Origin of the sequence: Mesorhizobium marinum (genome assembly GCF_040813675.1) — a bacterium.
Classification (GTDB): Bacteria; Pseudomonadota; Alphaproteobacteria; order Rhizobiales; family Rhizobiaceae; genus Mesorhizobium_K; species Mesorhizobium_K marinum.
In genome coordinates this window covers 331527-422972 of record NZ_JBFOCI010000004.1, presented here as the reverse complement: position 1 = coordinate 422972, position 91446 = coordinate 331527, and the positions used below count along the sequence as shown (strand labels likewise).

Sequence of the window (91446 nt, the reverse complement as noted above, 5' to 3'; positions counted from 1 at the left end):
TCTTCAAAAGACCAGCCACAGCGCCGCTATCCAGAACGCGGCGCTGGCCGCGCAGACGAGAAGCAACCCGTAGGACCAGCGCTGCGGTCTTTTCGATATGCCATTGTCGATCAAAACAGCACCCCCCGGTTTGTCTTGAAAGCGGCGATGTCAGGACTTGAATGTCTGTCGGCAGTCTCTCTTCATTTTCTGGTGCGGCAGCAAACCCGGTTCGCAGCCACGTCAAAGAGTTAAGCTGGACTAAACTAATTTAGCAAGGGCGCATGATGCAAAAGCGATTTCCACGTAATTTCAAACCTCATTCGAATATTTCCGGGAAGCAGCAGACATTCGTTTGATGTAGCCGAACTGGAATGCCAAAAAGGTCCCATGCGAAACAAACGTCGTTGGACAATTACGGAAAAAAGACCTTTCCGGACACTTCGCTGCAACCCAAAGTCCAGACCTCCGTGGGAATGTGATCGAGAAGCGGACCATCGAACATCGGCGCTTGCAACACCGCGATTTCACGATCTAAAATAATGTGACCTGATGCGCCAAAGCCCACCAAATCAGGCTGCGATCTGTCTCAACAAAGTGACGAACATATCGGCTCAGTTGAAAACGGTCCGAGTGTTTGGGGTTAAATCGATGCGATCCAACTGCATTGCGATGCCATGAAAGTTGCTGGCGGAAAGATCGCAGCATTCGCTTTCCTGCTAGTTCTAGGCGCATGCACGACGCTGTCATACGATTATCCACGCCAGGCAACATCGGCTTTCGCCAGCTATAATCAGACATATCTCGGTCAACTATTCAGTGCTGCGGAAACCAGGAATCCAGGGAAATCGGGCGTCGTCCTAGTAACCGCCGGGCGCGACGCATTCACTTCCAGAATGGCGATGACTGAGCTGGCGCAGAAGAGCCTGGACCTTCAATACTATATCTGGGACGAGGATCAGAGCGGCCGTATTCTGGCGGACGCTATTCTTAGAAGCGCGAATCGCGGCGTGCGGGTACGCCTGCTAGTTGACGATCTTAATGTCGGAAAGCGGGACAGCGCGGTTGCTGCCCTGGATGCTCACCCGAACATCGAAATCCGGTTGTTCAACCCGTTCGCTAATCGTGGTTCGAAGTTCATAGAAATAGCCGGTGATTTCCGCCGCCTGAACCACCGGATGCACAACAAGCTGATGGTGGCCGACAATGCATTGGCTTTGCTGGGCGGACGCAACATCGGCGACCACTATTTCGACGTTTCCGACGATGCCAATTACAGGGACCTGGATGTTGCTGTCGCCGGCCCAGCGGTGCGTGAAGCGTCGCAGATATTCGACTATTTCTGGAACGGCAAATGGTCTTTCCCGGTTGCAGCGGTGATCAAACGGTCATTCTCAGCTGAAGAATTGAAGGCCGCCAGGCAAGCGTTGAAAAATACGATAAACCGAGGTGGGTATCCGTATCCTGTCTATGAGGAAACCGCTGTCATGAGACGGCGCATTGCCGATATCGGCAAAAGCCTCGTATGGGCTCCAGCCTATGTCGTGTGGGACGATCCGGCGAACACAGCCGCCGGTCAGGAGCACGGCGAGATTGTCAGGGCACTTGCCGGAAAGCTCGACAAGCTGAATTCGGAACTCATCATGGAGAACGCATATTTCGTTCCCGGTGAACGGGGCACGGATGCACTTCGCACACTCAGCGAGCGGGGCGTCCGGGTTCGCATACTGACCAATTCGCTCAGTTCGAATGATGTGCTGGCGGTTCATGCCGGATATGCAAAATACCGAAAACAGCTGCTTGAGGACGGAGTCGAGTTATTTGAGGTCCGCGCCGATTCGGCAAAGGTGCAACAAACGCTCATATCGGGCGACTCAAAGGCAGCGTTGCATACCAAGGCCTTCGTCTTCGATCGGGAATCGATTTTCGTAGGCAGTTTCAATCTCGATCCGCGTTCGGCCAACATCAACACCGAGATCGGTCTCTATGTCGAAAGCCCGCAGCTAGCCGCCCGTCTTGCTAATTTCATGGACGAGGGTGTGCGGCCTGGAAACAGCTATAGGCTGGACCTGGATGCAAACGGCAATATCATTTGGATCACAGAAACCGATGGCCAGGTCGTTCGGTTCACCAGCGATCCAAATTCGACTGTCGGCCAGCGGGCAGTGACGACTATCATCGGAGTCCTTCCAGTCGAGGGTCAGCTTTAGGTGGCGCCTTTCGCCAGGGCACATTCTGGCTTGCAACGTTCACAGCCGCCATTCGGCGTAACGTCTGCTTTTCGCCATCGGTTCTCGTGTCCGAAGCTGTCTCACCGCAATGCGCCCCCACATCGGCCGTCAAGAATGACACCTGCGCGCCTAAGAAGCAGACGCTCGACAAGATTTTTGATGGCCTAACATGTGGGCAAGGCGGTGCTCGCTGCGGCTGCAGAACTTCCCGCAGTCGCGATCGGGTCTATTGTGCAAGTGAATGAGATGGATTGTGAAACAATACGTACGTCAGTTGACGCAGAGCCAGCACGCCGAGTTCGGCATATACGATGTCGTCCATGGCACGACGCGTATCCTGCTGTCCGCAACCCTCGTCCTCGTGGCGCCGAACTGGACACCTGACGGCGAGCGCCTGTTGTTCAATGCCGGCGGCGAACTCTGGTTTATCGAGGTCGCAAACCCGGCGACACCGGAGAAACTTGATACCGGGGCGCTCGACAACTTCAACAATGACCACCTGATTTCCCCTGACGGCGGCATTGTCTATGCGAGCAGTGACGACGGGCACATCTATGTCATTCCGATGGTCGGCGGAACGCCGAAACGCGTAGAGTGTCGGAGCACCACAAGGCACCGCTGCTACCTGCACGGCATTTCCCCCGATGGGCGAACCCTTCTCTACGTCGGCCTTGAACAGGTACAAGGAACAGTTCGCACCAGCCTGTTTGCCGTGCCGGCCGAAGGTGGCATTAGCCAGCAGTTCACCGACCTCGCCGAACCGCACGACGGCCTGGAATACTCGCCAGACGGCGAGTGGATCTACTTCAACTCCGAGCGGGCCTCTCCCGGGCACGCGCAGTGCTTTCGGATGGCGACGAAGGACGGGCGGCTCGAGCAACCGGGCTGCAGATACGGTCCGCATGATCTTCCAGCGATATCGTTCCCTACAATCAGTTCCAGCCGTCGCTGACGAACTGAATGCTGGCGGCGAAAGTCACGTCGATGCTTCGGACGCAGATCGAACGGATGCAGGTGCAGAGCTTGATTTGCCCGCATCAGGGCGAGGCAGCAGGCTACCATCCTTCACCCGGGGCAAACTCTACCACATGCTCTCCAATGTCGTTTACATCGGCAAGGCAAGACACAAGGACCGCATCTACGATGGTGAGCATGAAGCGATCATCGACGAAGGCACGTTTAGGTCGGTTCAAGCGCTGTTGAAGGGCCAGGCTCCGAACCGGAGAAGCGGGGCCAACAGCAAAAGCCGACACCTGCTCACAGGCCTGCTGTTTGACGAGACCGGCGATCGTCTAAGCCCGGTCTTCACGGTCAAGGATGGCAAGCGGTACCGCTACTACATCTCCAATCGGCTGGAGACGACCGGCAAAGACCCTTCCGGCTGGCGGCTGCCGGCGGATGAGTTGGAGCGCACAGTCCTGCATCAACTGGACACTATACTGCAGGACAAAGTGCGGCTCTCTCAGTGGGCAGACACGGACACATCAACAGAAGTCGCCATAGCCGGGGCAGAGGCCTTCCGCGATTCGCTGAAAGCATCCTTGTCCAAACAATCCGATATTTTGAGGCGCCTGGTTCGATCGATAAAGGTAATGCTAGGCGAACTTGTCTTTTCGATCGACCTGGCTGCGGTGATCACCGGCACGGGCGGGATGGCGCCTGATGATACAGAGCGACCGGAATGCGTACCTGTGACGATCTCAGTACCGATGACGCTGAAGCGCAGGGGCGTCGAGGCAAGGCTGGTCTCGAAGGCAACACGCCGGCCCGAAAACCCGAGCAGGCTCTCGTCGAGGCTGTGGCGAAGGCCCATGTGCAACTGCGCAAACTCACGGACGGCTCAGGTCAAACCATCGCGGATGTCGCGAGAGATTTGGGCATGCATGGCGCTGATGTCAGCCGTATCCTGCCGCTCGCCTTCCTGGCGCCAAAGGTCACCGATGCCATCCTGCGCGGTCGGCAGCCGGTTGACCTCACGGCCCGTACGCTGGTCCGAGATGACCTGCCTCACCTCTGGGCCGATCAACTCAGGCAGTTCGCTCTGTAGCCAGCGGCAGGCGAACGACCTTCGCTTTCCCGGATTACGCAGCATCGCTCCCAAAAAGTATTGGACACGCTCTCCCCGCAAGAGAGACGAACCGGCACACAGGGCGCTAACGCGGCGTCTCACTACGTCTCGTGCCCAATAGTTTGCAGAAACCAGCCGCCAAGCGCCTGAAAACACGACGGCTTTCTAGTGTTCGGAAAGAGACGGGAGAACTGGTGGACTGAATGGTGGAGCCAATCGGAATCGAACCGACGACCTCTTGAATGCCATTCAAGCGCTCTCCCAACTGAGCTATGGCCCCACACCCGGCCGGTGGCCGGCGCCGTTTCCGGCGAAGAGATGGCGGCTTCTAGCGCCGCCGCGTTGCAATATCAAGCCTCCCGGCAGGCTTATTTGGGGATGCCTGCCTTCGGTTTTCGCGCCGGCCCGAAATCCGGGCCGGCGAAGCCGTCAGACCTCGTCTTCGTCCTCGCCGACGCCGATGATGTCGGTGACGTCGTCGTCTTCCTCTTCCTCGTCCTCGAGGAAGGTGTCGTCCTCGTCGTCGCCGAGATCGACGTCGTCGTCATCGTCCATGTCCGGAACGTCGTCGCCGTCCTTGGATTCCTCGTCCGCCTCTTCGAGCGAGATCACCTCGGGCGCGTCGTCCTCGTCGTCGCTGTCCTTCTCCTTGTCCTCGACCTCGTCCTCGAGCACCTTTTCGCTGCCGGACTCGAAGAAGGAACGCGGATAGCTCTTGCCCGTGTAGGGAGAGACGATCGGATCCTTGTTAAGGTCGTAGAATTTGCGGCCCGTCTCCGGGTCGATGCGCTTGCTGCCAAGTTCGGGTTTCGCCACTGCCGATCCTCGTCCGTGATTTGCGGCTCCCATAGCCACAGAACGGCTCTCTGTCAAAGCCTAATGCCGGCCTCGTCGAGACGCGGCGGAATGCGCGCCGGGCCGCGCTTCGGGGGCCTCCCGGCGGGGGATGACCGCGTGACGACACCGTGATAGGAGAGCCGCCGAAACGACAGCCTTCGCCCGCACGCGGGCGCGCCCGCCCGAGGAAACACGATGACGCATGACGCAGAACCGCGCCCGGCCGTTGCCCGGCGCTCGCAATCCTTGAAGGGCGCGGCGCGCGTTCCCGGCGACAAGTCGATCTCGCACCGCTCCTTCATGTTCGGCGGCCTGGCGTCGGGCGAGACTCGCATCACCGGCCTGCTCGAGGGCGAGGACGTCATGCGCACAGGCGCGGCCATGAAGGCGATGGGCGCCCGGATCGAGAAGAAGGGCGACGAGTGGATCATCCAGGGCGTCGGCAACGGCTGCCTGCTCGAGCCGCAGGCGCCGCTCGACTTCGGCAATGCCGGCACCGGATCTCGGCTCACCATGGGCCTCGTCGGCACCTATGACATGGAAACCACCTTTATCGGCGACGCCTCGCTGTCGGGCCGGCCGATGGGGCGCGTGCTGGAGCCGCTGCGTCAGATGGGCGTGCAGGTGATCGACGCCGCGCCCGGCGACCGCATGCCGCTCACGCTGCGCGGGCCGAAGCATGCCGCTCCGATCACCTATCGCGTGCCGATGGCCTCGGCGCAGGTCAAGTCCGCCGTGCTGCTGGCCGGCCTCAACACGCCGGGCGTCACCACCGTCATCGAACCGGTGATGACGCGCGACCACACGGAGAAGATGCTGAAGGGTTTTGGCGCCAATCTGAACGTCGAGACCGGCGAGCAGGGCGTGCGTCACATCTTCATCGAAGGCCAGGGCAAGCTGTCCGGGCAGACGATCGCCGTGCCGGGCGACCCGTCGTCGGCCGGCTTCCCGCTGGTCGCCGCGCTGATCGTGCCGGGTTCGGACATCACCATCGAGAACGTCCTGATGAACCCCACGCGCACGGGCCTGCTGCTCACGCTGCAGGAGATGGGCGGCGACATCGAGGTCCTCAACCCGCGCAATGCCGGCGGCGAGGACGTCGCGGACCTTCGCGTCCGCGCCTCCGACCTCAAGGGCGTCAAGGTGCCGGCGTCGCGCGCGCCGTCGATGATCGACGAATATCCCGTGCTCGCGGTCGCCGCCGCCTTCGCCGAGGGCGAGACGCTGATGCAGGGGCTCGAGGAACTACGCGTCAAGGAAAGCGACCGCCTCGCGGCGGTGGCGCGCGGCCTCGAAGCCAACGGCATCGATTGCACCGAGGGCGAGGCGACGCTCGCCGTGCGCGGCCGGCCCGGCGGCAAGGGCCTTGGCGGCGGGACGGTGAAGACCCATCTCGACCACCGCATCGCGATGAGCTTCCTGGTGCTCGGACTGGCGACGGAAAAGCCCGTCACCATCGACGACGCCAACATGATCGTCACCAGCTTCCCGGAATTCATGGGATTGATGGAGACGCTCGGCGCGGACATCGGCCAGCCGGTCTAGGCCGGAGGCTGCTTCTTCCCGGCCGGTCGGGCCAACCCGGCCGAAGCCGGGTCCGCCTTCAGGACTGCATTTGGCGAGGCGGCCGGTCAGGCCGCCTTCTTCTTGGGCTGGATCAGGCCGCGCGCGATCAGCAGTTCCGCGATTTGAACGGTGTTCAGCGCGGCGCCCTTGCGCAGATTGTCGGAGACGATCCACATGGACAGGCCGTTGTCGACGGTCGAATCCTCGCGGATGCGCGAAATGTAGGTCGCGTCCTCGCCGGCGCTTTCGACCGGCGTGGCGTAGCCGCCGTTTTCGCGCTTGTCGATGACAAGGCAGCCCGGCGCCTCGCGCAGGATGTCGCGCGCCTCGTCGGCGGTGATCGGGCTCTCGAACTCGATGTTGACGGCTTCCGAATGGCCGATGAACACGGGCACGCGCACGCAGGTCGCGGTCAGCTTGATCTTGGGGTCGAGCATCTTCTTGGTCTCGGCCACCATCTTCCATTCTTCCTTGGTGTAGCCGTCCTCCATGAACACGTCGATGTGCGGGATGACGTTGAAGGCGATGCGCTTGGTGAACTTCTTGGCTTCGACCGGGTCGGCGACGAAGACGGCGCGGGTCTGCGTAAACAGTTCGTCCATGCCCTCCTTGCCGGCGCCAGACACCGACTGGTAGGTCGACACCACCACGCGCTTGATCCGGGCCTTGTCGTGCAGCGGCTTCAGCGCCACCACAAGCTGCGCGGTCGAGCAGTTCGGGTTGGCGATGATGTTCTTCTTGCCGAAGCCAACGATCGCGTCGGGGTTCACCTCCGGCACGATCAGCGGCACATCGGCGTCGTAGCGCCATGCAGACGAGTTATCGATGACGACGCAGCCCTGCTGGCCGATCTTCGGCGACCATTGCTTGGAGATCTCGCCGCCGGCCGACATCACGCAGATGTCGGTATCGGAGAAATCGTAGCTCTCCAGCGCCTTCACCTTCAGCGTCTTGTCGCCGTAGGACACCTCCGTGCCGACCGAGCGGCGCGAGGCGAGCGCCACCACTTCGTCGGCCGGAAATCCGCGCTCCTCGAGGATATTCAGCATCTCGCGACCGACGTTGCCGGTGGCGCCTGCGACTGCAACCTTGAAACCCATGAACCTTCTCCTGCCCTCTCCGCCTGTGTTTGTGTGGAGGAACCCGCCGACCGGCGCGGGCCTCGTCTCCCCGGGCCAGACCCGGGAGGGACGGTAAGGCCAAGGGAGATCAGACCGTTTTGCCGGTCGTTTTTGTGGTGATCGTCTTGGCTTTGGTCGTGCCGAAAACGGCATCGGACAGGAACGGCACACCGATCCACCCGGCCCAATGGTTGGCCCTGAGGGAGCCGCCATGGCCGGGGAATTCAAGTGCAAAGTGCGCCATCATAAGGCCGCGCATCGTCCGAAATTCCCGTTCGCGGCTGGCTTTTACCGGGAATCGGCAAATAGTCAATCCGAGCCCGCTGGAACTGCGGGGTACAGGCCGACGGCCGTTCAGCCGCTTGTGATTTGGAACGAAGGAAGCGCTGGCCTAGAGTCTTGCGAGGCGGCAAGCGACGGAGACTGCCAATGGCGACCGACAGGCGCACGCTCATGTCCGGCGGATGCATCGCGGCGGTCGCATTGTTCCTGGCCGGTTCGACCCTTGCTCATCACGGATGGTCCTGGACCGGGGACGGAATGTTCCAGCTGGAGGGCGTGATCAAGGACATCTACCTCGGCAATCCGCATGCGACGCTCGACGTCGACGTCGAGGGTGAAATCTGGCGGGTCGAGCTCGCGCCGCCGTCCGCCACCGCACGCTCCGGCTTCACCGAGGACGCAGCCGGGATCGGCGACGAAGTGACGGCGCTTGGCAATCGTTCCCGCGACGAGACCGAGAAGCGCATGAAGGCGGTGCGGATCACCGTCAAAGGCAAGGCCTACGACATCTATCCGGGCCGCGCCCCGAGCTGACGGCCGGCCCTGCGGATGGAGTTCCTTCAGGCGATCGAGCAGGCCGAGCCGGTGCGGCTCCTGAAGACGTCCTTCCTCGCCTATCCCGTCGTCAACGCCTTGCACATCGCCGCGATCGGCGTTCTGTTCGCCAGCATCGTTCTGATGGACCTCTGTGTTCTGGGCGCGATCCGCACGGCGCAGTGCGACCCCCTGGTCGCGCTTCTGAGGCGCGCCGCGCTTGCGGCCTTTCCCGTGGCGGTGCTCACCGGCGCCAGCCTCTTCTCGATCCAGGCGACGACCTATGTGCGCAATCCCGCGTTCCAGGTGAAGCTCGTGCTGATCGCGCTGGCAGGGGCCAACGCGCTTACTTTCATGGTGCTCGATCGCGGACGCTCTTCGCAGGCCTGGCCGAGGCTGCGCAGGATGCTCGCGCTCGCGTCTATCCTGCTGTGGAGCGCCGTCCTTCTTTGCGGAAGGCTGATCGGTTTCGTCTGACCGGAGGGTCTGTCCCTGACCATGCCTCGGTGGTAGATCAGCTTCAGCGGAATCTGCAGGCGGACATGTCGATGCGCGGCGAGGTCATTCACTACGACGAGGCCCAGGGTTTCGGCTTCATCTCCGGTTCCGACGGCAACCGCTATACGTTCAGGCGCGAGGATCTCCGGCCGGTCTTTGCCATCTCGAAGGGCGCTTCGGTCGAGTTCCGGGACACGGGAGGGCAGGCGCGCGCCGTGTCGCCCGTTTCGGCCGAGGCTACGCCAACGCCCGCCTCATTGACGGCAACGCCGATCGCCACGCCCACGACGGCCCCTGCGCCGCGCCGCTATGGCCGCGACGCCGTCGCGGGAGCGCCGGCGGCAATCGGGCTATGGAGCGCGTTCCGCAACGCCATCACGGTCAATCACGTCAATTTCCGCGACAGGGCGACGCGCAAGGAATATTGGGGCTTCTGCCTGTTCTGGCTGCTCTTCTTCGGCGCCGGTTTGGTCATCACGCTCTTTCTCGACGACTCCTCGGGCAATTTCGACATGGGCAGCGACTTGCCCGCTTACAGCGTCGGCTTCGCCGCCTTGTTCATCCTTGCCACGTTCCTTCCGGGCCTGGCCGTCACCATCCGGCGTATCCACGACATCGGGCTCGCGGGCTGGTTCTACCTGCTCGTCTTCCTTCCCTATGTCGGCTGGCTGATCATNTCACCATCCGGCGTATCCACGACATCGGGCTCGCGGGCTGGTTCTACCTGCTCGTCTTCCTTCCCTATGTCGGCTGGCTGATCATCCTCGTCTTCGCGCTGATCCCGTCGCAGAAGCGCGAAAACAGGTGGGGACCGGCGCCCGCGGGCGCAGGCGGCTAGCCAGCGAGAGGGTTCTTCGGCGCCGACCGCCGGGCGTCACGAAAGCTTCATCGTGACCGTCATCCGCCTGTCAACCGGCGCGTCTAGCGTCTCCTCCTGTCCAATGGATTTGCAGGAGGGCTCGAATGCTCAGGACGATTGGCGCGATCGCCGCGCTGGCGATGATGACACTGACGGCGACGGCGGCCGATAAGGTGCGGTTTGCGGTTACCGATGTCGAGGGTCTGGAAAAGCTGCACCAGGAGTTCGGGCCGTTCCGCGATGCGCTGCAGACGATTACCGGGCTCGAGATCGAGTTCTTCCCGGTTAGTTCCCGTACCGCCGCGGTCGAAGCGCTGAGCGCGAACCAGGTGGACCTGGTGCTCACCGGACCGGCCGAATACGTCGTCATGAAGGAACTCACCAACGCCGAGATCGTGACCGCCTGGCAGCGTCCCGACTATTACGCGCAGATCGTCGTCCTCGCCGACGGTCCCGTGAAGTCGATTGCCGACCTCAAGGGCAAGAAGGTGGCGTTCGGCTCCGTCGGATCGACGTCCCAGCATCTCGGCCCCGCCCAGGTGCTCACCGACCTCGGCCTTGCGCAGGGCGCCGACTACACGCCGGAACTGATCAGCCGAAACGTGGCGGTGGAAGCCATGGTCAACGGCGACATCGCGGCCGTCGGGATGAACCGCGGTCATCTCGAGAGCGTCCGCGAGGCCTATCCCGACGTCGCCTTCGTCGTGCTGGCGCGCGGCCGCGACCTGCCCAACGACGTCCTGGTGGCGCGCGCCGGCGCGGATGCTGGCGCCCTACAGAAGATCCGCGACGCCTTCGTCAACGACGGCAAGACGCTGATGAACGCGGTCATCGAGACGACGGACGACAACAAGAAATATAGCGGCGGGCACTTCATCACCACTGTGAAGGATTCCGACTACGACTACGTGCGCGCGATGTACCGGACGATCGGCGTCGACAGCTTCAATGCCTTCGTCGGCGACTGAGCCCGGCCTGAGCGCTGCGACAGACTCCGACAGGGCCGCGCGATTTGCGCGGTCCTCTTCGGTCGTCGAGAGCCTGCGTCCGCCGCGGACGCCGGTTGCTGCGCTGATCGAGGCGCAAGGCCTTGTGCAGCGCTATGCCGGGACGTCCGTCGTTCTCGATCATGTCGACCTGACAGTGCGCGAGGGCGACACCGTCGCCCTGATCGGCGCGAACGGCGCGGGGAAGTCGACGCTGCTCAAGACTCTGATCGGCCTGAACGCAGTGGACGCCGGCAGCGTGACGATCTTCGGCGAACGCTTCCACAACAGGCCGAGTCGCATGCAGACGGGGGCGATCCGCAGCCAGCTCGGCTTCGTCTTCCAGCATCACGGCCTCGTGCGCCGGCAGACGGCGCTGACGAATGTCGTCCAGGGCATGCTCGGCGTCGCCGGCGGGTGGCGTGCCGTGCACCAGTCCATCGCTCCCGCAGAATGGCGCGAACGGGCGATGCAGGCCCTCGCCGAAGTGCGCCTGGCCGACAAGGCGCAGTCGCGCGCCGACCGCCTGTCGGGCGGGCAGGCACAGCGCGTCGCCATCGCGCGGGCGCTGATCCGGCGACCGCGCCTGCTGATCGCCGACGAGCCGGCCGCGAGTCTCGACCCGGCTGCCGGCCACGACGTGATGCGCACCTTCGTCGATGTCGCCGGCGCGACAGGCACGACGCTGGTCTTCACCACGCACGACATGGACCACGCGCTTGCCTATGCGCGCCGCGTGGTGGCGCTGAAGGCGGGACGCGTCCTGCTCGACGCCGAGAGCCGGGACCTCCGTCCCACCGATCTGGAGAAGGTCTATCGTGTCTGACATCGTTGCCCCGACGCCCTCGGCGCCGCCGCGTGCGGCAGGCGTATCGGCGCTGCGTTTCACCATACTGGTGGCTGTCGCCGCCGTGGTGATCGCCTCCATCGGGGATGTCGCGCCGTCGCCGGAACGGCTCGCCATCGGATCGGAAAGGATGGTGCGTCTCGTCGGCCGCATGCTGCCGCCGGAAACCGATCCCGACTTCCTGTGGCGCATGATGCAGCGTCTCGTCGAGACGTTTCAGATCGCGATAGCCGGAACCGTGATCGGCATAGCGGTCAGCCTCCCCATCGCCTGGCTGTCGGCGCGCGGCGTCACCCCGGTGTCGACCGTGGCTTTCCTCTTCAAGGGCCTGGTGTCGTTCTTCCGCACCGTCCCGGACCTCGTCTGGGCGCTGGTCTTCGTGGCGTCGGTCGGCCTCGGGGCGGTCGCCGGGACGATGACCATCATCGTCGACACGATCGGCTTTTGCGGACGCTTCTTCGCTGAAGCCATGGAGGACGCGGACAAGGAGCCGCAGGAGGCACTGGGCGCCATCGGCGCGAGTCGTTTCGGCATCCTTTGCGGCGCGGTGATCCCCGACGCGCTTCCGTCCATGATCAACACCGGTCTCTTCGCGCTTGAAAAGTCGGTGCGCGCCTCGGTCGTCCTTGGTCTGGTCGGCGCGGGCGGGATAGGCCAGGAGCTGAAAGTCGCGTTCGACCTCTTCCAGTACCGCAGCGCCTCGACCATCATCATCGCGGTCTTCGCGGTGGTGCTGGTCATGGAATGGGCGACGGATCGCCTTCGCGCCCGGCTGTCGTAGTCACGAAAGCCGGGCGGCTCTCCCGTCGGCCTAGAGGCGCTCGGCCACCGCGTGCCAATGCCAGTGGCCCGGCTTCTGCTCGATGTCGGCAAGGCTCTTCAGCTCGAAGCCCGCAAGCAGCCCGACCAGCTCGGCCGCGTTGCAGTAGAAATGCGGATGCACCTTGTCGTCGGCCGCGTCCGGGACGACGAAGGTGTCCTTGGCGATCTCGTCGCCGACGCCGAAGTTGACGTTGCGCTTGGAGAGCATCGTCAGCTGCAGTGTGCCGCCGGGCCGCAGGACCCGCGCGATTTCCGCGAGCGTGGCCGCGAGGACCTCGGGATCGCCGTGATAGATGACGTTGAACGCCAGCAGGTAGTCGAAGCTGTCACCCGCAAAGGGAAGCTCGCTCATCGATCCCTGGTTGGCCTGGATCGGCAGGCGTTCGAGCGCTGCGTCGCGGCGAAGCTGGGCGATGCCGGCCTCGCTTCCATCGAGCGCGTCGACATTGAATCCCATCCGCGCCAGCGCCAGTGCGTGCCGGCCGACGCCGCAGCCGAGGTCGAGCGCGTCGGAGCGGCCGCTCGACAGAACTGCCGCCGAACAGGCAAGCACCTGCGGGTCGGCCTGCGACCAGTCGCGCCGGCCGTCCTCCGACTGCCAGGTCTCGTTCCATTTCCGGTGGGCCGTGTCGGTGCGCATCGCTCTCTCCGTAGTTGCTCGGCCGCAGATATCGCGTTTCCATGACAACCAAGCGTCAGCTTGCGGGACCTCGGACGAGGCTCTTGCAAGGGACTGCCTTGGCGGGCAAGAAGATCGCACCCAGAGCATCACGAGGTCGGACGGCCAGATGAACCCGAGCAGACATCGTCAGCGCCGCAGCGTGCTCTTCGTGCCGGCGTCCAGCGAGAAGGCGATCGCCAAGCTGCCGTCGCTCGCCTGCGACGCGGTTGTCTTCGACCTGGAGGACGCGGTCGCCCCGGAAGCCAAGGAAGCCGCGCGCGAAAGGCTGAGGGCATGGTTCGCCGCGCGGCCGAAGGACGGCCCGGAACTGGTGATCCGGGTTAATCCGCTGGACAGCGAATGGGGCACCGAAGACCTGCTGGCGGCGCGCGCCTGCGCGCCGGACGCGGTTCTCCTGCCCAAGGTCGACACGCCGCGCGACATCCACGATTTCGACGACGCGCTCGACAAGACCGACGCGCCGGCGGACCTGAAGCTTTGGGTCATGATCGAGACCCCGAAGGCGATGCTGAACGTCGGCGCGCTGGCCGAACTAGGCCGCGACGCGGCGGCGCGGCTCGACTGCTTCGTCGCCGGCACCAACGACCTGGCCAAGGAAACCGGCGTCCTGGCCACACCGGACCGGCGCTACCTGACGCCGTGGCTGATGCAGATGGTGCTCGCCGCCCGCGCTGGCGGCCTCACCGTTCTCGACGGCGTCAGCAACGACTTCCGCGACCTCGACGCCTTCGCACGCGAATGCGCGGAGGGCGCGGCGATGGGCTTCGACGGCAAGACGCTGATCCATCCCGGCCAGATCGAGCCGGCGCGGGCGGCTTTTTCGCCGTCAGCCGAAGCGGTCGCCGAGGCGCAGGCGATCCGGGCGGCCTTCGCGCTGCCGGCAAATGCCGGCAGGGGCGTGATCTCGATCGGCGGCAGGATGGTCGAGCGGCTGCATCTGGCGCAGGCAGAACGCCTGCTTGCGCGGGCCGGCCGCCTCTAGATCGAACGCCTGCAGAAATATGGAAGAGGCAGCGCCCTAACGCTCGCCGCGCCGCGCCGCGACCGCGACGCACAGCGTCATGGCGATCGCCATGGTGGCCGCCATCGAGCGGAAACCCTCGAAATCGGCCTCGCCGACCTCGACCAGCACATCGGCGGGCGAGGCGATCGGCGAGAAGACGGAATCGGTGATGGTGGCGATCCTCGCGCCGCGCGCCTTGGCGCTGGTCGTCAGCGCCACCGTTTCGCTGGCGTAGGGCGCAAAACTGATGGCCAGCACGGCATCCTTGGCCGACATGAAGCTTGCCTGTTCGGCCGCCATGCCGGCAACGGCGTCGACGAGGACGTTGCGCACGCCGAGCTTGCCCATCGCGTAGCTCATGTAGGACGTGATCGGGAAGGAGCGCCGCAGGCCGATCAGATAGATGGTATCGGCGCGCGCCAGGAGGTCGACGGCGCGTTCCAGCGCGTCGGGATCGGCATGCGCGCGGAAGTCGGCGACAGACCGCTCGGTGGCCTCGATGAAGCCGTCGAGGATCAGGCTCGACCGGCTTGCCGCGATACCGTGCTTGCGCATGCGCGAAAGCCGTTCATCGTAGCTCAGCACACGGTCGCGCAGCCTGGCGCGGAACACTTCCTGCAACTCCGAGAAGCCCTGGTAGCCGAAGGCCTGGGCGAAGCGCACCAGCGTCGACGGCTGGACCGCGGCCGCCTGCGCGACGCTGGCGGCGGTGCCGAACGCAATCTCGTCGGGGTTGCCGAGCGCGTAGTGCGCAGCCTGCGCAAGCCGTTTGGGCAGGTCAGGCCGTCGCGCCAGGATCGAGGCGCGCAACGTCTCGAAGTCCTGCGGCGCCTGCATCGTTTGCTCGTCTGACGTCATCTGCTCCTCCCGGGCGGCCAGCGGTATCATGACCGGCGGCGCTCCGCGAACCGAAATCACGGCTTGACGGACCATGGCAGAAATGGAATAAATATTCCAGCAGCAAAAACAAATGATGTTTTTATTCCGTTTTTCCTGCGGAGGCGAACGGGGAGGAGGAGCCGCCCGGTCGCCGGTGTCATGTATCCTGGGAGGAAGTCATGAAATCCGTGTTCAAATCCATGCTCGCCGCGACCGCACTTGCTGCGTCGCTGTTTGCCGCCAATGCGCAGGACGCTTCGATCATCGTCGTCAGCCATGGCCAGGCATCCGACCCGTTCTGGTCGGTCGTCAAGAACGGCGTCGCCCAGGCGGCGACCGACATGGGCGTCAATGTCGACTACCGCGCGCCCGAAACCTTCGACATGGTGGCGATGGCGCAGCTCATCGACGCTGCCGTCAACCAGAACCCGGCCGGGCTGATCGTCTCGATCCCGGACGCCGACGCGCTCGGGCCGTCGATCCAGAAGGCCGTGGCCGCGGGCATTCCGGTCATCTCGATGAACTCCGGCTCGGACGTCTCGAAGGGTCTCGGCGCCCTCTTGCATGTCGGCCAGGACGAATACGATGCCGGCAAGGCGGCCGGCGAGAAGCTGAAGGAACTCGGCGGCAAGAAGGCCATCTGCATCAACCAGGAGGTCGGCAACGTCGCGCTCGACCTGCGCTGCAAGGGCTTCGCCGACGGCTTCGGCGACTCCACCGTCCTGCCGGCGAGCATGGATCCCGCCGAAGTGACGGCGAAGGTCAAGGCCGCGCTGTCCTCGGATACCGCGATCGACACCATCCTCAGCCTCGGCGCTTCCACCGCGGGCGAACCGGCGCTGACCGCGATTGCCGAATCCGGCATGGAAGGAAAGATCAATATCGGCACCTTCGACATGTCGGCCGGCTTCCTGCAGGCGATCGTCGACGGCAAGGCTACCTTCGCCATCGACCAGCAGCAGTACCTGCAGGGCTACCTGCCGGTCGCTTTCCTCGCCCTCAACGCGAAGTACGGCCTGATGCCCGGCGGCAACGTGCCGTCCGGCCCGAACCTGATCACCAAGGACAAGGCTGCCCAGGTCATCGACCTTTCGACCAAGGGCATCCGCTGAGCCGACAGGCTTGAGCAATCGGAAAGGCCGCCTGGCGGCCTTTCCGACGCCGGCAAATGACGACATCGACCGGCCGGCGACGGCCGGCATGGGAGGCAGTCATGTCAGAGCAGAATGCCGCAGCGATCGATGAAGCCCGGGACGAGCGGCTGAAGGAAGCCCCCTTCGTGCTGCGCATGATGCGCCGGCCCGAACTGGGTGCCGTGATGGGGCTGGTCATCGTCACGCTGTTCTTCATCGTCGTGGCCAACGCCACGATGTTCGAATTCTCCGGCATCATGAACTTCCTGGCTCCGGCCGCCCAGCTCGGCATCCTGGCAATCGGCGCGTCGCTGCTGATGGTCGGCGGCGAGTTCGACCTGTCGGTCGGATCGATGGTCGCCTTCACCGGCCTGATCTTTGCCGCCTGCGTCGTCACCATCGGCCTGTCGCTGCCCGTCGCCATCCTCCTGACTTTCGCCTTCGCCGCAGCGATGGGTTTTGCCAACGGCCAGATCGTCATTCACACCGGCCTGCCGTCGTTCATCGTCACGCTCGCCTTCCTGTTCATCCTGCGCGGCCTGTCGCTGGTCGGGCTGAAATGGGCGACCGGCGGCTCGACGCAACTGCGCGGCGTGCGCGAGGCAGCGACCGACAGCGGGATCGACGCCTTCTTCTACGAAATCTTTGCCGGCGAAGCGTTCGAAGGGCTCTTCGCCTGGCTTGCCGCCAACGACTGGATCGCGAAGTTCCCCAACGGCCAGCCCAAGGTGACCGGCATCCCGGTCGAGATCATCTGGTTCGCGCTGATCGCCGCGCTCGCGGCCTGGGCGCTGACGCGTACCCGTTACGGCAACTGGATTTTCGCAGCCGGCGGCGATGCAAATGCGGCCCGCAACTCCGGCGTTCCCGTGCGCCGGGTCAAGACTTCGCTCTTCATGGTCACGGCGGGCTGCGCGGCGCTGGTCGCCATCCTGACGGTGCTCGACTCCGGCTCGACCGACGCGCGCCGCGGCTTCCAGAAGGAGTTCGAGGCGATCATCGCGGCCGTCATCGGCGGCTGCCTGCTGACCGGCGGCTACGGCTCGGCGATCGGCGCGGCGATCGGCGCCGTCATCTTCGGCATGGTGCTGATCGGGCTGACCTACACCACCATCGACCAGGACTGGTACCTGGTCTTCCTCGGCGGCATGCTGCTGATGGCTGTGTTCTTCAACAACATCATCCGCAAGCGCGTGACGGGAGAACGCTGATGGCCGCCCCGATCGTGGAAATGCGCGACATCGAGAAGCACTTCGGCTCGGTCATCGCACTGGCCGGTGTCTCGGTGGCTGTCAATGCCGGCGAGGTCCACTGCCTCCTCGGAGACAACGGCGCCGGCAAGTCGACCTTCATCAAGACCATGGCCGGCGTACATACGCCGACCAAGGGACAGATGTTCCTTGATGGCAAGGAAGTGCGCTTCTCCGGCCCTCGCGACGCGCTCGACGCCGGCATCGCGACCGTCTACCAGGATCTCGCGATGATCCCGCTGATGTCGGTCACCCGCAACTTCTTCATGGGCCGCGAGCCGGTGAAGGGCATCTGGCCTTTCCGCCATGTCGATTTCGGTTTTTGCGACCGGGTCACCCGCGAGGAGATGAAGAGGATCGGCATCGACGTGCGCGACCCCGGCCAGGCGGTCGGCACGCTGTCGGGCGGCGAACGGCAATGCGTCGCGATCTCCAGGGCCGTCTATTTCGGCGCGAAAGTGCTGATCCTCGACGAACCGACCTCGGCGCTCGGCGTGCGCCAGACCTCGATGGTGCTCAAGTACATCGACATGGTGCGCAAGAAGGGGCTGGGCGTCGTCTTCATCACCCACAATGTGCGCCATGCCATGGCTGTCGGCGACCGTTTCACGGTTCTCAACCGTGGCCGGACGCTCGGCACGGCGGCGCGCGGCGAGATCACGGCCGACCAGCTGCAGAACCTGATGGCTGGAGGCAGGGAACTTGCCGAACTGTCGACCGAACTCGGCGGGACGGTTTAGGAATTGGGAATTGGGAATAGGGAGTTGCCAGGCTTGAAGCCTTCGGCAAACTGACTCCCGTCTCATCGAGGATCTCCAACCCCAATATCCTACTCCTACCAGCCTCATATCCGGAGCTACTTCCTTGAAATCCATCAATGTCGGTCTGATTGGCACCGGGTTCATGGGTAAGGCCCATGCGCTCGCCTGGAACTCGGTACGCCCCGTGTTCGGCGACGTGCCGCCGGTCAGGCTTCTCCACCTTGGCGAGGCCAATGACGAACTGGCGCACAGGAAGGCCGCCGAATTCGGTTTCGAGAAGGCGTCCGGCGATTGGAAGCGCGTGGTTTCCGATCCGGAGGTCGACGTCGTCTCGATCACCACGCCGAACAAGTTCCACCTGGAAATGGCAACGGCCGCGCTCGCCGCCGGCAAGCATGTCTGGTGCGAAAAGCCGATGGCGCCCAAACTCGCCGAGGCCGAGGCGATGCTGGCTTCCGCCCGCGCTTCTGGCAAGGCAGCCGTGCTTGGCTACAACTACATCCAGAATCCCGCGATCAGGCACATAAGGAAACTTCTGGACGAGGGCGTGATCGGCCCCGTCAACCATGTCCGCATCGAGATGGACGAGGATTTCCTTGCCGATCCGGAGGCGCCGTTCCAGCAGCGCCACGAGGCGGTCAACGGCTGGGGCGCGCTCGACGATTTCGGCGTGCATCCGCTGTCGCTGCTCTACACGCTGTTCGGCCGTGTCACCCGGGTAATGTGCGACATGGCGAAGCCATACCCGACCCGAAGGACGCCCGAGGGAGACCGCGAGGTCGAGGTGTTTGACATCGCGACCATCATGCTGAGGCTGGAGAACGGCGCATCGGGCTACATCGCGGTCAGTCGCACAGCCTGGGGCCGCAAGGGGCGCATCGCCATCCAGATATTCGGCGGCAAGGGCTCGATCCTCTATGACCAGGAGCGAATGAACGAACTGCAGCTCTACGTTACCTCGGACCGCGCAACGGAGCAGGGCTTCCGCACGGTGCTGACCGCGCCTCACCACCCGCCCTACGATCGCTTCATCCCCGCAGCCGGCCACAATCTCGGCTTCAACGATCTGAAGATCATCGAGTGCCGTCAGCTGATCGCCCGCATGCAGGCGCAGCCGAGCGTCTCGATCGGTTTCGAGGAAGGCATCCTGATCGAGCGCACCATCGCCGCGATGGCGCGCTCGTTCCAGGACGGGCAGTGGGTGGAGGTTCCCGTCTAGTCGGGCTCCGCGACGCATCCGCAGCCGGTTGCCCTGCGCCCAGCCTGCCTGCTAAGGCGCGCGTGATGCCGCCGCTGCCGATCCTTCCCGTCACGGAAGTCCTGCCCGCGATTCTTGCGGCGCTGGATGCGGAACGGCGCGCCGTGCTGGTTGCCCCGCCGGGCGCCGGCAAGACGACACTCGTTCCGCTCGCCCTTCTCGACGCGCCCTGGCTGGAGGGCAGGATCGTGCTGCTCGAGCCACGCCGGCTGGCGGCGCGCGCGGCCGCGCGCCGGATGGCTTCGCTGCTCGGCGAGGAGCCCGGCGGAACCGTCGGCTATGCCATGCGCATGGAAAGCCGGATGTCGGCGAAAACGAGGATCATGGTGGTCACCGAGGGCGTGCTGTCGCGCATGATCCTCGACGATCCCGAATTGCCGGGCGTGTCGGCGGTGCTGTTCGACGAGTTCCACGAACGCTCGCTCGACGGCGATTTCGGTTTGGCGCTGGCGCTCGACGTCCAGGGCGCGCTGCGGCCCGATCTTTGCCTGCTCGTCATGTCGGCGACGCTGGACGGCGCGCGCGTGGCCAGGCTGCTCGACGGCGCGCCGGTCGTCGAGAGCGCCGGCCGCGCCTTTCCGGTCGAAATCCGCTACGACGAGCGTCCGGGTGGCACGCCGGTCGAGGATGCGATGGCAAAGGCGATCCGCGAGGCCATCGCGACCGAAGCCGGGAGCGTGCTCGCCTTCCTGCCGGGTCAGCGCGAAATCGAACGCACGGCCGAGCGGCTGGCCGGTTGGCTGCCTGAGAGCTGCGATGTCGTCCCCCTCTACGGCCAGCTCGACGCCAGGGCTCAGGACGCCGCGATCAAGCCGGCGGCCGCGGGTCGCCGCAAGGTGGTGCTGGCGACGTCGATCGCCGAAACGTCGATCACCATCGACGGCGTCAGGGTCGTCATCGATTCCGGCCTGTCGCGCCTGCCGCGCTACGAGCCTGCGACGGGCCTCACCCGCCTGGAAACCGTCCGCGCATCGCGGGCGTCCGCCGACCAGCGGGCCGGCCGTGCCGGCCGCACCGAACCGGGCGTTGCGGTCCGGCTCTGGCGCGCCGAGCAGACGGCCGCGCTTCCAGCCTTCACGCCGCCGGAAATTCTCCAGGCCGATCTGTCGGGTTTGCTGCTCGACTGCTCGGCCTTCGGCGTGGCTGATCCCGGAACGCTGCGCTTCCTCGATCCGCCGCCGGCCCCGGCGCTCGCCGAGGCGCGGGCACTGCTTGTCGGGCTCGGCGCCGTCGATGCAGCGGGCCGGCTGACCGCCGCCGGCGAGGCAATGCGCGAGCTTGCGCTACCGGCGCGCCTTGCGCACATGGTTGCCGAGGCAGCCGGTCGCGGCTTGGCGCAGGCGGCGGCCGAACTTGCCGTTCTGGCCACGGAGCGGGGTCTTGGCGGCGACGGCGTCGACCTCGAGCGCCGGCTGGCGCGGTTTCGCTCGGATCGCGGGCCGAGGGCAGTTGCGGCGAGGGGACTGGCCGCGCGGTTGGCGGCGCAGGCCGGCAAGGCGGCTTCCAGACAGCAGGAGCAGCAATCCGCACCCGAACTGGCGGGCGCCCTTCTGCTGCAAGCCTGGCCCGACCGCGTCGCGCGGGCGCGCGGCGAGCGCGGGCGGTTCGTGCTCGCCAACGGCAGCGGCGCGCAGCTCGATCCGGCCGATCCCCTTGCCGGCGAGACGTTTCTGGTCGTGACCGACCTGCAGGGCAAGGCCCAGAACGCGCGCATCGCCTCCGCGGCGGCCGTCTCCGAGGGCGACGTGCGCGCAGCCCTTGCATCCCGCATCGAGATGCGGCGCACAACAGCCTTCGATAGGCAGAAGCGCACTGTGCGGGTGCGCGAAACTGCCATGCTCGGCGCGATAACGCTGTCCGAGCGCATGCTTCCGGCTCCCACAGGCGCTGACGCCGACGAGGCGATCCTCGAAGCGATCCGCCAGCATGGTCTCTCCCTGATCGACTGGCAGAAGGAAGCCGAGACGCTGCGCCAGCGGCTCTCCTGGCTGCATCGCGGCCTCGGCGCGCCGTGGCCGGACGTTTCCGACGAGGCGCTCGTCGCAACGCTCGACGACTGGCTGCGGCCGTTCCTGCGGGGCGAGGCATCGCTCGCCCGCATCGACGCCGGCACGCTGCGCGACGCATTGACGTCGCTCGTCCCGCACGACCTGCAGCGCAGGGTCGCCTCGCTCGCGCCGACGCATTTTGATGCGCCGTCGGGAAGCCGGGTGCCGATCCTCTACGAGGGCGAATGGCCGGTGCTGGCGATCCGCGTCCAGGAGCTGTTCGGCCTCGACGTCCATCCCTCGATCGCTAACGGTAAAGTCCCGCTTGCACTGGAGCTCCTGTCTCCGGCTCACCGGCCGATCCAGAAGACGCGCGACCTGCCCGGCTTCTGGCGCGGCTCTTGGGCGGATGTCAGGGCGGACATGCGCGGGCGCTATCCCAAGCATGTATGGCCCGACGATCCGCTTGCGGCCGAGGCCACCGCCCGCGCCAAGCCGCGGCCGAGATAGATCCCAGCCGCCTCGCGCCGGAACATTACCGAGCGCCCGCGGAGCCGAACAACTATAGTGTGAGCATGATGGACCTAAACGCGCCCCACCTCGGCCAAAGCCAGCGACTTCGCCTCAACACGCTGGTGCGCCTGCGCTGGCTGGCCATCGTCGGCCAGAGCGTCACCGTCCTGATCGTCTCCTACGGCCTGGATTTCCCTTTGCCGGTCGTGGTCTGTTTCGCGCTGATCGCATGCTCGGCGGCGCTCAACGTCTACCTGGCCATCGCGTACCCTTCCACGCACCGGCTGCCGCCACCGGCCGCCTTCGGCATCCTGACCTTCGACGCGCTGCAGCTGGCTGGCCTGCTGTACATGACGGGAGGGCTGACCAACCCGTTCGCGCTTCTGATGACGGTTCCGGTTGTTGTGTCCGCAACATCGCTGCCGGCAAGGATGACGGCCCTGCTCGGCGCAATGGTGATCGCGATGGCGACGGTGCTTGCCTTCTCCCACCGGCCACTGCCGTGGTACGACGGTGCGGAACTGGCCATGCCGTTCATCTACGTGGCGGGATCGTGGGTCGCGCTATCGTCATCGATCGCGTTCACCGGCATCTATGCCTTCCGCGTGGCGGAAGAGGCGCGCCTGCTTGCCAACGCGCTGTCTGCGACGGAACTCGTGCTGCAGCGCGAACAGCATCTCTCCGCGCTCGACGGACTGGCAGCTGCCGCCGCTCACGAACTCGGCACGCCGCTCGCGACCATCGCCCTTGTCGCCCGCGAGATGGAGCGCGCGCTCGGCTCCGACCACGTTCACGCCGAAGACGTCAGGCTCCTACGCTCGCAGTCGGAGCGCTGCCGCGAGATCCTGAAGCGGCTGACCAGCCTCTCGACCGAGGGCGAAGCGCATCTCGCCCGCCTGCCACTGACATCGCTGGTCGAGGAGGTCACTGCGCCGCATCGCGACTTCGGCATCTCGATCAGGTTCCAGCCGGGCGAACGGCATGGAGCGGAACCGGTCGGGCGACGCAACCCGGGCGTCATCTACGGGCTCGGCAACCTCGTCGAGAACGCTGTCGATTTCGCCAGGAAAGAGGTCATTGTCGGCTGGCGCTGGAGCGACGATCTGGTCGCTGTCTCCATCGTTGACGACGGGCCGGGCTTTCCCGCGGAAATCGCGAGCAGGATCGGCGAGCCTTACATGTCGACGAGACAAGGGGCAGAGCGCGGCGGCGGTCTCGGTCTCGGCCTGTTCATCGCCAAGACCCTTTTGGAGCGCTCGGGCGCGACGCTTTCCTTCCGCAACTCCAACACGCCGGGCGAGGGCGCCGTCGTCGAGGTATCCTGGCCACGCGAAGCCTTCCTAGCCCCGATGCAGGCGCCGGAACCCATGTTCGACACCGCCTGACGGCGACGATAATTGGACAATATGGCCCAGCGGTCATATTTGAGGGGCCAAACGACGCAGGCAAGCTGTTAGAAAGACGAGATGATGACCGCTGACGAACCACACGAGATTTCCGGAGACGCCTCGCTGCTGATCGTCGATGACGACAAGCCGTTCCTGACCCGGCTGGCGCGGGCCATGGAGGGGCGCGGTTTCGACGTCGACACGGCCGAGAGCGTCGAGGAGGCGGTGGTCAAGGCTCGGGCCCGCCCGCCCGCCTATGCGGTGGTCGACATGCGGCTCGGCGACGGCAACGGGCTCGATGTCGTGGCGGCGATCCGCGACGGCCGCGACGACGCCCGCACGGTCATCCTTACGGGCTACGGCAACATCGCGACCGCGGTCACCGCCGTGAAGCTCGGCGCGATCGATTATCTTTCGAAGCCGGCCGACGCCGACGACATCTTCGCGGCGCTGACGAGGACAACAGGCGAGCGCGCCGCGCCGCCCGAGAACCCGATGTCGGCCGACCGCGTGCGCTGGGAGCACATCCAGCGGGTCTACGAGATGTGCGAGCGCAACGTTTCGGAAACGGCGCGGCGGCTCAACATGCACCGCCGCACCCTGCAGCGCATCCTCGCCAAGCGCGCGCCGCGCTGAGCGCGTTGCCTGGCGGTCTGGTTCGCGCCGGTTCGTCCTAGAGCCGGCCGATCCGCTCGACGAGCAGCCCGAAGAACGCCTCGTGGTTCACGTCGCGCAGGTATTGAACGTTCTTCTCGCGTGCGGTGACGCCCCACCAGTCTGCAACCGTCATGCCCATGGTCAGTTCGGATGCGGTCTCGACCGTCACGTTGATGTGGCGGCCCGAGAACAGCGTCGGATCGAGCAGGTAGGCGATCACGCAGGGATCGTGCAGCGGGCCGCCGTCAGTGCCGTACTTGCTCTCGTCGAAGCGCTCGAAGAACTCGAGCATCTCGGCGACGGCAATGCCGGGCCGGGTGCCCAACGCGCGGAAGGCGGCGACGCGGGCAGCCGTCGTCAAGGCCTGGTGCGTGCAGTCGAGCGGCACCATCACGACGGGGATGCCGGACTTCAGGACGACTTCGGCCGCGTGTGGGTCGACATAGATATTGAACTCGGCGGCCGGGGTGACGTTGCCGCCCTCGAAGAAGCCTCCGCCCATCAGGACGATCTCGCGGATGCGTGGCGCGATCCTCGGCTCGCGCACGAGCGCCATTGCGATGTTGGTCAGCGGCCCGAGCGCGCACAGCGTCACCGAGCCGGCTTCCTCGCGCATCAGCGTCTCGACGATGTAGTCGACGGCATGTCCGTCTTGCAGCGGCATCGTCGGCTCCGCCAGGTCCGGCCCGTCGAGGCCGGTCTTGCCATGCACGTTTTCGGCGGTCACCAGCGTGCGCACCATCGGGCGGATCGCGCCGGCAAAGACCTTCGTGTTCGGCTTGCCGGCCAGTTCGCAGATCTTGCGGGCGTTCTTCTCGGTCAGCGACAGCGGCACGTTGCCGGCCACAGCGGTGATCGCGAGCACGTCGAGTTCCGGGCTCGCCAGTGCGAGCAGGATGGCCACGGCGTCGTCCTGGCCGGGATCGGTATCGATGATTATCTTTCTGATTTCAGGCATTTCTTTTCCTTGGACGGCGCCGGAAACAGTCCGGCGCAAACTCTTGAACTCGCTGGCGGCGCGGACCATATCAGCAACAGCGGGAAAGATGCCATCCGGGTTTTTCCCTTATATGTCGCTCGTAGAGGACAGTGTTGCATGAGCCGTATGACGCCATTTTCGAGCCCGTTGCTGCTTGGGTTCGACGCCATGGAAAAGACGCTGGAACGTCTGGCGAAAACAGGCGATTCGTATCCGCCCTACAACATCGAGCGCCTCCGGAGCGTCGACGGAGCCGCCGAAAGGCTGCGGATCACGCTTGCCGTGGCGGGTTTCGCGGAGAACGATCTCGAAGTCACCACCGAGGAGAACCAACTCGTGGTGCGCGGTCGCCAGGCCGACGAGGCGGAACGGGAATACTTGCACCGCGGCATTGCCGCCCGGCAGTTCCAGCGCTGCTTCGTGCTCGCCGACGGCATGCGCGTGACCGGCGCTGAGCTGAGGAACGGCCTGCTTGCGATCGACCTCGATCGTCCCGAGCCTGAAAAACTCGTACGGAAAATAAACATTTCGGTGAAAGACTGACCGCAGTCCCGCCCGAAATGCGCTCCCGGCGATGAACCGGACAATTGGCTCTATGGCGGGTTGGTCCGAAGGGACGCCCCGTGCTCAGGAGGCTGACATGACCAGGAACGACGAAACCCACACCTTCACCGAAGCGGACCTCGCCCATCTGGGCGAAGGCACCGTCGCCTATCTGCGCGAGATGGGCGGCGAGGAACTGAATGGCAAGTTCCCCGGATTGCCGCGCATCGCGCCAGACGCAAAGCTCTGGGCGCTGTTCGCGGCCAACGGGCAGCCGATCCTCCTGTCCGATGAGCGCGACCGCGCGATCGCCAGCGCGTTCGAGAACGACCTCACCCCGGTGAGCATCCACTGAAACGAAAAAAGGGCGGCATGGCCGCCCTTTTTGTTTGGACCGGTTCGAATCAGGCTGCCTTCGAGCCCTGGGTGTCCGACAGCAGCGCGTGGATGGCCGTGGCATCGTGCGTGCCGCGCACCTTGGCGACCGTCTCGCCGTCGCGCAGCACGCGGGCGATCCGCGACAGTGCCTTCAGGTGGTCGGCGCCGGCGCCTTCAGGGGCAAGGAGCAGGAACACGAGGTCGACTGGCTCGTCGTCCAGCGCCTCGAAATCGACCGGCGTATCGAGCCGGGCGAAGACGCCGGTGATGCGCTTCACGCCGGAAAGCTTGCCGTGCGGTATCGCGATGCCGTTGCCCACGCCGGTCGAGCCCAGCCGTTCCCGCTGCAGGACAGTATCGAAGATTTCACGCTCGGGAATGCCGGTTATCGACGCGGCCCGTTCAGCGAGAATCTGAAGCAGCTGCTTCTTCGAATTCGCCTTGAGCGTCGGCATGATCGCCGGCACGTCGATGAGATCGCTGAGATCCATTTCCAATAAATCCTTGTGCTTCGCCCGGCGCCGCCGCCATTTTTCGCTGGAGCGGATCGGGCGATGCTGTTTGCCTCAGGCTGTCATGGCTGCGGATGGGTCGATCCAGCCGATGTTGCCGTCGGAACGGCGGTAGACGATGTTGATCTGGTCGTTGCCGGCGTTGCGGAAGACGAAGACCGGGCTGTCCTTGATGTCGAGTTCGACGATGGCGCGCGCGACCGACATCGTGGTCAGCGAGACCGTCGATTCGGCGACGATGGCCGGAGCGAAGTCCTCCGGCACCTCTTCGATCTCCTCGGCTGCAGGCGCCATGACGCGGTAGGCGACGTCGACGTTGCCGCCGGCAGGTGCTCCCTCATAGGATCGCAGCTTGCGCTTGTAGCGCCTCAGGCGCGTTTCGATGCGGTCGGACGCGGCCTCGAACGCCGCCTGCGGATCGTAGGCCTGGCCGCCCGCCTGCAGGCTCATGCCCGTATCGAGAAAGATGACGCAATCGGCGGAGAATCGCGGCCCCGACTTCTCGACCGTCACGTGACCCGAAAAACCGCCGTCGAAATATTTGGCGATGGTCTCGTCGATCCGCCCCTGTATCCGGGTACGAAACGCTTCGCCGATCTCCATGTGCTTTCCCGATATCCGCAGGCTCATCTTCTTATTGACCTTCCCTGTTCAGACACTGGATATCCGTGAGTGTATACCCGTGGCCGTCAGGCACAAGCTTGGCAGCGGCCTCAGGGCCGAATTCCGGTTTGAACTTTTCGGTTGATCACAAGCCGTCTCCCGACGGTGCTGGGCAGGCGGGCCTGCAGCCCGTTCCTTGCGGGCGGGCTTCTAGTCACTTCGCCGGGAATTGTCAATCAAGCGCCAGAAAGGCGCCCGCAAGGCGGTATTTCAGCGGCCGGCGGATACCCTTGCGCGCTTCTCCCGCCGGCGTTGCACCGACGAGGGAATGTTCATGCTTTCCCGGTACTTGGCGACCGTTCTCCGGGCAATATCGACACCGCTTTTCCTCAGCATATCCACAATCACGTCGTCTGAAAGCACGTCGGCCGGCTTCTCGCCGTCGATCATCTCGCGGATGCGGTCGCGCACCGCCTCGGACGAATGCGCTTCGCCGCCGCCCGCCGCGGCGATCGAGGCGGTGAAGAAGTAGCGCAGCTCGAAGACCCCACGCGGCGTCAGCATGTACTTGTTGGCAGTGACGCGGCTGACGGTGGATTCGTGCATGCCGATCGCGTCGGCCACGGTGCGCAAGTTCAGCGGCCTCAGATGCCGCACCCCGTGGGCGAGAAAGGCGTCCTGCTGGCGGACGATCTCGCTTGCGACCTTCAGGATCGTTTTTGCCCGCTGGTCGAGGCTGCGGGTGAGCCAGTTCGCGTTCTGCAGGCATTCGGACAGGAAGTCTCGCTCGGTCTGGTCCTTTGCGTGGCTCGTCACCTGCGCGAAATAAATGTGATCGACGAGGACCCGTGGCAGCGTTTCGGGATTGAGCTCCACCGTCCAGCTGCCGTCGCCGGCCGCCCGCACTTCGACGTCGGCCACGATCGCGTCGGCATTGCCGCCGACGAAACGCGTGCCCGGCCTCGGGTCGAGCGCGCGGATTTCCGCCAGCATGTCGAGCAGGTCCTCTTCCTCGACGCCGCAGATGCGCCTCAGCGACGCAAAATCGCGGCGAGCCAAGAGGTCGAGGTTTTCAAGAAGCGCCTGCATCGCGGGATCCAGCCGGTCGCGCTGGGCCAGTTGCAGCGACAGGCATTGCGCGAGGTCGCGGGCGAACAGGCCGGCGGGCTCGAAGGTCTGGCAGACCGCCAGAACGTCGGCGACGTCCTCGCCTGACGCGCCGAGCCGGGCCGCGATCTCGTCGAGGTCGGCCCGCATGTAGCCGTCGTCGTCGAGGTTTTCGGCGAGTTCCCTGGCGATCAGCCGCCGGGCGGGATCGGCAAGCGCGAATGAGATCTGCTCTCCGACATGGTCGCGCAGGCTGATCGCTCCTGCCGCCATGTCGTCCATGTCGAAGCCTTCGGCCGGCATCGCGCCGGCACCCGCCGACTTCCATTGCGCGGTCAGGTCCGGGCCGAGCCGCTCGGATCGGCCGGGATCGTCGGGGAAGACATTCTCCAGCGAGCTGTCCAGCTTGTCGGACATCGCCTCCGCGGTCCAGGCGCCCTCGGCCTCGATCCAGTCTCCCGCCGATGCGGCCTCGGCGAGGTCCTGCTGCTTCTGCACCTGGTCGGTCGCCGCATCGTCGCGCGGCTCGGCGCGGTCGAGCAAGGGGTTGCGCTCGATCTCTTCGTCGACGAAACGCTCCAGTTCGGCATGGGTGAACTGAAGCAGCTTGATCGACTGCATCAGCTGCGGCGTCATCACAAGCGATTGCGACTGCCTCAACTGGAGTTTGGCGGTCAGGCCCATGCCGACTCGATTGCCCCGCTACGCGCCCGTGGCGCAATACACGGCCACGGTTCCTGGCGGCAATAAAAAGTGGCCCGGCTTTTGCTTGTCAAGCGTTTAACGGAGAAGTGTTCGCCTGCCGTTGCGGCAGCGGGCGTCAGAGCGTGAAGCTCTCCCCGAGATAGAGCCGGCGCACATCCGGGTTGGCGACGATCTCGTCCGCCTGGCCGTGCGTAAGCACTTCGCCGGCGTGAATGATGTAGGCGCGGTCGATCAGGCCGAGCGTCTCGCGCACATTGTGGTCGGTGATCAGGACGCCGATTCCACGCTGGGTGAGGTGCCGGACGAGCTGCTGTATGTCGGCGACCGCGATCGGGTCGATGCCGGCGAAGGGCTCGTCGAGCAGCATGTAGTTCGGCCGGCTGGCGAGCGCGCGCGCGATCTCCAGCCGTCGCCGCTCGCCGCCCGACAGCGCCAGCGAGGGGGATTTGCGCAGATGCGAGATGTGGAATTCGTCGAGCAGAGCGTCGAGGTCGCGGTCGCGCTGCTTGCGGCTCTTTTCGACCACTTCGAGCACGGCGCGGATGTTCTGCTCGACAGTCAGTCCGCGGAAGATCGAGGATTCCTGGGGCAGGTAGCCGATGCCTAGACGCGCGCGACGGTACATCGGCATCGCGGTGACGTCATAACCGTCGATCTCGATCGTACCCTGGTCGACCGGCACCAGTCCCGTCACCATGTAGAAGCAGGTTGTCTTGCCGGCGCCGTTGGGGCCGAGCAGGCCGACGGCCTCGCCGGCCCTGACGCCCAGCGACACGCCGTTGACCACGCGCCGGCTCTTGTAGCTCTTGGCCAGGCCCTTGGCGATCAGCGTGCCCTTGAATGCGGCGATCTCGCTGCGCTTGACCGCGGGCGCGGCCAACTGGCCCCGCCCGAAGAGGCGCGACAATAGCGAAGGCTTTTGCGCCATTACTGCCGTGACGACGGATCGAGCTTCATCTGGACGCGGCCGCTTCCGCTGCCCTTCGAGCAACCGTCAACCTGGGCGCGGCCCGACTTCATCTGCACCGTCAGCTTGCAGCCGCGAAGGACGTTGTTACCCTCCGACAGGACGACCTCGCCGCCCGACAGCACGAGGACTTCCGTCTTCATGTCGAACACGCCCCTGTCGCCGGTCGCGATCTGGTTGGCCGACCTGACATAGACCTTGCCGTCGACTTCGAGGCGGTCGATGTTGGACGATCCGGTCGCGGCCGAGCCGCCGTCCTTGGCGTAGAAGACCGTCATCACGCCGGACTTCAGGATCGTCGGTCCCTGCGTGACGCTGACATTGCCGGTGAAGATCGCCTTGTTCTCGGCTTCGCGCACCTCAAGCTTGTCGCTTTCGATCTCGATCGGCTCGCTGCCGTTGAGGCGCAGGCCCGTCAGCCGGCTCTCGACCGCGCTCTGGGCCAGGGCATGGGCGCTGACGAGGCTCAGGGCGACCGCGGACAAAGCTGCAACGGACCTAATTCGACGCATTCGCTTCACTCCTCGCCGCCTGCGCTGCCTTCAACTGGACCGGATCGATGTACACCTTTACGCGGGTTTCGAAAATGACCCGCTTGCCGTTTTCGAGGACGCTCATGCCGTCCGCCCGGATGCGTGAACCATGCGCCTGGATCTCGACCGGCGTGGAGCTCTTCAGGCTGCCGCCGTTGATGTCCAGGTAGGCCGATTTCAGCTTTGCCACCAGGCCGTCCGTGGTGGTGACGAGGATGTCGGTCTGCACGTCCAGAGTGTTGGCAGTCCGGTCATAGACGCCGCTGGTCGCTTCTACCCGCGCCCAGTTGGCCTCCTCGACCGGCATCTTGGCGTCGATCCCGTCGAGGTTGATGATGTCCTGGGCGTCGAAATCCTGCGTCGCCCGTGTAGCGGTCACCGAATAGGCGCGTCCGTCCTTGGTGAAGCCCTCCAGCTTCGGGCTGTCCATCACCAGCTTGCCTTCGGCGATGTCCGACTGCTCGGTGTCGATGGCGATCGAGGCCGGCTTCTTTGCAATGCCGTAGGCGATGAAGCCGCCCGAGATGAGCAGTGCCAGCGCGGGCAGGAGAACCTTGAGGCGGCGAACGCGCCGGGAGTGGCGCTCGGCGCGGCTGAAGGCAGCCGCGCGCGAACCGGCCGCGTCGGCGCCCGTCGCGATGGCAAATCCCGCCTGAATATCGGATCGTCCGACTGGTCGCGCCAACGCGCTCGCCTTCCGTTCGCCAAGCCATGGAGTGCCCGGGCGGTTCGCCGGACAACCCCAAACAATCTGAATGTGCCCGACCGCTCTCGCCCCATGGGCCGGACCCTTGTCGTCGTGGCGATCCCGCGCGGCCGCTCCGCCTCATCACGAAATCTTACACAGACGCGAATTGCACCCCAATATGGTTATTTTGGGAAGTTTGACCAGACCAAACCGCATCGGCACGACCCATAAGCCGCACCGCCGCATCGGACAAACCGGGTAGCGAGCGGCCCGGTCATGCTCTAAAACGCTCCGGTTTCCGCCGGAACAGGAGAACGCCATGGCCCCGCGCGCCGACGACCTGATCGACCGCCGACGCCTCAGGCGAAAGCTCACCTTCTGGCGCATAGCCGCCTTCGCGGTCGCGGCGCTTGCGCTGGTCGGCGCGTCCACCTGGATGGTCGGCGGCGATTTCGCCGGCGCCCGGGCCGCGCATATCGCCAAGGTGCGCATAGAAGGAACGATCACCGAAGACGAGGAACTGCTTGAGCGGCTGGAGGCGGTGCGCAAGTCGTCCGCTGTAGAGGGGGTGATCCTGTCGATCGATTCGCCGGGCGGAACCACCGCAGGCGGCGAGGCCATCTTCGATGCCGTCCGCAAGCTGGCCGCCGACAAGCCGGTGGTCGCGCAGGTGGGCACGCTGGCGGCGTCGGCTGGCTACATGATCGCCAGTGCCAGCGACCATATCGTCGCGCGCCAGTCCTCCATCGTCGGGTCTATCGGCGTGCTGGTCCAGTTTCCCGACGTGACGGGGCTCATGGAGAAGCTCGGGATCAAGCTCGAGGAGGTCAAGTCCTCTCCGCTCAAGGCGGAACCTTCGCCGTTCAACCCGACCACCGAGGAGGAACGCGCGATGATCCGCTCGATGATCCTCGACAGCTACGACTGGTTTGTCGGCCTGGTCGACGAACGCCGTCCGATGACCCGAAGCGAGGTCGCGGCCGTCGCCGACGGTTCGGTCTTCACCGGCCGCCAGGCCCTGCAGAAGAAACTCGTTGACGAACTCGGCGGCGAGGATCAGGCGAAGGCATGGCTGGTGACGAAAGGGGTGGACGCCGACCTCGAGATCGTCGAATGGAAAGCCAAGGGAAGCGGCTGGCTGCCCTCGTCCCAGGCCCTGGCGGCGGCGCTCGTCCGTATCGTCGGGCTGCCGGACGGCGGAGCGACGCTCATCAGGGAACTTGGCGGAGAGCGCATGTTCCTTGACGGTCTGCTGTCGGTCTGGCAACCTGACAAAGCCGTGTGGGGCGACTGAAAAATACAATAAAATCATTTGCATAATCCAGCGATAGCTCGACAGTCTACAAATTGACGGGGACCGGCTCATGATAAAATCCGAACTCGTGCAGATCATCGCCTCGCGCAATCCGCATCTGTTCCTGAGGGATGTCGAGAACATCGTCAGCGCCATCTTCGAAGAGATCACCGACGCTCTGGCCGACGGTAACAGGGTCGAGTTGCGCGGCTTCGGCGCGTTCTCCGTGAAGAATCGTCCGGCACGAACGGGCCGCAACCCGCGCACCGGGGAATCGGTCGATGTCGAGGAAAAGTGGGTGCCGTTCTTCAAGACCGGCAAGGAACTCCGGGAAAGGCTGAACGGCGACAAGTAACGCCGACAACGGACCTTCGCATGCTCAACCGATTCGTGCTGATCGCGGTGTTTGTGCCGCTTGCCATCATCCTGGTGGCGCTCGCCGTCGCGAACCGCGGCGTCGTTTCGTTCACCGTCGATCCGTTCAATCCGGGCAATCCGGCGCTGACCTGGCAGATGCCGCTGTTCGTTCTGCTGTTCGCGGCGGTCGTCGCCGGCATGGTCGTCGGCAGCCTGACGACGTGGTGGAAGCAGGGCCGTTATCGCCGGCTGGCCCGGCTGCGCGGGCAGGAGGCCGAAACGCTGAAGCAGGCAGCGGCGCGCGCACCTGCGCATCCTCAACTCCCACGCCCCGAACAGCCGCAAAACTGATGCTGAACATTTCCGCCGATGACGTCGACCGCGCCCTGAACTTTCCCGGTCTGGTGGAGACGCTGCGTGCTGCATTCCGCTCCGGCGCGATCCAGCCCGTCCGGCACCACCATTCGATCGAACGCCTGGCGGGCGCCGCCTCCACGCTGCTGCTGATGCCGGCATGGACGGACTTCGGCGCCGCCGCTGCCGGCGCCGAAGGCTATATCGGCGTGAAGATCGTCACGGTTTCGCCCGACAACAACGCGCTCGGCAAGCCGGCTGTCATGGGCATCTACCTGCTGCTCGACGGCGTTACCGGCGAGCCGAAGGCGCTCATCGACGGGCCGCGACTGACCCTGTGGCGCACGGCCGCGGCGTCCGCCCTTGCCGCCGGCTATCTGGCGCGCGAGGATGCCTCCAGGCTGCTCGTGGTCGGGGCCGGCGCGCTTTCACCGTTCCTCGCCCGTGCGCATTCCGCGGTTCGCCCGATCCGCGAGATCCGGGTGTGGAACCGCACGCCCGCGAATGCCGCAGCGGTCGCGTCCCAGCTGTCGGCCGGAGGCCTCAACGCCTCGGTCGCCCAAGACCTGGATGACGCGCTGGGCTGGGCCGACATCGTCTCCGCCGCGACCATCACGACGACGCCGCTGATCAAGGGCGCGCTGCTCAAGACGGGCACGCATGTCGACCTCGTCGGCGCGTTCACGCCCGCGATGCGCGAAAGCGACGACGATGCGATCGCCAGGTCGCGCGTCTATGTCGATACGCAGGCCGGCGCCACCAAGGAGGCCGGCGACATCGTCCAGCCGCTTGCAAGCGGTCTGTTGCGGTCGGACCAGATCGTCGCCGACCTGCATGAACTCGCTCGCGGCGAGAAGGCTGGCCGTGCCGGTGCCGAGGAGATCACGCTGTTCAAGTCGGTTGGAGCGGCGCTCGAGGACCTGGCGGCCGGCGTGGCGGTCTTCAAGGCTATCGCCGCGGACGGGACCGCGGCCTGAACTGATCCGCGCGGCCTTGTGGCGGAACGCGGCCGGTTGCCGCGCCGACGCCCGATCCGGCTTTGTTGCGCGCGGCGATGCGCTATGCCAAAAGCGGGCGCCATCGTCCGGAGAGCCCGTTGAAGCCGACGCGCGATAATCGCCACGACCGACGTCCAGAACCGGGCCGCTCGCAACCGCGTCCGCCGCAGCAGCGGCATGGGAACCGGGTCGCCGCCGAGGCCCCGGCACAGCGCGAGGCGCCGCCACGCCGCGCCGGCGCATTACCCGGCGAGAGGCTGCCGGTGATCCTCGAAGTAGCGCCCAACGCCGACTATGCGTTGCTCGACAGCGGCGACGGCCAGAAGCTCGAGCAGTACGGCCCCTACAGGATCGTGCGTCCCGAGGGACAGGCGATCTGGCGGCGCGCCCTGCCGGAAGGCGAATGGAGCCGGGTCGACGCGATCTTCACCGGCGATACCGACGAAGAGGGCATGGGCCGCTGGCGGTTCCCGAAGACGCCGCTCGGCGAAACCTGGCCGATGAAGCATGACGGCATCCACTATCTCGGGCGCTTCACCTCCTTCCGCCATGTCGGCGTGTTTCCCGAGCAGGCCTCGCACTGGGACCACATGGCGGGCCTCATCGAGAGAGCGCGGCGGCCGGTGAAGGTGCTCAACCTTTTCGGCTATACCGGGCTCGCCTCGCTGGTGGCGGCGCGCGCCGGGGCCGAGGTCACGCATGTCGACGCGTCGAAGAAGGCGATCGGCTGGGCGCGCGAGAACCAGGAGATCGCCGGCCTCCTGCAGAAGCCGATCCGCTGGATCTGCGAGGACGCGATGAAGTTCGCGGAGCGCGAGGTTCGCCGCGGCAGCCACTACGACATCGTGCTGTTCGACCCGCCGGCCTACGGGCGCGGTCCCAAGGGAGAGGTATGGCAGCTCTTCGAGGACCTGCCGGCGCTGACGGACCTGTGCCGCCGGGTCCTGACGCCCAAACCCCTTGCGGTTGTCCTGACGGCCTATTCCATCCGGGCGTCGTTCTTCGCCATCCACGCGCTGATGCGCGACAGTTTCGCCGGCATGGGCGGGACGGTCGAGTCGGGCGAGTTGATCATCCGCGAGAAGTCGGCCGGGCGCGCGCTCTCGACATCGCTTTTCTCGCGCTGGGTCGCAGCATGACCGGGCACCGCACCGCAGGCGCGCCGGGCAGGGTCAAGGAGGTCACCAGCCTCGCCAACCCGCTGGTGAAGGAAATCAAGGCGCTGTCGCTGAAGAAATTCCGCGACGAGCAGCAGGCCTTCATGGCCGAGGGACTGAAGCTGGTGATCGACGCCCTCGACCTCGGCTGGTCGATCAGGACGCTGATCTTCGCCAAGTCCGCACTCGGCAATCCGGCGGTGGAGAAGGCGGCGGCGAGGACCGTGGCCGCCGGCGGAACCGTGCTCGAGGTGACGGAGAAGGTGCTCACCGCGGTCACGCGCCGCGACAACCCGCAGGCGGTTGTCGGCGTTTTCGAACAGAGGCTGGTGCCGCTGAAAGACATCCGCCCGGCGCCGGGCGACGTCTGGGTCGCGCTCGACCGCGTGCGCGATCCGGGCAATCTCGGCACGGTGATCCGCACCGTCGATGCGGTCGGCGCGAAGGGCGTCATCCTGGTCGGCGAAACCACCGATCCGTTCTCGCTGGAAACGGTGCGCGCCACGATGGGCTCTATCTTCGCCGTGCCGGTGGCGAAAGCGTCGCAGGATGCGTTCATGGCGTGGCGCAAGGGCTTTTCCGGCCTGGTCGCGGGCACCCATCTCAAGGGCGCGGTCGACTACCGTTCGGTGGATTTCAGCGGCCGGCCGGTGCTGCTTCTCATGGGCAACGAGCAGCAGGGACTGCCGGACGCTCTGGCGGAAATCTGCGACCGGCTGCTGCGCATTCCGCAGGCCGGCCGCGCCGATTCGCTCAACCTGGCGGTCGCCACCGGCGTCATGCTTTTCGAGATACGGCGATCCGGGCTCACGCTCGATGACGGAGACGCGCGCGCGTGAAACAGCTTCCCCTCTATGCCGCGCTCGTCGCGGTGGCCGTGGCGCTCGACCAGTGGATCAAGTACCTGGTCGAAACGCGGCTGCAGATGCACGAGATGGTCGAGGTCATTCCGTTCCTGGCGCTCTACCGCACCTACAACACCGGTGTCGCCTTCTCGATGCTTTCGTCCTTCGGCGACACGCCGCTGATCGTCGTCTCGCTCGCCGTGATCGCCTTCGTGCTCTATCTCGCCAGTCGTTCGACCGGCAGCCAATGGCTTTCGCGCGTCGGCTTCGCGCTGGTGATCGGCGGGGCGATCGGCAATCTTATCGATCGCAGCGTCTACGGCCACGTGATCGACTATATCCTGTTCCACACGCCGGTCTGGTCGTTCGCGATCTTCAACCTGGCCGACGTTTTCATCACGGTGGGCGCGGCCATGGTGGTGCTTGACGAGTTCATCGGCTGGCGCCGGCAGCGCGCCGACGCAGGCACGGCCAACTGATCCGCACAGCCGGGAGGAAGCGATGTCCGAAAGCTTCAAGGCGATCCTGATCACCCGCGACGACGAAAACAGGCAATCGGTGGCCACCACCGAGTTGACCGAGGCCGATCTCATGGACGGGGACGTGACCGTCGCCGTCGAGGCGACCACCGTCAACTACAAGGACGGGCTGGCGATCACCGGCAAGGCGCCGGTGGTCAGGCGGTTCCCGATGGTTCCGGGCGTCGACTTCGCGGGGACCGTCGTCGCCTCCGACCATGCCGACTGGAAGGCCGGCGACCGGGTGATCCTGAACGGATGGGGGACCGGCGAGACGCATTTCGGCGCCTATGCCGGCAGGGCGCGGGTGAAGGGGGAGTGGCTGGTGCCTCTGCCGACCGGCCTGACACCGCGCGAGGCGATGGCGATCGGCACGGCGGGATACACGGCGATGCTCTGCGCGATGGCTCTGGAGCGCTACGGGGTCACCCCCGCCGCAGGCCCGGCTATCGTCACCGGGGCAGCCGGCGGCGTTGGCTCGATTGCCGTCTCCATCCTCTCCGGCCTGGGATTCCACGTCGTTGCGTCGACCGGAAGGATGTCGGAAGTAGGCTATCTCAAGGACCTTGGTGCCGCGGAGGTCATGGCGCGCGAGGAACTGAGCGGCGCGGTGCGGCCGCTCGGCAAGGAGCGCTGGGCATGCGGCGTCGACAGCGTCGGCAGCCACACGCTGGCCAACGTGCTGTCGATGACGTCCTATGGCGGCGCAATCGCCGCCTGCGGCCTCGCCGGCGGTATGGATCTGCCCGCCACCGTCGCGCCCTTCATCCTGCGAGGGGTCGCCCTGCTCGGCGTCGATTCGGTGATGGCTCCCAAGCCGCTGCGCGTCGAAGCGTGGCGGCGTCTTGCCGCCGACCTCGATCGCGACAAGCTCGCCGCGCTCACCACAAGCATCGGTTTCGACGGCATCATCGACGCTGCGCGCGGCATCGTCGAAGGCAAGATCAGGGGCAGGGTCGTCGTCGAGATGTAGCGCCCTGGCCGATCGGAAACCCTGATTTTTCAGGCGCTTGCGCAGGTCGTTAAAATACGAGTGAGCACTCGAAAGCTTCCCTAATCTGTCTCTGCCATGGTGCGGCATGGCTTCGCAATCCGCGCAGGAAGACAGATTGGCCGGCACGAACTCTCCCGCGGGCGCGCCGGCGCGAAGGCTCGTCGCCGCGCCTCCGCTCGCGCCGGATCTGCCGCGGCGCACCTGGCGGCCGCTTTCCCTGCTCACGGTCACGGCCGTCATCGCGCTCGCCGGCGTCGCCCGCCTGACAGGCGCTCCGGATTTCCTGGTCATTGCGCTCGCGGCGGTCGGTTTCGCGTGCCTGGCCATCCTGGTGCGCTCGATGCGCACCGAGAGCCGGGCGCGCTCGATCATCGCTGAGAACTCGGCGCGGAGTCGCGCGGAAGTCGAGACGCTCGCCGACCGCATGTGGGAGATGCAGGAAAGCGAGGAGCGTTTCCGGGGCCTCATCGATGCGCTCGGCGATCTCGTCATCCATCGCGATCGCGAGGGACGCATCGTCTACGCCAACAAGGTCTTCGCCGAACTGGTCGGCATAGATCACCGCGACCTTGCGGGGCAGACCCTGGCGCAGCTCGGCGTCGATGTCGGCATCGTACCCGATGCGGCATTCGCCGAAGGCGAGTGCCTGAGTTCGACCGATGTTGCGATCCGCTCCCCCACCGGGCCGCGCTGGTTTTCCTGGATCGAGCTGTCGGTGCAGGACAAGGCGACGGGCCAGGTCTCGCACCGGGCGATCGCGCGGGACATCACCTCGCGCAAGCGGGCCGAGACCGCGCTGATCAACGCCCGCGAGCGCGCGGAGTTCGCCAGCCTGGCGAAGTCGCGCTTCCTGGCGACCGTCAGCCACGAGATACGGACGCCGATGAACGGCATCATGGGCATGGCCAAGCTGCTCGCCGACACCGAGTTGTCGCCGGAACAGCGTACCTATGTCGGTGCGGTCTCGACATCGGCCTCCGCCCTGCTGGCCCTGATAGAGGACCTGCTCGACTACACCAAGATCGAGGCGGGCCGCTTCGACGTCGAGCCGCAGCCCATGTCGCCACGCGAGATCGCCGACAACGTCGTCGAGCTGCTGGCGGCCAAGGCCTTCGCCAAGGACATCGGCCTCGGCTGCCACGTCGCGCCCGACGTACCGCAGATGATCACGTCAGATCCCGGTCGCGTGCGCCAGGTGCTGCTCAACCTGCTTGGCAACGCCATCAAGTTCACCGACGCCGGCGGCGTTCTCCTGACCGTGACAAAGGCCGGCGAGGGCGGGGACGGCATGATCCGCTTCTGCGTCGCCGACACCGGGCCGGGTCTGCGACCGGAGGACACGAACCGCATCTTCGAGGAGTTCGAGCAGGCCGATGGAAGCTCGACCAGGGCGCACGGCGGCGCTGGCCTCGGCCTGGCCATCTCCAAGCGACTGGTCGGTTCGATGGGCGGCACGATCTCGGTTTCCAGCCAGCCAGGCAAGGGTTCCGAATTCGCCTTCGAGATCCCGGCGGCAGAGGCTGTCGCGGCTCCGCAGATGCGCGGCGAGGTGCTCGCCGGGCGCAAGGTCGTCGTGCTTTCCAGGAACGCCGTCGAGGCCGAAGCCATCGCCATGACGGTGCGCGCGCATGGCGGCGCGGTCGAGATCGCCGCTACAGTCGCGCAGGCTGCCGCGCTCGGCGACGGGTGCACCGCGCTTCTGGTCGACGCGGCGGCCGAGAAGTCGGACGGGCGGGTGCTCAAGCGCCTGCGCCAGGGCGGCTTCACGTCGGCCGATGCGGTCACCATGATCGCGCCGACCGACCGGGGAATGCTGGGCGAGTTCCGCGCCAGCGGCTATTCGACGTTCCTGGCCCGGCCGGTGCGCGGCGAAACGCTGCTGCGGATACTGGTCGCGGGCATCGCGTCGCCGCAGGAGCCGGCAAGGCCGGCCGTCGGCATGGGCGCGCCGGTTGCGGCCCCACTCGCCCGGAGCAATCGATTGCCGGGACTGGCCATCCTCGTCGCCGAGGACAACGACATCAACGCCATGCTGGCGCGGGCGACGCTGCTCAAGGCCGGCCACCGCGTCGATATCGTCGGCAACGGCAAGGCGGCCGTCGAGGCGGTCACCGGCGGCGGCCGCAAGCGGCGCTACGACGTCGTGCTGATGGACCTGCACATGCCGGTCATGGATGGCCTCGACGCCATCGCGGCCATCCGCCGGTACGAGGAGGAAGTCGGCGTCCCGCCGGTACCGATCATGGTGCTGTCGGCCGACAGCCAGGAAAAGACGCGGCACGCGGTCCTCGCGCACGGCGCCAGCGGGTTCGTCACCAAGCCGCTCGACCCCGAAGCGCTGGTGCGCAGCGTCGAAGAGCGCGCGGCAACCGCAGCAGCATGATCCGCGGGCGCTGCTGAGCCGGCTGCCTTTCCGAGCGGCCGGCTGTCGCCCGGCAAACTATTGCCGGGTCTTGCCGATCACGGTAGTGTCACAGTCCTGTTGCATATCGTGCGTATCCCGCGCCAAGTGGAATGGCTCGAAGGAGAATCGCCCGTGCGAGCATTGCCGGATCGTGACGCTCATGCGACCCTGCCGACAGCCGTCCTAGCCGGGAGCTTCCCGGAAAATACCGCGGCCGAGCCGCTCGGGCGCATCGGCGTCCTGGAAGTTCGCCTCGCCCGCAACGCCTCTGAAATTGCTGCGGCACAGGAAGTCCGCTACCGCGTCTTCTATGACGAACTCGGAGCGAGACCGAACGGGCCGCAGGCGGCGGCAGGGCGTGACACCGACCGCTTCGACGAGGTCTGCGATCATCTCCTGGTTTTCGACACCTCGCTTCCCGGACCCGATCACAGGCGCATCGTCGGCACCTACCGGCTGCTGCGCCAGGAAGTCGCCGCGGAGGCCGGCGGGTTCTATTCCGAGGACGAGTTCGAGCTGAGGAATCTCGTCGCGCGCCATCCCGGGCAGCGCTTCCTGGAACTCGGCCGGTCATGCGTGCTGCCGCAATACCGATCCAAGCGCACCATCGAGTTGCTGTGGCAGGGCATCTGGGCCTACATCAACCTGCACCGTATCGGCGTCATGACCGGCTGCGCGTCCTTCCACGGTACGGTGCCCGCCGTGCACGCCGAGGCGCTCTCCTACCTGGCGCACAACTGCCGGGCCAGCCGCGAATGGGACGTCCGCGCCGTTGCCGGCCGGTATTGCCCGATCGACCTGATGCCGGCCGAAGCGATCACCATGAAGTCCGCGCTCGCCGCCCTGCCGCCCCTCATCAAGGGCTACCTGCGCGTCGGGGCCAAGATCGGCGACGGCTGCGTGATCGACCATCAGTTCGGAACCGTCGACGTCTTCATCGTCATGCCGGTCAAGCAGATCGCCGCCCGCTATGTCAGCTACTACGGAGGGGAGGCGGAGCGCTTCGCCGCGTGAGTGCCAAGGCACCCGTGCTAAGCGGCAGGCACGATCAGGGAATGTCGTCGGGATGCCGTCCGGGCCGGCCCCGGTAGGTCGGGACGCGCCAGCCGAACTTCAGCGCGCCGCCCCGCACCAGAAACGCGGCGGCGAAGGCGATGGCGGCTGAAACGCCCACTGGAAGCATCGCCATGTCGGCGACGGTGTAGACCGCGGCACCCGTCATGGCGGCGGTTACGTAGATTTCCGGCCTCAGCAGGACCGAAGGCTCACCCGTCAGCAGGTCGCGCAGGATGCCGCCGAACGTGGCCGTGAGCAGGCCCGTGACGATCGCCACGACCGGCGATCCCGTGATGGCGAGGCCCTTGGCCGCGCCCATGACGGAAAAGGCCGCAAGGCCGACCGCGTCGAGCCAGAGCAGCAGCCGGTAGCGCGACTCGACCAAATGCGAGGTGAAGTAGGCAAGCACGGCAACCGCCGCGCAGATCGTCACGTAGGTTCGGTTGCCGACCCAGAAGACGGGAATGTTGAGGATCACATCCCGGAACGTCCCGCCGCCGATGCCGGTGACGCAGGCCAGGAACAGGAAGCCGATGATGTCGAGTTGCTTCCTCGAAGCCGCAAGCGCGCCGGTCGCCGCGAAGACGGCGACGCCGGCATAGTCGAGCAACTGGATGAGGTCCATCCGTCAGCAATAGACGAATGGCACGGCCGCAGGAAGGTCAGGCGTCGGTTTCGGCCTGGCCGTCCACCGGCCCAGGCTCGGGGACCGCGTCGGACACCGGCTTGGGCCCGCCCTTGGCGACGCCGACCATGGCCGGGCGCAGCACCCGGTCGCCGATCGAGTAGCCCGGCTGCACGACCTGCACGACGGTGCTGGCCGGCACGTCCGGGTTGGGGACCTCGAACATCGCCTGGTGGAAGTTGGGGTCGAACTTCTCGCCTTCCGGCTGCAGCTTCTTGACGCCGTGCCGCTCGAGCGCCGCGAGCATCGCCCGTTCGGTGATGTCGACGCCTTCGATCAGAGCCTTGAAACCGGCGTCGCCGGCCGCCATCGCCTCGGCCGGAATGGCATCGAGTGCCCGGCGCAGGTTGTCGGAAACCGAGAGCATGTCGCGTGCGAAATTGGCGATCGCGTAGGAGCGCGCGTCATGCACGTCGCGCGCCGTGCGGCGGCGCAGGTTTTCCATCTCCGCCGCGGCGCGCAGCGCGCGGTCCTTGAGCTCTTCGTTTTCCTTGAGCAGACGCACGACGGCTTCGTAGTCGGCGTCGGCCGCGCCTTCCGCCTTGTTATCGGCGGCGTCGGCGGACTGGTTCTCGTCGGGCGCGTGTTCGTCGTTTGCGTGGTCGCTCATCGATCGTCCGTCAGTGCTGGAATTTTGGGGCGGATATCGATGTTCGGGGAGCAAAAATCAAGGGTCAAAGGCAAACGAAGCGGCCAGCCGCAGGCCGGCGCGCTCCGCGGTCGGCATCTATGGCATTTAATTCAAAGTTTACCGTGTTCGCGGTGTCGCCTTGTCGAGACTGGCGCGGGAGGGAACAATTTGGGTGGAAGCAGGGTTTCGGTTTCAACGAATGGTGGAAACACGATGTCCCGAGAGAAAGCAGACAGCAACGAAATCCTCCGTCAGGAGATCAGGAAGCAGCTGGGATCGGCGCCGACGAGGCGCTTTGCCCGGACGCTGCCGCTTTTCCGAATCGAGCATCACATGCCGGAACGGTTTCTGACGCTGATGGCCGAACTCGACAGGGCGGAAGCGGAGGCCGGCCCGACGTCCGCCGCCAGCAAAGGAGGCTGATCGCCACCTATCCGCTAGCGGGTGCGCCGCCAGGAATAGGCTCCGGGCTTCTCTGCCTGTGACGTGGTCGGCTGGTAGTAGAGGCCGAGACCGCCCGCATTGCCGCTCTCCAGGCGCCGGATGAGCACCGGATGCGAAACCTCGAATTCGTCGAAGCCGAGCCGCAGCATGTGCGGCAGCTGGTCCACGAGGACTTGCCCCGTGGCGCGGATCGGCCCTGCGAAACCGTGGCGCGACCGCAGCAGCTCCGCCTTGGAGAAGGAGCGGCCGTCATTGAAAGCCGGAAAGGCCAGCGCGACGAGCGACAGGTCGTCGAGAATGCCCGCAATCGCATCCAGCTTGTCGCCGGGCTGTAGCAGGACGCCCAGCCGCTCGCGCGCCGACTTCCTGGCGTCCGGGTTGAGCGCGAGCACTGCGGCGAGCGGCAGGATGAAGCGCCCATTGCCGGAAAGCGCGTCGCCGCTTTCGGCGTGCGTCCACTCGTCGTCCCGGAAGCCGCCCGGCGTCCACAGGCGCGGCGCCGGCTGCGCGTCGGCGGCAGTCTTGGGTTCGAGCACAGTGGCTGAGATCATAGCGAGGAATCCGTCAATGAGGCGTCGAGCCCGGTGAGGTGGATGCCGCATTCGACCTTGGCCTGCCCGGCCCAGCGTCCGCTGCGCGCATCGTCGCCGGGCTGCACCGGCTGCGTGCAGGGGAAGCAGCCGATCGACAGGTAGCCGTAGGCGACGAGCGGGTTTTCGCGCAGGCGATGCGAGCGCATGTAGTCGGCCTGGTCGGACGTGGTCCAGCGCGCCAGCGGGTTGATGCGGATGCGCGAACCAACGGACTCGAAGACCGGCAGCGTGGCGCGCGTCGCAGCCTGGAAGCGCTTGCGGCCGGTGAACCAGGCGTCGAACGGAGCGACGCCACGTGCCAGCGGTTCGACCTTGCGGACGGCGCAGCACGCGTCGGTGTCCGACTGGTGAAGCCGTCCGTCGGGATCGACCCGCTCGAGCGCGCCTTCGTCCGGTTTCAGAACCTTGACGTCGGTCAGGCCGAAGTCGGCCGCAAGCGCGTCGCGGTAGGAAAGGGTTTCTTCGAAATGCTTGCCGGTGTCGAGGAAAAGAACCGGCAGGCCGCGGTCGACGCGGGCAATGATGTCCAGCAGGACGGCCGAATCCGCGCCGAACGAGGACACGGCGGCGATCCGACCGGCAAACTCCTCGCGGATCGCCAGTTCGACGATCTTCTCGGCCGGCAGGTGGCCGTACAGCGCTTCGAGGCTCGCGGCGTGGCCGAGCGCCTCGGCCTCGCCGTCACGCGGCCTTGGCTTCGCCAGCATAGAGCGCCTCCTTGAACGGCGCGGGACCGATCCTGCGATAGGCGTCGAGGAACTTTTCGCCGGCGTCGAGGCGGATCGCCAGATAGGTGTCGACGATCGTCTCGATCGCATCGGTGATCTCGTCCGGCCCGAAGCCGCGGCCGATGATCTCGCCAACGGAGGTATTCTCGTCGCCCGACCCGCCAAGCGTGACCTGGTAGAGTTCCGCGCCCTTCTTCTCGACGCCGAGTATGCCGATATGGCCGACGTGGTGGTGTCCGCAGGCGTTGATGCAGCCCGAGATCTTGAGTTTCAGCTCGCCGATATCGCGCTGCCGTTCGAGCGACGCAAAACGCTTCGAGATGTTCTGCGCCACGATGATCGAGCGGGCGTTGGCCAGCGCGCATTAGTCGAGGCCCGGGCAGGCGATGATGTCGGAAATCAGGTTCGAATTGGCGGTGGCGAGCCCGATATCGACCAGCGCGTCGTGAACCGCCTTGAGGTCGGCGCGCGCGACATGCGGCAGGATCAGGTTCTGCTCGTGGCTGACCCGGATCTCGTCGAAAGCGTAGCGCTCAGCAAGATCGGCCACCGCGTCCATCTGGCTGTCGCTGGCGTCTCCCGGCACCTCGCCGATCCCCTTCAGGGAAATGGTCACGGCGGCATAGTCGGGATGCCGGTGCGTCGTGACGTTCTGGTCGAGCCACGCGCCGAAGCTTCGGGAATCGAGCCTGGCGGCCCGCAAGGCGTCGTCGCCTTCGGGCCGGTCGGCCAGCGGCGGCGGCTCGAAATAGGCTTCGATCGCCCGGATGTCGGCTTCCGGCAGCTTCAGTCCGCCGTTCCTGAGTTCATCCCATTCGGCCTCGACCTGGCGCGCGAACTCCTCCGGTCCGGTCTCGTGGACGAGGATCTTGATGCGCGCCTTGTATTTGTTGTCGCGCCGCCCGTAGAGATTGTACACGCGCATGATCGCCGTCGTGTAGGACAGCAGGTCTTCCTCCGGCAGGAAGTCCCGGATCTTCTTCGCCACCATAGGCGTGCGGCCCTGGCCGCCGCCGACATAGACGGCAAAGCCCAGCATGCCGCCGGCGTCCTTCTTCAGGTGCAGGCCGATGTCGTGCGTCTGGATGGCTGCGCGGTCGCGGCTGGCGCCGGTGACTGCGATCTTGAACTTGCGCGGCAGGTAGGAGAACTCGGGATGCACCGACGACCACTGGCGCAGGATCTCGGCATAGGGCCTGGGGTCGGCGACCTCGTCCGCCGCCGCGCCGGCAAAATGGTCGGCGGTCACGTTGCGGATGCAGTTGCCGCTGGTCTGGATGGCGTGCATCTCGACCGAGGCGAGGTCGGCGAGGATATCAGGCATGTCGGAGAGCGCCGGCCAGTTGAACTGCAGGTTCTGGCGCGTCGTGAAGTGGCCGTAGCCCTTGTCGTAGGTGCGCGCGATATGCGCCAGCATGCGCATCTGCTTCGAGTTCAGCGTGCCGTAGGGGATGGCGATCCGCAGCATGTAGGCGTGCAGTTGCAGGTAGACGCCGTTCATCAGCCTGAGCGGCTTGAACTGGTCTTCGGTGATCTCGCCTGCAAGGCGCCGGGCGACCTGATCGCTGAATTCGGCGACGCGGGCGCGTACGAAATCGTGGTCGAACTCGTCGTAGCGGTACATCTTCGTCTTCCCTGGCGCGTCCGCCGTGTCCTGTTACGCCGCCGGACCGGTTCCGGGGCGGGCCTGTTTTCCAAGATCGGCGCGGTTGGTCGGGCCGGCCGCGCGGATCCGCTCGCGCAGCCGCAGCGGCACGATTCCGCCGTCGAGCAACTCGACGTCGATGAGATTGACGTCGACAACCTGGTTGGCTTCGCTGGCCGCCTTGCCGATCGCCTCGAGCCTTGCCTCGCCGTCCTTGTCTCTGGCGGTCTCGGCATCCTCGATGCCTTCGGCCCAGATGCCGTCGCGGGCGAGCCAGACGGCTTCGCCGTCGGTAAGGCGGTTTGCAGTCAGAATCTTCATGCGTCCGTCCCCTGGTGCTCGGCCGGTGCGACCTGCCTGTGCGCCGCGAGCGGCGTGGAATGTTCGAAATTGGCGCCGGCGACCGCGTCGCCGATCACGGTCATCACCGGGCCTGTGAGGTCCGCCCGCGATTCAAGCGAAGGCAGGTCCGCGAGCGTGCCGTGGAAACGCCGCCGGGTCGGCAGGCTGGCATTCTCGACGACGGCGACCGCGGTGTCAGAGGGCAGGCCGGCGTCGATCAGGCGGGCGGCGACATCGGCTGCGACGGAGCGACCCATGTAGACGGCGACCGTCGCGCCAGAGATGGCGAGGCTCGCCCAGTCGGGCAGCGTGCCGCCCTTGAGGTCATGCCCGGTGGTGAACACCATCGACGACGAGACGCCGCGCAGCGTCAACGGCAGTTCGAAGTCAGCGGCGGCGGCAAAGGCGGCGGTGACGCCCGGCACCACCTCGTAGGAGACGCCGGCATCGCGAAGCGCGGCCATCTCCTCGCCGGCGCGGCCGAAGACCAGCGGGTCGCCGGACTTCAGCCTGACGACGCGCTTGCCCGAGTTACCGAGGTCGATCAGCAGCGCGTTGATCTCGGCCTGGCTCTTCGAATGGCAGCCCTTGCGCTTGCCGACCGGCAGGCGCTCGGCGTCGCGTCGGCCCATGGCCACCACCGCGTCGGGTACGAGAGCATCGAACACGATGGCGTCGGCGTCCATCAACAGCCGCTGCGCGCGCAGCGTCAGGAGGTCTTCGGCGCCCGGACCGGCGCCGACCAGGGCGACATGCCCCCGCGTGGCTGTGGAACGCGCAAGCAGTTCGGTCGCGGCCTGCCTGGCTGAGGCGGCATTGCCTGCCTCGAGCGCGCGGGCCGGCGCGCCCGTGAAAAACTCGTTCCAGAAGCGGCGGCGCGGGCTGCCCTTCGGCAAGAGCCGCTCGGCGGCGTCCCGGAAGGTGTTGGCCAGCGTCGCGAGTGGCCCGAGCGATGGCGAAAGCAGCCGGTCGATCCGGGCGCGGACGATCTGCGCGAGTACCGGCCCCGCGCCTTCTGTTCCGATGGCGATCGCCAGCGGCGCCCGGTTGACGATGGCCGGGGTGAAGAAGTCGCAGAGATCGGGGCGATCGACGGCGTTCACCGGGATGCCGGCGGCGCGGGCGTCGTTCGAAATCCTGTGGTCGAGCGCCTCGATGCCGGTCGCCGCGAAGACCATGACGGCGCCCTCGATCTGGTCGGGGGCGTATGGCGCACGGACATGCTCGGCATCGTTGGCCTCGATCCAGGACAGCAGGGCGGGGGTTGGCCGCGCCGTGACGACGCGAAGCAACGCGCTGGACTGGGCGAGCAGGCGCGCTTTCGCAAGTGCCTCGTCGCCGTCGCCGATGACGACGACGGTCCTGCCTTGCGCCCGCATGAAGATCGGGAAGGCATTCAGCCTGGGGGCGTCCTCGGTCATCGGTGAAAGTCCGGCTGCCATATCGCGGTTTTACCGCTGCGGGCCCCGGCCCTGAAGGAAAGCCGTGGCGTGGCTGCGGTGTCGCTGCAATCGATTTTCCCCCGCGCGCGACATGCGCGCAAAATTTTTCCTGTGTCCGCTCGCCGACCTCAAAGGCGCCGTAGTCACGCTGTTGCCTGAACGAGGAACAAGGCAGTTCCGTCCGCGTTCCGGACTGGCGGGGGCAATAGCAGGAGAATACACATGGACCGCATCGTACTCAGACATGGCCTCTGGCTTCTGGTCGCCGACGGCGAAAAGGCGCTCTTCCTGGAAAACCAGGGCGATACGGTCCATCCGAACTTCCAGATCGTGCACGGTGTCGTGCAGGAGAATCCGTCGACCCGCGAGCAGGGCGCCGACCGGCCCGGGCGCTTCAGCGACGGCCCGTCGGCGCATCGCAGCGCCGTCGAGGACACCGACTGGCACAGGATCGGCAAGGTACGCTTCGCCGACGACCTGGCCGACCGGCTCTATCGCCACGCCCATGATGGCGACTTCAGGGAGATATTCTTGATCGCGCCGCCGCTGGTGCTCGGCGAACTGCGCAAGAAGCTGCATCCGCAAGTGCTGCGAAAGGTCGTCGGCGAAATGCCGAAGACGCTCACCAACCACCCGGTGCACGGCATCGAGAAGCTGCTTCTGGCCGCCTGACCGGGCAGCCCCGCAGGGCGCTCAGCCACCTGTCAGGATGTCGAGGATCGAGTTCGAGCGTCGTGCCGCCGGAGCGCCCACGTCGCCGGGCGGCACGATGCGGCGGATCGATGACGTCGGCTCTTCCTGCGGCGGCGGCGCATAGCCGGCGCTTTCGGCGCGCGGCGAGATCGGGGCGGGGCTCGCGGGTGCGTCGGCGACCGGCAGGTCGGGCCGAACCTGCGGGTCGGCGCCAGACCCAGACGGTCCCTGGCCTGCCTGCCAGGTGCCAGGCAGGCGCGCCACCGGGACGCCCTCGTGTGCCGCGACCATGAATTCGTGCCAGGCCTGCGCCGGAAGGGCGCCGCCTGTCACCCGCTGCATAGGCTCGCCGTCGTCATTGCCGAACCAGACGCCGGTCGTCAGGTTCGCCGTATAGCCGACGAACCAGGCGTCGCGCGAGTTCTGGCTGGTGCCGGTCTTTCCGGCGGCCGGCCAGGCGAAGGCCGCCTTCTTCGCGGTGCCGGTCTCGACGGCGCCGGCCATCATGGCGTTCATCATGCCGACGACGTCGGAGCGCACCACGCGCGGATTGCCGCCACCGGTGAACCCGTAAAGTACCTCGCCGTCCGTCGTGGTGACCCGCTGCACGAAGTGCACGTCGGGACGGTAGCCGCCATTGGCGAACGGCACATAGGCGGCGGTGAGTTCGAGCGGCGTCACCTCGGACGTTCCGAGCGCGATCGACGTATTGGCCTGCAGGTCGCTTTCGATGCCCATGCGGTGCGCTGCCTCGACCACGGCTTCCGGGCCGACCTCCATGGCCAGCTGTGCTGCCACCGAGTTCAGCGACTTCGCCAGCGCCGTCGCCAGCGTGACCTTGCCGTAGTACTTGCCGTTGTAGTTCTCGGGCGTCCACTTGCCGATCCTGATCGGCGCGTCATTGCGCACGCTGTCCGGCGTGCGGCCCTGTTCGAGTGCTGCCATGTACACGAACGGCTTGAAGGCGGAGCCGGGCTGCCGCCGCGCTTCCGAGGCGCGGTCGAACTGGCTGGTCGCGTAATCGTAGCCGCCGACCATCGCACGCACCGCGCCGGAATTGTCGATCGACACCAGCGCGCCCTGGCTGACGTTCAGCTTCTTGCCGTTTTCGTCGACCAGCCGCCGGATCGACTTTTCGGCCAGTTCCTGCAGGTCGAGATCGACGGTGGCGTCAACGATGATGTCGGTGCGGACCTCGCCGATCAGGCCCGGCAGGTCTTCCATGATGCGGTCGGCGACATAGTTCTCGGAGCCGGTCCAGTAGGCCGGCGCGCGCGTGGCTGGCGCGCTCATCGCCGTGGCAAGCTCCTTGTCGCTGACCATCTTCTCCTCGCGCATCGCCGCGAGAACCAACTGGGCGCGGGCCTCGGCGGCCTTTGGATCGCGCGCCGGCGAAAGGCGGGACGGCGCTTTCAGGAGACCGGCGAGTAGCGCCGCCTCGGCGAGCGTCACGTCGCGCGCCGGCTTGCCGAAGTAGCGCCGGGACGCGGCTTCCACGCCATAGGCGCCGGAGCCGAAATAGACCCGGTTTAGGTACATTTCGAGGATCTGGTCCTTGGTGTGCTTGTGCTCGAGCCAGAGCGACAGCAGCACCTCCTGCACCTTGCGCTCCAGCGTCCTGTCGGGCTTCAGGAAGAGGTTCTTCGCCAGTTGCTGCGTCAGCGTCGAGCCGCCCTGGCTGAGGCGGCCGTGGAACAGGTTGGTCGCCATCGCCCTGGCGAGCCCGATCGGATCGATGCCGAAATGCGAATAGAAGCGCCGGTCCTCGATCGCCATCACCGCCTGCGGGATGTAGGGCGACATCTCGTGCAGCCCCACCGCCTCGCCGCCGGTCATTCCACGGTTGGCGAGGAGGCGTCCGTCCACCGAAACGATCTTGATGTTGGGCGACCGGTCGGGAATCGACCATGTCGTCGCCGCGGGCATCTGCGCGCCGTAGTAGATGACGACGCCCGCGCCGGCGATGCCGCACCAGATCATCAGGACGAAGGCCCAGTAGAAGAGCCGGCCGAAACCGCCGATCAGTCTGCCGCCGCTCGCCTTTCTGGCCCGGCCGCGCCCGCGCGCCGGCCTGGCCGCCTTCTTCCGGCCCGGCTTGGCGCGCCGCGGCTGCACCACGCGGTCGTCCTCGCTGACCGAAAGGTCGCGCGCGGCGCGGCCCTTTGCGGGCCGCTCGAATGTCGGTTCGACGCGCCGGTCGTCTTTTCTTGCCATGAACTCCGCCGGTCCAATCCCAAAGATGGCCTCGGGTTGGACGCTAAATGCGGCGATTTAAGGTGGGGTTAAGTATGCCTGTCCGCCGGCCCGCGCCTGAACGGCGGGGGCGTTCAGTTCTGCTGGATGGAAACGCCGGATTCGTCGATCCTCAGTTCCACGCCGTCCGGTTTCGATTCCTCGCGCCAGACATAGAGGCCGAGTGCGACGACCGCGACAACCAGAGCGCCGATGATCAGATAGAGCGTGTTCTGCCTCATCGGCGCTCCTTGTTCAGGGTCAGGCTCGCTTCACCAGGCGGATCAGAACGAGCAGGATGACCGCGCCGATGACGGCGTGGATGATTGCGGCGACTACCCCGGTGCCAAGCGATATGCCGAGCGCCGGAAACAGCCAGCCGGCGATGAAGGCGCCAATGACGCCGACGACGATGTTGCCGATCAGGCCGAAGCCGTAGCCCTTGACGAGCATTCCGGCGAGCCAGCCGGCGACGGCGCCCACGATGAGGAAGACGATAAGACTTTCAACGCCCATGGCTATTCCCCTCCGATCTGCAGCACGAGCCCGAAGACGGCGATAGGCACGAATCAGTCGTGCATGGGCGCCATGTTAGTCGATAAAGCGCATTGCGGCGAGGGCGCGCCCGGGCTCACTTGTTCGCCGCGGAGGCTATTCGTCCTCGTCGGCGCCGACCGGAATCCATCCATGCGGCTGGATGCGCTTCTGGGTGTCGCTGTCGACATAGGCCCACCAGCCCGCGTCGCTTTCGTCCCAGTCGCCGCCGGCACGCTTCAGCCGGTCGAGCGAACGGTACTGCGCCAGGCTTTCGTTTTCCTGCCCGTCGCGGTCGGTCCACACGACCATGACCTTGCGCCCGTCCAGCGGGGCGCTGTTGATCGGTTGCGGTTTGGCCATGGACATCCTCCTGACTGCCTGATCCCGACTCTAGGACAGAAGCCGGAGAATGTCCCAGGGCCGAAAAGGTTGCGGGTCGCGATGATGCTAGCTGTGTGCGAAGATGTCGTCCTCGGGCCAGCCCATCAGGTCGAGCCTGGCGCGGGTCGGCAGGAAGCGGAAGCAGGCGTCGGCGATGTCGGCGCGGTTCTCGCGTTCCAGCCGCATGACAAGCGCGTCGCGCAACCGGTGCAGGTAAAGTACGTCGGATGCCGCGTATTCCAGCTGCTCGGGCGTGAGCGTCTCGGCGGCCCAGTCGGACGACTGCTGCTGCTTGGACAGGGTGACGCCCAGAAGCTCGGAGCAGATGTCTTTCAACCCGTGGCGGTCGGTATAGGTCCTGGTCAGCCGCGAGGCGATCTTGGTGCAGAACACCGGTTCGGCCATGGCGCCGAATGCATGGAAGAGCACCGCGATGTCGAACCGCCCATAGTGGAAGATCTTGGTGATCGAGGGGTCCGAGAGCAGCCTAGCCAGGTTGGGCGCCTCCTTCTGGCCGGGCGCGATCTGCACCACGTCAGCCGTTCCGTCGCCCGGTGAGAGTTGCACGACGCAGAGCCGGTCGCGATGCGGGTTGAGCCCCAGTGTCTCGGTGTCGATCGCCACCGCCGGCACGGCGTAGCGCGCGAGGTCGGGCAGGTCGTGCCTGTGAAAGCGTATCTCGGTCATCATGTTCCCCGGCGTGACAGCGCGTCCAGGATCCGCGCCCAGGAGCGCTGGCCCTTGTGGAAGGAGGTGAGGTCGTATTTCTCGTTTGGCGAGTGGATGCGGTCGTCGGGCAGCGCAAAGCCGACCAGCAGTGATTCCATGCCGAGATAGGTGCGGAAGTCGCCGACGATCGGGATCGAGCCGCCGCTTCCCACCGTCACCGCCGGCTTCGGCCATTCGTCGGACAGTGCCTGCCGGGCCTTGGTCAGGAGCGGTGAATCATAGGAAAGCTGGATCGCCGGGGAGCCGCCATGCGGCTGGAACTCGACGCTGCAGTCCGCCGGCAGGCGTTCGCGCACGAACTGCCGGAATGCGGCGCGGATCTTGTCCGGATCCTGCCTGTGTACCAGCCGGAAGGAAACCTTCGCCGAGGCCTGGCCGGCGATCACCGTCTTGAAGCCCTTGCCTGTATAGCCGCCAGAGATGCCGTTGAACTCGGCGGTCGGCCGGGCCCAGACCATTTCGAGCACCGAACGACCCTTTTCGCCCGCCGGAACCGAGAGGCCGATCGGCCCCAGGAAGTTTGCCGCGTCGGTGCCCATCGCCTGCCAGGACTGCAGAACCTGCGACGGCGTCTCCTCGACGCCGTCGTAGAAGCCGGGGATCGTCACACGACCGTCGTCGTCATGGATGTCGGCGAGGATTTTCGCGAGGATGCGCACCGGGTTCGCCGCGGGCCCACCATACATGCCCGAATGCAGGTCGCGGCTTGCGGCGGTGATGGTGATTTCCTCGCCGACCAGGCCGCGCAGCGACGCGCATATCGACGGCGTCTCGGGGTCGAACATGTCGGTGTCGCAGACCAGCGCGAAATCGGCCTTCAGTTCGTCCTTGTGAGCCTCCAGGAAGGGTTTCAGCGACGGCGAACCGCTCTCTTCTTCGCCCTCGAACAGGATGGTGACGCGGCACGGCAGATGGCCATGCAGCGCCTTCCAGGCGCGGCAAGCCTCGACGAAGAGCATCAACTGGCCCTTGTCGTCGGACGAACCGCGGCCGGTGATCACCTTGCGGCCGGGCTCGATTTCCCTGATCCCGGGGGCGAAAGGCGCGGCCTCCCAAAGCTCGATCGGATCGACCGGCTGGACGTCGTAGTGGCCGTAGAACAGGACGTGCGGGCTGTCGGTGCGGACGCCAGGATGGTGGGCAACCACCATCGGGTGGCCGGGCGTGTCGCGCACGCTGGCCTCGAAACCGATCGAGACCAGGTCGTCGACCAGCCAGCGCGCTGCGTTCCGGCATTCCGCCGCATAGTCCGGATCGGTCGAGATGGATGGGATGCGCAGCAGCGCGAACAGTCGCTCGAGGCTGTCCTCGAGCGTGTTGTCGAGATGGTCGAGAACGGCGGCGAGTTCGGTCATGGAAGCTCTGGATGTTGTATCGGTCCGGTGTCCTACAGCATGGTCGGCGCGAAGGAAACCGCGCAACCAGCGCCGTCAGGCGGCTTTCGTGGCGGCAGTTTCGGCGTTTCTGTCGAGCTGTGGCGGCGCCAGCACCGTGATCGCCTCGGGATGGACGAGGAACCGCGCCGGCGTGGAGGTGACGATCTCGCCATCGGTGTTGATCGGCATCGGCCTCTTTGTGTGGATCTCGAACTCGACGCAGCGTGCCGTGCGCACCTCCTTCCAGGCGCCATGGGTGCCTGCCCGGAACGAGCGCAGCATCGCCGCGAGCTTCCACACGGTTCCCAGTTCCAGGCTGTAGAGGTCGAGATGGCCGTCGTCGATCTCGGCGTCGGCGCGGATCACGTTGCCGCCGCCGTAGTGACGGCCGTTGCCAACCGCGATCTGCAGCGTCTTTACCTGGGTGGCCTGGCCCTTCTCGAGGATCGTCGCGGTGAAGGGGCGCGCCTTCGCCAGCACCTTCACGGCGGCAAGTGCGTAGCCCAGCCGCCCGAAGCGCTTCTTGAGGGTCGGGTGCAGTCCCTGCGCCAGGTCCGCCGAAATCCCCATGCTGGCGACGTTGAAAAAGGCGTAGCCGTTGACGCTGCCGAGGTCGATCCTGCGGCTGTTGCCGGCCAGGATCACGTCGGCCGCCTGGACCAGGTCCATCGGGATGCCGAGCGTTCGTGCTAGGTCGTTTGCGGTGCCCATCGGGATGATGCCGAGCGGCAGGCCGCATTCCACGACGGCCAGGGCGCCCGAAGCGATGGTCCCGTCGCCCCCGCACAGAACGATCAGATCGGCGCTTTCGCGCAGGCGCACGATGTCGCGGGCGATCTCGGGAAGCGCATCGAACGGCTCTATCGTCACCTGCATGCCGCCGCGGTGGAGCCGCCCCACGACCGCGTCGATCGTCTCAGTGCCGCGTCGCGCCTTGGGATTGACCAGGAGCAGCGCCCGTTTCCGCGTCGTTTTCAAGCTAATCCCTTCACTGGACTGCGCGTTTGCGATGCGCCGACTTCTCGACGATCACGATATCTGATGAATCGGGCGAGTTGGCAGGGGCGGGCATCGACCTGGCGGACAAAAAAACGCCGCCGTGGCGGAGGGGACAACCACGGCGGCCTGCTACAAATTGCGGCAACCCGGAGAGGGGGATGAGGCTGCCGCCTTGTCCGGTATAGGCGGGGGACGGGCCTTGCTCCGGACTTCGGCAAAAACTGCCGATACGGGGTATTTGGATAGCGGAACATGGCGATTCAAGGGCACGAACATTACAGTTATGTAACGAACGCGTGAGCCTTGCGTTCCATGGCCTCGCGGCGTCAGGAGTGAATTGCTCCCGTCGCCTTTGCGGTGGACAGTGTGAAGGCCCCGCGCTACGGCTTCCGCCATGAAAAAGGGCGATCATCTCTTCCTCGTCGACGGCTCCGGCTACATCTTCCGCGCCTACCACGCGCTGCCGCCGCTGAACCGCAAGTCCGACGGGCTTCCGACCAATGCGGTGCTAGGCTTCTGCAACATGGTGTGGAAGCTGATGCAGGACGCGCGCAACACCGATGTCGGCATCGTGCCGACCCATTTCGCCGTGGTCTTCGACTACTCCTCGAAGACGTTTCGCAACGAGCTCTATGCCGACTACAAGGCCAACCGGTCGGCCCCGCCGGACGACCTGATCCCGCAGTTCGGGCTGATCCGCGAGGCGACGCGCGCCTTCAACCTGCCCTGCATCGAGATGGAGGGCTTCGAGGCCGACGACATCATCGCCACCTATGCGCGGCTGGCCACGGAGGCCGAGGGCGACGCCACCATCATCTCCTCCGACAAGGATCTGATGCAACTCGTCCGCCCGAACGTCACCATGTACGATCCCATGAAGGACCGGCAGATAGGCATCCCCGAGGTCATCGAGAAGTGGGGCGTGCCGCCCGAGAAGATGATCGACCTGCAGGCGATGATGGGCGATTCGGTCGACAATGTTCCCGGCGTGCCGGGTATCGGCCAGAAGACCGCGGCGCAGCTTCTCGAACAGTTCGGCGACCTCGACACGCTTCTGGCGCGGGCCGGCGAGATCAAGCAGGAGAAGCGCCGCCAGACGATCATCGAGAACGCCGACAAGGCACGCGTCTCGCGCGAGCTGGTGCGCCTCAGGGACGACGTGCCGCTTGCCGAAGGCCTGGACGAACTGGTGCTCGGCAACCCGGACGGTCCAAAGCTGATCGGTTTCCTGAAGGCGATGGAGTTTTCCACGTTGACGCGGCGCGTCGCCGAAGCGACCGGCACCGACGTGGCCCAGGTCGCGCCATCGTCGATCGCCGTCGACACGACGGACGTGCACGGCCCCGATGTCGGCGCCGACGGGCCGCCGCGCAGGCCTGCGACCGATGGCGCGTCGGCAACGCCCGCAGCCGCGGCGAACACGCCGGCGGCCCTTGCGGCGGTGCGCGCGAGGGCCGCGGCCGATGCCGCGCTCGACCACAGCCGCTACGCCTGCATCCGCCATCGCGCCGAACTCGAGGCCTGGGTCGCCGAAGCCCGCGAGGCCGGCGTCGTCTCCTTCCGGACCGAGACCACCTCGCTGGAGCCGATGCGGGCAGAGCCGGTCGGCTTTGCGCTTTCGCTGGGGCCGGGCCGCTCTGCCTATGTCCCCGTCGGCCACCGCTCGGCGGCCGCGGACCTGCTCGGCGGCGGGCAGGTCGAGGGACAGATCACCCTGGACGAGGCGCTGGCGGCGCTGAAACCCCTGCTCGTCGATCGCTCCGTCCTGAAGGTAGGGCACAATCTCAAATACGACTGGCTGATGGCGCACCGGCTCGGCGTGGACGTCGCGCCGTTCGACGACACCATGCTGATCTCCTACGTGCTCGGCGCGGGAACCGGCCGGCACGATATCGCCGCGCTTGCCGAGCGCTGGCTCGGCCATCCGATGATCCCGTTCAAGGATGTCGTCGGCTCGGGCAGGAACCTCGTCACCTTCGACCTGGTCGACATCGAGCGGGCCACCACCTACGCCACCGAGGGCGCAGACATCGCCCTGCGGCTGTGGAGTGTCCTGAAGCCGCGCCTCGCCGCCGAAGGCCTGGTGTCGGTCTACGAGCGGCTGGAGCGGCCGCTGGTGCCGGTACTGGCGCGCATGGAGGAGCGGGGCGTTTCCGTCGACCGCCAGATGCTGTCGCGCCTGTCGGGCGAGTTCGCGCAGCGCGCCGCGGCCCTCGAAGAAGAGGTCTATGCCGCCGCGGGCGAGCGCTTCACCATCGGTTCGCCCAAGCAGCTCGGCGACATCCTGTTCGGCAGGATGGGCCTGCCCGGCGGCACCAAGACGAAGTCCGGCCAGTGGTCGACGACGGCTCAGCTCCTGGAGGAGCTGGCGGCAGAGGGCCACGAACTGCCGCGCCGCATCGTCGACTGGCGCCAGCTGACCAAGCTGAAGTCGACCTACACCGACGCTCTGCCGGAGTACATCAACCCCGAGACCAAGCGCCTTCACACCTCCTACGCACTGGCCTCGACGCCGACCGGCCGCATCTCGTCGTCGGAACCCAACCTGCAGAACATTCCGATCCGCACCGCCGAGGGCCGGCGCATCCGCACCGCCTTCATCGCGGCTCCCGGCAACAAGCTCGTCTCGGCCGACTACAGCCAGATCGAACTGCGCGTGCTCGCCCACATCGCCGACATCCCGCAGCTGACGAAGGCCTTCGCCGATGGCGTCGACATCCATGCGATGACTGCGTCGGAGATGTTCGGCGTGCCGGTCGAGGGCATGCCGGCCGACGTGCGCCGGCGCGCCAAGGCGATCAACTTCGGCATCATCTACGGCATCTCGGCCTTCGGGCTCGCCAACCAGCTGTCGATCGAGCGGTCCGAGGCCGGCGACTACATCAAGAAGTATTTCGAGCGATTTCCAGGCATCCGCGACTACATGGAAAGCCGCAAGCAGATGGCGCGCGACAAGGGGTATGTGGAGACCATCTTCGGCCGGCGCATCCACTATCCCGAGATCAAGTCGTCCAATCCCTCGGTCCGCGCCTTCAACGAACGCGCTTCCATCAACGCGCCGATCCAGGGTTCGGCCGCCGACATCATCCGCCGGGCCATGATCCGAATGGAGGATGCGCTGGCCAGCGAGAAGCTGTCGGCGCGCATGCTCTTGCAGGTGCACGACGAGCTGATCTTCGAGGTCGCCGCCGACGAGGTCGCCGCGACGCTGCCCGTCATCAAGGCGGTGATGGAGGGATCGGCGATGCCCGCGGTGGCGCTGAAGGTGCCGCTTGCCGTCGACGCCCGCGCCGCCGACAATTGGGACGAGGCGCACTAGATAGTGGGCGCGACCTAGGAAACGGGCGGAAGTCGGATGGAAGTCCTGGCATCGGCGGCCACTTGGTCGAACCTTTTGTCCTTTGCGCTCACCGCGTTCCTCATCGAGCTGACGCCCGGCCCGAACATGACGTATCTGGCGCTGGTCGCCGCGCGTGACGGCCGGCGCGCCGGTTTCGCCACCGTTGCTGGCGTCGCGCTCGGGCTTTCGGTCGTCGGTCTGGTCGCCTCCGTCGGCGTCGCCGAACTGGTCCAGTCGTCGCGGCTGCTCTACGAGGGGCTGCGCTGGGCCGGCGTGCTCTTCCTGCTCTATCTCGCCTGGGAGGGCTGGGCCGGGGAACCCGGCGCGTCGGCGGGCGACGGGCGTTCGAACGGCCACCATTTCACGCGCGGTCTGGTGACCAATCTTCTGAACCCCAAGGCGGCCGTCTTCTACGTGGCCGTTCTCCCGACCTTCGTCGAGGCCTCGCGGCCGGCGCTGCCGCAGACCGTGTCGCTCACCGTCATCTACGTGCTGGTCGCCACGCTGATCCATGCGGCGATTGTCGGGCTGGCCGCCACGCTTCAGCCGTTCCTCAACGATCCGCGCCGCGAGCGGATCGCGCGCCGTCTTCTTTCGGCTCTGCTCGCCTGCGTGGCGATCTGGTTCGGCTGGTCGACGGCGATGTGAGGCGTCAGGCGGCCTCTGCCAGGCACTTGGCGCAGGTTCCGCGGAACTCGATGACCGCCTTCTTTGCGGCAAAGCCGGTGGAGCGCACCCATGTGTCGAGCTGGTGGCCGACATCGTGGTCGGAAAGTTCCGCCACCTGGCCGCAGCGGTCGCAGATGGCAAATGCGGTCATGTCGTGGCTGTGGTCGTGCGGTTCGGCGCAGGCGACGAAGGCGTTCAGGCTCTCCAGCCTGTGCACGAAGCCGCCCTTGATCAGCGTGTCGAGCGCCCGGTAGACCTGCAGCGGCGCGCGGAACCCGTTGTCGCGCAACTGGTCGAGCAGCGTGTAGGCACTCAGCGGGCCGTCGGTGGCCTCGAGGCGTTCGAGAACGCAGAGCTGGTTCTTCGTCAGCGCGTCGCGTGCAGCCATGTCCGTGTTCCGCTCGTCATCGCCGTCAGATGGTGACGGCATGCCCCCGTTGCTAGCGGCTTCGCCGCGCAAAGACAATCGCGCCCGACCCGGCATGCTCCGGCGCCGGCCGCCTATTCGCTCTCGCCATCGAGCGCCGGCAGCGAAACGCCGGCGAGTTCCGCCGCCAAGAGGCGCGCGGCGCCTGCGCGGGCGATGCGCAGCATCAGCGCCTTGCGGGTCGCGGGCGCCATACGGTGTTCCGGCGCCTCGCGCAGGATTTCCGCGCCGTAGCCGTCGGAAAGGATGAAGCCGCATTCATCGGGGAAGATGTCGGCCGGCACGTCGGGATGGGTGGCGAAGAAGAAGCGGTCGGAATGCAGCCGGTAGTCAGGCCATTTGCGATCGACGCGAAAATCCTCGACCGACGACTTGATCTCGATGATCCAGACGTCGCCCTGCCGGGTCAGCGCAACGAGATCGGCGCGACGGCCGGTCGCCAGGCTGATCTCGGGCAGCACATGGGCGCCCATCTGCGACAGCAGCCGCTGCACGCCGCGCCTGACGAGCAGCGCGCGCTCGGACTGGCGGCCGTCCAGGAGGGGGTTTTGCAGAATCGGCGATACGATGGGCATGCCCCACCATGCCAGAGTCCGTTCACGATTTGAACTTGGCCGGCGGGGGTGCGTCAGTCCGCCGGCTTGCCTGCCATGTCGTCGAGGATCGGGCAGTCCGGCCGGTCGTCGCCGTGGCAGGCGCGGATGAGCTTGTGCAGCGTGGCGCGCATCGACTGCAGTTCGGCGAGCTTGGCGTCTATCGCCGCGACATGGCTCTTGGCGATCGCGCGCACGTCCTGGCTGGCCCGGCCCTTGTCGCGGTAGAGCGCCATCAGCTGGCGGCAATCCTCGATCGAGAAGCCGAGCCCGCGCGCGCGCCGCAGGAAGGCGAGCCGGTGGATGTCGTCACCGGAATAGTCGCGGTAGCCGTTGTCTGCGCGGGCCGGGCTGATGAGGCCGATATCCTCGTAGTAGCGGATAGTCTTGGCGGGCAGGCCCGTGCGGCGGGCGGCGGTGCCGACATTCATGCTGGAAACTCCTCGTATTCGCCGCGCCCCGCCGCGTTTCGCCAAAGCGCCGATCGTTGATTTTGCTTCACAATTCCGTGAGCGCTGTTGCCAAAATGCCATAGTGGAGACGTTACTTGGCGTCATATTCCGCATATAGGCAATCCGCGCTTGGCAGACAAAGCCCGCCCACCCTAAGAATGGCGAAAATGAGGCCCGAATCGGGCGCTCTGGCCGACCGGGACCGGGGGGACAGACCGAAGCATGCGCATCAGATCACTGCTCATCGTCGTCGGAATGGCGCTGGCCACGGCACTGGCCGGCTGCTCGACCGACAGCGTCACCGGCGTGTCCTTCGCCAGCTACGGGGCGCGCACCGACGCCGGCTATCGCGTCCCCGCCATTCCGATCACCAAGGTCGCGTCGCAGTACCGGCGCCAGACCGTGAACTACCAGACCAGCGAGAAGCCCGGTACCATCGTCGTCGATACCGGCACCAAGCACCTCTATTTCGTGCTCGGCGGCGGCAAGGCCGTCCGCTACGGCATCGGCGTCGGCCGCCAGGGCTTCGAGTGGAAGGGCGTCGCCCGCGTCGGCGCAAAGCGCGAATGGCCGGTGTGGACGCCGCCGCCGGCGATGATCCGCCGCCAGCCGGAACTCGCCAAGTGGCGCGGCGGCATGCCCGGCGGCCCCAGCAACGCGCTCGGAGCGCGCGCGCTCTACCTGTTCAACAAGAGCGGCGACACCGGCTACCGCCTGCACGGCACGCCGGAATGGTGGTCGATCGGCAAGGCGATGTCGTCGGGCTGCATCCGCATGATGAACCAGGACGTCATCGACCTCTACGAACGTGCCGGCGTCGGCGCCAAGGTCGTCGTCAAGTAGAAGCGAATAGTCCGCGGACCGTCTCGGCAACATGGGTGGTCCTAGACAGAAAACCGGGCCGGGGGGCCCGGTTTTTTGTTGTCTGCCCCTGCGTGAGGGCCTAAACCGGACGAAAGCGCGGCGCCGCCTGCGAGTCGGGGGCAGGGCCAGGCGGGGATCGCGCGGCAAGGCGGCATTCGAAAAGCACGCTGGTCGGGGGGAACAGCGACGGTACGCCGTCGCCGTGCCGGTTTGCGTGACACCGAGAGGTTGGCGATGAACATGAGCGAGCGGTTCGAGACACGGGGCGAGATCGGGCATTCGATCGCCGGGGTCCGGGACCAGATTGCGGTGCAGGCGCGCGTTTTCACCGTGGCGGTGGCCATCTCGGTGGCGGTGCTCGGCTTCCTCTACTACCAGAACATGGGCCTGGCCGAAAAATACGCCGCCCTGCAGGAGGCCAATGTGCGCGTCGAGGCGCAACTGGCCTCGGCGCTCGCCGCCGTCGAGCGCGTCAAGCTCGACACCGAGCAGGGACGCGTCGATGCGCGCGAGGTGAAGACGTTGCTCGAGGCCGCGCTGAAGCCGCCGACGCCGGGTAGCGCCGCCTTCCCCGGCTGGCTCGGCATCAAGGCCGACGGCGTCAAGGAAGCCAAGGCGCTGATCGATCAGTACAAGACGCCGGTCTGGATCTTCGCCACCAGCCCCACGGAATAAGCCCGGCGCACGAGGCGTCGTTCCTGGCGGATTCGCCCCGTGATAAAAAGGCCGCTAGCGCTCCGGCGGCGTAAAGCCCGAGAACACGACGTGGTGTTCGACGAAATCGGGCTTCTCGATCAGGTAGATCTCGTCGATCGTGTAGTAGTGGGCGCGCCCCGGCTCGTCGCCGACCAGCGCGCGGATGGCGTCCATGCCGGTCCACCAGGAAAGCGCGGTGATCTCGGTCACGCCGCCGCCGAGATCGCGCAGCACGATCTGGTGGCCGAGATTGCCCTCCGTCGTCTCGATCTCGTTGAAGCCGGTCTCGGCCATGTACTTCGCATATTCGGCCGCGCGCTCGGTCGCGACCTTGCCGGTCCAGCGGCGCAGGATGACTTCGTCGGGCATATTTGGCGGCTCCAGGGAAGGAAGCCCATGGTGGCATGGGGCGGGGCGCGTGTCGATTGGGGCGCTGCCGAGGCGGCGCTTCCGTCCGGCGCCGCTGATCGCCAGGTCGGTGAGGCGATGGATCGCTGGCCGGCTTGCCTTCCGGAGCGAGTTTTGCAATCGGTCGGCACTGGAGGACAAGTATGTGGACATCTGACTGGGAGTTCGGCCTGCCGCTCGCGGTGGCCACGATCGTGTTCCACGTCGCCGCCTTCATGCTGACCACGCGCGCGCTGGTGCCGGAGGTCGCCGGGCGAAACAACGGGCACTACCGCTTCATCGCGACCGTCGGGCTGCTCGCGGTCGCCGCCGCCCTGCTGCACGGTCTGGAGGGGCTCGCCTGGGCGCAGCTTTACGTGTGGCTCGGCGCGCTGCCCGATTTCCGGACGGCGGTGCTCTACTCGCTCGGCGCGATGACCAGCTACGGCCATGCCGACATCTACCTGGAACGGCAATGGATGCTGCTCGGCACGATCGAGGCGGTCAACGGCCTCATCCTGTTCGGCCTTACCACGGCGTTCTTCTTTGCCGCGATCCAGAAACTGTGGCCGCCGAGGTCATAGTCAACGGATAGGGAAAGCGACAGCCCGCAAGGGGGAGGCGTTGGCGCTAGTTCTAATCCGGCCCGAACCCCGGGCTCGTCGTAGCTCCGTCGTCATATTTCGACAGCCACTCCAACACCGTCGGCCGGTAGCGCGTCAGGCCCTTGTAGGTCGCGAGTTCTTCCGGCAGGTCGCGCAGCACGCGGTGGAGGCGGCGCGCCCATTTCTTCGAGGTGACCAGTTCGTCCATCTTGATCAGGTAGCAGCGGATCGGGAAGACCAGCGCGTTGGAGCGCGGCAGGCGCCAGAAGCTCTGCAACTCGACGCGCAGGTGCACCTTCTGGCCGACGTTTTCGGGCGTCACCGTGGTCCGGTCCGGGCCCCATTTGTGATAGTTCTCGGGCGAGGTGTCGAGGCGCGGGTTGATCGTCATCGTCCAGTTGAGACGGCGCGCCGGCTTGCCCTGCTGGATGTTGAGCAGGAACTTCAGGGCGCGGGTGAAGACGCCCTTCTCATGCGCCAGCGGCACCGGCGCGTGCCATTCGAAGAAATTCATGCCGATGTCGAAGTCGAGCGACCAGTCGGCCTGGGTGGTGACGATGCCGGCGTCCATCCACAGGTTGCCGTCGCGCTGGTCGAGGATGCAGAAATCGCCCTGGCTCTGGCGGGTGATGTACTCCATCGGGCCGTAGGGCAGGGTGGAGAGGTCGCCGAACACGAACTTCTGGTCGATGCCGAGCGGCCTGTTGATCCAGTGCCAGTTGTCGCCGTCGCGCGTCAGCGAAAAGTGCTCGGGATAGCCCTTGGCCTGCTCGGTCATCAGGAGTTCGAGCAGGTCCCAGCCGGCGAGCGTCATGTGCGGCAGCGACTGGCAGCGCAGCGGGTCTTCGGCCAGCACCAGCGCGCGGTCCTCCATCTCCGAGACATAGTGCTCGTCGACGTCGATCAGGTTTTCGAGAACGCTGCCCTCGGGGCCCGGCACATGCGGCTCGATGTTGACCGCGTACATGTAGCTGTCTTCGTGGAAGGGGAAGGGAAAGCGCCGGACATGCTCGGGCGAGTTCCTGAAGGTGAAGTCGTCGCGGAAGGTTTCTTTCCGGAAGTTGATGCCCATAGGACTACCTCTCGAGAACGAGCGAACGGCCTTCGAAGCGCGACACGCAGGGCATGATCTTCTTGCCCGAGCGGTGCTCCTCTTCCGAAAGCCAGTGGTCGTTGTGCAGGAATTTCCCGTCGGCGGAGACGACGTTGGTCTCGCACTGGCCGCAGACGCCGCCGCGGCAGAGATAGGGCGGGTCGACGCCGGCGGCCTCGATAGCCTCGAGCAGGCTCTGCTGCTCGGCCACGTGGATGGTCTTGCCCGTGACGGCGAGCGTCACGTCGAAGGGTTTTCCCGGCTGCGGCGCCGCGAAGTGCTCGTAGTGCACTGTCTCCGGCGGCCAGCCGGCGGCGGCTGCCGTGTTGCGCACCCAATCGATCATCGGCGCGGGGCCGCAGATATAGAGATGCGTGCCGAGCGGCTGGGAGGACAGCAGGTTTGCCAGCTCGATCTTCTCGCCACGGTCGTCATGGTAGAGGTGGATGCGCCGGCCGTGGCGCTCGGTCAGTACGTCGCCATAGGTGAACAGCGCGGCGGTGCGGCAGGCGTAGTGCAGCTCGAAATTGCCGCCGGCGGCGGCAAGCTGCGCGGTCTGCGCCATGAACGGCGTGATGCCGATGCCGCCGGCGATCATCAGGTGCTTCTTCGCCCTGAGATCGAGCGAGAACAGGTTGACCGGATAGGAGATGACCATGCGGTCGCCGGGCTTCACCCGGCGATGCATGAACAGCGAGCCGCCGCGCCCCTGGTCGTCGCGGCGAATCGAGATCGTGTACTCAGACGTGTCGAGCGGCGACGACATCAGCGAATAGGGGTTGAGGCGCGGCACCGCGCCCTCGTGCTCGCGCATCTCGACGACGACATGCGCGCCGCCGGAGAAGGTAGGCAGTTGGCCGCCGCCGGTCGGGCGGAAGTGGAAGCGGGTGACCAGTTCGTTGACCGGAACGACGTCGGCGACGGTGACGTCGAGTTTCGTCGTGCCCGCGCTCATCGGAAGACCTCCTCGACCGGTACCTGTTCGCTGCGGTCCTCGGCGTTGATGCAGACGCCCTGGAAGGCGGCGAGGCGGCGGGAATAGTGGTCGCGCACCAGCAATGTGAGGCCGCAATGCGCGCAGGTCGCGGGCTGCGTGGTGACGTCCTCGGTGATGCCCTTGCAGTGGACGCACTGGACGCGCCGCGCCAGCGACCCGCGATGCTCGGTCTGGATGGAGGCGTGGTCGATGCCGGCCTCGAGAGCCGCCTGCATGGCCTGGCCGATCAGCCCCTCGGTGCCGGCGAGGTAGAGGCGCAGCCCCATATGCGCGGTGGCGAAGGTCTGGCGCAGGCGCGGCAGCGCGGCGGCGATCGAGGGACCCTCGTAGAAGCGCGCGGGGTTCAGCGCCTGCAGCGCGGCGAGGTACCGGTCGCCGGAAGCGCGCGGGATGAAGACGATCTCGGCGGCGTCGAAGAAGCCTGCCGGCGCCGATTTGGCGAGATCAAGGATCGCCTCGGCGCCTTCGGCGTCGGCGATCAGCAGGTGTCCCGCGCCCGGCTGGGGAGAAAGCGTGCCGTAGACCGGCCGGCTCTTGATCGACGGTTCAATCGGCAATGGCGGCCTTCCCTGTTCTGCCCGAAACTCCCCGCCGCGCTCAGCCCTTGGCCGTGCGCTTGAGCTTCTTCGGGTCGTCGAAGGGCAGCGGCTGCGCGGTCGCCTTGATGACGCCGCTGCGGTTGTGGATCTCCAGCGGTGTGCCGGCGACCGCGGTGTCGACCGAAAGCCTGGCGATGCCCATCGATTTTTTCGCCAGCGGCGAATACATGGCGCAGGTCACGACGCCGACCTGCTTGCCGCCGGCATGCACCGGCGCGCCCTCGTCGGCGGGTTCGGTGCCGTCGAGCAGGACGCCGAAGATCCTGAAGCGCTCCTTGCCCTTCAGCCTGTAGTGTTCCTCGGCACCGCGGAAACCGGTCTTGCCCGGGCTGACTGTGAAGTCGAGGCCGAGTTCCCACAGCGTGTCGCCGGGGCCTTCGTTCTCGAACGGATATTTCTGGCTGTTGTCGTAGGGATAGAAGAGCAGGTAGCTCTCGACGCGCAGCATGTCGAGCGTGGTGAAGCGACAGGGGATGATGCCCATCTCCCTGCCCTCGTCGAGGATGCGGTCCCAGATGGCGACCGCGTCCTGCCCGCGGCAGAAGATCTCGTAGCCGCGCTCGCCGGTGTAGCCCGTGCGCGAGATCATCACCGGGAAGCCGAACAGCTGCGTCTGCATGTGGTGGAAGTAGGGCAGGTCGCGAATGCCCGGCACATGCCTGGCCAGATAGTCGACCGCGAGCGGGCCCTGCAGCGACAGGTCGTGCAGGTTGTCGTCGAAGCGGATCGACACGTCGCGGCCCATCGCCGCCTTGGTCAGTTCCTCGTGTCCCGTGCCCGAGCCGTGCACCACCATCCAGGAGTTCGGTCCGGTGCGGTAGAGGATGCAGTCGTCGGTGAACTTGCCCGCTTCGTTCAGCATGCAGGCATAGGCCGACTTGCCGGGATAGATCTTCTCGACGTCGCGGGTGGTGGCGAGGTCGAGCATGTGCGAGGCGTGCGGCCCGTTCACATGCACCTTCTTCAGGCCCGACACGTCCATCAGCCCGGCCTTGGTGCGGATCGCCGTGTACTCCGCGTCGGGGTCGCCGGAGTAGCTCCAGGCGGTGCCCATGCCGCTCCAGTCCTCGAGGTTCGAACCGAGCGCCCTGTGGCGATCGATCAGCGTCGAAAATCTCCAGGACCGCGTCATGCCGGCTCACTCCCTCGTCTGTTCACGCGGCGGGGCCGTTCCCTTGGCTCTCTCTGCCGCAATCGAATTCTGACTCGATTTTTCGACGCAGCGCAATACCAGCGTTCAAATTGTTTTCCTGAGAGGCAACTCGTGCACCCCTAGGCGATGCCTGCGACCAGGCATTCTGCCTCCTGCTTATGCAAATGCACAACGATGCCGCAGCGCAGCACAATCGACACCTTGACGCAGGTCTGGAAAGGGCTGACATTCCTCACAGGCAATTAGTTTTCACAAGAAGCAATAGAAGCAATTGCCCCGGGGAGGAAAAATGGAAGCCAGACTAAGGGAGAGGGCCAATTCGCCCGAGCATGCGGCGCGTGTCGACCGGATGCATCAACGTGACCGGATGGGGGCGCTGGCGTTCGTCGCCGGCCTCTGGGTGACGATACTTTTCGCGCTGTTCACGATGTGGCCGCTCATCGGCAACGGCGCCATCCGCGTGGTTCTCGCGGTCGCCGCCATCCTTGTCCTGGCGTTCAACACCGCGGCCATTCTCGCGATGCTGCGCCACTACGGCGACGACAAGCACTTCATCTACGGCCTCGACATCTTGCATCTCGACGAGATGCGCCTGCGCAAGCGGCGTTAGGGAGCGCTCACATGGCATATCAACCTCCGAAGCAGAGCCTCGTGGGCCAGATCGTCGACGTCGTCGTCCTTCTGGTGCTGACCGTCGGCGCCCTCTATTTGCCGCTCTACCTGGGGCTGGCCGGCGCCGCCAAGGTGCCCAACCCCATCGAGAACCCGACCTGGGAAGCGCTCGGCCAGAACGCTGCCGAGCAGCAGCAATGGGCGGCTCTCGGCTACGCCGACGCGGCGTCGGCCAACGAAATGATCACCGCCCGCTTCGACTACACCTTCAGCTGGACTGCGCTGATCGTGATGGTGATCGCGGTTGTCGGCTACTTCATCCTGGTCGTCAGGCTGTCCGACAAGGAATACCGCGACGTCATCGAAGAGCGGTTCGGCAAGGGCCAGAAATAGGAGGGGACGGGCGATGGATGTCTGGAATTACCTGGAATACGCGGCCTGGGCGCTGTCCGCGCTGGTCGCCCTCGTGATGGTCCTCGACATGATCAAGGTCGACACCACCTACGACAACGAACTTCTGACGTCGTCTCGAGAGGGAGAGCTCGAGCTGACGCAGGAACGCCACGAGCTCTGAGGGGAAATCGATGAGCAACGTTACAGCTACAGAGGCGTCGCAAGAACGCCTGGGCCTTCTGCGCGTTCTCGGCCCCGGACATGTGTGGGCGCTCGGCGTCGGCATCGTTCTGGTCGGCGAGTACATGGGATGGAACTTCTCGGTCGGCAAGGGCGGCATGATCGCCGGCCTCGTCGCGTGCTGGGTCGCGGGTCTGCTCTACACCTGCGTGGCCATGATCGATTCCGAGGTCACCTCGACGGTGGCCGCGGCCGGCGGCCAGTACGCCCAGGCCAAGCACATCGTCGGACCGCTGATGGCCTTCAACGTTGGCCTCTTCCTGGTCATGGCCTACACCATGCTGGAGGCGGCCAACGCCATCACCATCGGCTTCCTGCTCGACACCGTGGCCGGGATGCTCGGCCACACCGGGCTCAACCAGAAGCCGTTCATCATCCTGACCATCCTGGCGCTGGCCTGGCTGAACTATCGGGGCGTGCTGGCTTCCCTGAGCTTCAACCTCGTCATCACGGCCTTCGCTTTCGTGGCGATCATCGTGCTGTTCCTGGCGGTGCAGTTCGGCGCCTCCGCGGTGCCGCTCGACTTCTCGGCGGTCACCAACGAGCCGCTGCCCTACGGCTGGCTCGGCGTCGTCGCCGCGCTGCATTTCGGCCTCTGGTACTATCTCGGCATCGAAGGCACCTGCCAGGCGGCCGAGGAGGTTCGTTCGCCGGCCCGCTCGCTGCCGTTCGGCACCATGGCCGGCATCATGACGCTGCTCATCGCCGCCACGCTGACTTGGTATGTCTGCTCGGGCCTGATCCCGTGGGAGTATCTCGGCAACGCCGGCACGCCGCTGTTCGACGCCGCCCGCGTCACCGGAAACACCGGCCTGATGGTGCTGCTGTTCATCGGTACTGCCTTTGCGACGACGGCGTCGGCGAACGGCTGCATCAACGACGCCTCGCGTGCCTGGTTCTCCATGGGGCGCGACCGCTACCTGCCGAGCTGGTTCGGCGCGGTGCATCCGCGCTACCGGACGCCCTATCGCTCGATCGTCTTCCTTGTTCCGATCGCGCTGATCTTCGCGCTCGGCGCGCCGCTCGACCAGGTCATCACCTTCTCGATCCTGTCGGGCCTGCTCGGCTACACCTTCATGACCTTCAACATGGTCATGTTCAGGAAGAAGTGGCCGCTCGGAACGATCAAGCGCGGCTATGTGCATCCGTGGCACCCGCTGCCGGCGCTGGTCCTGCTGGTGCTCTGCGCGGCGACCTACTTCGCGGTGTTCCTGGGCTACGGCACGCAGCTCATCGCGATGCTGTGCTTCTACATCATCGCGTCGCTGTGGTTCCACTTCTGGCGCTACCGCTTCGTGAAGCGCGGCGACCAGTTCACGATGCCCTGGCCTCGGCCGCAAGGCTACTGAGGCCAGGCGGAGTTCGTCCATGTCCTCGGCGCTGGAGCATTTCGGTTTGCCGCTGTCGCCCGAGGGCATGGGCCTCCTCGTTTTCTGCATTGCGGGCGTGGCGGCGATCGCCATGCTCGCCAGAAAGGAATTCCGTGCCGACCTCAGGCGGCGTGGAACTCTGCTCGATGCGGCCGCCGGCCTGGTCGGCGATGCGCAGGTGACGATCGGCGGCGACGGCTACCCCCGTCTGCTCGGCACGAGTTCCGGCAACAGGATCAGCATGGAGGTCGTGGCCGACAGCCTGGTGCCGCGCCGCCTGCCGCAACTTTGGCTGAAGCTGACCATGCTTGCGCCCGAGCCGAGGCCGCGGCCGTCGATCGGCGTGCTGGCGCGACCCGTCGGCACCGAGTTCTATTCGCGCGTGCTGGGGCTGCCTGATACCATCGCGCCGAGCTTTTCGAGCGATATGCCCCTCCTGATGCGCGGCAGCGACGTGACCGACGATGCGGTGCAGCGCACCAGCGGTCTCTTCCGGACGCTTTTGTCCGATCCGGGACTGAAGGAGATCGTCATCACCCCGCGCGGCGCAGGGCTTGTTCGCCAGATCGCCGAGGGCGATCGCGGCGCGCATGTGCTCTACCGGCAGATACGCTTCCCGGTGGAGCAGGTTCCGGCCGACCTCGTGCGCAACGCGCTGGACGAATTGCGGCTGCTGAACGACGTTCTCGATGCCGCCCCGCAAACGCTCGAGGCAAGCCGATGATATCCTCCCTGTGCGCAGATGTCCTGAACCCCCGCCTGGTCCTCGTCCTCGCGATCCTCTTTCCGGGCGCCGGCCACGTTGCTGTGGGACAGGCCAGGCGCGGATTGTGCTTCACGCTGTTCGCCGTCCTGTTCATGGTTCTTTCATACCTGACCACGACGCCCGAACATTCGTTCGTCGGACGGCACGCCGGCGGGCTCTTCGTGTGGGCGCTTTCGATCACCGACGCCTATCGCCTGGCGCGGATCCGGCAGGAAGCGTTTCGCCGCGCCGCGGCGCGGCCGGGAGCCTAGGCCGGTGCCGGACGAACGGCTGCCCGCCGGGTTCCCCGTTCTATTAATTTTCAGGAATATTTTTTTCATCGTAGTTGAAAACGGCCGGGCCATTCGCTAGACATTGGCGAATGCTCTCATTCGAGAAAGGACAGGGCCATGTGCGGCATTGTTGGTCTGTTTCTGAAGGACAAGTCGCTTGAGCCGAAGCTCGGCGAGATGCTGTCGGACATGCTGGTGACGCTGACCGATCGCGGCCCCGACAGCGCGGGCATCGCGATCTACGGCGCCGGCGACAGGAACCACAGCAAGATCACCATCCAGTCGGCCGATCCGGCCCATGACTTCGACGGGCTGGCAGCCGAACTCGGCGCCAGGATCGGCGGCAAGGCGGACATCGTCGTGAAGTCGACCCACGCGGTCATCGAGGTTCCGACGGCCAAGGTCGAGGCCGCGCGCGACGCCATCCTCGAACTGCGCCCCAGCGTGCGCATCATGGGCGTCGGCGAGGTCATCGAGATATTCAAGGAAGTCGGCCTGCCGGCCGACGTCGTCAAGCGGTTCGATCTGACCAAGATGTCGGGCACCCACGGCATCGGCCACACCCGCATGGCCACGGAAAGCGCGGTGACCACGATGGGCGCCCATCCGTTCTCGACCGGTCCGGACCAGTGCCTCGTGCACAACGGCTCGCTTTCCAACCACAACAATGTCCGGCGCGAACTGAGACGCGAGGGGATGACCTTCGAGACCGAGAACGACACCGAGGTCGCCGCCGCCTTCATCTCCAACAAGATGGCGCATGGCGACAATCTCGGCGGCGCGCTCGAGAAGACGCTGACCGACCTCGACGGCTTCTTCACCTTCGTCGTCGGCACCAAGAACGGATTCGGCGTGGTGCGCGACCCGATCGCCTGCAAGCCTGCCGTCATGGCCGAGACCGACCGCTACGTCGCCTTCGGCTCGGAGTACCGCGCGCTCGCCAACCTGCCCGGCATCGAGGATGCCAGGGTGTGGGAGCCGGAGCCTTCAAAAGTCTATTTCTGGGAACACTAGCCGATGCCGGCGCAAAGGTCGGGCGAATTGGCGAGGCCGGGGTCTGCCCTGCGCAATCCCGAATGGCCTGGCATGGTCGCCGGCAAAACGTTGCAATCGAACAAGGACATGGTCTGAATGCCCACCTTCGACTTGGCCAAATCCTCGCTGCGCGAGCTCAACAAGGCGCTTCATGACATCAAGGAGGGCTCCAACGAAACCTCCTGGGAAGTCGTCAATCCCAAGGGAAGCCATGCGGTGGCCGCGGGGGTCGACCAGCCGGTCGCGATCGATGTGCGCGGTTCCGTCGGCTACTATTGCGGCGGCATGAACGACGGCGGCGCCATCACGGTGCACGGCTCGGCCGGTCCGGGCGTCGGCGAGAACATGATGTCGGGAACCATCGTCGTGAAGGGCGACGCCAGCCAGTATGCCGGCGCCACCGCGCGCGGCGGCCTGCTGGTGATCGAGGGCAACGCCTCGTCGCGCTGCGGCATCTCGATGAAGGGCGTCGACATCGTCGTGCACGGGGACATCGGCCACATGTCGGCGTTCATGGCGCAGTCTGGCAATCTTGTGGTGCTCGGCGACGCTGGCGATGCGCTGGGCGATTCCATCTACGAGGCCAAGCTCTATGTCCGCGGCAAGGTGAAAAGCCTTGGCGCCGACTGTGTGAAGAAGAAGATGCATCCCAAGCACATCAAGCGCCTGCAGGACCTGCTCGACCGCGCCGGCGTGAAGGGCGTCAAGCCGGAGGAGTTCACTCGCTACGGCTCGGCCCGCACCCTCTACAACTTCAACATTGACAACGCCGACGCGTATTGAGCGGATTAGAGGCACCCATGACCTACAAGAACCCGCCCACCACGCCGCGCAAGTCCGCCACCTTCGACGACTACACGTTGTCGGAGATCCGCCGCGCCGCGGCGACCGGTATCTATGACATCCGTGGCGGCGGCGCCAAGCGCAAGCTGCCGCATTTCGACGATCTCCTGTTCCTCGGGGCGTCGATCTCGCGCTATCCGCTCGAAGGCTACCGCGAGCGCTGCGACACCTCCGTCGTCCTCGGCTCGCGCTATGCGAAAAAGCCGATCGAGCTGAAGATTCCGATCACCATCGCCGGCATGAGTTTCGGCTCGCTGTCAGGCCCCGCCAAGGAGGCGCTCGGTCGCGGCGCCACGCTCGCCGGCACCTCGACGACCACCGGCGACGGCGGCATGACGGAAGAGGAGCGCGGCCACAGCCAGACGCTCGTCTACCAGTACCTGCCTTCGCGCTACGGCATGAACCCGCGCGACCTCAGGCGCGCCGACGCGATCGAGATCGTCGTCGGCCAGGGCGCCAAGCCCGGCGGCGGCGGCATGCTGCTCGGCCAGAAGATCTCCGACCGCGTCGCCGCGATGCGCAACCTGCCGCAGGGAATCGACCAGCGCTCGGCCTGCCGCCATCCCGACTGGACCGGCCCGGACGACCTCGAGATCAAGATCCTGGAAGTTCGCGAGATCACCGACTGGGAGAAGCCGATCTACGTGAAGATCGGCGGCGCGCGCCCGTACTACGACACCGCGCTGGCGGTGAAGGCGGGCGCTGACGTCGTCGTTCTCGACGGCATGCAGGGCGGCACGGCCGCGACGCAGGAAGTGTTCATCGAGCACGTCGGCCAGCCGACGCTCGCCTGCATCCGCCCGGCGGTCCAGGCACTGCAGGATCTCGGCATGCACCGCAAGGTGCAGCTCATCGTGTCCGGCGGCATCCGCAACGGGGCCGACGTCGCCAAGGCCCTGGCGCTTGGCGCCGACGCGGTGTCGATCGGCACCGCGGCCCTGGTCGCGCTCGGCGACAACGACCCGCACTGGGAGGCCGAATACAACAAGCTCGGCACCACGGCCGGTGCCTATGACGACTGGCACGAGGGCAAGGACCCGGCCGGCATCACGACGCAGGATCCGGAGTTGATGAAGCGCGTCGACCCGATCGCCGCCGGACGGCGCCTGGCGAACTATCTCAAGGTCATGACGCTGGAGACGCAGACGATCGCCCGCGCCTGCGGCAAGAATGACGTGCACAACCTGGAACCGGAGGATCTCTGCGCGCTGACGGTCGAGGCGGCCGCGATGGCGCAGGTGCCTCTCGCCGGCACCGGCTGGATACCCGGAAAGGGCGGTTTCTGATCTAATCCGACGTCTGGCAAGAACAACAACAAGGCCAGGGGAACGCATACCAAATCAAATGGGGAACTCCATTGCCAACTGATCTCTCGCAATACGCCAAGAAGAACGGCGTCAAATATTTCATGATCTCGTTCACCGACCTGTTCGGCGGCCAGCGCGCCAAGCTGGTTCCGGCGCAGGCGATCGGCGACATGCAGAAGGACGGCGCGGGCTTTGCCGGTTTTGCGACCTGGCTCGACCTGACCCCCGCGCACCCCGACATGCTGGCGGTGCCGGACCCGAACTCCGTCATCCAGCTGCCCTGGAAGCCGGAAGTGGCCTGGGTGGCGGCCAATTGCGTGATGGACGACAAGTCGGTCGCCCAGGCGCCGCGCGACACGCTGAACCGGCTGGTCGCCGAGGCGGCGCAGGAGGGGCTGCGCGTGAAGACCGGCGTCGAGCCCGAGTTCTTCCTGATCTCGCCGGACGGAACGGCGATCTCCGATCCCGCCGATACCGCGGCCAAGCCATGCTACGACCAGCAGGCGGTGATGCGCCGCTACGACGTCATCGCCGAGATCTGCGACCACATGCTGGCGCTCGGCTGGCAGCCCTACCAGAACGACCATGAGGACGCCAACGGCCAGTTCGAGATGAACTGGGCGTTCGACGACGTGCTGGCTACCGCCGACAAGCACTCCTTCTTCAAGTTCATGGTTCGCTCGATCGCCGAGAAGCACGGCCTGCGGGCGACCTTCATGCCCAAGCCCTTCCCCGGCCTTACCGGCAATGGCTGCCATGCGCATATCTCGGTCTGGGACAAGGCCGGCAAGGTCAACGTCTTCGCCGACCCCAAGATGGAGCTGGGCCTGTCGGCCAAGGGCCGCAACTTCCTCGGCGGCATCATGAAGCACGCCTCGGCGTTCGCCGCCATCACCAACCCGACGGTGAACTCCTACAAGCGCATCAACGCCCCGCGCACCATCTCCGGCGCGACATGGGCGCCGAACACGGTGACCTGGACCGGCAACAACCGCACCCACATGGTGCGCGTGCCCGGCCCCGGCCGCTTCGAGCTGCGCCTGCCCGACGGCGCCGCCAACCCCTATCTGATGCAGGCGGTGATCATCGCGGCCGGCCTCGACGGCATCCGCTCGAAGGCCGATCCCGGCAAGCGCTACGACATCGACATGTATCAGCTCGGTCACACCGTGAAGGGCGCGCCGAAGCTGCCCCTCAACCTGCTCGACGCGCTCCGTGATTTCGACAAGGACAAGTCGCTGAAGGCGGCGCTGGGAGAGGAATTCTCGTCGGCCTACCTAAAGCTGAAGCACCAGGAATGGAATTCCTATGCTTCGCACTTCACCCAGTGGGAACGGGACCACACGCTCGACATCTGAGGGCGGACGGAAAATCGGCGCGCGCGGCATTCGCAAGATGAAATACTCGATCTTCTCCCTGGCGCGTGCCGCCCTTTCGGGCCACAAGAACTGGCCGCGCACCTGGCGCGACCCCGAGCCCAAGCCGCGCTACGACGTGGTCATCATCGGCGGCGGCGGGCACGGCCTCGCCACCGCCTACCACCTAGCCTTCGAATACGGCATTACCAATGTCGCCGTGCTCGAGAAGGGCTGGATCGGCTCAGGCAATGCCGGCCGCAACACCACCATCATCCGCTCGAACTACCTTCTGCCCGGAAACATCGGCTTCTACGAGCTGTCGATGAAGCTCTGGGAGTCGATGGAGCGCGACCTCAACTACAATACCATGGTCAGCCAGCGCGGCGTGCTCAATCTCTACCATTCGGACGCCCAGCGCGACGCCTATGCGCGGCGCGGCAACGCGATGCGCATCAACGGCATCGACGCAGAACTGCTCGACGTGTCGGGGGTGCGCAAGCTCGCGCCGTTCCTCAACTACGACAATTCGCGCTTTCCGATACAGGGCGGCCTCTTGCAGCGGCGCGGCGGCACGGCGCGCCACGACGCCGTCGTCTGGGGCTACGCCCATGCCGCAGACGCACTCGGCGTCGACATCATCCAGAACTGCGAGGTCACCGGATTCACGCGCGACGCGGCGGGCAGGGTCACCGGCGTCGAGACCACGCGCGGCGCGATCGGCGCCGGCAAGGTCGGCATGGCGGTCGCCGGCAGCACGTCGCGTGTCGCCGCCATGGCAGGGTTGCGCCTGCCGATCGAAAGCCACGTGCTGCAGGCCTTCGTTTCCGAAGGCATCAAGCCGCTGATCCCGGGCGTGATCACCTTCGGCGCCGGACACTTCTACGTCAGCCAGTCGGACAAGGGCGGGCTGGTCTTCGGTGGCGACCTCGACGGCTACAATTCGTACGCCCAGCGCGGCAACATGCCGACCATGGAAGACGTCTGCGAAGGCGGCATGGCGCTGATGCCGGTCATCGGCCGCGTCAGGCTTCTGCGCCAGTGGGGCGGCATCATGGACATGTCGATGGACGGCTCGCCGATCATCGACAAGAGCCCGGTCGACGGGCTCTATCTGAACGCCGGCTGGTGCTACGGCGGCTTCAAGGCGACGCCGGCCTCCGGGCTGGTCTTCGCCCATCTGATCGCCCGCGATGCTCCGCACGAGGAAGCGATGCGCTTCCGGCTCGACCGGTTCAGCCGCGGCGCGATGATCGACGAAAAGGGCCAGGGGCCCCAACCGAACCTGCATTGAGGACGGCAGACAAGAAATGCTGATAGCCTGTCCCTTCTGCGGCCCGCGCGAGAACGGCGAGTTCACCTATCTGGGCGACGCCAAGCCGAAGCGGCCCGAACCAGACGCCGGCGCCGACGCCTTCTACGACTACGTCTATCTGCGCGACAACGTCGCCGGCGAGATGGACGAGTTGTGGTACCATGGCGGCGGCTGCCGCTCGTGGCTCAAGGTGTGCCGAAACACCATGACGCACGAGATTTCCTCGGTCGAGCCGGCAGCCGGCGCAGGCGCGGCGAAGGTGGCGTCGTGAGCACCGCCGCGCAGACACACCGCCTCGCCTCCGGCGGCCTTGTCGACCGGTCTCAGCGGCTCGATTTCTCCTTCGACGGCAAGTCGATGTCGGGCTATGCCGGCGACACGCTGGCTTCGGCGCTGATCGCCAACGGCGTGAAGCTGGTCGGCCGCTCGTTCAAGTATCACCGCCCGCGCGGCATCCTGACGGCCGGCTCGGAGGAGCCCAATGCGCTGGTCGAGCTGCGCAGCGGCGCACGCCGCGAGCCGAACACGCGCGCCACCACGGTCGAGCTCTACGGCGGCCTCGTCGCCGCGAGCCAGAACCGCTGGCCCTCGCTTTCGTACGACCTGCTTTCGGTCAACCAGCTCGCCGCTCCGATTTTTGTCGCCGGCTTCTACTACAAGACGTTCATGTGGCCGTCGCGGCTCTGGGAGAGCTTCTACGAGCCGCTGATCCGCCGCGCCGCTGGTCTCGGACGCGCTGCCGAGGCGGCCGATCCGGATCACTACGAGAAGGCCTGGGCGCATTGCGACGTTCTGGTCGTCGGCAGCGGCGCCACCGGGCTTGGCGCCGCGCTGGCCGCTGGCCGGGCGGGTGCGCGGGTGATCCTCTGCGAGGAGGAGCCTTCGCTCGGAGGACGCCTGCTGTCGGACGGCGGGGTCGTCGACGGCCGGCCTGCCGCCGAATGGCTCGTCGATGCGGTTGCCGAACTCAGGGCGATGCCCGACGTCCGGATCATGACGCGGACCACCGTGACCGGCGCCTACGACCACGGCGTGCACGCAGCGCTCGAGCGCGTGAACGACCACGTCCCGGCGCCGCCGGAGCACCAGCCGCGCCAGCGCCTGTGGCGCATCTGCGCAAGGCGCACCGTGGTTGCCGCAGGCGCGCTGGAGCGTCCCGTCGCCTTCGGCGGCAACGACGTGCCCGGCGTTATGCTCGCCTCGGCCGTTCGCACCTATATCAACCGCTACGCGGCGACGCCGGCGAAGCGGCTGGCGATCTTCACCAACAACTCCGATGCCTGGAAGACCGTCGACGCGGCGCTCGCCGCAGGTTTGACGGTCGCCGGCGTGATCGACGCCAGGCCGGAGACGTCGTCGGAGAAGCGGGCGCTGGCCGCGAAGCACGGTTTCGCGGTGCTGAACGGCGTCGTCGACCATGTCGACGGCGGCAAGTCGGGCATCGGCAGGATCAAGGTGGCGCTGGCCGGTGGCGCGCGCGCCTCGCTCGAGGCCGACGGACTGGCCGTTTCCGGCGGCTGGAATCCCGCCGTCGGCCTGACCTCGCAGCATCGCGGCCGGCCGGCATGGCGCGACGACATCGCCGCCTTCGTGCCCGACGGGGCACCGCCCGGAATGACGGCCGCGGGCTCGGCGAACGGCGCGTTCTCGCTTGCCGACTGCCTGGCGCAGGGTCACACCGCAGGCGCCGCTGCGGCCGCCGACCTCGGGTTCGGCGGGAACGCGGGCGCTGCGCCGACGTCGGACGGCGAGACGCCCTATTCATTGAAGCCGCTCTGGCATGTCGAGGGCAGGAAGAAGGCCTTCGTCGATTTCCAGAACGACGTGACGACCTTCGATGTCGCTCTGGCCGCGCGCGAGGGGTTCCAGTCGGTCGAGCACCTGAAGCGCTACACGACGCTCGGCATGGCGACCGACCAGGGAAAGACCTCCAACGTGCAAGGCCTCGCCATCATGGCCGAGCTGACCGGGCGGTCGATTCCGCAGGCGGGAACGACGATCTACCGGCCGCCCTACGTGCCGGTGGCGATCGGCGCGATGGCCGGCCATCACCGGGATGAGAACTTCCACAGCGTCCGGCTGACGCCGTCGCATCACTGGGCGGCCGAACGCGGCGCCGTCTTCGTCGACACCGGCCTGTGGAAGCGGGCGCAGTGGTACCCGGTGGCGGGCGAGAAGGACTGGCTGGAATCGGTCACCCGCGAGGTCAACGCGGTGCGCGGCGGCGTCGGCTTCTGCGACGTGTCCACCCTCGGCAAGATCGACGTGCACGGCCCCGATGCCGGCGTCTTCCTCGACCGCGTCTACATCAACGCCTTCTCCAGCCTCGCCGTCGGCAAGGCGCGCTACGGCCTGATGCTGCGCGAGGACGGCATCGTCTACGACGACGGCACCACGTCCCGGCTTGCCGAGGATCGCTATTTCCTGACCACCACCACCGCCAAGGCCGGGCCGGTGATGCAGCATCTGGAATTCTGCCGCCAGGTCCTGTTCCCGGAACTGGACGTGCAACTCGCGTCGGTCTCGGACCAGTGGGCGCAGTTCTCGATCGCGGGGCCGAAGGTGCGCGACCTCCTCGCGGAAATCGTCGATCCGGCCGAAGACCTGTCCAACGAGGGCTTCCCCTTCATGGGCGTGCGCGAGGTGGCCCTGCGCGGCGGCGTCAGGGCGAGGCTGTTCCGCATCTCCTTCTCGGGCGAGATGGCGTTCGAGATTTCCGTGCCGACGCGCTTCGGCGACGCGCTGGTGCGCAACCTGATGGCGGCGGGCGAACAGTTCGGCGTCACCCCGTACGGCACCGAGGCGCTCGGCGTCATGCGCATCGAGAAGGGCCATGTCGCCGGCCCCGAACTCAACGGCACGACGACCGCCGCCGATCTGGGCCTGGGCAAGATGATGTCGACCAAGAAGGATTTCATCGGCCGCGTCATGGCCGGGCGCGAGGCCCTTGTGGCGCCGGACCGTCAGGTCGTCGTCGGCATCCGGCCGGTCGACACGGCGCGGCGGCTGCGCTCAGGCGCGCATGTCATCGCCAAGGGCGCGATCCCCGGTCCCGACACCGACGGCGGCTACGTCACCTCGGTCTGCTATTCGCCGACCATGGGCCAGTGGCTCGGGCTCGGACTGGTCGCCAACGGCCGCGAGCGCATCGGCGAGATCGCCATGGCGCACGACCCGCTGCGCGGCGAGGCCTATGAAATCGAAATCTGCAATCCCGTCTTCTACGATCCGGAAGGAGGGCGCCAGCGTGGCTGATCTGTCCTGGTCCGAGACGACGCCCCTCTCGCGCATCTACGAGGCTGGGCGTCACGGCGTCAAAGAGGGTCCGGCCGGCGTGGCGCTGGCCGAACTGACCAGTTTCGACCTGGTGCAGGTGATGGCGCGTCGCGGCCGCTGGCAGGCGGCTGTCGAGGCATGCCGTGGCCTCAACGGCAAGGATGCCCCCGCGAGGCCGCAGGCGCTGCCAGCCGGCGAGGCAAGGCTCATCTGGTCGGGGGCGGACCAGTTCCTGGTCCTGTCACGGCGCGGCGCAGGGTTTGAAAAGGCCGCTTCCGCCTTCGCCGGCGTCGCCTCGCTTTCGGAGCAGTCCGATGCCCGCTCGCTGCTTGAGATATCGGGACCCCGGGCGCGCGACCTGCTGGCAAAGGTCTGCTCGGTCGACCTGCATCCGGCCGCGTTCCCTGTCGGCGCCGCCGCAGCCACTTCGATCGACCACACCGCGGTCAATCTCTGGCGCGAGGACGACGCCGATGGCGGGCCGGTGTTCCACCTGCTGGTCTTCGCCACCTTCGCGGAAAGCCTCTGGCACACGCTGCTCGATTCCGGCGCCGAATACGGCGTTTCGATCGATGCCGCCCGGGCATGGCAGCCATGACCGGGCAGCCCTTCACGCGGCAATGCCGATGGTCTATCTAGGCGCTCGAGGACGACCTCGGGCGCTTTGCCTTTTTGTCGAAGGGACGACCCTTCCCGCGAAACGCCAGGAGGTTCTTCCATGAACTGGGCCATTCTTTTCTTCGCCGGCCTTTTCGAGATCGGCTGGGCGATCGGCCTCAAATACACCAACGGTTTCACGCGTCTCGTGCCGACGGTTCTGACCGCGGTCAGCATGGCAATCAGCCTCGGCCTGCTCGGCATCGCGCTGAAGACGCTGCCGGTCGGCACGGCCTATGCCGTGTGGACGGGCATCGGTGCGGTCGGCACAGCGATCCTCGGCATCTACCTGCTCGGCGAGCCGGCTGCCGTGGGCCGGATCGTCTGCATCGGCCTGATCGTCGCCGGCATCATCGGGCTGAAGCTGGTGTCCTGACCGAACCCGCTGCGACCGCCGGCTACCGGTAGCCGGCGGCCTGCAGTTCGAAGAGATCGGCGTAGACGCCACGGGCTGCGACCAGTTCGTCGTGCGAGCCGGCCTCGATGATGCGGCCGCCCGACAGGACCAGGATGCGGTCGGCCATGCGCACGGTCGAGAAGCGGTGCGAAATCAACACGGCCGTCTTGCCCTTGGCGAGACTCTTGAAGCGCTGGAACACCTCGGCCTCGGCCTTGGCGTCGAGGGCGGCCGTCGGTTCGTCGAGGATGATCAGTTCGGCGTCGCGCATATAGGCGCGCGCGATCGCCACCTTCTGCCATTCGCCGCCGGACAGGTCGCGGCCATTGGCGAACAGCTTTCCGAGAGGCTGGTCGTAGCCGAGCGGCAGCTTCTCGATCACCGGCGCAGCCAGGCTCTGTTCAGCGGCTGCCTCGATGCGGTCGCGGTCGGGCGCCGCCTCGATTCGGCCGACGCCGATGTTTTCCGCCGCCGTGAGGGAATAGCGGATGAAATCCTGGAAGATGACGCCGATATGCGTGCGCAGGTCGACGAGATCGATGTCGCGGAGATCGATGCCGTCGACGAGGATGCGCCCCTCGTCGGGATCGTAGAGGCGCGTCAGCAGCTTGACGATGGTGGTCTTGCCGGCGCCATTCTCGCCGACCAGCGCCACCGCCTCGCCTGCCTTCATCGAGAAGTTGAGGCCGCGCACGGCCCAGTGTTCGGTGTCCGGATAGCGGAAGCCGACATTCTCGAAGACGATGCCGTCGCGGATCGGCTGCGGAAACGGCTTGGGAGTGTCGGAAAGGGTGATGGTCGGCTTGATGTCGAAGAAGGAGAACAGGTCGTCCAGATAGAGCGACTGGCCGGCGATCTGGGTGACGCCGATCAGCAGCTGTCCGAACAGGCCGTTGAGCCTGAGGAACGAGCCGGACAGGAAGGCGAGGTCGCCCAGTGTGAATTCGCCCTCGACGGTGCGCCAGACGATATAGGCGTAGGCGCCATAGTAGGCGAGGCTGGAGAGCGCCGCGAACAGGCCGCCCCAGATGGCGCGCTGCGTGGCGAGCCGCCGGTTGTCGCGCATGATGGTGTCGGCCAGCCGCCTGAATCGGGCGACGAGGAACGAGCCAAGCCCGAACAGCTTGATCTCCTTGGCCGTTTCGGCGCTGGCGCCGACATAGCGGAGATATTCGAGTTCGCGCCGTTCGGGCGAGCGCAGGCGGTTGAGGTGATAGGAGCGCGTGTTGAACTTGGCCTCGCTGACGACCGCCGGGATCAGCGAAACGAGGAGCAGCAGGATCAGCCAGGGCGCATAGACGAGCAGGCCGAAGGCAAGCGTGGCTATGGTGACGAGCGACTGGCCCTGTCCGAAGATCTGCGCCAGCAGCGCGTTGCGCCCGGCCGCCTGGCGTCGCGCGCGCTCCAGCCGGTCCTGATATTCGCTGGACTCGAAATGCCTGAGGTCGAGGCTCGCCGCATGCTGCATCAGCTCCATGCTGACGGTGTTGGAATGCAGTTCGGCGAGGATGCCGTCGACCAGCGAGATGCCCCTGGACAACAGGTCGGCGAGCACCACGAGCGCGAATTCCAGCGCCAGCAGCGCCGCGACATGGGCGAGCCTGCCGCTGGCGATCCAGTCGGAAAGGGCTGGTCCGGGCGCCGGCTGGCCCGCCTGGAGCACGACCTCGTCGATGATCAGCTTGCCGACATAGAGCAGCAGGAGCGGCTGCACGGCGGAAACCAGCCTGAGCGCCACGCTCGCAACGGTCAGCGGAGCGCTTGTGCGCCAGACCTGCGCGAAGAACCGCTTTAGGTGTCGCAGCGTGGCGAGCTGCTGGCCGAGCGGCGGCTGGTCGGCCGTCGAGCTGCGGAACGCCAGGCGCGCGGCAAAATTCTCGCTTGAACTCATCTCGCGCCGAAGATGGTGACTATGGGCCCCTTGCGCAATCCACCGCATGGCCTTGCGTCATGCATTCTGGCAATTGACATCGACGGCAATGCGCCCGCAGTTTGACATCCCGCGTGGCAGGCGCCCCGCGACTGAAATTGGAAGCCAGATGACGACAGTCGCGATCGCGCTCTTCGCCTTGTTGCTGGTCAAGCATTGCCTAGGCGACTTCGTCCTCCAGACGAAGTGGCAGGTGCACGAGAAGGGCATCTATGGAGCGCCCGGCGGGCTTGTCCACTCCGCCATCCATGTCGCGGGAACGCTGGTTGCGCTGCTCCTGGTGCAGGCGTCCTTCCCGGTTGTCGCGACTGTTCTGATCGCCGAGTTCGTCGTCCACTACCACATCGACTGGGGAAAAGAGAAAGTCGTGCGCTATTTCGGCTGGCGCGACGGCGCCCGCTTCTGGAACGCGATCGGCTTCGACCAGCTGCTGCACGGGCTGACCTATGTCGCGATCGTGGCCTATGTGTGCGGCCACGTCGCTTCATGAAGGCGGCACGTCGGAATTGCTTCCCGCCGGGACTGGCCGACCCTAGCCATTCTTCGCCAGAAGCGCCTTCGCTTCCTTCGGTCCGAGCGGCGCCGGCCGTTCGCAGGTCGTGCGCATGGCGACGAACCTGCCCGTCTCGCCGGACTTGAGGATCGACGTCATCACCTCGACCACATGCAGCGCAAGCTCCATCGAGCAGCGGTGCGGCCTGCCGGACTGGATCGCCAGCGCCATATCGGACAGGCCCGCGGTCCGGTAGTTGGCCATCATGCCGTGGCTGTGCCTCTGGTTGGGCACGCCGAACGGGTGGTTCCAGGCCGGCAGCTTCTTCACCTCCTGCGCGCCCTTCGTGTAGCGGACGTCGCCGCCGAAGAAGTTCGGATCTGGGATGTAGACCGTGCCGGCCTCGCCGTAGAGTTCCATCGGCGCGTGCCGGTGGTCCCAGACATCCCAGCTCGCGCCAAGCGTCACCACGGCGCCGCCGGCGAACTCGAGCAGCGCATGAATGGTGGTCGGCGTGTCGACGGGCACCTTCTCGCCGTTGCGGGGGCCGTTGGCGATGACGCGCTGCTTGCGCGGCGTCGCCGAGAGCGCAGCGACGCTCTTCACCGGACCGAGGAGCTGGACCAGGTTGGTGATGTAGTAGGGCCCGATGTCGAGCACGGGCCCGGCGCCCGGCTGGAAGAAGAAGTCGGGATTGGGGTGCCAGTGCTCCATGCCGCGGCCCATGACGTGGCAGGTTCCGCCGGTGATCTCGCCGAGCCGGCCTTCGTCGATCAGCCGCCGCACAAGTTGGTGAGCGCCGCCGAGGAATGTGTCCGGTGCGGAACCGATGCGAAGATCCTTCCTTGCTGCGCGCCTGGCGAGGTCGAGGCCGTCCTTGACCGAAAGCACGAAAGGCTTTTCCGAATAGACATGCTTGCCGGCGTCGAGTGCCCGCCGCGAGATGTCGTAGTGGACCGACGGGATGGTCAGGTTGACGACGATGTCGATATCGTCGGCCCCGAGCAGGGCATCGACGCTTTCGGCGCGCACGCCGTATTCCGCGGCCCTGGCCTTCGCCGCAGCCGGGTTGATGTCGGCGCAGCTACGGACCTCGATGCCTTTGAACAGCGGCGCGAATCTGAAATAGGTGGTTGAGATGTTGCCGCATCCGACGATGCCGACACCAAGCTTGCGTGCCATATGCGTTTGCTCCCGGGAGGCTGCTCAGTAACTCTGGACGGATTCGATCGAACGCCGTGCGAAGCGGGCGAAGTCGTTCGGGTTGTCCTGCTCCATGATGAAGTGTCGGGCCGGCGTCCCAGCGCGCAGCGCCTTGAGCAGGCCAGCCCAGTCGATCGTGCCGTGGCCGACGTCCGACCAGCCGTCCTCGTCGAGACCTTCGCCCGGCTTGGCGATGTCCTTCACATGCACCGCCACGATGCGCTGTCCGTAGCGGTCGATCCAGGGCATCGGGTCGGCGCCGCCGCGCACCACCCAGGCGACGTCGATCTCCCAACCGACACCGGGCGCGGCGTCGAGGATGTGCTGCTGCGGGACCGACCCGTCGGCCAGCGCCTTGAACTCGAAATCGTGATTGTGCCAGGCGAAGCCGTAACCCTCCCTGGTGGCCTTTTCGCCGACAGCGGCGAGCCGCTCGCCGAAGCCGCGCCAGCCGGCGGCCGTCGCTTCCGGCCGCGCGTCTGGCACGAGGTAGGGGCAGACCATGGTGCGGACGCCGAGCGCGTCGGCAATCCGGCGCGCGCCATCGAAATCGGTCTCCAGCGTATCGATGGCGAAATGGGCGGTCGGCATGGTGAGGCCGTTCCTGTCGAGTTCCGCGCGCAGTCCCGCAGGATCGGCGTACACGCCGCCATAGCCCTCGACCTCTTTATAGCCGGCTTCGCGGAGCACTTTCAGCACCTTGTCCCAGGGCTGGAAGTTGCGCGCGCTGTAGAGCTGAAACGACCAGTTCATTGCAATGACCCTTCTGCGGTGGGGCGCTTGGGAGCCCCGTTGGTTGCAGGCTTTGCAGCCCGGTTCAGATGCGTTCGCCCGTGGCCGCGTCGAACAGCGACGCGTTCATGGGATCGAAGCCGATGGTCACCGTGTCGCCGGTGGCCGGGGAGCGTTCCGAGGAGACGCGGATGGTCAGCGTCTGCGCACCGAGCTTCGTCCAGACCAGCGTGTCGGACCCCATCGGATCGACGATCTCGACCTGCGCGACCGCCGAGAACGGCCAGTCTTCGCCGGAATTGATGCCGACATGCTCCGGACGGATGCCGAAGACGGCCGGTCCGGGTCGTCGGGTCTCGAAGCTGTAGCGCGCCAGCGGAATGTCGATGCCTTCGGCGACGAAGCGGGGCTCGCCGTCGGTTTCGACGACCGCCCCGTCGAGGAAGTTCATGCCGGGCGATCCGATGAAGCCGGCGACATAGAGATTGACCGGCCGCTTGTAGATCTCCTGCGGCCGGTCGAGTTGCTGGATCAGGCCGCCGCGCATGACCGCGATGCGGTCGGCCAGCGTCATCGCCTCGATCTGGTCGTGCGTGACGTAGATCATCGTGTTGGCGAGCTTCTGGTGCAGGCGCTTGATCTCGACGCGCAGTTCCGAGCGCAGCTTGGCGTCGAGGTTGGAAAGCGGCTCGTCGAACAGGAAGACGTCGACGTCGCGCACCAGCGCCCGGCCGATCGCGACACGCTGGCGCTGCCCGCCCGAAAGCTGCGAGGGCTTGCGCTCGAGAAGCGGCTCGATCTGCAGGATCTCGGCGGTGCGCCCGATGCGGCGATCGATCTCGTCCCTGGGCACGCCGGCGTTCTTCAGCCCGAACGAAAGGTTCCCTTTGACGGACATCTGCGGATAGAGGGCGTAGGACTGGAAAACCATGCCGATGCCGCGGTCCTTGGGCTCGTCCCAGGTGACGTTCCTGCCCTTGATGAAGATCTGCCCGTCACTGACGTCGAGCAGCCCGGCGATGCAGTTGAGCAGGGTCGACTTTCCGCAGCCGGACGGGCCGAGCAGGACCAGGAACTCACCGTCCTCGACGTCGAGATTCAGGTTCTTCAGCACCGAGACGGCGCCGAAGTCGAGCGACAGGTTCTTGACGGCGACGCTGGTCATCGGTCCTAGCCCTTCACGGCGCCCGCCGCGATGCCGCGAACGAACAGTTTTCCGGAGATGAAGTAGATGACAAGCGGCACCAGGCCGGTGATCAGCGTAGCCGCCATGTTGACGTTGTACTCCTTCACGCCCTGCACGGAGTTGACGATGTTGTTGAGCTGCACCGTCATCGGGTAGGTGTCGGGCTTGGTGTAGACGACGCCGAACAGGAAGTCGTTCCAGATGCCGGTCACCTGCAGGATGATGGCGACGACGAAGATCGGCAGCGCCATCGGCAGCATGATCCTGAAATAGATGCCCCAGAATCCGGCGCCGTCGACGCGAGCCGCCTTGAACAGCTCCTCGGGCAGTGACGCGAAATAGTTCCGGAACAAAAGCGTCAGGATCGGCATGCCGAAGATCGAATGCACGATCACCAGGCCTGACAGCGAGCCGTAGAGCCCGATCTCCCTCAGCACGATGACGATCGGGTAGATCATCACCTGGTATGGAATGAACGCGCCGACGATCAGGATGGTGAAGAAGATGTCCGCGCCCTTGAAGCGCCAGTTGGCGAGCGCGTAGCCGTTCACCGAGGCTATGGCTATCGAGACGATCACCGAAGGCACGGTGATGCGCACCGAGTTCCAGAATCCTCGCGACAGCCCGTCGCAGTTCAGGCCGGTACAGGCCGTCGCCCAGGCCTTCACCCAGGGTTCGAAGGTGATTTCCACGGGCGGTGCGAAGATGTTGCCGAGCCGGATCTCGGGCATGCCCTTCAGTGACGTCACGATCATCACGTAGAGCGGGATCAGATAGTAGACCGCCGCGAAGATCAGTGTTCCGTAGATGAAGATGTTGCGGCGCGAGAAGGCGACGCGCGGCTTCGGCCCGCGCGGGCCGCTGAGTTCGCCAGCGATTGCGTCGGCGCCGGCCACCGTGACGGCAAGGCTTGCTGGATTTGACATCTCAGCGCCTCCGCCCGAATTCGAGATAGGCCCACGGCACGATGATGATCGCGACAGTCAGGAGCATCATGGTGGATGCGGCGAAGCCCTGGCCGAGATTCTGCGCGGCGAACATGTAGTCATAGACATATTTTGCGGGCACTTCGGAGGCGAGCGCCGGCCCGCCGCTGGTTTGCGCCACGACAAGGTCGTAAACGCGCACGATGCCGCTCGCGATGATGACCAGCGTGGTGACGAAGACCGGCCGCATCATCGGGATGACGATGAAGAGATAGGTTTTCCACATCGGGATGCCGTCGACGCGCGCAGCCTTCCAGATGTCCTCGTCGATGCCCCGCAACCCGGCCAGCATCAGGCACATGACCAGTCCCGTGCCCTGCCAAAGGCCGGCGAACAGGATGCCGTAGATCACCAGTTCCTTGGTGTAGAGCGGGTTGAAGGAGAAGCTTTCCCAGCCGAGGCCGCGCACCACGTGCTGGACGCCGAAATCGGGATTGAGCAGCCACTGCCAGACGAGGCCTGTGACGATGAAAGACAGCGCGAACGGATAGAGGAAGATGGTGCGGAACGTGTCCTCGAAGCGGATCTTCTGGTCGAGCAGCGCCGCCAGGACGAAGCCGATGACCAGCGAGAAGACCAGCGACAGGCTGCCGTAGATCAGCAGGTTCTCGATCGATGTCAGCCAGCGCGGCGTCGTCCACAGCCGCTCGTACTGGTCGAGGCCGACGAAGTTGAGCCGCGGCAGGAGCCGCGAATTGGTGAACGAGTGGACGATGGTCCAACCGGTGCCGCCGACGAAGATCACCACGGCGGTCAGGATCATCGGCACGGATGCGATCTTCGCATTAAGATTGCGAAACAGCTTGTTGGGCCGCCCCGTGGGACTGTCGGTCATGCCTGATACACTCCGGCGACGTCTTGGCGTTCGGCGCCGGCCCCGCGCTTGCGGGGCCGGCACTGGAAGGAACGCGCAACCTCAGTCGGCGTTGGCGATGATCTCGGCGTAGCGCTTCTGCGCCTCCTCCGGAGTCAGCGAAGGCGTCTTGAAGAACTCGACGAACAGGTCGTTGAGCTGATTGTTGGTGTCCTCGGTGTTGAGCTGGTTGGTGTCGGGGATGATGTTGCCCGACGCCAGGATCTCGAGCCCCTTCTTCATGCAGTCGTTGGCCGCGTTGACATCGACGTCGCCGCGCACCGGAACGGACCCCTTCTTGAGGTTGAAGGCGACCTGGGTTTCGGGGCTGAGCATCGTCGATGCCAGCACCTCCTGTGCCGCGCTCTTTTCCGGATCGTCGATAACGGGGAAATAGAACGAATCGCCGCCGGTCGAGATCAGCTCGTTGACGCCGAGGCCCGGCAGGCAGAAATAGTCCTTGCCGGCGACCTGGCCCGCGACCTGGAACTCGCCCTGCGCCCAGTCGCCCATGATCTGGCCGCCTGCCTGTCCGGTGATCACCAGGTTGGTGGCCTGGTTCCAGTCCTGCACGTTCGACTTGGCCGACAGCCTGCGCGCGTCGTCGGCGGCCTTGAACACCTTGGCGATCTCGGGTCCGGCGGCGGCTTCCGCGTCATGATCCTTGTAGACCTTGAGGAATACGTCCTTGCCGGCGATGGCGGGGATCAGCACGTTGAACGCGCCAGTCGTCTGCCAGGGCTGGCCGCCGATGGCGAGCGGGATCTTGCCGGCCTTTTCGAGCGCCGGCCCGGCAGCCACGAACTCGTCCCAGTTCTTCGGCACCGGCACGCCCGCGTCGGCGAACGCCTTGGCCGACAGCCACAGCCACTGCCACGAGTGGATGTTGACGACGACGCAATAGACCTTGCCGTCGACGGTGCAGCCGTCGAGCAGGCTCGCCGGCCGGATGACCTCGCGCCAGTTTTCCTTGGTCGCGATATCGGTCAGGTCGCGCAGCAGGCCGGCCTCGATCAGTTCCTCCGCCTGGCGCCCGGTGTTGAACTGGAAGGCGCCCATCGGGTCGCCGCCGGTGATGCGGCTGACCATGATCGGGCGCGCCGTGTTGCCGCCGCCGGCGATCGCCGCATCCACCCAGTGGTTGCCGGTGGCGTCGAAGGCCTTTGCGAACTCGGCGACCGCTGCCGATTCGCCGCCCGAGGTCCACCAATGGGCGACTTCCAGGTCGGTAGCGCCGGCCGGAGCCGCGAACGGAAGTGCGACCGATGCGGCAAAGGCAGCGGTCAAGAGCTTATAACGCATGGAGTTCCTCCCGAAATCTGAAACGTTACAGGTCGAACCATAGGCGAGCAAAAATGGGTGCGCAATGCTCCTTCAGGCGCAGAAGGATATTTTTTCCGAGTCTCGAAAAATCTTTGTTCCTAGCGATCACCGTTGGGCCTGGCGTAGCGAAATTTGCTGCAACGCAGCAGAATCAAGGACGATTTCGGGTTAATCGACTGAATCCAAAGGTGCTGCGTTGCAAAATCCGGGGGTGGCCTTAGGGGCCGGTCACCGCGCTGGAAGTCGCCGGTTGCCGGACTGCGCGCGCCGCTCCTGGGCATTCATTGTAACGTTACAGCTTGCGATGAAACCTGTGCGGGTTCATGCTGGCGAAGTTGCCGTTGCGTCGGAAATGCGCGATGTAGGGGCGGGGATCATGGACGAGCCAGCAGACCTTAAGAGAGCGGAAACCGCCAGCGGCGACGCCGGCGCGGGCAGCGGCGGCCGTCCGACGCTGAAGACCATCGCCTTCATGACCGGTCTTGGCGTGACCACCGTGTCGCGCGCCCTGAAGGATGCGCCGGAGATCGGCGAGGAGACGCGCCGTCGCGTGCAGCTGGTGGCGCGCCAGGTGGGCTACCGTCCGAACCGGGCGGGCGTTCGTCTCCGGACAGGCAAGACGAATGTCATCAGCCTCGTTCTCAACACCGAGGAGCAGATCGGCGGTTTCGTCTCGGACATGATCTACGGCATCTCCGAGCATCTGGCGCAGACGCCCTACCATCTGATCGTGACGCCCTATTCGCGCACCAACGATCCGCTCGAGCCGGTCCGCTACGTGGTCGAGACGGGCTCGGCCGACGGCATCATCATCTCGCGCACCGAGCCCGACGACAAGCGCGTGCGCTACATGCTCGAGCACGGCTTTCCCTTCGCCACGCACGGCCGCACGGAGATCGCCGCGCCGCATGCCTTCTTCGACTTCGACAACTATGCCTTCGCACGCGACGCGGTGAGGAAGCTGGCCTCCCTCGGCCGCAGGCGGCTTGCACTGCTGGCCCCGCCTTCCGTGCTGTCCTATCACGACCACATGCGAAACGGCTTTCTCGACACCATGGCCGAGCTCGGTTTCGCCGAAGTGCCGTTCAACGGCGTCAACGTCGATCATTCGATCGAACAGATCCGCGCCCGCACGCTGGAGATCATGCAGCGGCCGAACCGGCCGGACGGCATCGTCAGCGGCGCCGGCGGCGCGACCTTCGCGCTGGTCGCCGGGCTCGAGGACGCCGGCCTGAAGGTCGGGTCGGACGTGGACATCGTCTCGAAGCAGTCGGCGCGCCTGCTCCACCTGTTCCGGCCGCAGCTTCACGTCGTCAACGAGGACGTTCGGCATGCAGGCCGCGAACTGGCGCGCTCGCTGATCGCCCTGATCGGCGGCGCACCGGCCGACACGCTGCAGGGCCTGAGCCAGCCGGGGCCGGTACTGGCGATCGGCGAATGAACGGGCAGCCGGCGCCGCCGGCCGCCCAGGCAGCCTTGCGCTAGAGCTTGGCCAGCAGTTCGGCGAGTTGCTCGGCGCACTGGCTCCAGCCCTGGTGGAAGCCCATCTGCTCGTGCGCTTCGCGGTCTTCCACGCTTGCATGGCGGGCGCGCGCGACGTAGCGGGTCTTGCGCTCGGCTCCCGAGCCGATGTCCTCGAAGGTGACGATCGCCGTCATGAACGGCTTTTCGGCAGGCTCCCATGCCGAGCTGAAGGCATCGGTGAAGACCAGCTTCTCGTTCTCGACAACCTCGAGGTAGACGCCGCGGCTCGGATGGTCGTTGCCGTCGGGGTCGCGCATGACGATCAGGCACGACCCGCCGGGCCTGACGTCGAGCGCGGCGCCGGGCGTCGTCCATGGCTTCGGCGCGAACCATTGCTTCAGGAGCTTCGGTTCGGTCCAGGCGCGGTAGACCTGTTCGCGCGGGGCGTCGAGCACGCGCTCCAGCACAAGCTCGCGTTCGACCGGGAATTCGGCGTCGACGTCGACATGGACATTCATCATGACCTCCTGCAGCTTTGTATCCATTCTCCCTAGACGAATGGCGCAGCCCTGCTGCGACATCGCGCCGGAACTTTTTTTCAGGAGCTGTCAGGAGCGCGGTGTCAGGACGCCGGCGTCGGGGCCCGGCGGACCGGCGTGTCGGAGGCCCCGGCGGCCAGCCGGTCGAGATGCATGCGGATATGGGCGGCCTCGGCCGCCGAATTGGCGAGCGAAATGGCCTTGCAGAAAGCGTCGCGCGCTTCCTCGTTCCGGCCGAGCTGCATCAGGAGCCCGCCCTTGACGCCGAAGAAGTGAAAATAGCCCGACAGCTTCGGCGCCAGCGGTTCGATCATGTCGAGCGCGGCCTGCGGACCCCGGGACTTCGAGACTGCAACCGCCCGGTTGAGCGTGATGACCGGCGACGGCTGCATCGCCTCCAGCGCACCGTAGAGCAGGTCGATCTGCGGCCAGT

98 protein-coding genes, 1 tRNA gene and 2 pseudogenes (1 of these 101 cut by a window edge) are annotated in these 91446 nt (G+C 66.0%); 57 read left to right on the top strand and 44 right to left on the bottom strand.

The features are described from left to right. The 5 genes and pseudogenes from ABUE31_RS15830 to ABUE31_RS15810 form a co-directional block, all read left to right on the top strand. Window positions 1-234 (top strand): hypothetical protein (locus ABUE31_RS15830; protein ID WP_367724624.1); only part of this gene is annotated, 234 nt, incomplete at its 5' end. A 422-nt stretch (window positions 235-656) separates the two neighbouring features. Continuing rightward, window positions 657-2189, top strand: a complete 1533-nt coding sequence (locus ABUE31_RS15825) for a phospholipase D family protein (protein ID WP_367724623.1) — start codon at window positions 657-659, stop codon at window positions 2187-2189. Window positions 2190-2463: 274 nt separating this feature from the next. Further along, complete coding sequence (locus ABUE31_RS15820) at window positions 2464-3162, top strand: TolB-like translocation protein (protein ID WP_367724622.1); 699 nt, start codon at window positions 2464-2466, stop codon at window positions 3160-3162. Further along, window positions 3113-3358: pseudogene (locus tag ABUE31_RS15815) on the top strand (hypothetical protein); the annotation flags it as partial. The gene ABUE31_RS15820 and the pseudogene ABUE31_RS15815, both read left to right, overlap by 50 nt. A 533-nt stretch (window positions 3359-3891) precedes the next feature. Next, window positions 3892-4257, top strand: coding sequence for a hypothetical protein (locus tag ABUE31_RS15810; RefSeq protein ID WP_367724644.1), 366 nt, complete (start codon window positions 3892-3894; stop codon window positions 4255-4257). Between the two features lie 225 nt (window positions 4258-4482). Here the strand turns inward: ABUE31_RS15810 and ABUE31_RS15805 are convergent. Beyond that, window positions 4483-4558 (bottom strand) — tRNA-Ala (locus tag ABUE31_RS15805). A gap of 149 nt (window positions 4559-4707) precedes the next feature. After that, entirely contained in the window at window positions 4708-5094 is a 387-nt protein-coding gene (locus tag ABUE31_RS15800) for a TIGR02300 family protein (RefSeq protein WP_367724621.1), read from the bottom strand. Window positions 5095-5310: 216 nt separating this feature from the next. Here ABUE31_RS15800 and aroA point away from each other — a divergent pair, with 216 nt between their 5' ends. Further along, entirely contained in the window at window positions 5311-6660 is a 1350-nt protein-coding gene (gene aroA, locus ABUE31_RS15795; protein WP_367724619.1) for a 3-phosphoshikimate 1-carboxyvinyltransferase, read from the top strand. Window positions 6661-6746: 86 nt separating this feature from the next. Here aroA and ABUE31_RS15790 read toward each other — a convergent pair whose 3' ends face one another. Both ABUE31_RS15790 and ABUE31_RS15785 read right to left on the bottom strand, forming a co-directional pair. After that, entirely contained in the window at window positions 6747-7781 is a 1035-nt protein-coding gene (locus ABUE31_RS15790) for an aspartate-semialdehyde dehydrogenase (RefSeq protein ID WP_367724617.1), read from the bottom strand. A 109-nt stretch (window positions 7782-7890) separates the two neighbouring features. Further along, window positions 7891-8061 carry a hypothetical protein gene (locus ABUE31_RS15785; RefSeq protein ID WP_367724616.1) on the bottom strand — a complete coding sequence of 57 codons (171 nt, stop codon included), beginning with the start codon at window positions 8059-8061 and terminating at the stop codon, window positions 7891-7893. A gap of 170 nt (window positions 8062-8231) precedes the next feature. Here ABUE31_RS15785 and ABUE31_RS15780 point away from each other — a divergent pair, with 170 nt between their 5' ends. From ABUE31_RS15780 to phnE, 7 genes are all read left to right on the top strand, one after another. Beyond that, a complete protein-coding gene (locus ABUE31_RS15780) occupies window positions 8232-8618 on the top strand; it encodes a DUF6152 family protein (protein WP_437344133.1) in 387 nt (128 codons plus the stop codon). A gap of 15 nt (window positions 8619-8633) precedes the next feature. Then, entirely contained in the window at window positions 8634-9095 is a 462-nt protein-coding gene (locus ABUE31_RS15775; RefSeq protein WP_367724615.1) for a hypothetical protein, read from the top strand. A gap of 65 nt (window positions 9096-9160) precedes the next feature. Continuing rightward, complete coding sequence (locus ABUE31_RS15770; RefSeq protein ID WP_437344132.1) at window positions 9161-9874, top strand: DUF805 domain-containing protein; 714 nt, start codon at window positions 9161-9163, stop codon at window positions 9872-9874. Further along, window positions 9808-9954, top strand: a complete 147-nt coding sequence (locus ABUE31_RS15765; RefSeq protein ID WP_367724642.1) for a DUF805 domain-containing protein — start codon at window positions 9808-9810, stop codon at window positions 9952-9954. Before ABUE31_RS15770 ends, ABUE31_RS15765 begins: the two co-directional genes overlap by 67 nt. A gap of 125 nt (window positions 9955-10079) precedes the next feature. After that, window positions 10080-10943 (top strand): PhnD/SsuA/transferrin family substrate-binding protein, encoded by an 864-nt coding sequence (locus tag ABUE31_RS15760; protein WP_367724613.1) that lies wholly within the window; start codon window positions 10080-10082, stop codon window positions 10941-10943. Beyond that, on the top strand, window positions 10924-11787 hold the full coding sequence (locus ABUE31_RS15755; protein ID WP_367724612.1) for a phosphonate ABC transporter ATP-binding protein: 864 nt from the start codon (window positions 10924-10926) through the stop codon (window positions 11785-11787). The genes ABUE31_RS15760 and ABUE31_RS15755 overlap by 20 nt, the downstream gene beginning before the upstream one ends. Continuing rightward, window positions 11780-12589 (top strand): phosphonate ABC transporter, permease protein PhnE, encoded by an 810-nt coding sequence (gene phnE, locus ABUE31_RS15750; protein WP_367724611.1) that lies wholly within the window; start codon window positions 11780-11782, stop codon window positions 12587-12589. Before ABUE31_RS15755 ends, phnE begins: the two co-directional genes overlap by 8 nt. Window positions 12590-12619: 30 nt before the next feature. On the opposite strand, the gene ABUE31_RS15745 is transcribed toward phnE, so the two are convergent. Then, window positions 12620-13270 (bottom strand): class I SAM-dependent methyltransferase, encoded by a 651-nt coding sequence (locus tag ABUE31_RS15745; protein WP_367724610.1) that lies wholly within the window; start codon window positions 13268-13270, stop codon window positions 12620-12622. A 148-nt stretch (window positions 13271-13418) separates the two neighbouring features. On the opposite strand from ABUE31_RS15745, the gene ABUE31_RS15740 reads away from it, so the two are divergent. Continuing rightward, the gene (locus ABUE31_RS15740) at window positions 13419-14294 is read left to right on the top strand and encodes an HpcH/HpaI aldolase/citrate lyase family protein (RefSeq protein ID WP_367724609.1); all 876 of its coding nucleotides are present in this window, start codon (window positions 13419-13421) and stop codon (window positions 14292-14294) included. 36 nt (window positions 14295-14330) lie between these two features. Here ABUE31_RS15740 and ABUE31_RS15735 read toward each other — a convergent pair whose 3' ends face one another. Next, on the bottom strand, window positions 14331-15173 hold the full coding sequence (locus tag ABUE31_RS15735; RefSeq protein WP_367724608.1) for a MurR/RpiR family transcriptional regulator: 843 nt from the start codon (window positions 15171-15173) through the stop codon (window positions 14331-14333). A gap of 200 nt (window positions 15174-15373) precedes the next feature. On the opposite strand from ABUE31_RS15735, the gene ABUE31_RS15730 reads away from it, so the two are divergent. From ABUE31_RS15730 to ABUE31_RS15700, 7 genes are all read left to right on the top strand, one after another. Further along, window positions 15374-16306, top strand: a complete 933-nt coding sequence (locus ABUE31_RS15730) for a sugar ABC transporter substrate-binding protein (protein ID WP_367724606.1) — start codon at window positions 15374-15376, stop codon at window positions 16304-16306. 101 nt (window positions 16307-16407) lie between these two features. Then, the gene (locus tag ABUE31_RS15725; RefSeq protein WP_367724604.1) at window positions 16408-17538 is read left to right on the top strand and encodes an ABC transporter permease; all 1131 of its coding nucleotides are present in this window, start codon (window positions 16408-16410) and stop codon (window positions 17536-17538) included. Continuing rightward, the gene (locus ABUE31_RS15720) at window positions 17538-18317 is read left to right on the top strand and encodes an ATP-binding cassette domain-containing protein (RefSeq protein ID WP_367724602.1); all 780 of its coding nucleotides are present in this window, start codon (window positions 17538-17540) and stop codon (window positions 18315-18317) included. Before ABUE31_RS15725 ends, ABUE31_RS15720 begins: the two co-directional genes overlap by 1 nt. Window positions 18318-18441: 124 nt before the next feature. After that, window positions 18442-19557: a Gfo/Idh/MocA family protein gene (locus tag ABUE31_RS15715; protein WP_367724601.1), complete on the top strand. Its 1116-nt coding sequence runs from the start codon at window positions 18442-18444 to the stop codon at window positions 19555-19557. Window positions 19558-19622: 65 nt separating this feature from the next. Further along, complete coding sequence (gene hrpB / locus ABUE31_RS15710; protein ID WP_367724600.1) at window positions 19623-22094, top strand: ATP-dependent helicase HrpB; 2472 nt, start codon at window positions 19623-19625, stop codon at window positions 22092-22094. 68 nt (window positions 22095-22162) lie between these two features. Then, window positions 22163-23482 (top strand): ActS/PrrB/RegB family redox-sensitive histidine kinase, encoded by a 1320-nt coding sequence (locus ABUE31_RS15705; protein WP_437344131.1) that lies wholly within the window; start codon window positions 22163-22165, stop codon window positions 23480-23482. 84 nt (window positions 23483-23566) lie between these two features. Continuing rightward, window positions 23567-24121 (top strand): ActR/PrrA/RegA family redox response regulator transcription factor, encoded by a 555-nt coding sequence (locus tag ABUE31_RS15700; RefSeq protein WP_367724598.1) that lies wholly within the window; start codon window positions 23567-23569, stop codon window positions 24119-24121. Between the two features lie 37 nt (window positions 24122-24158). Here ABUE31_RS15700 and ABUE31_RS15695 read toward each other — a convergent pair whose 3' ends face one another. Then, the gene (locus ABUE31_RS15695) at window positions 24159-25100 is read right to left on the bottom strand and encodes a nucleoside hydrolase (protein WP_367724597.1); all 942 of its coding nucleotides are present in this window, start codon (window positions 25098-25100) and stop codon (window positions 24159-24161) included. A gap of 138 nt (window positions 25101-25238) precedes the next feature. Between ABUE31_RS15695 and ABUE31_RS15690 the strand changes: the two genes are divergently transcribed. Together ABUE31_RS15690 and ABUE31_RS15685 are read left to right on the top strand one after the other, a co-directional pair. After that, complete coding sequence (locus tag ABUE31_RS15690; protein ID WP_367724641.1) at window positions 25239-25664, top strand: Hsp20 family protein; 426 nt, start codon at window positions 25239-25241, stop codon at window positions 25662-25664. Window positions 25665-25761: 97 nt separating this feature from the next. Continuing rightward, complete coding sequence (locus ABUE31_RS15685) at window positions 25762-26019, top strand: BQ00720 family protein (RefSeq protein ID WP_367724596.1); 258 nt, start codon at window positions 25762-25764, stop codon at window positions 26017-26019. A 49-nt stretch (window positions 26020-26068) separates the two neighbouring features. Here ABUE31_RS15685 and ptsN read toward each other — a convergent pair whose 3' ends face one another. The 6 genes from ptsN to lptC form a co-directional block, all read right to left on the bottom strand. After that, a complete protein-coding gene (ptsN, locus tag ABUE31_RS15680; RefSeq protein ID WP_367724595.1) occupies window positions 26069-26533 on the bottom strand; it encodes a PTS IIA-like nitrogen regulatory protein PtsN in 465 nt (154 codons plus the stop codon). Between the two features lie 75 nt (window positions 26534-26608). Beyond that, entirely contained in the window at window positions 26609-27184 is a 576-nt protein-coding gene (gene hpf, locus ABUE31_RS15675) for a ribosome hibernation-promoting factor, HPF/YfiA family (protein WP_367724594.1), read from the bottom strand. A 243-nt stretch (window positions 27185-27427) separates the two neighbouring features. Beyond that, window positions 27428-28948 (bottom strand): RNA polymerase factor sigma-54, encoded by a 1521-nt coding sequence (rpoN, locus tag ABUE31_RS15670; protein WP_367724593.1) that lies wholly within the window; start codon window positions 28946-28948, stop codon window positions 27428-27430. A gap of 136 nt (window positions 28949-29084) precedes the next feature. Next, on the bottom strand, window positions 29085-29897 hold the full coding sequence (gene lptB, locus ABUE31_RS15665; protein WP_367724592.1) for an LPS export ABC transporter ATP-binding protein: 813 nt from the start codon (window positions 29895-29897) through the stop codon (window positions 29085-29087). After that, complete coding sequence (locus ABUE31_RS15660; protein WP_367724591.1) at window positions 29897-30448, bottom strand: LptA/OstA family protein; 552 nt, start codon at window positions 30446-30448, stop codon at window positions 29897-29899. The genes lptB and ABUE31_RS15660 overlap by 1 nt, the downstream gene beginning before the upstream one ends. Beyond that, the gene (gene lptC / locus ABUE31_RS15655; protein ID WP_367724590.1) at window positions 30435-31154 is read right to left on the bottom strand and encodes an LPS export ABC transporter periplasmic protein LptC; all 720 of its coding nucleotides are present in this window, start codon (window positions 31152-31154) and stop codon (window positions 30435-30437) included. The genes ABUE31_RS15660 and lptC overlap by 14 nt, the downstream gene beginning before the upstream one ends. Before the next feature lie 322 nt (window positions 31155-31476). On the opposite strand from lptC, the gene sppA reads away from it, so the two are divergent. From sppA to olsB, 10 genes are all read left to right on the top strand, one after another. Beyond that, complete coding sequence (gene sppA / locus ABUE31_RS15650) at window positions 31477-32451, top strand: signal peptide peptidase SppA (RefSeq protein WP_367724589.1); 975 nt, start codon at window positions 31477-31479, stop codon at window positions 32449-32451. 70 nt (window positions 32452-32521) lie between these two features. Then, on the top strand, window positions 32522-32806 hold the full coding sequence (locus ABUE31_RS15645) for an integration host factor subunit beta (RefSeq protein ID WP_367724588.1): 285 nt from the start codon (window positions 32522-32524) through the stop codon (window positions 32804-32806). 20 nt (window positions 32807-32826) lie between these two features. Next, window positions 32827-33159: a lipopolysaccharide assembly protein LapA domain-containing protein gene (locus ABUE31_RS15640; RefSeq protein WP_367724587.1), complete on the top strand. Its 333-nt coding sequence runs from the start codon at window positions 32827-32829 to the stop codon at window positions 33157-33159. Beyond that, window positions 33159-34139 carry a bifunctional Delta(1)-pyrroline-2-carboxylate/Delta(1)-piperideine-2-carboxylate reductase gene (lhpI, locus tag ABUE31_RS15635; RefSeq protein ID WP_367724586.1) on the top strand — a complete coding sequence of 327 codons (981 nt, stop codon included), beginning with the start codon at window positions 33159-33161 and terminating at the stop codon, window positions 34137-34139. The genes ABUE31_RS15640 and lhpI overlap by 1 nt, the downstream gene beginning before the upstream one ends. Before the next feature lie 119 nt (window positions 34140-34258). Next, window positions 34259-35299, top strand: coding sequence for an RsmD family RNA methyltransferase (locus ABUE31_RS15630; protein WP_367724585.1), 1041 nt, complete (start codon window positions 34259-34261; stop codon window positions 35297-35299). Further along, entirely contained in the window at window positions 35296-36156 is an 861-nt protein-coding gene (locus ABUE31_RS15625; protein ID WP_367724584.1) for a TrmH family RNA methyltransferase, read from the top strand. The genes ABUE31_RS15630 and ABUE31_RS15625 overlap by 4 nt, the downstream gene beginning before the upstream one ends. Next, the gene (gene lspA / locus ABUE31_RS15620) at window positions 36153-36641 is read left to right on the top strand and encodes a signal peptidase II (protein ID WP_367724583.1); all 489 of its coding nucleotides are present in this window, start codon (window positions 36153-36155) and stop codon (window positions 36639-36641) included. The genes ABUE31_RS15625 and lspA overlap by 4 nt, the downstream gene beginning before the upstream one ends. Before the next feature lie 22 nt (window positions 36642-36663). After that, the gene (gene acuI, locus ABUE31_RS15615) at window positions 36664-37653 is read left to right on the top strand and encodes an acrylyl-CoA reductase (NADPH) (protein WP_367724582.1); all 990 of its coding nucleotides are present in this window, start codon (window positions 36664-36666) and stop codon (window positions 37651-37653) included. Between the two features lie 106 nt (window positions 37654-37759). After that, complete coding sequence (locus ABUE31_RS15610; RefSeq protein WP_367724581.1) at window positions 37760-40057, top strand: PAS domain-containing hybrid sensor histidine kinase/response regulator; 2298 nt, start codon at window positions 37760-37762, stop codon at window positions 40055-40057. Window positions 40058-40246: 189 nt separating this feature from the next. After that, window positions 40247-41092: a l-ornithine N(alpha)-acyltransferase gene (gene olsB, locus ABUE31_RS15605; protein WP_367724640.1), complete on the top strand. Its 846-nt coding sequence runs from the start codon at window positions 40247-40249 to the stop codon at window positions 41090-41092. 34 nt (window positions 41093-41126) lie between these two features. On the opposite strand, the gene ABUE31_RS15600 is transcribed toward olsB, so the two are convergent. Both ABUE31_RS15600 and grpE read right to left on the bottom strand, forming a co-directional pair. After that, entirely contained in the window at window positions 41127-41759 is a 633-nt protein-coding gene (locus tag ABUE31_RS15600) for a trimeric intracellular cation channel family protein (protein WP_367724580.1), read from the bottom strand. A gap of 37 nt (window positions 41760-41796) precedes the next feature. Further along, window positions 41797-42429: a nucleotide exchange factor GrpE gene (gene grpE, locus ABUE31_RS15595; protein ID WP_367724579.1), complete on the bottom strand. Its 633-nt coding sequence runs from the start codon at window positions 42427-42429 to the stop codon at window positions 41797-41799. 234 nt (window positions 42430-42663) lie between these two features. Between grpE and ABUE31_RS15590 the strand changes: the two genes are divergently transcribed. Then, complete coding sequence (locus ABUE31_RS15590; RefSeq protein ID WP_367724578.1) at window positions 42664-42873, top strand: hypothetical protein; 210 nt, start codon at window positions 42664-42666, stop codon at window positions 42871-42873. 14 nt (window positions 42874-42887) lie between these two features. On the opposite strand, the gene ABUE31_RS15585 is transcribed toward ABUE31_RS15590, so the two are convergent. From ABUE31_RS15585 to cysG, 5 genes and pseudogenes are all read right to left on the bottom strand, one after another. Next, a complete protein-coding gene (locus ABUE31_RS15585; protein WP_367724577.1) occupies window positions 42888-43445 on the bottom strand; it encodes a DUF934 domain-containing protein in 558 nt (185 codons plus the stop codon). Beyond that, window positions 43442-44194 carry a phosphoadenylyl-sulfate reductase gene (locus ABUE31_RS15580; protein ID WP_367724576.1) on the bottom strand — a complete coding sequence of 251 codons (753 nt, stop codon included), beginning with the start codon at window positions 44192-44194 and terminating at the stop codon, window positions 43442-43444. The genes ABUE31_RS15585 and ABUE31_RS15580 overlap by 4 nt, the downstream gene beginning before the upstream one ends. Beyond that, window positions 44169-45839 (bottom strand): annotated as a pseudogene (locus ABUE31_RS15575) (nitrite/sulfite reductase). The gene ABUE31_RS15580 and the pseudogene ABUE31_RS15575 overlap by 26 nt, the downstream one beginning before the upstream one ends. Window positions 45840-45872: 33 nt before the next feature. Continuing rightward, complete coding sequence (locus ABUE31_RS15570; protein WP_367724575.1) at window positions 45873-46181, bottom strand: DUF2849 domain-containing protein; 309 nt, start codon at window positions 46179-46181, stop codon at window positions 45873-45875. After that, window positions 46178-47623 carry a siroheme synthase CysG gene (gene cysG / locus ABUE31_RS15565; protein WP_367724574.1) on the bottom strand — a complete coding sequence of 482 codons (1446 nt, stop codon included), beginning with the start codon at window positions 47621-47623 and terminating at the stop codon, window positions 46178-46180. Before cysG ends, ABUE31_RS15570 begins: the two co-directional genes overlap by 4 nt. 243 nt (window positions 47624-47866) lie before the next feature. On the opposite strand from cysG, the gene ABUE31_RS15560 reads away from it, so the two are divergent. Further along, window positions 47867-48316 carry a host attachment family protein gene (locus ABUE31_RS15560; protein ID WP_367724573.1) on the top strand — a complete coding sequence of 150 codons (450 nt, stop codon included), beginning with the start codon at window positions 47867-47869 and terminating at the stop codon, window positions 48314-48316. 21 nt (window positions 48317-48337) lie between these two features. On the opposite strand, the gene ABUE31_RS15555 is transcribed toward ABUE31_RS15560, so the two are convergent. The 7 genes from ABUE31_RS15555 to ABUE31_RS15525 all read right to left on the bottom strand — a co-directional run bounded on the left by ABUE31_RS15555 (window position 48338) and on the right by ABUE31_RS15525 (window position 54570). Then, the gene (locus ABUE31_RS15555) at window positions 48338-50551 is read right to left on the bottom strand and encodes a PBP1A family penicillin-binding protein (protein ID WP_367724572.1); all 2214 of its coding nucleotides are present in this window, start codon (window positions 50549-50551) and stop codon (window positions 48338-48340) included. 113 nt (window positions 50552-50664) lie between these two features. Next, window positions 50665-50811: a hypothetical protein gene (locus ABUE31_RS15550; RefSeq protein ID WP_367724571.1), complete on the bottom strand. Its 147-nt coding sequence runs from the start codon at window positions 50809-50811 to the stop codon at window positions 50665-50667. A 19-nt stretch (window positions 50812-50830) separates the two neighbouring features. Further along, complete coding sequence (locus tag ABUE31_RS15545) at window positions 50831-51085, bottom strand: GlsB/YeaQ/YmgE family stress response membrane protein (protein ID WP_367724570.1); 255 nt, start codon at window positions 51083-51085, stop codon at window positions 50831-50833. Between the two features lie 135 nt (window positions 51086-51220). Then, on the bottom strand, window positions 51221-51466 hold the full coding sequence (locus ABUE31_RS15540) for a hypothetical protein (protein ID WP_367724569.1): 246 nt from the start codon (window positions 51464-51466) through the stop codon (window positions 51221-51223). Between the two features lie 87 nt (window positions 51467-51553). After that, window positions 51554-52174 (bottom strand): ribonuclease D, encoded by a 621-nt coding sequence (locus tag ABUE31_RS15535; protein ID WP_367724568.1) that lies wholly within the window; start codon window positions 52172-52174, stop codon window positions 51554-51556. Beyond that, window positions 52174-53571, bottom strand: coding sequence for a M20/M25/M40 family metallo-hydrolase (locus tag ABUE31_RS15530; protein ID WP_367724567.1), 1398 nt, complete (start codon window positions 53569-53571; stop codon window positions 52174-52176). Before ABUE31_RS15530 ends, ABUE31_RS15535 begins: the two co-directional genes overlap by 1 nt. A 75-nt stretch (window positions 53572-53646) precedes the next feature. Then, a complete protein-coding gene (locus ABUE31_RS15525; RefSeq protein WP_367724566.1) occupies window positions 53647-54570 on the bottom strand; it encodes a lipid kinase in 924 nt (307 codons plus the stop codon). Between the two features lie 415 nt (window positions 54571-54985). On the opposite strand from ABUE31_RS15525, the gene polA reads away from it, so the two are divergent. Next, complete coding sequence (gene polA, locus ABUE31_RS15520; protein ID WP_367724565.1) at window positions 54986-57910, top strand: DNA polymerase I; 2925 nt, start codon at window positions 54986-54988, stop codon at window positions 57908-57910. Window positions 57911-57946: 36 nt separating this feature from the next. Continuing rightward, window positions 57947-58579 carry a LysE family translocator gene (locus ABUE31_RS15515; protein ID WP_367724564.1) on the top strand — a complete coding sequence of 211 codons (633 nt, stop codon included), beginning with the start codon at window positions 57947-57949 and terminating at the stop codon, window positions 58577-58579. Between the two features lie 4 nt (window positions 58580-58583). Here ABUE31_RS15515 and ABUE31_RS15510 read toward each other — a convergent pair whose 3' ends face one another. From ABUE31_RS15510 to cueR, 3 genes are all read right to left on the bottom strand, one after another. Continuing rightward, a complete protein-coding gene (locus ABUE31_RS15510; RefSeq protein WP_367724563.1) occupies window positions 58584-58988 on the bottom strand; it encodes a transcriptional repressor in 405 nt (134 codons plus the stop codon). Between the two features lie 113 nt (window positions 58989-59101). Continuing rightward, window positions 59102-59602, bottom strand: a complete 501-nt coding sequence (locus ABUE31_RS15505; protein ID WP_367724561.1) for an MmcB family DNA repair protein — start codon at window positions 59600-59602, stop codon at window positions 59102-59104. A gap of 53 nt (window positions 59603-59655) precedes the next feature. Next, window positions 59656-60051, bottom strand: coding sequence for a Cu(I)-responsive transcriptional regulator (gene cueR, locus ABUE31_RS15500; RefSeq protein WP_367724560.1), 396 nt, complete (start codon window positions 60049-60051; stop codon window positions 59656-59658). Window positions 60052-60294: 243 nt separating this feature from the next. Here cueR and ABUE31_RS15495 point away from each other — a divergent pair, with 243 nt between their 5' ends. Together ABUE31_RS15495 and ABUE31_RS15490 are read left to right on the top strand one after the other, a co-directional pair. Next, window positions 60295-60915 carry a L,D-transpeptidase gene (locus ABUE31_RS15495; protein WP_367724559.1) on the top strand — a complete coding sequence of 207 codons (621 nt, stop codon included), beginning with the start codon at window positions 60295-60297 and terminating at the stop codon, window positions 60913-60915. Window positions 60916-61176: 261 nt separating this feature from the next. Continuing rightward, window positions 61177-61611 (top strand): hypothetical protein, encoded by a 435-nt coding sequence (locus ABUE31_RS15490; RefSeq protein WP_367724558.1) that lies wholly within the window; start codon window positions 61177-61179, stop codon window positions 61609-61611. A 54-nt stretch (window positions 61612-61665) separates the two neighbouring features. Here the strand turns inward: ABUE31_RS15490 and ABUE31_RS15485 are convergent, their stop codons facing one another. Beyond that, window positions 61666-62001, bottom strand: coding sequence for a hypothetical protein (locus ABUE31_RS15485; protein WP_367724557.1), 336 nt, complete (start codon window positions 61999-62001; stop codon window positions 61666-61668). Between the two features lie 182 nt (window positions 62002-62183). Between ABUE31_RS15485 and ABUE31_RS15480 the strand changes: the two genes are divergently transcribed. Beyond that, the gene (locus ABUE31_RS15480) at window positions 62184-62603 is read left to right on the top strand and encodes a hypothetical protein (protein ID WP_367724556.1); all 420 of its coding nucleotides are present in this window, start codon (window positions 62184-62186) and stop codon (window positions 62601-62603) included. Window positions 62604-62655: 52 nt separating this feature from the next. Here ABUE31_RS15480 and ABUE31_RS15475 read toward each other — a convergent pair whose 3' ends face one another. From ABUE31_RS15475 to ABUE31_RS15460, 4 genes are read right to left on the bottom strand one after another with little or no spacing between them, the layout of a single operon-like run. Further along, a complete protein-coding gene (locus ABUE31_RS15475) occupies window positions 62656-63696 on the bottom strand; it encodes a heme-dependent oxidative N-demethylase family protein (RefSeq protein WP_367724555.1) in 1041 nt (346 codons plus the stop codon). A gap of 4 nt (window positions 63697-63700) precedes the next feature. After that, window positions 63701-64672 carry a PDR/VanB family oxidoreductase gene (locus ABUE31_RS15470; protein ID WP_367724554.1) on the bottom strand — a complete coding sequence of 324 codons (972 nt, stop codon included), beginning with the start codon at window positions 64670-64672 and terminating at the stop codon, window positions 63701-63703. Next, window positions 64669-65265 carry a dimethylamine monooxygenase subunit DmmA family protein gene (locus tag ABUE31_RS15465; protein ID WP_367724639.1) on the bottom strand — a complete coding sequence of 199 codons (597 nt, stop codon included), beginning with the start codon at window positions 65263-65265 and terminating at the stop codon, window positions 64669-64671. Before ABUE31_RS15465 ends, ABUE31_RS15470 begins: the two co-directional genes overlap by 4 nt. Window positions 65266-65311: 46 nt before the next feature. Continuing rightward, window positions 65312-66445 carry an aminomethyl transferase family protein gene (locus ABUE31_RS15460; protein ID WP_367724553.1) on the bottom strand — a complete coding sequence of 378 codons (1134 nt, stop codon included), beginning with the start codon at window positions 66443-66445 and terminating at the stop codon, window positions 65312-65314. A gap of 310 nt (window positions 66446-66755) precedes the next feature. Between ABUE31_RS15460 and ABUE31_RS15455 the strand changes: the two genes are divergently transcribed. From ABUE31_RS15455 to sugE, 15 genes are all read left to right on the top strand, one after another. Beyond that, window positions 66756-67076 carry a hypothetical protein gene (locus ABUE31_RS15455; protein WP_367724552.1) on the top strand — a complete coding sequence of 107 codons (321 nt, stop codon included), beginning with the start codon at window positions 66756-66758 and terminating at the stop codon, window positions 67074-67076. 11 nt (window positions 67077-67087) lie between these two features. Beyond that, entirely contained in the window at window positions 67088-67471 is a 384-nt protein-coding gene (locus ABUE31_RS15450) for a hypothetical protein (protein ID WP_367724551.1), read from the top strand. Window positions 67472-67484: 13 nt separating this feature from the next. Further along, entirely contained in the window at window positions 67485-67652 is a 168-nt protein-coding gene (locus tag ABUE31_RS15445; protein ID WP_367724550.1) for a hypothetical protein, read from the top strand. A gap of 10 nt (window positions 67653-67662) precedes the next feature. Continuing rightward, complete coding sequence (locus ABUE31_RS15440) at window positions 67663-69060, top strand: APC family permease (RefSeq protein ID WP_367724549.1); 1398 nt, start codon at window positions 67663-67665, stop codon at window positions 69058-69060. A gap of 19 nt (window positions 69061-69079) precedes the next feature. Then, window positions 69080-69805 (top strand): hypothetical protein, encoded by a 726-nt coding sequence (locus tag ABUE31_RS15435; RefSeq protein WP_367724548.1) that lies wholly within the window; start codon window positions 69080-69082, stop codon window positions 69803-69805. Then, window positions 69802-70098 (top strand): hypothetical protein, encoded by a 297-nt coding sequence (locus ABUE31_RS15430; protein WP_367724547.1) that lies wholly within the window; start codon window positions 69802-69804, stop codon window positions 70096-70098. Before ABUE31_RS15435 ends, ABUE31_RS15430 begins: the two co-directional genes overlap by 4 nt. 138 nt (window positions 70099-70236) lie before the next feature. Then, window positions 70237-71133 (top strand): class II glutamine amidotransferase, encoded by an 897-nt coding sequence (locus ABUE31_RS15425; RefSeq protein ID WP_367724546.1) that lies wholly within the window; start codon window positions 70237-70239, stop codon window positions 71131-71133. Window positions 71134-71250: 117 nt separating this feature from the next. Then, window positions 71251-71937: a GltB/FmdC/FwdC-like GXGXG domain-containing protein gene (locus ABUE31_RS15420; protein ID WP_367724545.1), complete on the top strand. Its 687-nt coding sequence runs from the start codon at window positions 71251-71253 to the stop codon at window positions 71935-71937. Between the two features lie 17 nt (window positions 71938-71954). Further along, window positions 71955-73283 (top strand): FMN-binding glutamate synthase family protein, encoded by a 1329-nt coding sequence (locus ABUE31_RS15415; protein ID WP_367724544.1) that lies wholly within the window; start codon window positions 71955-71957, stop codon window positions 73281-73283. Between the two features lie 71 nt (window positions 73284-73354). Next, a complete protein-coding gene (glnT, locus tag ABUE31_RS15410) occupies window positions 73355-74662 on the top strand; it encodes a type III glutamate--ammonia ligase (protein ID WP_367724543.1) in 1308 nt (435 codons plus the stop codon). A 37-nt stretch (window positions 74663-74699) separates the two neighbouring features. Further along, a complete protein-coding gene (locus ABUE31_RS15405) occupies window positions 74700-75953 on the top strand; it encodes a sarcosine oxidase subunit beta family protein (RefSeq protein ID WP_367724542.1) in 1254 nt (417 codons plus the stop codon). 16 nt (window positions 75954-75969) lie between these two features. Beyond that, on the top strand, window positions 75970-76245 hold the full coding sequence (locus tag ABUE31_RS15400; protein ID WP_367724541.1) for a sarcosine oxidase subunit delta: 276 nt from the start codon (window positions 75970-75972) through the stop codon (window positions 76243-76245). Next, window positions 76242-79229 carry a sarcosine oxidase subunit alpha family protein gene (locus ABUE31_RS15395; RefSeq protein ID WP_367724540.1) on the top strand — a complete coding sequence of 996 codons (2988 nt, stop codon included), beginning with the start codon at window positions 76242-76244 and terminating at the stop codon, window positions 79227-79229. The genes ABUE31_RS15400 and ABUE31_RS15395 overlap by 4 nt, the downstream gene beginning before the upstream one ends. After that, on the top strand, window positions 79222-79848 hold the full coding sequence (locus ABUE31_RS15390; RefSeq protein WP_367724539.1) for a sarcosine oxidase subunit gamma: 627 nt from the start codon (window positions 79222-79224) through the stop codon (window positions 79846-79848). Before ABUE31_RS15395 ends, ABUE31_RS15390 begins: the two co-directional genes overlap by 8 nt. 120 nt (window positions 79849-79968) lie before the next feature. Further along, on the top strand, window positions 79969-80283 hold the full coding sequence (sugE, locus tag ABUE31_RS15385; protein WP_367724538.1) for a quaternary ammonium compound efflux SMR transporter SugE: 315 nt from the start codon (window positions 79969-79971) through the stop codon (window positions 80281-80283). A 22-nt stretch (window positions 80284-80305) separates the two neighbouring features. On the opposite strand, the gene ABUE31_RS15380 is transcribed toward sugE, so the two are convergent. Beyond that, entirely contained in the window at window positions 80306-82195 is a 1890-nt protein-coding gene (locus ABUE31_RS15380; protein ID WP_367724537.1) for an ABC transporter ATP-binding protein, read from the bottom strand. A 148-nt stretch (window positions 82196-82343) separates the two neighbouring features. Between ABUE31_RS15380 and ABUE31_RS15375 the strand changes: the two genes are divergently transcribed. Then, window positions 82344-82724 (top strand): DUF3307 domain-containing protein, encoded by a 381-nt coding sequence (locus ABUE31_RS15375; RefSeq protein WP_367724536.1) that lies wholly within the window; start codon window positions 82344-82346, stop codon window positions 82722-82724. Between the two features lie 42 nt (window positions 82725-82766). Here the strand turns inward: ABUE31_RS15375 and ABUE31_RS15370 are convergent, their stop codons facing one another. The 6 genes from ABUE31_RS15370 to ABUE31_RS15345 all read right to left on the bottom strand — a co-directional run bounded on the left by ABUE31_RS15370 (window position 82767) and on the right by ABUE31_RS15345 (window position 88989). After that, a complete protein-coding gene (locus ABUE31_RS15370) occupies window positions 82767-83909 on the bottom strand; it encodes a Gfo/Idh/MocA family protein (protein WP_367724535.1) in 1143 nt (380 codons plus the stop codon). A gap of 24 nt (window positions 83910-83933) precedes the next feature. Then, window positions 83934-84683 (bottom strand): sugar phosphate isomerase/epimerase family protein, encoded by a 750-nt coding sequence (locus ABUE31_RS15365; protein ID WP_367724534.1) that lies wholly within the window; start codon window positions 84681-84683, stop codon window positions 83934-83936. 64 nt (window positions 84684-84747) lie between these two features. Then, a complete protein-coding gene (locus tag ABUE31_RS15360) occupies window positions 84748-85827 on the bottom strand; it encodes an ABC transporter ATP-binding protein (RefSeq protein WP_367724533.1) in 1080 nt (359 codons plus the stop codon). Window positions 85828-85832: 5 nt separating this feature from the next. After that, window positions 85833-86774, bottom strand: a complete 942-nt coding sequence (locus ABUE31_RS15355) for a carbohydrate ABC transporter permease (RefSeq protein WP_367724532.1) — start codon at window positions 86772-86774, stop codon at window positions 85833-85835. A gap of 1 nt (window position 86775) precedes the next feature. Next, window positions 86776-87669, bottom strand: a complete 894-nt coding sequence (locus ABUE31_RS15350) for a carbohydrate ABC transporter permease (protein ID WP_367724531.1) — start codon at window positions 87667-87669, stop codon at window positions 86776-86778. Window positions 87670-87750: 81 nt separating this feature from the next. Next, complete coding sequence (locus ABUE31_RS15345; RefSeq protein WP_367724530.1) at window positions 87751-88989, bottom strand: ABC transporter substrate-binding protein; 1239 nt, start codon at window positions 88987-88989, stop codon at window positions 87751-87753. A 397-nt stretch (window positions 88990-89386) separates the two neighbouring features. Between ABUE31_RS15345 and ABUE31_RS15340 the strand changes: the two genes are divergently transcribed. Next, complete coding sequence (locus ABUE31_RS15340; protein ID WP_367724529.1) at window positions 89387-90451, top strand: LacI family transcriptional regulator; 1065 nt, start codon at window positions 89387-89389, stop codon at window positions 90449-90451. 40 nt (window positions 90452-90491) lie between these two features. On the opposite strand, the gene ABUE31_RS15335 is transcribed toward ABUE31_RS15340, so the two are convergent. Beyond that, entirely contained in the window at window positions 90492-90992 is a 501-nt protein-coding gene (locus ABUE31_RS15335) for an SRPBCC family protein (RefSeq protein WP_367724638.1), read from the bottom strand. Between the two features lie 104 nt (window positions 90993-91096). After that, window positions 91097-91446 carry the 3' end of an RNA polymerase sigma factor gene (locus ABUE31_RS15330; RefSeq protein WP_367724528.1) on the bottom strand. The gene runs 934 nt beyond the window's last position, so only the last 350 of its 1284 coding nucleotides appear in the window; its start codon lies off the right edge, out of view; the stop codon is at window positions 91097-91099.

Coding starts and splice junctions, on each gene's coding strand:
- ABUE31_RS15825 (WP_367724623.1), top strand. CDS start 657: ATGAAAGTTGCTGGCGGAAAGATCGCAGCATTCGCTTTCCTGCTAGTT.
- ABUE31_RS15810 (WP_367724644.1), top strand. CDS start 3,892: ATGCGTACCTGTGACGATCTCAGTACCGATGACGCTGAAGCGCAGGGG.
- aroA (WP_367724619.1), top strand. CDS start 5,311: ATGACGCATGACGCAGAACCGCGCCCGGCCGTTGCCCGGCGCTCGCAA.
- ABUE31_RS15790 (WP_367724617.1), bottom strand. CDS start 7,781: ATGGGTTTCAAGGTTGCAGTCGCAGGCGCCACCGGCAACGTCGGTCGC.
- ABUE31_RS15785 (WP_367724616.1), bottom strand. CDS start 8,061: ATGCGCGGCCTTATGATGGCGCACTTTGCACTTGAATTCCCCGGCCAT.
- ABUE31_RS15780 (WP_437344133.1), top strand. CDS start 8,232: ATGGCGACCGACAGGCGCACGCTCATGTCCGGCGGATGCATCGCGGCG.
- ABUE31_RS15775 (WP_367724615.1), top strand. CDS start 8,634: ATGGAGTTCCTTCAGGCGATCGAGCAGGCCGAGCCGGTGCGGCTCCTG.
- ABUE31_RS15760 (WP_367724613.1), top strand. CDS start 10,080: ATGCTCAGGACGATTGGCGCGATCGCCGCGCTGGCGATGATGACACTG.
- ABUE31_RS15755 (WP_367724612.1), top strand. CDS start 10,924: ATGCCTTCGTCGGCGACTGAGCCCGGCCTGAGCGCTGCGACAGACTCC.
- ABUE31_RS15745 (WP_367724610.1), bottom strand. CDS start 13,270: ATGCGCACCGACACGGCCCACCGGAAATGGAACGAGACCTGGCAGTCG.
- ABUE31_RS15740 (WP_367724609.1), top strand. CDS start 13,419: ATGAACCCGAGCAGACATCGTCAGCGCCGCAGCGTGCTCTTCGTGCCG.
- ABUE31_RS15735 (WP_367724608.1), bottom strand. CDS start 15,173: ATGACGTCAGACGAGCAAACGATGCAGGCGCCGCAGGACTTCGAGACG.
- ABUE31_RS15730 (WP_367724606.1), top strand. CDS start 15,374: ATGAAATCCGTGTTCAAATCCATGCTCGCCGCGACCGCACTTGCTGCG.
- ABUE31_RS15725 (WP_367724604.1), top strand. CDS start 16,408: ATGTCAGAGCAGAATGCCGCAGCGATCGATGAAGCCCGGGACGAGCGG.
- ABUE31_RS15720 (WP_367724602.1), top strand. CDS start 17,538: ATGGCCGCCCCGATCGTGGAAATGCGCGACATCGAGAAGCACTTCGGC.
- hrpB (WP_367724600.1), top strand. CDS start 19,623: ATGCCGCCGCTGCCGATCCTTCCCGTCACGGAAGTCCTGCCCGCGATT.
- ABUE31_RS15705 (WP_437344131.1), top strand. CDS start 22,163: ATGGACCTAAACGCGCCCCACCTCGGCCAAAGCCAGCGACTTCGCCTC.
- ABUE31_RS15700 (WP_367724598.1), top strand. CDS start 23,567: ATGACCGCTGACGAACCACACGAGATTTCCGGAGACGCCTCGCTGCTG.
- ABUE31_RS15695 (WP_367724597.1), bottom strand. CDS start 25,100: ATGCCTGAAATCAGAAAGATAATCATCGATACCGATCCCGGCCAGGAC.
- ABUE31_RS15690 (WP_367724641.1), top strand. CDS start 25,239: ATGAGCCGTATGACGCCATTTTCGAGCCCGTTGCTGCTTGGGTTCGAC.
- ABUE31_RS15685 (WP_367724596.1), top strand. CDS start 25,762: ATGACCAGGAACGACGAAACCCACACCTTCACCGAAGCGGACCTCGCC.
- ptsN (WP_367724595.1), bottom strand. CDS start 26,533: ATGGATCTCAGCGATCTCATCGACGTGCCGGCGATCATGCCGACGCTC.
- hpf (WP_367724594.1), bottom strand. CDS start 27,184: ATGAGCCTGCGGATATCGGGAAAGCACATGGAGATCGGCGAAGCGTTT.
- rpoN (WP_367724593.1), bottom strand. CDS start 28,948: ATGGGCCTGACCGCCAAACTCCAGTTGAGGCAGTCGCAATCGCTTGTG.
- lptB (WP_367724592.1), bottom strand. CDS start 29,897: ATGGCGCAAAAGCCTTCGCTATTGTCGCGCCTCTTCGGGCGGGGCCAG.
- ABUE31_RS15660 (WP_367724591.1), bottom strand. CDS start 30,448: ATGCGTCGAATTAGGTCCGTTGCAGCTTTGTCCGCGGTCGCCCTGAGC.
- sppA (WP_367724589.1), top strand. CDS start 31,477: ATGGCCCCGCGCGCCGACGACCTGATCGACCGCCGACGCCTCAGGCGA.
- ABUE31_RS15645 (WP_367724588.1), top strand. CDS start 32,522: ATGATAAAATCCGAACTCGTGCAGATCATCGCCTCGCGCAATCCGCAT.
- ABUE31_RS15640 (WP_367724587.1), top strand. CDS start 32,827: ATGCTCAACCGATTCGTGCTGATCGCGGTGTTTGTGCCGCTTGCCATC.
- lhpI (WP_367724586.1), top strand. CDS start 33,159: ATGCTGAACATTTCCGCCGATGACGTCGACCGCGCCCTGAACTTTCCC.
- ABUE31_RS15625 (WP_367724584.1), top strand. CDS start 35,296: ATGACCGGGCACCGCACCGCAGGCGCGCCGGGCAGGGTCAAGGAGGTC.
- acuI (WP_367724582.1), top strand. CDS start 36,664: ATGTCCGAAAGCTTCAAGGCGATCCTGATCACCCGCGACGACGAAAAC.
- ABUE31_RS15610 (WP_367724581.1), top strand. CDS start 37,760: ATGGCTTCGCAATCCGCGCAGGAAGACAGATTGGCCGGCACGAACTCT.
- ABUE31_RS15600 (WP_367724580.1), bottom strand. CDS start 41,759: ATGGACCTCATCCAGTTGCTCGACTATGCCGGCGTCGCCGTCTTCGCG.
- grpE (WP_367724579.1), bottom strand. CDS start 42,429: ATGAGCGACCACGCAAACGACGAACACGCGCCCGACGAGAACCAGTCC.
- ABUE31_RS15590 (WP_367724578.1), top strand. CDS start 42,664: ATGTCCCGAGAGAAAGCAGACAGCAACGAAATCCTCCGTCAGGAGATC.
- ABUE31_RS15585 (WP_367724577.1), bottom strand. CDS start 43,445: ATGATCTCAGCCACTGTGCTCGAACCCAAGACTGCCGCCGACGCGCAG.
- ABUE31_RS15580 (WP_367724576.1), bottom strand. CDS start 44,194: ATGCTGGCGAAGCCAAGGCCGCGTGACGGCGAGGCCGAGGCGCTCGGC.
- ABUE31_RS15570 (WP_367724575.1), bottom strand. CDS start 46,181: ATGAAGATTCTGACTGCAAACCGCCTTACCGACGGCGAAGCCGTCTGG.
- cysG (WP_367724574.1), bottom strand. CDS start 47,623: ATGACCGAGGACGCCCCCAGGCTGAATGCCTTCCCGATCTTCATGCGG.
- ABUE31_RS15560 (WP_367724573.1), top strand. CDS start 47,867: ATGGACCGCATCGTACTCAGACATGGCCTCTGGCTTCTGGTCGCCGAC.
- ABUE31_RS15555 (WP_367724572.1), bottom strand. CDS start 50,551: ATGGCAAGAAAAGACGACCGGCGCGTCGAACCGACATTCGAGCGGCCC.
- ABUE31_RS15550 (WP_367724571.1), bottom strand. CDS start 50,811: ATGAGGCAGAACACGCTCTATCTGATCATCGGCGCTCTGGTTGTCGCG.
- ABUE31_RS15545 (WP_367724570.1), bottom strand. CDS start 51,085: ATGGGCGTTGAAAGTCTTATCGTCTTCCTCATCGTGGGCGCCGTCGCC.
- ABUE31_RS15540 (WP_367724569.1), bottom strand. CDS start 51,466: ATGGCCAAACCGCAACCGATCAACAGCGCCCCGCTGGACGGGCGCAAG.
- ABUE31_RS15535 (WP_367724568.1), bottom strand. CDS start 52,174: ATGACCGAGATACGCTTTCACAGGCACGACCTGCCCGACCTCGCGCGC.
- ABUE31_RS15530 (WP_367724567.1), bottom strand. CDS start 53,571: ATGACCGAACTCGCCGCCGTTCTCGACCATCTCGACAACACGCTCGAG.
- polA (WP_367724565.1), top strand. CDS start 54,986: ATGAAAAAGGGCGATCATCTCTTCCTCGTCGACGGCTCCGGCTACATC.
- ABUE31_RS15515 (WP_367724564.1), top strand. CDS start 57,947: ATGGAAGTCCTGGCATCGGCGGCCACTTGGTCGAACCTTTTGTCCTTT.
- ABUE31_RS15510 (WP_367724563.1), bottom strand. CDS start 58,988: ATGGCTGCACGCGACGCGCTGACGAAGAACCAGCTCTGCGTTCTCGAA.
- ABUE31_RS15505 (WP_367724561.1), bottom strand. CDS start 59,602: ATGCCCATCGTATCGCCGATTCTGCAAAACCCCCTCCTGGACGGCCGC.
- cueR (WP_367724560.1), bottom strand. CDS start 60,051: ATGAATGTCGGCACCGCCGCCCGCCGCACGGGCCTGCCCGCCAAGACT.
- ABUE31_RS15495 (WP_367724559.1), top strand. CDS start 60,295: ATGCGCATCAGATCACTGCTCATCGTCGTCGGAATGGCGCTGGCCACG.
- ABUE31_RS15490 (WP_367724558.1), top strand. CDS start 61,177: ATGAGCGAGCGGTTCGAGACACGGGGCGAGATCGGGCATTCGATCGCC.
- ABUE31_RS15485 (WP_367724557.1), bottom strand. CDS start 62,001: ATGCCCGACGAAGTCATCCTGCGCCGCTGGACCGGCAAGGTCGCGACC.
- ABUE31_RS15480 (WP_367724556.1), top strand. CDS start 62,184: ATGTGGACATCTGACTGGGAGTTCGGCCTGCCGCTCGCGGTGGCCACG.
- ABUE31_RS15475 (WP_367724555.1), bottom strand. CDS start 63,696: ATGGGCATCAACTTCCGGAAAGAAACCTTCCGCGACGACTTCACCTTC.
- ABUE31_RS15470 (WP_367724554.1), bottom strand. CDS start 64,672: ATGAGCGCGGGCACGACGAAACTCGACGTCACCGTCGCCGACGTCGTT.
- ABUE31_RS15460 (WP_367724553.1), bottom strand. CDS start 66,445: ATGACGCGGTCCTGGAGATTTTCGACGCTGATCGATCGCCACAGGGCG.
- ABUE31_RS15455 (WP_367724552.1), top strand. CDS start 66,756: ATGGAAGCCAGACTAAGGGAGAGGGCCAATTCGCCCGAGCATGCGGCG.
- ABUE31_RS15450 (WP_367724551.1), top strand. CDS start 67,088: ATGGCATATCAACCTCCGAAGCAGAGCCTCGTGGGCCAGATCGTCGAC.
- ABUE31_RS15445 (WP_367724550.1), top strand. CDS start 67,485: ATGGATGTCTGGAATTACCTGGAATACGCGGCCTGGGCGCTGTCCGCG.
- ABUE31_RS15440 (WP_367724549.1), top strand. CDS start 67,663: ATGAGCAACGTTACAGCTACAGAGGCGTCGCAAGAACGCCTGGGCCTT.
- ABUE31_RS15435 (WP_367724548.1), top strand. CDS start 69,080: ATGTCCTCGGCGCTGGAGCATTTCGGTTTGCCGCTGTCGCCCGAGGGC.
- ABUE31_RS15430 (WP_367724547.1), top strand. CDS start 69,802: ATGATATCCTCCCTGTGCGCAGATGTCCTGAACCCCCGCCTGGTCCTC.
- ABUE31_RS15425 (WP_367724546.1), top strand. CDS start 70,237: ATGTGCGGCATTGTTGGTCTGTTTCTGAAGGACAAGTCGCTTGAGCCG.
- ABUE31_RS15420 (WP_367724545.1), top strand. CDS start 71,251: ATGCCCACCTTCGACTTGGCCAAATCCTCGCTGCGCGAGCTCAACAAG.
- ABUE31_RS15415 (WP_367724544.1), top strand. CDS start 71,955: ATGACCTACAAGAACCCGCCCACCACGCCGCGCAAGTCCGCCACCTTC.
- ABUE31_RS15405 (WP_367724542.1), top strand. CDS start 74,700: ATGAAATACTCGATCTTCTCCCTGGCGCGTGCCGCCCTTTCGGGCCAC.
- ABUE31_RS15400 (WP_367724541.1), top strand. CDS start 75,970: ATGCTGATAGCCTGTCCCTTCTGCGGCCCGCGCGAGAACGGCGAGTTC.
- sugE (WP_367724538.1), top strand. CDS start 79,969: ATGAACTGGGCCATTCTTTTCTTCGCCGGCCTTTTCGAGATCGGCTGG.
- ABUE31_RS15380 (WP_367724537.1), bottom strand. CDS start 82,195: ATGAGTTCAAGCGAGAATTTTGCCGCGCGCCTGGCGTTCCGCAGCTCG.
- ABUE31_RS15375 (WP_367724536.1), top strand. CDS start 82,344: ATGACGACAGTCGCGATCGCGCTCTTCGCCTTGTTGCTGGTCAAGCAT.
- ABUE31_RS15370 (WP_367724535.1), bottom strand. CDS start 83,909: ATGGCACGCAAGCTTGGTGTCGGCATCGTCGGATGCGGCAACATCTCA.
- ABUE31_RS15365 (WP_367724534.1), bottom strand. CDS start 84,683: ATGAACTGGTCGTTTCAGCTCTACAGCGCGCGCAACTTCCAGCCCTGG.
- ABUE31_RS15360 (WP_367724533.1), bottom strand. CDS start 85,827: ATGACCAGCGTCGCCGTCAAGAACCTGTCGCTCGACTTCGGCGCCGTC.
- ABUE31_RS15355 (WP_367724532.1), bottom strand. CDS start 86,774: ATGTCAAATCCAGCAAGCCTTGCCGTCACGGTGGCCGGCGCCGACGCA.
- ABUE31_RS15350 (WP_367724531.1), bottom strand. CDS start 87,669: ATGACCGACAGTCCCACGGGGCGGCCCAACAAGCTGTTTCGCAATCTT.
- ABUE31_RS15345 (WP_367724530.1), bottom strand. CDS start 88,989: ATGCGTTATAAGCTCTTGACCGCTGCCTTTGCCGCATCGGTCGCACTT.
- ABUE31_RS15340 (WP_367724529.1), top strand. CDS start 89,387: ATGGACGAGCCAGCAGACCTTAAGAGAGCGGAAACCGCCAGCGGCGAC.
- ABUE31_RS15335 (WP_367724638.1), bottom strand. CDS start 90,992: ATGAATGTCCATGTCGACGTCGACGCCGAATTCCCGGTCGAACGCGAG.